Annotated in this window: 133 protein-coding genes; 110 read left to right on the top strand and 23 right to left on the bottom strand. The window is 67.2% G+C overall.

Translation table 11 applies throughout. The annotated features are described in order from the left end of the window. The first annotated feature begins 122 nt into the window (after window positions 1–122). The 6 genes from ABZ815_RS20675 to ABZ815_RS20650 are packed head-to-tail and all read left to right on the top strand — an operon-like array spanning window position 123 to window position 3,109. Window positions 123–728 (top strand): hypothetical protein, encoded by a 606-nt coding sequence (locus tag ABZ815_RS20675; protein ID WP_357700081.1) that lies wholly within the window; start codon window positions 123–125, stop codon window positions 726–728. Continuing rightward, the gene (locus tag ABZ815_RS20670) at window positions 725–1,222 is read left to right on the top strand and encodes a hypothetical protein (protein WP_357700080.1); all 498 of its coding nucleotides are present in this window, start codon (window positions 725–727) and stop codon (window positions 1,220–1,222) included. Before ABZ815_RS20675 ends, ABZ815_RS20670 begins: the two co-directional genes overlap by 4 nt. Continuing rightward, window positions 1,219–1,827 carry a DUF6349 family protein gene (locus ABZ815_RS20665; RefSeq protein WP_357700078.1) on the top strand — a complete coding sequence of 203 codons (609 nt, stop codon included), beginning with the start codon at window positions 1,219–1,221 and terminating at the stop codon, window positions 1,825–1,827. Before ABZ815_RS20670 ends, ABZ815_RS20665 begins: the two co-directional genes overlap by 4 nt. A gap of 55 nt (window positions 1,828–1,882) precedes the next feature. Continuing rightward, on the top strand, window positions 1,883–2,191 hold the full coding sequence (locus ABZ815_RS20660) for a hypothetical protein (protein WP_357700076.1): 309 nt from the start codon (window positions 1,883–1,885) through the stop codon (window positions 2,189–2,191). Then, the gene (locus tag ABZ815_RS20655; protein WP_357700075.1) at window positions 2,188–2,748 is read left to right on the top strand and encodes a hypothetical protein; all 561 of its coding nucleotides are present in this window, start codon (window positions 2,188–2,190) and stop codon (window positions 2,746–2,748) included. Before ABZ815_RS20660 ends, ABZ815_RS20655 begins: the two co-directional genes overlap by 4 nt. Window positions 2,749–2,803: 55 nt before the next feature. Further along, window positions 2,804–3,109, top strand: a complete 306-nt coding sequence (locus ABZ815_RS20650; protein ID WP_357700073.1) for an HU family DNA-binding protein — start codon at window positions 2,804–2,806, stop codon at window positions 3,107–3,109. Window positions 3,110–3,235: 126 nt separating this feature from the next. On the opposite strand, the gene ABZ815_RS20645 is transcribed toward ABZ815_RS20650, so the two are convergent. Continuing rightward, window positions 3,236–4,123, bottom strand: coding sequence for a hypothetical protein (locus tag ABZ815_RS20645; protein WP_357700071.1), 888 nt, complete (start codon window positions 4,121–4,123; stop codon window positions 3,236–3,238). A gap of 531 nt (window positions 4,124–4,654) precedes the next feature. Here ABZ815_RS20645 and ABZ815_RS20640 point away from each other — a divergent pair. Next, complete coding sequence (locus ABZ815_RS20640) at window positions 4,655–5,308, top strand: hypothetical protein (RefSeq protein ID WP_357700069.1); 654 nt, start codon at window positions 4,655–4,657, stop codon at window positions 5,306–5,308. Here ABZ815_RS20640 and ABZ815_RS20635 read toward each other — a convergent pair whose 3' ends face one another. Next, the gene (locus tag ABZ815_RS20635; RefSeq protein WP_357700067.1) at window positions 5,309–5,716 is read right to left on the bottom strand and encodes a winged helix-turn-helix domain-containing protein; all 408 of its coding nucleotides are present in this window, start codon (window positions 5,714–5,716) and stop codon (window positions 5,309–5,311) included. 145 nt (window positions 5,717–5,861) lie between these two features. On the opposite strand from ABZ815_RS20635, the gene ABZ815_RS20630 reads away from it, so the two are divergent. Next, a complete protein-coding gene (locus tag ABZ815_RS20630; protein WP_352365949.1) occupies window positions 5,862–6,014 on the top strand; it encodes a hypothetical protein in 153 nt (50 codons plus the stop codon). Further along, entirely contained in the window at window positions 6,011–6,649 is a 639-nt protein-coding gene (locus ABZ815_RS20625; protein ID WP_352365947.1) for a hypothetical protein, read from the top strand. Before ABZ815_RS20630 ends, ABZ815_RS20625 begins: the two co-directional genes overlap by 4 nt. Here the strand turns inward: ABZ815_RS20625 and ABZ815_RS20620 are convergent. Continuing rightward, window positions 6,639–7,019, bottom strand: a complete 381-nt coding sequence (locus tag ABZ815_RS20620) for a hypothetical protein (RefSeq protein WP_357700064.1) — start codon at window positions 7,017–7,019, stop codon at window positions 6,639–6,641. The genes ABZ815_RS20625 and ABZ815_RS20620 overlap by 11 nt on opposite strands. A gap of 525 nt (window positions 7,020–7,544) precedes the next feature. Here ABZ815_RS20620 and ABZ815_RS20615 point away from each other — a divergent pair. The 14 genes from ABZ815_RS20615 to ABZ815_RS20550 all read left to right on the top strand — a co-directional run bounded on the left by ABZ815_RS20615 (window position 7,545) and on the right by ABZ815_RS20550 (window position 15,201). Beyond that, window positions 7,545–7,838: a hypothetical protein gene (locus tag ABZ815_RS20615; RefSeq protein ID WP_357700063.1), complete on the top strand. Its 294-nt coding sequence runs from the start codon at window positions 7,545–7,547 to the stop codon at window positions 7,836–7,838. Beyond that, on the top strand, window positions 7,835–8,512 hold the full coding sequence (locus tag ABZ815_RS20610; RefSeq protein WP_357700061.1) for a vWA domain-containing protein: 678 nt from the start codon (window positions 7,835–7,837) through the stop codon (window positions 8,510–8,512). The genes ABZ815_RS20615 and ABZ815_RS20610 overlap by 4 nt, the downstream gene beginning before the upstream one ends. Window positions 8,513–8,576: 64 nt before the next feature. Further along, entirely contained in the window at window positions 8,577–9,308 is a 732-nt protein-coding gene (locus ABZ815_RS20605; RefSeq protein WP_357700059.1) for a DUF2786 domain-containing protein, read from the top strand. 55 nt (window positions 9,309–9,363) lie between these two features. Next, window positions 9,364–9,804 (top strand): hypothetical protein, encoded by a 441-nt coding sequence (locus ABZ815_RS20600; RefSeq protein ID WP_357700057.1) that lies wholly within the window; start codon window positions 9,364–9,366, stop codon window positions 9,802–9,804. Then, window positions 9,771–10,181 carry a hypothetical protein gene (locus ABZ815_RS20595; protein ID WP_357700055.1) on the top strand — a complete coding sequence of 137 codons (411 nt, stop codon included), beginning with the start codon at window positions 9,771–9,773 and terminating at the stop codon, window positions 10,179–10,181. Before ABZ815_RS20600 ends, ABZ815_RS20595 begins: the two co-directional genes overlap by 34 nt. A 4-nt stretch (window positions 10,182–10,185) precedes the next feature. Continuing rightward, window positions 10,186–10,512, top strand: coding sequence for a hypothetical protein (locus ABZ815_RS20590; RefSeq protein ID WP_357700053.1), 327 nt, complete (start codon window positions 10,186–10,188; stop codon window positions 10,510–10,512). Then, window positions 10,509–10,739, top strand: a complete 231-nt coding sequence (locus tag ABZ815_RS20585) for a DNA-directed RNA polymerase subunit alpha C-terminal domain-containing protein (RefSeq protein ID WP_357700051.1) — start codon at window positions 10,509–10,511, stop codon at window positions 10,737–10,739. The genes ABZ815_RS20590 and ABZ815_RS20585 overlap by 4 nt, the downstream gene beginning before the upstream one ends. Beyond that, window positions 10,736–11,173 (top strand): hypothetical protein, encoded by a 438-nt coding sequence (locus tag ABZ815_RS20580; RefSeq protein WP_357700049.1) that lies wholly within the window; start codon window positions 10,736–10,738, stop codon window positions 11,171–11,173. The genes ABZ815_RS20585 and ABZ815_RS20580 overlap by 4 nt, the downstream gene beginning before the upstream one ends. Next, entirely contained in the window at window positions 11,170–11,718 is a 549-nt protein-coding gene (locus tag ABZ815_RS20575; RefSeq protein WP_357700047.1) for a hypothetical protein, read from the top strand. The genes ABZ815_RS20580 and ABZ815_RS20575 overlap by 4 nt, the downstream gene beginning before the upstream one ends. Window positions 11,719–11,729: 11 nt before the next feature. After that, window positions 11,730–11,855 (top strand): hypothetical protein, encoded by a 126-nt coding sequence (locus tag ABZ815_RS20570; RefSeq protein ID WP_357700045.1) that lies wholly within the window; start codon window positions 11,730–11,732, stop codon window positions 11,853–11,855. A gap of 200 nt (window positions 11,856–12,055) precedes the next feature. Beyond that, the gene (locus tag ABZ815_RS20565) at window positions 12,056–12,604 is read left to right on the top strand and encodes a hypothetical protein (protein ID WP_357700043.1); all 549 of its coding nucleotides are present in this window, start codon (window positions 12,056–12,058) and stop codon (window positions 12,602–12,604) included. A gap of 472 nt (window positions 12,605–13,076) precedes the next feature. After that, on the top strand, window positions 13,077–13,904 hold the full coding sequence (locus tag ABZ815_RS20560; protein WP_357700041.1) for a hypothetical protein: 828 nt from the start codon (window positions 13,077–13,079) through the stop codon (window positions 13,902–13,904). Window positions 13,905–13,940: 36 nt separating this feature from the next. After that, on the top strand, window positions 13,941–15,002 hold the full coding sequence (locus tag ABZ815_RS20555; protein WP_357700039.1) for a helix-turn-helix transcriptional regulator: 1,062 nt from the start codon (window positions 13,941–13,943) through the stop codon (window positions 15,000–15,002). Further along, a complete protein-coding gene (locus tag ABZ815_RS20550; RefSeq protein ID WP_357700093.1) occupies window positions 14,953–15,201 on the top strand; it encodes a DUF397 domain-containing protein in 249 nt (82 codons plus the stop codon). Before ABZ815_RS20555 ends, ABZ815_RS20550 begins: the two co-directional genes overlap by 50 nt. Before the next feature lie 46 nt (window positions 15,202–15,247). Here the strand turns inward: ABZ815_RS20550 and ABZ815_RS20545 are convergent, their stop codons facing one another. Further along, window positions 15,248–15,481, bottom strand: a complete 234-nt coding sequence (locus ABZ815_RS20545; protein ID WP_352365917.1) for a hypothetical protein — start codon at window positions 15,479–15,481, stop codon at window positions 15,248–15,250. A 323-nt stretch (window positions 15,482–15,804) separates the two neighbouring features. On the opposite strand from ABZ815_RS20545, the gene ABZ815_RS20540 reads away from it, so the two are divergent. Together ABZ815_RS20540 and ABZ815_RS20535 are read left to right on the top strand one after the other, a co-directional pair. Beyond that, entirely contained in the window at window positions 15,805–16,185 is a 381-nt protein-coding gene (locus ABZ815_RS20540) for a hypothetical protein (protein WP_357700037.1), read from the top strand. Between the two features lie 353 nt (window positions 16,186–16,538). After that, complete coding sequence (locus ABZ815_RS20535; protein WP_357700035.1) at window positions 16,539–17,486, top strand: helix-turn-helix transcriptional regulator; 948 nt, start codon at window positions 16,539–16,541, stop codon at window positions 17,484–17,486. 2 nt (window positions 17,487–17,488) lie between these two features. Here the strand turns inward: ABZ815_RS20535 and ABZ815_RS20530 are convergent, their stop codons facing one another. After that, window positions 17,489–18,016, bottom strand: coding sequence for a hypothetical protein (locus tag ABZ815_RS20530; protein WP_357700033.1), 528 nt, complete (start codon window positions 18,014–18,016; stop codon window positions 17,489–17,491). A gap of 249 nt (window positions 18,017–18,265) precedes the next feature. Here ABZ815_RS20530 and ABZ815_RS20525 point away from each other — a divergent pair, with 249 nt between their 5' ends. The 36 genes from ABZ815_RS20525 to ABZ815_RS20350 all read left to right on the top strand — a co-directional run bounded on the left by ABZ815_RS20525 (window position 18,266) and on the right by ABZ815_RS20350 (window position 36,097). Beyond that, window positions 18,266–18,793, top strand: a complete 528-nt coding sequence (locus tag ABZ815_RS20525) for a helix-turn-helix domain-containing protein (RefSeq protein ID WP_352365909.1) — start codon at window positions 18,266–18,268, stop codon at window positions 18,791–18,793. Next, entirely contained in the window at window positions 18,790–19,101 is a 312-nt protein-coding gene (locus ABZ815_RS20520; RefSeq protein ID WP_357700031.1) for a hypothetical protein, read from the top strand. The genes ABZ815_RS20525 and ABZ815_RS20520 overlap by 4 nt, the downstream gene beginning before the upstream one ends. Further along, window positions 19,098–19,268, top strand: a complete 171-nt coding sequence (locus ABZ815_RS20515; protein ID WP_357700030.1) for a helix-turn-helix domain-containing protein — start codon at window positions 19,098–19,100, stop codon at window positions 19,266–19,268. Before ABZ815_RS20520 ends, ABZ815_RS20515 begins: the two co-directional genes overlap by 4 nt. Then, window positions 19,268–19,417: a hypothetical protein gene (locus tag ABZ815_RS20510; RefSeq protein ID WP_357700029.1), complete on the top strand. Its 150-nt coding sequence runs from the start codon at window positions 19,268–19,270 to the stop codon at window positions 19,415–19,417. Before ABZ815_RS20515 ends, ABZ815_RS20510 begins: the two co-directional genes overlap by 1 nt. Further along, window positions 19,414–19,806, top strand: coding sequence for a hypothetical protein (locus ABZ815_RS20505; RefSeq protein WP_357700027.1), 393 nt, complete (start codon window positions 19,414–19,416; stop codon window positions 19,804–19,806). The genes ABZ815_RS20510 and ABZ815_RS20505 overlap by 4 nt, the downstream gene beginning before the upstream one ends. After that, a complete protein-coding gene (locus tag ABZ815_RS20500; RefSeq protein ID WP_357700025.1) occupies window positions 19,803–20,201 on the top strand; it encodes a hypothetical protein in 399 nt (132 codons plus the stop codon). The genes ABZ815_RS20505 and ABZ815_RS20500 overlap by 4 nt, the downstream gene beginning before the upstream one ends. Further along, a complete protein-coding gene (locus tag ABZ815_RS20495; protein WP_357700023.1) occupies window positions 20,198–20,623 on the top strand; it encodes a hypothetical protein in 426 nt (141 codons plus the stop codon). The genes ABZ815_RS20500 and ABZ815_RS20495 overlap by 4 nt, the downstream gene beginning before the upstream one ends. Then, a complete protein-coding gene (locus ABZ815_RS20490; protein WP_357700021.1) occupies window positions 20,617–21,564 on the top strand; it encodes a YqaJ viral recombinase family protein in 948 nt (315 codons plus the stop codon). The genes ABZ815_RS20495 and ABZ815_RS20490 overlap by 7 nt, the downstream gene beginning before the upstream one ends. Next, complete coding sequence (locus ABZ815_RS20485) at window positions 21,561–23,303, top strand: recombinase RecT (protein WP_357700019.1); 1,743 nt, start codon at window positions 21,561–21,563, stop codon at window positions 23,301–23,303. The genes ABZ815_RS20490 and ABZ815_RS20485 overlap by 4 nt, the downstream gene beginning before the upstream one ends. 64 nt (window positions 23,304–23,367) lie before the next feature. Beyond that, the gene (locus ABZ815_RS20480; RefSeq protein ID WP_357700017.1) at window positions 23,368–24,042 is read left to right on the top strand and encodes a hypothetical protein; all 675 of its coding nucleotides are present in this window, start codon (window positions 23,368–23,370) and stop codon (window positions 24,040–24,042) included. Beyond that, complete coding sequence (locus ABZ815_RS20475; RefSeq protein ID WP_357700015.1) at window positions 24,039–24,314, top strand: hypothetical protein; 276 nt, start codon at window positions 24,039–24,041, stop codon at window positions 24,312–24,314. Before ABZ815_RS20480 ends, ABZ815_RS20475 begins: the two co-directional genes overlap by 4 nt. Continuing rightward, on the top strand, window positions 24,311–24,448 hold the full coding sequence (locus ABZ815_RS20470; RefSeq protein ID WP_357700013.1) for a hypothetical protein: 138 nt from the start codon (window positions 24,311–24,313) through the stop codon (window positions 24,446–24,448). Before ABZ815_RS20475 ends, ABZ815_RS20470 begins: the two co-directional genes overlap by 4 nt. Window positions 24,449–24,476: 28 nt before the next feature. Then, entirely contained in the window at window positions 24,477–24,695 is a 219-nt protein-coding gene (locus ABZ815_RS20465; protein WP_357700011.1) for a hypothetical protein, read from the top strand. A 9-nt stretch (window positions 24,696–24,704) separates the two neighbouring features. Continuing rightward, window positions 24,705–25,055, top strand: coding sequence for a hypothetical protein (locus ABZ815_RS20460; RefSeq protein ID WP_357700009.1), 351 nt, complete (start codon window positions 24,705–24,707; stop codon window positions 25,053–25,055). Beyond that, window positions 25,052–25,462, top strand: a complete 411-nt coding sequence (locus ABZ815_RS20455) for a hypothetical protein (protein WP_357700007.1) — start codon at window positions 25,052–25,054, stop codon at window positions 25,460–25,462. Before ABZ815_RS20460 ends, ABZ815_RS20455 begins: the two co-directional genes overlap by 4 nt. After that, a complete protein-coding gene (locus ABZ815_RS20450; RefSeq protein WP_357700005.1) occupies window positions 25,459–25,593 on the top strand; it encodes a hypothetical protein in 135 nt (44 codons plus the stop codon). Before ABZ815_RS20455 ends, ABZ815_RS20450 begins: the two co-directional genes overlap by 4 nt. Continuing rightward, window positions 25,590–25,817 (top strand): hypothetical protein, encoded by a 228-nt coding sequence (locus tag ABZ815_RS20445; protein WP_357700004.1) that lies wholly within the window; start codon window positions 25,590–25,592, stop codon window positions 25,815–25,817. Before ABZ815_RS20450 ends, ABZ815_RS20445 begins: the two co-directional genes overlap by 4 nt. Further along, the gene (locus ABZ815_RS20440; protein WP_357700002.1) at window positions 25,814–26,314 is read left to right on the top strand and encodes a hypothetical protein; all 501 of its coding nucleotides are present in this window, start codon (window positions 25,814–25,816) and stop codon (window positions 26,312–26,314) included. The genes ABZ815_RS20445 and ABZ815_RS20440 overlap by 4 nt, the downstream gene beginning before the upstream one ends. Next, on the top strand, window positions 26,311–26,502 hold the full coding sequence (locus ABZ815_RS20435; protein ID WP_357700000.1) for a hypothetical protein: 192 nt from the start codon (window positions 26,311–26,313) through the stop codon (window positions 26,500–26,502). The genes ABZ815_RS20440 and ABZ815_RS20435 overlap by 4 nt, the downstream gene beginning before the upstream one ends. Before the next feature lie 326 nt (window positions 26,503–26,828). Beyond that, entirely contained in the window at window positions 26,829–27,206 is a 378-nt protein-coding gene (locus ABZ815_RS20430; RefSeq protein WP_357699998.1) for a hypothetical protein, read from the top strand. Window positions 27,207–27,383: 177 nt separating this feature from the next. After that, window positions 27,384–27,785 carry a hypothetical protein gene (locus ABZ815_RS20425; protein ID WP_357699996.1) on the top strand — a complete coding sequence of 134 codons (402 nt, stop codon included), beginning with the start codon at window positions 27,384–27,386 and terminating at the stop codon, window positions 27,783–27,785. Continuing rightward, complete coding sequence (locus ABZ815_RS20420; protein WP_357699994.1) at window positions 27,778–28,203, top strand: hypothetical protein; 426 nt, start codon at window positions 27,778–27,780, stop codon at window positions 28,201–28,203. The genes ABZ815_RS20425 and ABZ815_RS20420 overlap by 8 nt, the downstream gene beginning before the upstream one ends. A gap of 37 nt (window positions 28,204–28,240) precedes the next feature. Then, the gene (locus tag ABZ815_RS20415) at window positions 28,241–28,567 is read left to right on the top strand and encodes a hypothetical protein (protein ID WP_357699992.1); all 327 of its coding nucleotides are present in this window, start codon (window positions 28,241–28,243) and stop codon (window positions 28,565–28,567) included. Continuing rightward, window positions 28,564–29,721, top strand: a complete 1,158-nt coding sequence (locus tag ABZ815_RS20410; RefSeq protein WP_357699991.1) for a hypothetical protein — start codon at window positions 28,564–28,566, stop codon at window positions 29,719–29,721. Before ABZ815_RS20415 ends, ABZ815_RS20410 begins: the two co-directional genes overlap by 4 nt. Beyond that, window positions 29,718–30,137, top strand: a complete 420-nt coding sequence (locus ABZ815_RS20405; RefSeq protein ID WP_357699989.1) for a hypothetical protein — start codon at window positions 29,718–29,720, stop codon at window positions 30,135–30,137. Before ABZ815_RS20410 ends, ABZ815_RS20405 begins: the two co-directional genes overlap by 4 nt. A 68-nt stretch (window positions 30,138–30,205) precedes the next feature. Further along, complete coding sequence (locus ABZ815_RS20400) at window positions 30,206–30,418, top strand: hypothetical protein (RefSeq protein ID WP_357699987.1); 213 nt, start codon at window positions 30,206–30,208, stop codon at window positions 30,416–30,418. Window positions 30,419–30,752: 334 nt separating this feature from the next. Then, window positions 30,753–30,941, top strand: coding sequence for a hypothetical protein (locus tag ABZ815_RS20395; RefSeq protein ID WP_357699985.1), 189 nt, complete (start codon window positions 30,753–30,755; stop codon window positions 30,939–30,941). A gap of 830 nt (window positions 30,942–31,771) precedes the next feature. Further along, complete coding sequence (locus ABZ815_RS20390) at window positions 31,772–31,996, top strand: hypothetical protein (RefSeq protein WP_357699983.1); 225 nt, start codon at window positions 31,772–31,774, stop codon at window positions 31,994–31,996. After that, a complete protein-coding gene (locus tag ABZ815_RS20385) occupies window positions 31,993–32,274 on the top strand; it encodes a hypothetical protein (protein ID WP_357699981.1) in 282 nt (93 codons plus the stop codon). The genes ABZ815_RS20390 and ABZ815_RS20385 overlap by 4 nt, the downstream gene beginning before the upstream one ends. Before the next feature lie 169 nt (window positions 32,275–32,443). Beyond that, complete coding sequence (locus ABZ815_RS20380) at window positions 32,444–32,644, top strand: hypothetical protein (protein WP_357699979.1); 201 nt, start codon at window positions 32,444–32,446, stop codon at window positions 32,642–32,644. After that, window positions 32,641–32,937, top strand: a complete 297-nt coding sequence (locus ABZ815_RS20375; RefSeq protein ID WP_357699978.1) for a hypothetical protein — start codon at window positions 32,641–32,643, stop codon at window positions 32,935–32,937. The genes ABZ815_RS20380 and ABZ815_RS20375 overlap by 4 nt, the downstream gene beginning before the upstream one ends. A 1,019-nt stretch (window positions 32,938–33,956) precedes the next feature. Next, window positions 33,957–34,223: a hypothetical protein gene (locus tag ABZ815_RS20370; RefSeq protein WP_357699976.1), complete on the top strand. Its 267-nt coding sequence runs from the start codon at window positions 33,957–33,959 to the stop codon at window positions 34,221–34,223. A 54-nt stretch (window positions 34,224–34,277) separates the two neighbouring features. Beyond that, window positions 34,278–34,835: a hypothetical protein gene (locus tag ABZ815_RS20365; protein ID WP_357699974.1), complete on the top strand. Its 558-nt coding sequence runs from the start codon at window positions 34,278–34,280 to the stop codon at window positions 34,833–34,835. Between the two features lie 61 nt (window positions 34,836–34,896). Continuing rightward, window positions 34,897–35,301, top strand: coding sequence for a hypothetical protein (locus ABZ815_RS20360; protein ID WP_357699972.1), 405 nt, complete (start codon window positions 34,897–34,899; stop codon window positions 35,299–35,301). A 59-nt stretch (window positions 35,302–35,360) separates the two neighbouring features. Next, window positions 35,361–35,699 (top strand): hypothetical protein, encoded by a 339-nt coding sequence (locus ABZ815_RS20355; protein ID WP_357699970.1) that lies wholly within the window; start codon window positions 35,361–35,363, stop codon window positions 35,697–35,699. 53 nt (window positions 35,700–35,752) lie between these two features. Beyond that, on the top strand, window positions 35,753–36,097 hold the full coding sequence (locus ABZ815_RS20350) for a hypothetical protein (RefSeq protein WP_357699968.1): 345 nt from the start codon (window positions 35,753–35,755) through the stop codon (window positions 36,095–36,097). Window positions 36,098–36,216: 119 nt separating this feature from the next. Here ABZ815_RS20350 and ABZ815_RS20345 read toward each other — a convergent pair whose 3' ends face one another. Further along, a complete protein-coding gene (locus ABZ815_RS20345; RefSeq protein ID WP_357699966.1) occupies window positions 36,217–36,534 on the bottom strand; it encodes a hypothetical protein in 318 nt (105 codons plus the stop codon). 238 nt (window positions 36,535–36,772) lie between these two features. Between ABZ815_RS20345 and ABZ815_RS20340 the strand changes: the two genes are divergently transcribed. The 7 genes from ABZ815_RS20340 (at window position 36,773) to ABZ815_RS20310 (ending at window position 41,946) form a co-directional block, all read left to right on the top strand. Beyond that, the gene (locus tag ABZ815_RS20340; protein ID WP_357699965.1) at window positions 36,773–37,003 is read left to right on the top strand and encodes a helix-turn-helix domain-containing protein; all 231 of its coding nucleotides are present in this window, start codon (window positions 36,773–36,775) and stop codon (window positions 37,001–37,003) included. A gap of 531 nt (window positions 37,004–37,534) precedes the next feature. Beyond that, window positions 37,535–38,032 (top strand): hypothetical protein, encoded by a 498-nt coding sequence (locus ABZ815_RS20335; protein WP_357699963.1) that lies wholly within the window; start codon window positions 37,535–37,537, stop codon window positions 38,030–38,032. Window positions 38,033–38,256: 224 nt separating this feature from the next. Further along, entirely contained in the window at window positions 38,257–38,790 is a 534-nt protein-coding gene (locus ABZ815_RS20330; RefSeq protein ID WP_357699961.1) for a hypothetical protein, read from the top strand. Window positions 38,791–39,174: 384 nt separating this feature from the next. After that, on the top strand, window positions 39,175–39,345 hold the full coding sequence (locus ABZ815_RS20325; RefSeq protein ID WP_357699959.1) for a hypothetical protein: 171 nt from the start codon (window positions 39,175–39,177) through the stop codon (window positions 39,343–39,345). 778 nt (window positions 39,346–40,123) lie between these two features. Then, complete coding sequence (locus ABZ815_RS20320) at window positions 40,124–40,279, top strand: hypothetical protein (RefSeq protein ID WP_357699957.1); 156 nt, start codon at window positions 40,124–40,126, stop codon at window positions 40,277–40,279. A gap of 27 nt (window positions 40,280–40,306) precedes the next feature. Next, window positions 40,307–41,335: a hypothetical protein gene (locus tag ABZ815_RS20315; protein WP_357699955.1), complete on the top strand. Its 1,029-nt coding sequence runs from the start codon at window positions 40,307–40,309 to the stop codon at window positions 41,333–41,335. Continuing rightward, window positions 41,335–41,946 (top strand): hypothetical protein, encoded by a 612-nt coding sequence (locus ABZ815_RS20310; protein WP_357699953.1) that lies wholly within the window; start codon window positions 41,335–41,337, stop codon window positions 41,944–41,946. The genes ABZ815_RS20315 and ABZ815_RS20310 overlap by 1 nt, the downstream gene beginning before the upstream one ends. Here the strand turns inward: ABZ815_RS20310 and ABZ815_RS20305 are convergent, their stop codons facing one another. Then, complete coding sequence (locus tag ABZ815_RS20305; protein WP_357699951.1) at window positions 41,947–42,918, bottom strand: hypothetical protein; 972 nt, start codon at window positions 42,916–42,918, stop codon at window positions 41,947–41,949. Window positions 42,919–42,996: 78 nt separating this feature from the next. Here ABZ815_RS20305 and ABZ815_RS20300 point away from each other — a divergent pair, with 78 nt between their 5' ends. Beyond that, complete coding sequence (locus ABZ815_RS20300) at window positions 42,997–44,094, top strand: GNAT family N-acetyltransferase (RefSeq protein WP_357699949.1); 1,098 nt, start codon at window positions 42,997–42,999, stop codon at window positions 44,092–44,094. On the opposite strand, the gene ABZ815_RS20295 is transcribed toward ABZ815_RS20300, so the two are convergent. After that, window positions 44,081–44,614: a hypothetical protein gene (locus ABZ815_RS20295; protein ID WP_357699947.1), complete on the bottom strand. Its 534-nt coding sequence runs from the start codon at window positions 44,612–44,614 to the stop codon at window positions 44,081–44,083. The two genes, ABZ815_RS20300 and ABZ815_RS20295, sit on opposite strands and share 14 nt — an antisense overlap. Before the next feature lie 139 nt (window positions 44,615–44,753). Here ABZ815_RS20295 and ABZ815_RS20290 point away from each other — a divergent pair, with 139 nt between their 5' ends. The 27 genes from ABZ815_RS20290 to ABZ815_RS20160 all read left to right on the top strand — a co-directional run bounded on the left by ABZ815_RS20290 (window position 44,754) and on the right by ABZ815_RS20160 (window position 68,145). Continuing rightward, window positions 44,754–45,179: a hypothetical protein gene (locus ABZ815_RS20290; RefSeq protein ID WP_357699945.1), complete on the top strand. Its 426-nt coding sequence runs from the start codon at window positions 44,754–44,756 to the stop codon at window positions 45,177–45,179. Window positions 45,180–45,296: 117 nt separating this feature from the next. Then, on the top strand, window positions 45,297–46,610 hold the full coding sequence (locus ABZ815_RS20285; protein ID WP_357700091.1) for an HNH endonuclease: 1,314 nt from the start codon (window positions 45,297–45,299) through the stop codon (window positions 46,608–46,610). Window positions 46,611–46,647: 37 nt separating this feature from the next. Further along, a complete protein-coding gene (locus tag ABZ815_RS20280; RefSeq protein ID WP_357699943.1) occupies window positions 46,648–47,901 on the top strand; it encodes a PBSX family phage terminase large subunit in 1,254 nt (417 codons plus the stop codon). Window positions 47,902–47,996: 95 nt separating this feature from the next. Beyond that, on the top strand, window positions 47,997–48,680 hold the full coding sequence (locus ABZ815_RS20275; protein WP_357699941.1) for a hypothetical protein: 684 nt from the start codon (window positions 47,997–47,999) through the stop codon (window positions 48,678–48,680). 171 nt (window positions 48,681–48,851) lie between these two features. Further along, on the top strand, window positions 48,852–49,532 hold the full coding sequence (locus ABZ815_RS20270; RefSeq protein WP_357699939.1) for a hypothetical protein: 681 nt from the start codon (window positions 48,852–48,854) through the stop codon (window positions 49,530–49,532). A 46-nt stretch (window positions 49,533–49,578) separates the two neighbouring features. Then, window positions 49,579–50,052 carry a hypothetical protein gene (locus ABZ815_RS20265; protein ID WP_357699937.1) on the top strand — a complete coding sequence of 158 codons (474 nt, stop codon included), beginning with the start codon at window positions 49,579–49,581 and terminating at the stop codon, window positions 50,050–50,052. 2 nt (window positions 50,053–50,054) lie between these two features. After that, a complete protein-coding gene (locus ABZ815_RS20260; protein WP_357699935.1) occupies window positions 50,055–50,531 on the top strand; it encodes a hypothetical protein in 477 nt (158 codons plus the stop codon). Further along, on the top strand, window positions 50,532–51,242 hold the full coding sequence (locus ABZ815_RS20255) for a hypothetical protein (RefSeq protein ID WP_357699933.1): 711 nt from the start codon (window positions 50,532–50,534) through the stop codon (window positions 51,240–51,242). A gap of 343 nt (window positions 51,243–51,585) precedes the next feature. Then, the gene (locus ABZ815_RS20250) at window positions 51,586–52,200 is read left to right on the top strand and encodes a hypothetical protein (RefSeq protein WP_357699932.1); all 615 of its coding nucleotides are present in this window, start codon (window positions 51,586–51,588) and stop codon (window positions 52,198–52,200) included. A gap of 3 nt (window positions 52,201–52,203) precedes the next feature. Then, complete coding sequence (locus tag ABZ815_RS20245) at window positions 52,204–52,353, top strand: hypothetical protein (RefSeq protein WP_357699930.1); 150 nt, start codon at window positions 52,204–52,206, stop codon at window positions 52,351–52,353. Further along, a complete protein-coding gene (locus tag ABZ815_RS20240; RefSeq protein WP_357699928.1) occupies window positions 52,353–53,933 on the top strand; it encodes a phage portal protein in 1,581 nt (526 codons plus the stop codon). The genes ABZ815_RS20245 and ABZ815_RS20240 overlap by 1 nt, the downstream gene beginning before the upstream one ends. Then, window positions 53,933–55,081, top strand: coding sequence for a phage minor capsid protein (locus tag ABZ815_RS20235; protein ID WP_357699926.1), 1,149 nt, complete (start codon window positions 53,933–53,935; stop codon window positions 55,079–55,081). Before ABZ815_RS20240 ends, ABZ815_RS20235 begins: the two co-directional genes overlap by 1 nt. A 72-nt stretch (window positions 55,082–55,153) precedes the next feature. After that, window positions 55,154–55,969 carry a hypothetical protein gene (locus tag ABZ815_RS20230; protein ID WP_357699924.1) on the top strand — a complete coding sequence of 272 codons (816 nt, stop codon included), beginning with the start codon at window positions 55,154–55,156 and terminating at the stop codon, window positions 55,967–55,969. Window positions 55,970–56,034: 65 nt separating this feature from the next. Next, window positions 56,035–56,946 carry a P22 phage major capsid protein family protein gene (locus ABZ815_RS20225; RefSeq protein WP_357699922.1) on the top strand — a complete coding sequence of 304 codons (912 nt, stop codon included), beginning with the start codon at window positions 56,035–56,037 and terminating at the stop codon, window positions 56,944–56,946. A gap of 58 nt (window positions 56,947–57,004) precedes the next feature. Further along, the gene (locus tag ABZ815_RS20220; protein WP_352350529.1) at window positions 57,005–57,388 is read left to right on the top strand and encodes a hypothetical protein; all 384 of its coding nucleotides are present in this window, start codon (window positions 57,005–57,007) and stop codon (window positions 57,386–57,388) included. Further along, window positions 57,388–57,822, top strand: coding sequence for a hypothetical protein (locus ABZ815_RS20215; RefSeq protein ID WP_357699920.1), 435 nt, complete (start codon window positions 57,388–57,390; stop codon window positions 57,820–57,822). Before ABZ815_RS20220 ends, ABZ815_RS20215 begins: the two co-directional genes overlap by 1 nt. After that, on the top strand, window positions 57,809–58,153 hold the full coding sequence (locus ABZ815_RS20210; RefSeq protein WP_357699918.1) for a hypothetical protein: 345 nt from the start codon (window positions 57,809–57,811) through the stop codon (window positions 58,151–58,153). Before ABZ815_RS20215 ends, ABZ815_RS20210 begins: the two co-directional genes overlap by 14 nt. A gap of 9 nt (window positions 58,154–58,162) precedes the next feature. Beyond that, window positions 58,163–58,555: a hypothetical protein gene (locus ABZ815_RS20205; protein ID WP_357699916.1), complete on the top strand. Its 393-nt coding sequence runs from the start codon at window positions 58,163–58,165 to the stop codon at window positions 58,553–58,555. Window positions 58,556–58,571: 16 nt separating this feature from the next. After that, window positions 58,572–58,892 carry a hypothetical protein gene (locus ABZ815_RS20200; RefSeq protein WP_352350537.1) on the top strand — a complete coding sequence of 107 codons (321 nt, stop codon included), beginning with the start codon at window positions 58,572–58,574 and terminating at the stop codon, window positions 58,890–58,892. Further along, window positions 58,889–59,242, top strand: a complete 354-nt coding sequence (locus tag ABZ815_RS20195) for a hypothetical protein (RefSeq protein ID WP_352350539.1) — start codon at window positions 58,889–58,891, stop codon at window positions 59,240–59,242. Before ABZ815_RS20200 ends, ABZ815_RS20195 begins: the two co-directional genes overlap by 4 nt. Further along, window positions 59,239–59,697, top strand: a complete 459-nt coding sequence (locus ABZ815_RS20190; protein WP_352350541.1) for a minor capsid protein — start codon at window positions 59,239–59,241, stop codon at window positions 59,695–59,697. The genes ABZ815_RS20195 and ABZ815_RS20190 overlap by 4 nt, the downstream gene beginning before the upstream one ends. 68 nt (window positions 59,698–59,765) lie before the next feature. Next, window positions 59,766–60,233, top strand: a complete 468-nt coding sequence (locus ABZ815_RS20185; RefSeq protein ID WP_357699913.1) for a hypothetical protein — start codon at window positions 59,766–59,768, stop codon at window positions 60,231–60,233. A gap of 3 nt (window positions 60,234–60,236) precedes the next feature. Further along, window positions 60,237–60,701, top strand: coding sequence for a hypothetical protein (locus tag ABZ815_RS20180; protein ID WP_357699911.1), 465 nt, complete (start codon window positions 60,237–60,239; stop codon window positions 60,699–60,701). A 187-nt stretch (window positions 60,702–60,888) separates the two neighbouring features. Next, on the top strand, window positions 60,889–64,338 hold the full coding sequence (locus tag ABZ815_RS20175) for a hypothetical protein (RefSeq protein ID WP_357699909.1): 3,450 nt from the start codon (window positions 60,889–60,891) through the stop codon (window positions 64,336–64,338). Between the two features lie 64 nt (window positions 64,339–64,402). Further along, window positions 64,403–66,685, top strand: a complete 2,283-nt coding sequence (locus tag ABZ815_RS20170) for a hypothetical protein (RefSeq protein WP_357699907.1) — start codon at window positions 64,403–64,405, stop codon at window positions 66,683–66,685. Next, window positions 66,686–67,555, top strand: a complete 870-nt coding sequence (locus ABZ815_RS20165) for a hypothetical protein (RefSeq protein WP_357699905.1) — start codon at window positions 66,686–66,688, stop codon at window positions 67,553–67,555. Between the two features lie 8 nt (window positions 67,556–67,563). Further along, window positions 67,564–68,145: a hypothetical protein gene (locus ABZ815_RS20160; RefSeq protein WP_357699903.1), complete on the top strand. Its 582-nt coding sequence runs from the start codon at window positions 67,564–67,566 to the stop codon at window positions 68,143–68,145. A gap of 72 nt (window positions 68,146–68,217) precedes the next feature. Here ABZ815_RS20160 and ABZ815_RS20155 read toward each other — a convergent pair whose 3' ends face one another. The 4 genes from ABZ815_RS20155 to ABZ815_RS20140 all read right to left on the bottom strand — a co-directional run bounded on the left by ABZ815_RS20155 (window position 68,218) and on the right by ABZ815_RS20140 (window position 69,700). Continuing rightward, window positions 68,218–68,538, bottom strand: a complete 321-nt coding sequence (locus tag ABZ815_RS20155) for a hypothetical protein (RefSeq protein WP_357699901.1) — start codon at window positions 68,536–68,538, stop codon at window positions 68,218–68,220. A 235-nt stretch (window positions 68,539–68,773) separates the two neighbouring features. Next, entirely contained in the window at window positions 68,774–69,007 is a 234-nt protein-coding gene (locus ABZ815_RS20150) for a hypothetical protein (RefSeq protein ID WP_357699899.1), read from the bottom strand. Further along, on the bottom strand, window positions 69,004–69,408 hold the full coding sequence (locus tag ABZ815_RS20145) for a hypothetical protein (protein ID WP_357699897.1): 405 nt from the start codon (window positions 69,406–69,408) through the stop codon (window positions 69,004–69,006). The genes ABZ815_RS20150 and ABZ815_RS20145 overlap by 4 nt, the downstream gene beginning before the upstream one ends. A gap of 1 nt (window position 69,409) precedes the next feature. Further along, window positions 69,410–69,700 (bottom strand): hypothetical protein, encoded by a 291-nt coding sequence (locus ABZ815_RS20140; RefSeq protein ID WP_357699895.1) that lies wholly within the window; start codon window positions 69,698–69,700, stop codon window positions 69,410–69,412. A 179-nt stretch (window positions 69,701–69,879) separates the two neighbouring features. Between ABZ815_RS20140 and ABZ815_RS20135 the strand changes: the two genes are divergently transcribed. After that, window positions 69,880–71,169: a helix-turn-helix transcriptional regulator gene (locus tag ABZ815_RS20135; protein ID WP_357699893.1), complete on the top strand. Its 1,290-nt coding sequence runs from the start codon at window positions 69,880–69,882 to the stop codon at window positions 71,167–71,169. Window positions 71,170–71,172: 3 nt separating this feature from the next. On the opposite strand, the gene ABZ815_RS20130 is transcribed toward ABZ815_RS20135, so the two are convergent. The 3 genes from ABZ815_RS20130 to ABZ815_RS20120 all read right to left on the bottom strand — a co-directional run bounded on the left by ABZ815_RS20130 (window position 71,173) and on the right by ABZ815_RS20120 (window position 74,057). Continuing rightward, window positions 71,173–72,003 (bottom strand): aminoglycoside phosphotransferase family protein, encoded by an 831-nt coding sequence (locus ABZ815_RS20130; protein ID WP_357699891.1) that lies wholly within the window; start codon window positions 72,001–72,003, stop codon window positions 71,173–71,175. Between the two features lie 324 nt (window positions 72,004–72,327). Next, window positions 72,328–73,203, bottom strand: a complete 876-nt coding sequence (locus ABZ815_RS20125; RefSeq protein WP_357699889.1) for a hypothetical protein — start codon at window positions 73,201–73,203, stop codon at window positions 72,328–72,330. 8 nt (window positions 73,204–73,211) lie between these two features. Next, window positions 73,212–74,057, bottom strand: a complete 846-nt coding sequence (locus ABZ815_RS20120; protein ID WP_357699887.1) for an aspartyl/asparaginyl beta-hydroxylase domain-containing protein — start codon at window positions 74,055–74,057, stop codon at window positions 73,212–73,214. A 243-nt stretch (window positions 74,058–74,300) separates the two neighbouring features. On the opposite strand from ABZ815_RS20120, the gene ABZ815_RS20115 reads away from it, so the two are divergent. From ABZ815_RS20115 to ABZ815_RS20105, 3 genes are read left to right on the top strand one after another with little or no spacing between them, the layout of a single operon-like run. After that, on the top strand, window positions 74,301–77,063 hold the full coding sequence (locus ABZ815_RS20115; RefSeq protein WP_357699885.1) for a fibronectin type III domain-containing protein: 2,763 nt from the start codon (window positions 74,301–74,303) through the stop codon (window positions 77,061–77,063). Next, the gene (locus ABZ815_RS20110) at window positions 77,063–77,527 is read left to right on the top strand and encodes a hypothetical protein (protein WP_357699883.1); all 465 of its coding nucleotides are present in this window, start codon (window positions 77,063–77,065) and stop codon (window positions 77,525–77,527) included. The genes ABZ815_RS20115 and ABZ815_RS20110 overlap by 1 nt, the downstream gene beginning before the upstream one ends. 6 nt (window positions 77,528–77,533) lie before the next feature. After that, window positions 77,534–78,208: a hypothetical protein gene (locus ABZ815_RS20105; protein ID WP_357699881.1), complete on the top strand. Its 675-nt coding sequence runs from the start codon at window positions 77,534–77,536 to the stop codon at window positions 78,206–78,208. A gap of 177 nt (window positions 78,209–78,385) precedes the next feature. Here ABZ815_RS20105 and ABZ815_RS20100 read toward each other — a convergent pair whose 3' ends face one another. Further along, window positions 78,386–78,997 carry a DUF6082 family protein gene (locus tag ABZ815_RS20100; protein WP_357699879.1) on the bottom strand — a complete coding sequence of 204 codons (612 nt, stop codon included), beginning with the start codon at window positions 78,995–78,997 and terminating at the stop codon, window positions 78,386–78,388. Between the two features lie 244 nt (window positions 78,998–79,241). On the opposite strand from ABZ815_RS20100, the gene ABZ815_RS20095 reads away from it, so the two are divergent. The 5 genes from ABZ815_RS20095 to ABZ815_RS20075 are packed head-to-tail and all read left to right on the top strand — an operon-like array spanning window position 79,242 to window position 84,055. After that, window positions 79,242–82,052: a hypothetical protein gene (locus ABZ815_RS20095; protein ID WP_357699877.1), complete on the top strand. Its 2,811-nt coding sequence runs from the start codon at window positions 79,242–79,244 to the stop codon at window positions 82,050–82,052. 47 nt (window positions 82,053–82,099) lie between these two features. Beyond that, entirely contained in the window at window positions 82,100–82,756 is a 657-nt protein-coding gene (locus ABZ815_RS20090; protein ID WP_357699875.1) for a hypothetical protein, read from the top strand. Beyond that, the gene (locus ABZ815_RS20085) at window positions 82,753–83,091 is read left to right on the top strand and encodes a hypothetical protein (protein WP_357699874.1); all 339 of its coding nucleotides are present in this window, start codon (window positions 82,753–82,755) and stop codon (window positions 83,089–83,091) included. Before ABZ815_RS20090 ends, ABZ815_RS20085 begins: the two co-directional genes overlap by 4 nt. A gap of 9 nt (window positions 83,092–83,100) precedes the next feature. Next, window positions 83,101–83,247 carry a hypothetical protein gene (locus ABZ815_RS20080; RefSeq protein ID WP_357699872.1) on the top strand — a complete coding sequence of 49 codons (147 nt, stop codon included), beginning with the start codon at window positions 83,101–83,103 and terminating at the stop codon, window positions 83,245–83,247. A gap of 4 nt (window positions 83,248–83,251) precedes the next feature. Continuing rightward, window positions 83,252–84,055, top strand: a complete 804-nt coding sequence (locus ABZ815_RS20075; RefSeq protein WP_357699870.1) for an N-acetylmuramoyl-L-alanine amidase — start codon at window positions 83,252–83,254, stop codon at window positions 84,053–84,055. Between the two features lie 49 nt (window positions 84,056–84,104). On the opposite strand, the gene ABZ815_RS20070 is transcribed toward ABZ815_RS20075, so the two are convergent. Continuing rightward, window positions 84,105–84,620 carry a hypothetical protein gene (locus tag ABZ815_RS20070; protein ID WP_357699868.1) on the bottom strand — a complete coding sequence of 172 codons (516 nt, stop codon included), beginning with the start codon at window positions 84,618–84,620 and terminating at the stop codon, window positions 84,105–84,107. 206 nt (window positions 84,621–84,826) lie between these two features. On the opposite strand from ABZ815_RS20070, the gene ABZ815_RS20065 reads away from it, so the two are divergent. Continuing rightward, entirely contained in the window at window positions 84,827–85,081 is a 255-nt protein-coding gene (locus ABZ815_RS20065; RefSeq protein WP_357699866.1) for a hypothetical protein, read from the top strand. A 97-nt stretch (window positions 85,082–85,178) separates the two neighbouring features. On the opposite strand, the gene ABZ815_RS20060 is transcribed toward ABZ815_RS20065, so the two are convergent. From ABZ815_RS20060 to ABZ815_RS20045, 4 genes are all read right to left on the bottom strand, one after another. Then, the gene (locus tag ABZ815_RS20060) at window positions 85,179–86,111 is read right to left on the bottom strand and encodes a hypothetical protein (protein WP_357699864.1); all 933 of its coding nucleotides are present in this window, start codon (window positions 86,109–86,111) and stop codon (window positions 85,179–85,181) included. Next, complete coding sequence (locus ABZ815_RS20055) at window positions 86,108–86,425, bottom strand: helix-turn-helix transcriptional regulator (protein ID WP_357699862.1); 318 nt, start codon at window positions 86,423–86,425, stop codon at window positions 86,108–86,110. Before ABZ815_RS20055 ends, ABZ815_RS20060 begins: the two co-directional genes overlap by 4 nt. Before the next feature lie 138 nt (window positions 86,426–86,563). After that, the gene (locus ABZ815_RS20050; protein WP_357699860.1) at window positions 86,564–87,232 is read right to left on the bottom strand and encodes an HNH endonuclease family protein; all 669 of its coding nucleotides are present in this window, start codon (window positions 87,230–87,232) and stop codon (window positions 86,564–86,566) included. A 765-nt stretch (window positions 87,233–87,997) separates the two neighbouring features. Further along, complete coding sequence (locus ABZ815_RS20045) at window positions 87,998–88,336, bottom strand: hypothetical protein (RefSeq protein WP_357699858.1); 339 nt, start codon at window positions 88,334–88,336, stop codon at window positions 87,998–88,000. Between the two features lie 189 nt (window positions 88,337–88,525). Here ABZ815_RS20045 and ABZ815_RS20040 point away from each other — a divergent pair, with 189 nt between their 5' ends. Then, entirely contained in the window at window positions 88,526–89,224 is a 699-nt protein-coding gene (locus tag ABZ815_RS20040; RefSeq protein WP_357699857.1) for a DUF3800 domain-containing protein, read from the top strand. Window positions 89,225–89,349: 125 nt separating this feature from the next. On the opposite strand, the gene ABZ815_RS20035 is transcribed toward ABZ815_RS20040, so the two are convergent. Next, the gene (locus ABZ815_RS20035) at window positions 89,350–91,263 is read right to left on the bottom strand and encodes an LAGLIDADG family homing endonuclease (RefSeq protein WP_357699855.1); all 1,914 of its coding nucleotides are present in this window, start codon (window positions 91,261–91,263) and stop codon (window positions 89,350–89,352) included. Window positions 91,264–92,101: 838 nt separating this feature from the next. Between ABZ815_RS20035 and ABZ815_RS20030 the strand changes: the two genes are divergently transcribed. Further along, entirely contained in the window at window positions 92,102–93,235 is a 1,134-nt protein-coding gene (locus ABZ815_RS20030; RefSeq protein WP_357699853.1) for a NucA/NucB deoxyribonuclease domain-containing protein, read from the top strand. A gap of 210 nt (window positions 93,236–93,445) precedes the next feature. Further along, window positions 93,446–93,838 (top strand): hypothetical protein, encoded by a 393-nt coding sequence (locus tag ABZ815_RS20025; protein WP_357699851.1) that lies wholly within the window; start codon window positions 93,446–93,448, stop codon window positions 93,836–93,838. Window positions 93,839–94,420: 582 nt separating this feature from the next. Here the strand turns inward: ABZ815_RS20025 and ABZ815_RS20020 are convergent. Continuing rightward, window positions 94,421–95,569: a pentapeptide repeat-containing protein gene (locus ABZ815_RS20020; RefSeq protein WP_357699849.1), complete on the bottom strand. Its 1,149-nt coding sequence runs from the start codon at window positions 95,567–95,569 to the stop codon at window positions 94,421–94,423. An 872-nt stretch (window positions 95,570–96,441) separates the two neighbouring features. Between ABZ815_RS20020 and ABZ815_RS20015 the strand changes: the two genes are divergently transcribed. Further along, window positions 96,442–97,500: a hypothetical protein gene (locus tag ABZ815_RS20015; protein WP_357699847.1), complete on the top strand. Its 1,059-nt coding sequence runs from the start codon at window positions 96,442–96,444 to the stop codon at window positions 97,498–97,500. Window positions 97,501–97,519: the final 19 nt, after the last annotated feature.

Below are 97,519 nucleotides of genomic sequence, written 5' to 3'. Positions count from 1 at the left end.
ACCCCCCCCCCCCCCCCCCACCAGCACACCCCCCCCCCCGGCCGCCCCACCCCCACCCCACCACCCCCCCGCGGGCCCCCCCCCCCCCGCCGCCCCACGCCCCCTCACCTTCGAGGAGACCAATGGAGCGCAACCTGCCTCCCATGCCGCCGCAGATCGCGGCACTGCCGCAAGATCGCGGATTCCCTGTCCCGTGGGTCGCCGAGTGGAACAGCCGCACCGAGACCGTCGCCGTCGACGAGCAGTTCGGCCGGATGCTGGCCTGCGACTGCGCCGCCGGCCAGGGACGAGCCACCCTCGGCGTCAACTGTGTCGTCCGGCAGCGCCAAGCCATGCGTGACCGCCTGTGCGGCACCTGCGGCGGCACGATCACCGGCCCCATGGCCATGGTCGGCACACGCGACATGCCCTACAGCGTCGAACCGGGCCTGCACCTCGACTGCGCGGTCTTCTCCCTGCTGGCCTGCCCAAGACTCGCGCATGCGGGCGGCCGGGCCGGGCTCGTGGTCATGGACCGCTACACCCTCATGGAAGACCGCATCCTCGGCGTGAACCCTGACCGGACACTCATCCGCCACATGCTGCCGCCCCTCCTCGGCGCGATCTCCGGAGGCGTCCTGGCCTACCTCGTCGCCATCATCCCCAGCACCGCGCAGCGCTTCCGCGCCACGGACTGGCTGGACGCCAACAGCCACCTCCTGACCAGCCCCTCGGAAGGACCTCGATGACCAAGACTCCGCTGGAGGCAGCCACCGCCCTCCGCCTCCTCCTGGACCAGCAGGAGCTGTTCTCCCGTCTCCACACCAACGGCACGATCGACGTGCGGTCAGGCCGTGCGAGAGAGTTCCACTCGGGGCCCATCACGCACGTCACCATCGAGACCACCCCGCTGGGGCCCGCGTACGTGATCGCGCCGCCGCCGTTGCCCGGACGCGACGCTGGCCCGTCCCGCGTCACCCACCACGCGGATGAGGCCGTCTCCTGGATCTGCTCGCAGACGCTGTACCCGTACGAATGCCTGATGGACTGCGGCAACCCGGCCGGGGTCGCCTGCACCCCGGCCTGTCAGTCCTTCCCTGACGACCGGTATACGCCGCCACCGCCTCCGGCCGACGACACCGGCCATGGCGGCCTGTTCGCCGACGAGCCGCCCTTCCCCGACGACCCATGGGCGATCGCCACGCAGGACCGCCAGCACAGCGTGCCGGACGGCCCGGCGTGACCGACCACGACCACGAGCCGCGCGGCGCGGTCGCCCGCCACCTGCACTACCGCTCCCTCACCCACCGGCCCACCGGGGTGTGGGCCATCTACATCACCCATCCCGGTAACGTGCTCGGCCAAGCCCACGCGCCGCTGATCCGCGCCGAGGAGCACCTGCCGACCGTGCTGTTCCAGTCCGGCGTCTCCCCGCGCCGCTTCCTCGGAGCGTGTCTGGGCTGCACCTGGGAGAGCGAGCAGGAGTTCGCGCACGTGCTCCTGGCCGTCGAGGCCGCCCACGATCACACCCACCCCGGGTGGCGGGCGCTGCCCGCCGTGCACCCCCGCCCGAAGTCGGGGCCTGCCAAGCGGTGGCTCAACCAGGTCACGGCCGCCTACCCGGCAGGCTGGTTCGCCCGCGGCGGCCCGATCCTGACCATCCGCGCTGACCGCGCCGACCGCATGCCGCTGCCCCACAGGGCGCCCGGCGGCCGCGGATACGACCTGCCCGCTCTCCCTCCCGTGCACGCGTCCGTGCCCGCCACCCCTGCCCCCTCACCCACAGCCTCGCCCCTCATCCCCGCCCTCGAAGGGAGAACCCCTCATGCCCGACTCCACGCCGCCTGACAGCCCTCCACCGGCGCGACGCCGGCGACGCAGGAACAACCCCATCAGCCACGGCATGCTGATCCGGGCCCTCGTCGGGATCGCCGCCGAGGATCCCGGCCGCACCGGCGCCTCTCCCCACCGCAGGCAGCATGAGCCGCACGCCTGCATCGCGGTCGCCCTGCTGCAGACGCGGGGCCTCACCGTCGAGGACCTGCCGTCCGGCTGCGACATCCAGAACGCACCCAACCGTGTCAGGCACATGTTCACGCCGGGCGCGCGCTGGCTGCTCAAGCGCCTGCACCAGGCCAACCACCGCGGTACCCCGTGGGGTGACCTGCCCGACTTCGCCGAGCGGCTGTTCGCCGCTCAGGAGCGGCCGTGAGAGGCCACGTGGTCGGCATGCACCTCGGCCTGCCGACCTCCCACGTCGCCATCACCACCGACTACGGCATCACCGTCCACCGCTGCACCCCCTCGGCGGGCTACGGTCCGTCGACGCCTGAGCTGATCCGTCGCCATCACTGGATGGCGCGCGACATCGGGCTCACCGTCGCCCAGTTCAACCCCGTCCTCGTCGTGGTCAACCAGCCCGGCGAGCAGGACGGCAGCAATCGGTGGGACAGCCACGGCCTGTGGTGGCACGTCGTCAAGGACCTGGTCGGCGACCTGCGGCCGATCTCGGTGATCGACGACGACACGGCGTTCACGTACGCCACCGGCGTCAACCGGGCCACAGACCCGCTGCCCTTCGAGGACACCGTCTTGGCGCGGCTGACCGACCGCTACGGCCAAGAGCGCAGGCTGACCAGCGGTCAGGCCGCGGCTCTGATCCGCGCCGCGATGGGCGCCGACCACCTCGGCCACCCCGTCGCCCCCGTACCCGCCAGACATCGCGCCGCGCTCGACTCCGTCGAACGCTGGGCTGAGGTCCGGTGCTAGCCGCTAGCGAACTCGCTAGCGTACATTTCCGATCAACAACGTGAAGGGATCACACATGGCCACCACCACGAACAAGCCCATGGGCAAGACCGAGCTGATAGCCGCCATCGGCGAGCTGATCGGTAACCGGGAGGTGGCCGCCGACGCGGTCGCTGCCCTCGTCGGCGTCATCAACCGGCAGGCCGCCGTCGGCCGCGAGGTGCGGATCACCGGGTTCCTCAGCATCAAGCCGCACCTGCTGCCTGCGCGCACCTTCCGCAACCCGAAGACGGGCAGCGAGGTCCAGCGGCAGGCCCGGTGGAGCGTGAAGGTGAAGGTCGGCAGCGAGCTGGAGACCGCGGCCGCCTCACGCAAGCCGTAACCCTATTAGTGCGCGGCTCGGGCAGCTTGCTCGGGCCGCGCGCTAATAGGCTTGCGCGTAAGGATGTCTCAAAAGCCATCCTGGAAGGCGGGACCTCGTCACACGCCGCTATCCCGACTCCGCCTCTCAGTTGTGGTCCGGGTCATCCCGTTCAGCGGCGTCGTCTCCTTGGGCGACTAGTGCGAGCCTGCCGGTTACTGCGTCAGCAACCTGCCGCGCGCGACCGTCCTCCAGTCCATGCGTTAGGGCGGTCCTAAGAATTTGCTGGTGGATTTCGGCGAGCTGTTTGCGCGTCAGCTCAGGCATGACAGAGTCCACCGCCGGCCTGCGCATGAATTTGCGCAGGATGGCTTTCGTTCCTCTAGCTGCGTTTTCGGCAGCACTTGCGATCCGTCGCGCGGGCTCGTCAACCCCCAACCAAACGATCGGAGTCACCAGCGCGCCAAGGGCGAATCCAAGAGGCTCGCGCTGACCGCCGCGACCGCCCAGCATTCGCCTGACCGCGTTGTGGTCGAGACCGGCCAGCCCGTCCACGAGTACGAGTTCCTCGGGCGCGATCTCGGCGACCACATCCCGGACGATATCGAACACCCTCGACGGGCCCTTGCTACGTGTGTTGCCGCCGCTCTGCGCTTGCGTAGCATCTAGATGTCGCGAGGCGACGTACACCTCAGGCGCCCGCTGCTTCCCGCGCTCGTCTGGCTTCTCTTCCGGACGTGACCTAGCCAGGAGTTCGGCGACCCGCTTGACGTACTGGTCATCATCGTTGGCGGGGAGACGATGCTTTTTGACCAGCTCACTCTCGGACGCGCGATCGCGGGATCGGGAGGCGTTGTTCTGGGGGAGGTCGTCCCATCGGGCGAGGGCCGCGATCAGTCGTTGACCAAATGATGAGCGTGTTGGACCGGACGGGGATACCGGTACTGCCTGCGGTCCTGGCGATGTTGAGGTGTATTCGTCCCATCTAACCAGCGCGGCCCGCAGGCGTTTGCCGAAGGACGACTCAGCGGACATCGGTGCCCTCCCCTACCGGGTCGGCCGACACCGTGGGCACTACCCGGGGCATCCCATTGGTAGGCGATGAAGAATCGATCGAAGCCGGCTCAAGGGCAGCTTGGACATGATCGGGAGCCTGCCCCAGAGCGGACGTGTATAGACGGGCCAGCTTCTCAACTACCAGAGGAGCTGCTACACCGAGCCCCAGCGCGGCGATTGGGCCAGCTACCTGGCCACTGGCAGCGGCTGCTGCTGCGAGCACCGCGCCCAGTCCAGCCCGTATCGCTACAGAGGTCCAATAAGCTGACCGCCCCTGCGGGATCGGTCGCTTCCATGACCACTTCTTGGATCGTTTGATCCGACTGTGCAGTTCCAAGGCTTCGACGCAGAGCCCGCCAGCGAGGCCCCACAACGCCGCAACCCAAGCCGCCATCATGCTCTGAAGGTAAACGCATTGCGCGTCGCCCGCAGCGTTCGAGAGTGATTGACGGGACGCGCTCCTGAGGGAGAACGCAAGCGCGCGCCGCCGATGTGGTAGAAAGCAAGGCCATGACCGACCCTGTACGGCGTCCCGAGTGGTACAGCTCAGCGCAGCTTGACGCCTACCAGCTCGACCCCCGGCGCGGCTCGGTGCGCAAGACGGTGCTCGTGGCAGGGGAGCGGATCGGCAGCATCGAGCCCATCCGCAGCGACACGACCGGCGCCGTCGTCGGCTGGAAGGCCCGCAGGCTGTCCGGTTTGACGGTGCCCCGCGCGTCCACTCGGTACGCGCGAGTGCAGGGAGAGGCCGTGCAGGACCTGATCGCCGACCTGCACGGCCGATGGCAGGACCAGCAGTCGCAGCCAGTTTCCGAACAGGATGCGGACGAGGGGCTCAAGCCGCCGCTGGCACAGGAAGAACGCTCGGAGCTGCTGCGCCGCTACACCGAGGACCTGGACAGCACCGTGGCCGAAATCGCGGCCGACTTCGACGTGAGCACGGCCACCGTCTACCGGCTCGCATCCGACGCCGGCGTCCACCGGCCCAACCGGCGGGGCCAGGGCCGATTGCCGAAGATCAGGCTGACGGACGAGCAGATGGCGGACCTGCGCGCCTCGTACCCCACCGCCGAGTCTACGGTGGACATCGCCCGCAGACTCGGCATCAAGGTGGAGCATCTCGCACGCATCGCGAGCCGGGAGGGCCTGCGCCGCCCCAAGTAGTTAGCGGGGCGGGATCTCCAGCCTCGTTCGATTGGCCGGGAGCACGCGCTCCTGGCCGTCCTCCTCGACCACCAGGACGGGCACACCCTGCGCGGGCAGCCCGAGGTCGCGCCGCTCGTCCGGCGTCGGCATGCGAGCGCGCACAACGGCCGGCCCCTCCACGGTGACGGTCTGACGGTCGGCCTGTTCCAGGACGAAGCTGCCCACGCCCTTGCGTGACTCGATGAGTCCTTCACCGCGCAGTTCGGCGAGAGCGTCCTCCACCGTGGCGACGCTCACGCCGTACTCGGCTGCCAGGCGGTGCAGGGATGGCAGCTTGTCGCCCGGCGCGAGGGCCCGGTCACGGATCTTCTGGCGCAGCACATCGGCGAGCTGCTTGAACAGCGGGCGATCAGCTGTGTGGTCCAAGGTCACATGGCGATGACATCAGGGCTATAGCGCCGTTCCTCCATAGCGTCTTAGCGCTTAAGCGCTAAGGTTGCGATTTAATGGCTTTCCGAAACCCGGGGGCCCATCTACCCGTGGGCGCCCCCAGCGTGACGAGGACGAAAAGATGGCATACGGCTGGGGACCAGAAGAAGAACTCATCCGCCTGGAAGACGCGCTGGCCGAGATCAGCTACCGGCAGCGGCTATGCATGCTCCTGGAGGCAGGGGAGGTGGATCCGCAGGGCGTGCGCCTCAGCGAAGAGCTGGAGGTGCAGTGATTGACCGCACCGCCGCGGGCATGCCGGTCCCGGCGATTCTCGCCAGGACGGAGGAGGCGGTCTATCAGCAGCTGATCTTCAGGCGGCACACAGGATCCGAAGGCGCGATGCGCCTGGAGCACGTCAACGTCAATCCCCGCACGGACTGGCGGCGCGGCATTCTGCTGGGCCGTGTCCATGACACGATGCGCGGAGACCCGATGTGGCGCATGCTCAACCACAAGCGGCAGTGGACGATGATGCGCAAGAACCTCTGCCAGGTGTGCCGGAGATCAGCGGTGATCCCGGAGACGGGCAGGATCTCCTACGTGGTCACGAAGACCAACTTCGTCGCCAGCGAGCTCGATCGACTGACCAACGCGCCGCCCACCTGCCGCGACTGCATCAGCCTGTCTCTGGAGTGGTGCCCGCAGCTCCAGAGCTCCAGCACGGCCTACACGGTGGCCCGGACGGAGCCGGCCGGCGTTCTGGCGGACCTGTTCCGCCCCGGCGTACTGGGCCCGGTGAGGGAGGCCAAGAACGTGTTCGTCGGCTGGGACGAGTTCGCCAGGCACCCGGTGGCGCTCGCCAAGCAGATGGTCGTGCACCTCGTGGACATGCGGGCAGCCGACCCGCCCCTTACCGTCACGCGCTGATCGACGCCGAAGCGGTACCAGTGCCCGAGCCTCGGATGCCCTTGCGGCTCATCCAGACGTTGAGTGCGGTGTTGACGATTCTCTCGGGGCCGTCGCCGGTGAGCTCCCATACGGCGGTGAGGCGGGCGTCGGTCAGCGGGTCGAGCCGGGTGCCGATCTTCGGAGGCTCTTCCCGCCTGACGCCTCTGGGGCTGCGACTCCTGCGGTCCTGGTTCACGGGGGCTGCGCGGCGGGGCCGGTCCTCCGGGTGGGGGATCGGGAGGTCACGCGGGACGTCGAGGGCATCGGCGTAGGCGTTGAGCGCCTCGATCACGATCGGCTGGGGCCCCAGGTGAAAGCGCTGATGAGCGGTGGTGAGCCTAGCGTTCATCTCGGGAGTGGTACGTACCGTGAGCCGGTACACGTCCTTCGGGGCTGTGCGCCGCGCAACTGGCGTTTTCGCTTGCGAGTTGGACGTGCCCGCCGATTTGCCGGCGACGTCAACGACGGCGAGCTGGCGAGTGCCGGGCCCTTGCTGGGACTTCGCAGCTTTCCTGGCCATCGGGGGGTGTCGCCTCCGTTGAGTCGCGGATCACGGTTGGCATCAGTCTTCAGCCGATGCGCGTTTTTCGCAACTGCGGCACGCTGTGCGCTAGCTGGACCGCAAGCAATTGACCAGGTCAGCGCACATCACCCGAGAACCCCTCAGAGCGTCGCTGACGCGCATACCCCGCACTGCGAGGGAATCGCTCACCCCGAACGGGAACCGCGTCCACAAGAACCTCTCAGCATCTCTCAGAGTCATTGCAACAACGCACCGACTTCTGAGACAGTGATCACCCCCCGGAACCCCAACCCCCGACCGAGGGACTGTAAGCGCTAGCGTGACCGCTAGCCGATACCGAAACGGAGCCACATGCACGACATCATGCGCACCCTCCTCGGCGACCTCGCACCCGACACCGCCGCCGACCGCATGACCCTCAAGCACCTCATCACCCAGCAGATCACCTGCCCCCGGACCGGCGTCGTCCTCGACGTCCGCCAGGCCGTCGCCTTCACCCTGCGCGACCAGAACGGCGCTCACGCCGGCTACCGGGCTGTCGATGCCGCCTGGTGGGACGCCAACCGCGGCGCCTTCGATGAGCTGGCCACTGAGACGAACACCACCGTCGAACTCCTCGACGGCCGCGCGCTGTTCGCTGAGTGACCAGCCTGCGCAAGCCCAGAGCCCGGCCGTCCGGCCGACCTCTCACCTCCACCCTGAAAGGGACCAACGTGCCTAACAGCAACCGCCACGACATCACGGTGATCTTGGACCGCTCCGGCAGCATGCTGACTGTCGCAAGCGACACTGAGGGCGGCCTTAAGGCATTCCTTGCCGAGCAGGCCGCCAACCCGGGCGAGACCTACGTCTCGCTCTACCAGTTCAGCAACCACTGCGAGCCCGTCTACGAGTACTCCCGGCTGGCCGATGTCCCGGACTACACCCTTCACCCCACGGGCATGACCGCTCTCCTCGACGCCGTCGGCTCCACCCTCACCACCAAGCGCGCCCACTTCGACGCCATGCCCGACAGCGACGTGCCTGGCCGCATCACCGTCGTCATCCTCACCGACGGTCTGGAGAACGCCTCCACCGAGTGGCGCTCTCGCCGCCAGGTCCGCCGCCTCATCAACGAGCTGCAGGCCAAGGGGTGGGTCTTCGTGTTCCTCGGTGCCGATCAGGACGCTTTCGCCGCCGCTGGCGACATGGGGATCGGAGCGGACACGACCCTGTCGTACTCCTCCCACCGCACCGCCGAGACACTGACCCGCGCGGGACGAATGGTCTCTCGCGGGGGCGGGTTCACCGCAGACGACCGCAACGCCACCCGCCACTGATCACCCCGCGCCCCTGCCTCTACCCCCGGCAGGGCGCCCACCACCTCCCGAAGAACGGAGACCCATGACCACCGAAGCCAGCAAGAGGACCTTCAACCGCATCCGCAAAGCACTGGCCAAGGCCGAAGGCACCACCAACGAGCACGAACGCGAAACCTTCATGGCCGCGGCCCGCGCCCTCATGGCCAAGTACGGCATCGACCAGGCCCGCCTCGGCTACCTCTCCTCGGGACGGGAGAAGCCTCAGCTCCGCGAGATCGCCTGCCCCCATCCGTGGAGCAAGGAACAGGCCGTCCTTCTCCACAACGTCGCCAAGGCCCTGCGGTGTCGCACGGTCACCATGCGCGTCCCCGGCCTGAAGGACGCCACCGTGGAAATGGTCGGCTTCGCCTACGACCTGGACAGGGTTGAGCTGCTCTACCCAAGCCTGCTGCTGCAGATGCTCGGCGGCATGGCCCAGCAGCGCATCCCACAGGGGGAGTCGAAAACCGTCTACCTCCGCTCGTGGATGTTCGGCTTCATCACCGAAGCGACCGCCAAGCTCGAAGCGGCCGAGAAGCACGCCGCCGACGAGCAGGCCGCCCAGGACAAGCCCGGCGAGGTCAGCACTGCTGTCGTGCTTCTGAAGAACGACGAGGTCGTGGACACGCTGTTCGCCAAGCTCTACCCGAACCTGCGTCGGGCCCGCAAGGTCAAGGTCAACAACGACGCCTGGCACAGAGGCGCCGAGGCCGGCCGACGCGCCGACGTAGGCGGCACCCGCCTCGACACCAGCCCTACAGCATCTATCCGCTAGCGAAACCGCAGGCGGCCTCGCAGTAAGCGGGGCCGCCCCCTTCAGGAGGAGCATCGTGGCAGTTCGCTTCGACCTCACCACCACGGCGGGCATCATGTCCGCCATCCACCATCTGACCGGCCACCTCGACACGGGGCGGGTCGCCATCGCCTGGGGCGACCGCGAGGAGGAGTACAAGCGGCGCATGCTCGTCCGATTCATCGGGCTCGACCGCGACAACAACGGGAAGCTCACGCTGTTCATCCGAGGCACCATCCCTGCCCCCATGATGCAGGACTGGCTGATCTGCTGTGCCGACCGGCCGCCCGGCTCGCAGCCCAGCGACAGCACCGACCTGATGGCCCGTTGGACCGGCGCCAGCGTCGTCCTGAACCTGCCCAGGCATGCCCTCAGCGCCGAAGAGGCGCACCACCTGCACGCCCAGCTCGCCGACGCCATCCGTCAGGCGGGCGGTCCCGAGCAGTGCGAGATCGCCCCGCCGGGCCCGGCGCGGTGACCGGCGCACCACCTGGCGAGACGTTCCACATGCTGGCCTACGCCTGGGACGTCACCGCCGCCAAGGCGCTGGCCGCCGGACGCGACCCGAACGGCAGGCTGGCCCCGGCCGACTGGGCAGGCATCCTCAGCCTCATCGCGACCGACAGGGACCACGCGAACGCTGTGGACCTGGACGAGCCTCTGATCGTCGTCCTCATCGCTGACGCGGGCCACTTCCCGATCGACGGCTGGCACCGCATCCGCCGTGCCCTGTCCGAAGGCATCGAGTACCTGCGGGCGATCGTGCTCACCACCGAAGAGGAGTACGCGATCCGCATCCATGGCGGCGACAAGCAGCCGCACTTCCTGCACCACCCCACCCACCGAAGGAGATGACGAGATGGCCGATCCCCACGCCTGGATCATCACCGAAGATCACATCGCGATCAGGCCCGAAGAGTCCCGGGCCAACAGGTTCATCGCTTCGGCGAACGCCGATCTCACCACGCACTACCAGCTCACCCGCCGTCTGAAAGCGGGCGAAGGCACGCCGTGGCGGCTCTACGACGGCGACGGCAACCTCGACTACGCCGGCCGGATCATCGTCCCGCCGGGACAGGAGGGCGGCGAGCTGTGGTTCGCGCCGCTCGACTGGGCCAAGAGCGACACCGGGTCGGCTGAGATCCACTACCTCAACACCCGCACCGGCCAGTGGGAGGTGCTGTGACCGTCGCCGAGCTCATCGCGCAGACCGGCCTACCCGCAGATGCGAACATCAAGGCAACACTGCCGGGCCTGACCTGGCACGTCACCACCCCACTGAAGAACGCGGGCATCACGACCATCGGCGAACTGCGCGCCCGCAGTGACGCCGAACTGCTGGGAATCCCTCAGTTCGGTGAGCGCCGCCTCGACATGCTCAAGGCCGCGCTCCAGCAGTGGGAGGCGCGGTGACCCACCCGCCCGCCCACTACTTGCGCGCCGTGGACGAACTCACCCTGGACCCCATCGTGCGCAAGGTGGCCGCCCGCCTCGCCGACACCTCCGTCGAGCAAGGCGTCAACGCTGACGGCACCTTGAGGTACGCCTTCCTGCGCGCCTGCGCCGAGGAGTATCTCCGCGCGGGTGGCCAGCACCGCGGGCCCGTGGGTGCGATCGCCCACGCGATGCTCCGCCTCCGCGCCGAGCCTGCCCCGCCCGCACCGGCCGGCCCCGCGCCTGTCGAGCTGGCTGAAGTTGCCCAAGAGCCCCCGGCGGAGCTCGCGCCGGAGGTGACGGTGATCGCCGTCGATGACCCCCGGGGGTGCGTGTCCGCGCACGGCCCGAACTGCCCGCACGACCGGTGTGACCGGTACGGGTGCCTCCTGGAAGGAGATTGCTGCCAATGAGCATCGACGCCTATATCGGACGCGAGGGAATTAAGCAGGTCGTCACCCTGCTTGGTGCCGCGCCTGACAATCCCTACGTCAATGTGGAGATCATTCCCACAGCCGTCAGCGGCGAGCAGGAGGACCCTGTCTCCGTCTATCGTGCGGCCCTGATGTGCACGGAGCTGGCTACCCGAGATGAGATCGACGACGGAGCCCGCCAGGGACTGTTCGACATCGCCTACTCCTTCGAGGACAGCGACGACGGCAAGGTCATCGCAGTCACTCCCATCGAGGAGAACGACGTCGACGCCGACCGGCAGACGGCCCGCGAGATCGTCGCCGACCTCAACCAGCGGTTCGACCTCGACCGGTATGCCAAGCTCGGGCTGACCAGCGATCAGGTGGCCGAGCTGGTGCGGCCGGCCTTGGCCGTGTGCGCGGCAGGAGAGGAGGGCGGCGAGCAGCTCGCGTGGGCGCTGGACTTCTTCACCGACCCGGACGGCATCGTCAAGCTGGGCGAGGCCATCTGGCACAAGCTCGACAACAAGTACGGGCCCCTCTGATGTAGCCGGACATGATCTACCACGGCTACCGGCGCAAGATCGGCGGCTCGATCATCGCGATCGAGCCGCTGGACGGGGTGCAGCAGCGCGCCCGTCTGCAACAGAAATGCCAGGTCGTCCATCGCGATGGAGCTTAGCGTTTGTGGACGGGGCGGTGCGAGTATGGCCCTGCGCGAGTTCCGGCCATATCATAATGCGAAAGCAGTAACACAGAGATGGTGTATGGCGTTTATATTCTTGCCCAGAGGAGAACCTCACGCTAGATAGGCTCGCCGAAGCGGCGCATACACGCCACCGACATGAGTGGGTATGTTGGTGATCAGAGGAGGAGGGGCTGGTGAATCTACTCACGCAGGTTATAACGATTGCGGCAGTGATAGTAGGCGCAGTCGTGACATACGCGACGAATTCTGCCACCGAACGGTCACGGCACCGGCGACAGCTGCAGATCAGATGGGACGAACGCAACCTTGAAGCGTATGCCGATTACATCGGGAAGGTCCGATCATGCATCTACTCCGCTGTACGTCTTTATGAAAGCCCGCGTGAACCTGACTCCCCAGGGGGCCAATGGGGGCAGCTCCTAGATGCACTTACAGCAGCAGAAGGCCAACGCGCCGTGGCATTTGAGCGAGTAATGCTGTTAGCCAATGATCAAGTCATCGAAAAGGCGCACGAGGTGAATATGGCCGCAGCCCGCATCGACTGGGCGGCCCGACGTCGAATTGAGTGTTCACTTGAAGAATGGCGTTCACTGCACAGAGCAGTATTTGCGGCGATCAATCGCCTGCATCAATGCGCGCGCCAGGATTTGAAAGTACCCGGTCTCTTCATAAGCGATCAGCACACTGGTCGTGGGCTAACGCTGCCCGATTCCGATCAGTGAGGCTCCGGCTTCTTGACGCGCAGACTCGCGAGAGACTCAGATCCACAGGTGAAGGCATGTGCTTCTTGACTCACCACCGTGAGGTGTTGCCGAGCGCGTGCGAGCAGCAGCCCCAAGACGGGAACATGACGCGGAGAATGGCCAGGCTGCTTACTCTCACCGGTCGCGTAGCGAGGGCGTCCCACCCGTCCTGGTCGGCAAGAACTTCCACTTGATGGCCGAGACGGGTGCGGCGGGCAGGACGCGACTGGACCACCAGAGAGATCGCGGAGGTCATGAGGAACGCTGTCGTATTTAATAGCTAGCGGATAGGCTATCGACTTGCCATCCCCTTCTGGCCTGGAAGAGAGCGTGAGTGTTGAGCGAGGCCCCGCTGTGTGTCGCCCCTCGCTGCGGTGGACAGCGGGGTCCCCGCCAGGCCGCATCCGGCTGGCTCATCTGCACGTCCTGCCAGACGCGGCTGGAGCGCGACGTGCGGATCACGCCCACGCTTGAACGATGGCTGTCCTACCATGTCGCGCCCGGCAGCGGGGGAGGGCCGAAGGTCTCCGGTAGTCGCGAGGCCCCGGTGCCGATCAGGCTGGACGTCCTCGATCACGTCGCTCACATCGAGCACGTCCTGAAGTCCTGGGTGTGGCTCATCGCCGAGCACCGCGGCTTGATGTACCCGAGCCACACGTCGATCACCGGCCTCGCCCTGTGGCTGGCCCAGGATCTGGAGTGGCCGGCCGCCAGACCGTGGATCAGCGACATGTGCGACGAACTGGCGGGGCTGCGCCGGACCGCGCACGCACTCGCTCCCTGGCGGGTGCAGGTGGACTACCTGACGGGCCCATGCCCGTCATGCGACCTCCGGGCCTTGATCCAGGTGGCCGGGGAGACGTACATCGAGTGCGACCTGCGGGTCGGCGGCTGCAACAGCCTCTGGACCGGGCAGGAATATCACCGCCGTGTGAAGGAGATCGCCGACGAGCACCAGGCGACTACGATGCTGACCATGGCCAGGCGACACCCCGGGCGGCTCCCCCCGGCAGAGCAACGCGCGGAAGCGGAACGGGATCTACAGACGGTGGCAGAGGAGTACGCGAAGGCCAAACAAGCTGCCGACGAGGCGTACCAGCGGGCGATGGCCGAGCCGACGACTCGCCTGCACGTCGCGATCCGTGTTGCGGCGGCTCCACCTGAGGGCGTTCCGGCCGCCGAGAAGAAGAGCCTGGTGACGCGGAACCGTATCGCCGAGATCACGGGTATCCCGGTTCGGGTGGTCCAGCGCATTGTCAACGAGGACGAGGCGTCGTAGGGTCGCAGCGGTTGAGTTGCTCATGGGAACCCCGGCATGAAGATGCCGGGGTTTCTTATGTCCGACCCCGGGAGAGGGCTTGACGCCCGAGATGGCAAGAAGGTTTACAGTAATTCAGAATTTCTGATTACGAATTCGATCCAATTAAGTGAGGGCGTTCCGGCCGAAGGGGTGTTCCGGGACAATCGCCGCATGCCGCGCATGAGTCCGCCCTTACAACAGGAGAAGCTAGGCCGTGAGCTGCGGGCTCTGCGGCTGGCGCGGGGCCTCACCATTACTCAGGTCGCCCAGAGGCTGGGGTGCGCGAGCGGCAAGGTCTCGCAGGTCGAGAACGGCCTGACCCTAGTCACGCCCGGGTATGTACGCGACGTCCTGGACCTCTGCCAGGCGGACGAGGCAGCCCGCGAGCTGTGCCTGCAGCTGATCACCGATGCCCGGCGCACGCCCTGGTGGAGGCGCGGCGAATTCCGTCAGGTTCTCGGCCCGTTCATCGTCTATGAGACCGAGGCCAGACGCCTGTGCTACTGGCAGGCCCAGGTGATTCCCGGGCTGCTCCAGACGTTCTCTTACGCCTGCGAGGTCATCAGCGCCGACCGGCCATGGGAGGGGGAGGACCTCGTGCGGTTGCGGGCAAGGGCGAGAATCGCCCGGCGATGGGTCCTCAGCCATGAGTCTGATCCACTGACGGTGGACGCCATCGTGAGCGAGGACGCGCTGCATCGGCCAGTCGGACGCTCCGCGGTGATGGTGGAACAGCTCGCCCATCTCCTTGAGGTCGGCGGCTGGCCGACGGTGCAGTTGCGCGTGGTGCCGCGTTCGGTCGGCGCACACGCGGGCCTGACCTGCTCCTTCGTGCTGTTTCAAATGCAGGATGCACGGACCGTGCTGTATCGAGAGGGTGGCGTGGATGAGATCGTTGATCTCGGCGCGGGCGTTGCGCAGGAGTACGAGCGACGCTTCGAGCATCTGACCCGCGTCGCGCTGACGCCGGAGGCGTCGGCCGATCTGATCGATTCGATCCGCGAGGAGTTTGTGCGTGCCGAGCAGCATGACGAGCAGCGTGCCGAGCAAGGAGCATTTGACGGAGGCATGGCGTAAGGCCACACAGTCGGAGTCCGGGGGCTGTGTGTGGGTGCGGTTGTCGGGGAACCGCATCGAGGTAGCAGGATCGTCCCCCGCCGGAGAGGGCCCCGATTTGGCCGGGCCGATCAACCAGTTCACCCCGCACGAGTGGCGCGTGTTCCTCGCCGGCGTCCGGGGGAGCCAGCGCTTCGACCTTCCCGACGGCTCTGTGTAGGAACACGCTCCAGGTCGGCGTGCCGCGGGCCTGGAGCGTGCCATTCTCAGCGTTGGCGCTGCGCGCTGCGATGGCCATCGCGCAGGCCCGCCTCGTAGGCAATCTCTGTGGGCACGGGGGGCGGCGATGGCCAGGACTCGACCCTTTTGGTGAATGCGCTGGTGAGCAGGGCCATGACGGCGACGCTAGTGCCGGCGATGGGTAGGGGCGGCTCGCCTGCGGCGGCGAGCAGGAAGGTGAACAGGGTGCTCATGCCGAGCACCCTGGTGGATTCGATCACGACGGCAGTCCCTCATCTTAGGGATGTTGAGCTTTGAACCACCACACTGTGTCACGCATGAATTTCATCGTCACGCCTCTGGCGTCGATCGTTACGTTCTTTCACAATCTGCACCGATCACACACAGTTTTGGTAGCGTCCCATATGGCACTTTCGTGCCATGGTTGGAACGTGCCGCCAGAAAGGCTGGACAGGAACACGGGTGGGCCATTTGCATATTCCTCCACGAGCGGTAACAAACATCGCTGACATCCAGGCTTGGCGTTCGTCAGCAGGTGAACCGCTGTACGTGGACAATCCCTCGATCTGAGAAAGGCGCCACCATGCTGTCTCGACTGTCCCGCACCGCACGGACCCTGCTCGCCACGGCAGGGGCGGCCGTACTACTGGCCACCGCGACCGCGGCTTACGCCGATGACGAGCCTGCCCCCGCTACAACCGGCGCCAGCGAGCCGGTGCTCACGCAGGGACCTACGGTAAGCCCCGAGCCGGCCGCGTCGGAGAGTCCTGCGGGTTCCCCTGTGACGACCGCGCCGTCTGGCGCGCCCGTCACCACAACCAGCACCACCTACACCAAGGTCGTCAACCATGACGGGTCGGTGACGATCACCACGACGCGTATTACCACGACGAGTAAGAGCGTCACCTACGCCAAGGCGAACGAGGTGCCCGCTGCGCTGCAGGCGCACATGGGCGGCTGGTGATCGGGACGGTGCGCCCAGTGGATGTCCGGCCACGCCGATTCGATCGCGCCTGGCTGACATCCGCGATCGGGGCGGGCACAAGCTGGATCGCCTGTCCGGCCACCCTCACCGGGGGTGGCCAACTCGGTGAGGACGAGATGCTGCTGTTCGCTGGATGGGTCGCCGCAGTGGCGCTGCCTCTCACGTTGCTGGCGGTCCGGCTCCACCCCGCCCAGCGTCGGGCGGCCAAGGCGTATCGGGCGTATCGCATGGGACACGTGCATGGACGAGAAGCCGCGGCTGACAGAGCTGCCAGGGCGGCCAGAACGTAGAAACAGGTCCCGGCCTGACGGGGCCCAGGCCATGGGGAAGGCATGTACCAGATTTTCGGCCTCGACGACGACGCCGAGGCGCTCTACCGCCTGTTGTTACGCGAAGGGCCCCTGCGTGCGGACTCCTTCGCCCTCAACCCGGCAGAGGGCGCCATCATCGAGCGGCTACGCGATGATGGGTTGATCTACGGGGAAGACGTGCTCACCGCAGCCCGCCCCGGCCTAGCCCTGAAGGGCCGGCTGCTGGAACGGCAGCGTGCCATCAACGCGGCCGAGGCGCTGATGACCGAGTACGAAGCGCTCTACCAGTCGAACAGCCGTCACTACGGCGACGGCGTGCCGGTCGAAGTACTGACTGACCCGGCGCACATCCGGCGGACCTTCAGCCACATCGAGGGCTCGGCCCGCAGCGAGCTGCTGTCGTTCGTGACAGCCCCCTTTCAGGTCGTCACGGGGGACCGGCGTGTGCTGGACCCCAGCGATCACCCGCGGTGCCGGATTCTGGTAGAGGAAGAGGCGTTCACGGACGAGGCCGCCGTCGCCGCTGCGCAGCACTCGGCCGACAGCGGGTGCGAGGTCCGCGTCATCGACAGACTGCCCTTCAAGCTGATCATCGGCGACCGGCGCCAGGCGCTGGTCCCTCAGGCGCCCGGGGAGACGATGCCAGTGCTCCTGATCCACGCAGGCACGGTGCTGGACGCGCTGGTGGCGACGTTCGACGTGTTCTGGGAGCGGGCCCTGCCACGCAGGACGGCCTGGCGCAACAACGGAACGGATGACACCAGGCCCACCCAGCAGGAGATTACGATCCTGCGGCATCTGGCCAGAGGAGCCACCGAGCAGCAGATCGCCACGACGCTCACCATCTCCAAGCGCACGGTGATTCGCCGAATCCAGCAGCTCATGGATCGGGCCGGCGTGGACACGCGCTTTCAGCTCGCTCTGCACGCGACGCGCGCCGGGTGGCTGTCGAAGGTAGTCGACGCCTGACCTCAGGCGGTGTCGATGCCGAGCTGGACGTCGACTAGGTCGGCGGTGGATTCGTAGTGCTTGAGCAGTGAGGCGATCATGCGGTCCTGCTCTGCGGGGGTAGTGTCGCGCATGGCGCGGATCTGCTCGATCTGGCGGCGCTGACGATCGGTGAGCTGGTCTAGATCGAGCGCTGGGTGCGTGGCGGGTACGGCATGGGGCGCTGGGATGCCGAGTTCCGGCGCTCCGTGCTCTCGTACACGTTCCAGCAGGCGGGCGGCACCGGGACGGCCCATGTCGTGCTCGAGTTCGTTCGGCTCGATGTTGCGGTAGATGAGGGCGAGGACGACCACCTGGTGGTCGTCGGCTTCGCGCCGGCCGGACTCCCAGTGGTCGATGTTGTTGCGGCTGAACTTCCTGCGAGTCATCTCGGCGAAAAGCCGTGCGACTTCGGCGACTTTGAGGCCGTCGAGCCGTGCCGTTCGCTTGGCTTTGAGAAATGCGCCTTGCTGTGCGTATGGCAGGGTCTCGCCGCGTGTGCTGGTGGCCACGGCCGCCCTCCCTTCGTCATCTGACTGCGGTTCTTTCGCGCCGACGGCCACCGTATCAAGGCGTGTGGCTTTTGGCCTACACGTGTGCCGATCTGCTACACGAGCTCACACGTATGCCCGCGCGTGTGTGAGTTTGTGTGAACACAGAACCGCAAAAGCGTTGACCCTCTCACACAAATCACACTATGTTCGACGGGTGCGTGACCATAGTTCAACCAAGATCAACAACACGTGAGAGGGGGTGCGCACGTGCGCAAGAAGCGAACGGAGATCTCCCGACGGGAACGACGGGAACGACGAGAGGCCGTGCTGCACGCCCTCCGCGAGTCGAAAGGAACCATCCCCCCGGACGTACTCACCGCACTCGTCGCAGCAGGACTCGTCATCCTCTCTCAGCCCGCGAGAACTGCCGCCCCCAGGATCCGCCCCGCAGGCGCGGGACTCTCGGGCGAGTCTCTATATGCCGCGCTGAGCTGGCCTTACCGCGACACCCTGGCCAAGCTCAAGGCGGGCGTCCCCGTCACCCTCGACGAGGTCGCCGATCTGAATCTGCTGACCGTCGCCGAGGCCGCCGAGCTCATGGCCGTCAGCGACCGCACCGTCCACGCCCTCGTCGCGCGCGGCGACATCGCCCACTTCCGCATCCATGCCCGCGCCCTGCGCATCCCCGCGGGCGCGGCCGTGGAGCACCTGGCCAGCCGACTGACCTACCCCTCCAGCACCGACGCGGAGGCGTCTACCCCCGCCCCCGCCGACCTCGAAACGAGAACCGCATGACCAGCGTCCTCCAAGCCGCTAGCGAACTCGCTAGCCATAACGCGCGCTCACGGGAGTGCACCGCCCCTCACAGCGATCGTGTAGCCGAAGCGCGTCCGGAGCGGGGGCGCCCGGGCGCCCCCGCTTCCTCCTTCGGCGCCACGTTCGCCGAGAACATGAAGGCCCAGGCCCGCACCTTGTCAGGTGACGAGCTTCTCGCCATGTACGAGGAGGGCCTGCAGCTCGCCCCCGTCTCTCACCTCGTCATTGACACGCTGCGCGCCGAGCTTCTGGAGCGCCTCAGCGCCGCCGCCCAGGAGGGAGCGTGACGAACGCGTTCCTCACCCGCGCCCAGGCCGCCGACACGCTCGACATCACCACCCGTCAGGTGCGCCGCCTGGCCCTCGCCGGCCTGTACCCGCACCGGCAGCCCGACGGCCGCTGGCTCTACCGGCTGGATGAGGTCGAGGCCAGGAAGCAGGAGGTGTCCCGGTGATGGGCTCGCCGCTTCTGTCGGACGACGACGGCCTGGCCGCCCACCTGGAGTGGCTCGGCGCGCTGCACGAGGAGTTCGAGGCGAAGGGCTGGGAACCGGCCCCCTACCCGGCCTCCACGCCCTGGACCACGTGGGGGAGCGCCGGATGATCGTCTACCGCGTGGGCGACCACGTCACCCTCACCATCGCCGGTGTTATCGACAGCGCCAACCCGGAGGATCCGGCCCGCTACCAGCTCCGCCACGGCGATCGGGGCCTGGTGTCCTTCCGCACCGACGACCGCAGCATCAACCACGTCCTGGTGGCCACTGCGGAATGGCCGCCGCTGCCCGGCGACGTGTGGCTCGACCGCAATCGCAAGCGCTGGTTCTGCCAGGTCGAGACCGACCCCGACCGGCCTGACCTCATCATCCTGGTCAGCGAGTTCGGGGCCTGCCACTCCGGCGAGGACCGCCTGCTCAAGGCGATCCAGCAGCACGGCACCTTCCACCTGGAAATCCCCGGCCGCGTCCGACTCGAAAGGGAGGCCGGGCGATGAGCGACAGCCTCTACTCGATCGGCGACGAGGTCGAGTTCGTGCGTCGCGGGGTGATCACCGCCGTCGATCAGGCCGATCCTGCCTGGTTCGGCGTTGGCCAGCGCGGCAGCGCGACAGTCGACGCCTGGTTCCGGACAGACGACGGCAGTGTCCGGCACACGCTGGTGACCGCCGTGCAGTGGCCGCCACTGCCCGGCGACATCTGGACGGACGGCACGGGCAAGGACTGGTTCACCCACGCGGCCGAGGACGACGGGCACGGCCTCGCCCTCACGTCCGAGTTCGGTGCCCGCTTCGAGGACAAGGACGGGCTCAAGAGAGCGGACGAGCTGTATGGACCGTTCCGCCTCAAGACGCCCGGCAAGCAGCGCCTCGAACAGGAGAGCAGCCAGTGAGCGGCCCCCGCTACCGCAAGGGCGACCACGTCGAAATCGTCCGCTGGGGCGTGATCGTCCACGTTGACCCGAAGGACCCGCACCGGTTCGGCATCGGTCAGCCCGGCAGCCGGATGGTCGATGCGTGGTTCCGCACCGACAAAGCCGAGGTGCGTCACCGGCTATTGACCACCGCTGAGTGGCCGCCGGTACCGGAAGACATGTGGCGCGACCGGAACGGCAAGCGGTGGGAGGCCAGCGAAATCGGCTGCCTCGATTGCACTGCTGACGGCCGCGAATGCGAGGACGGCTACGTCGCGCTGAGGTCGGAGTTCGGCGCCTACTACCCGGGCAACCTTCAGATCGCGCAAGCGCACCGCTACTACGGCCCGTTCACGCTGGAGAAGCCGAGTCCGCGGCGCAGCCAGGAGCGGCCGTGCTGACCCAGATGGCGGGAACCGCCCGCCGTCTGGGCCGGTACCGCCCGGACAGCCGCCGCGGACGCCGGATCCGGCGCGGCCGGCTGGGCGGCTCCTCGATCGCCGCGGTGATCGGGAAATCGCCGTGGTCGTCGCCCTACTCGGAGTGGGCCTTGCAGAAGGGGCTCGTCCAGCCAGACCCGACCACGGCCGCACAGAGCCGGGGCAACTACCTGGAGCCCGCCCTGCTCAAGTGGTACGCCGACCAGCATCCGGAGTTCCGGGTGCGGCGGGGCGGCACGTACGTGAACGTCGATCGGGACTACCACCTGGCCAGCCCGGACGGCCTGTGCTTCCGAGACGGCGTGCTGGTCGAGGGAGTCGAGGCCAAGACCGACGCGGACGCGGACGGCTCCGGCTGGGGCCGCCCGGGAACGGACGAGGTGCCGATCTACTACCGGGTGCAGGTCGTCTGGTACATGGACGCCTTCGGGGTGAAGCGGTGGCGGGTCGTCCTGCTCGACGGCCGCCTGCAGTTCCGCGAGTACGTCGTCGAGTACGACCCGGCCGAGGCGCAGGTGCTGCGGGACGCGGCCGAGGACTTCCTGGCGTCGGTGTTCTGGGACGAGATGCCGGAGCTCGACGAGCACCCGGCCACGTACGCCACGGTCCGCAAGTTGCATCCGAAGATCGACCGCGACGCCACCGTGCAGTTGCCCGCCGAACTGGCGGCCGAGCTGCATGCGGCCGTCCTCGGCATGGACGCGGCTGAGAGCCGTAAGCGGCTGGCGCTGTCCAAGGTCGGCGCGTTCATGGGCACCGCCCGCCGCGCGATGCACGGCGGCTACGACTACGCGCTGCGCCAGTTGTCGAGCAAGGGCCTGCCGTACGTGAAGCCCGACAACAAGCTGGATCAGGTGCCACCGCCTGATCTCCCTGACGACACCACGGAGGAGGCCGCGTGAGCGACACCTTGCCCGCTCTGATCGAGGAGATGAACGCCCGCATCGGCAAGCACACCGCCGAGTTCGAGGCGGCGCTGCCGAAGGGAGTGACGGTCGCCCAGCTCAAGCAGGACGCCCTGAACAGCCTGCGTGCGACCCCGAAGCTGGCTCAGGCGCACGCGCCGACCGTGCTCGGCGCGCTGATGACGTGCGCACAGCTCGGACTGCGTCCCGGTGTCTCTGGTCTTGGCCACGCCTGGCTGCTGCCGTTCAAGAACTACAGGGAGAACAACCGCCTCGAAGCCCAGCTCATCATCGGCTACCGCGGCTACGTGGACCTGGCCTATCGCCATCCGGCCGTGCAGGGCGTCGTCTCACGCATCCGGTATGCCAACGACAGGTTCAAGCTCATCTACGGGCTGGACGGCGACACGCTGGAGCACGAGCCGCCCGCTGACGGCGGTCCTCGCGGCGAGGCAGTCCTGTACTACGCCATCGCCCGGGTGCGCGGGCACAGCATCATCACCGAGCCCATGTCGCGCCGGGAGATGGAGGAGCATCGCGACAAGTTCGCGATGGCCAAGAGCCGGGAGCGCGGGATCGTCGGCCCGTGGCGTGACCACTTCGACGAGATGGCACGCAAAACGATGATCCGGGCCAGGCTGGTCAAGGCCATCCCGACCGCGCTCGACCTGGCCATCGGCATGTCCGTGGACGAGGGCGTACGGCTCGACTTCGACCCGACCGCCAACCCGGCCGAGGTGACCACCCACCCAGACCGCGCCGACGAGGCGGACGCGGAGAACCCCGCTCAGTCCGTCCGCGAGTCCGTCACCATCCGCGAGTCGTTCCCCAGCGGCGGCCTGACCGGGGACCAGGACCGCGAGATCGCCGGGCTCGTGCGCGACCGCAAGATGAGCAAGGAGCAGGCGCTCGATCTCGTGGAAAGGCTGTTCAAGGAGCGCAAGTCGGCCCGGCAGCTCAGCGAGGAACAGGCCGCCGAGCTGATCGAAGAGCTGAAGAAGATCCCGCTGCCCACGATGGAGGGCGAGGTCTTCCCGCCCAGCCGCTCGTCGGCCGAGCCGGACCAGCCGACCCCGGCGAAGCGGAAGCCGACCAAGGCGATGATGAACCTGATCCACGCCGCGCTGGCCGAGCGGAATATCACCGACGATGAGGCGGTGCGCGCCGAGCTCGGCCGCATCCTCGGCGTGACGGTCGAGTCCCGCAAGGACCTGACCTTCGACCAGGCGTCTCAAATCCTTGATCGTCTCGAAGCCCCCGCAGACGCCGCTGCCCCCGTCCCGCCCGCGCCGGGTTCGGACGAGCTGACTCCGGAGCACATCAGAGAGCTGATCCGCGCCAAGTGGGCCGAAGCGGGCGGCCAGCCGCAGGCCCTGGCGGGAGCATTCCGCAAGGCTATGAACGTCGGTGCCCGTGAAGCCGCACCGAACGAGCTGAACGCGTTCCTCCAGCAGCTCCGCGACGGCAAGCACCTGCCCCGGCAGCAGGAGCGCAAGCGGTTCCTCAGCTCCATCGCGGCCCTGTTCGACGGGCTCGACAAGCCGATTCCCGAGGAGGACCGGCTGCGCGACCTGTCGGCGCTGCTCGGCTACACGGTCCTGCGACCGCACCAGATCGCCTTCGACCATCTCCAGGACGTCATCGACGTCCTGACCGCCTGCAAGGGCCAGACCCACGCATGGGACGAGGCCCTCCAGGCCGCGCAGGCCGCACGCGGGGAACAGCCCGCGTCCTGACCCATGCTCCGCGCCCGGCCCGCGCAGCGCGGGCCGGGCACCTACCCCTCAAGGAGATCCGCTCATGCCCATGTCCATCACCGTCAACAAGGGCCAGCCCAGCCCGGCCGACGTGTTTCATGACACGACGGAGCACGCCGTCACCCTCGTGATCGGCGAATACCGGTACAGCGTCGACGCCAAGGACCCCCGAGACCTGATCGACGGCGCCCTCGTCCTGGACCGGCTGCAGGCCGTTCTGCCGGCCGTGCGCCGCGACATCGAGGCCGCTCTCACCCGGCACAAGCGCGCGGAGCAGGAACGCGTCCGCGCCGCTGCGGGGCTCACGGCGCAGCCGACGTGCTCGTGCGGGACGCCGGACACGCCCCAGATGGTTCACCGTCTCGACCTGCCGTGCCACGCCGAGAGCATCACCCCATGCTTCACCTGCCAGGGGGCTGGCTGCCCGGAATGCGTGGGCACGGGCAACCAGGACGTCGTCGCCAGGGCCAGCACCCCCGTGCATCTGGTCCGCGAGACCACCCACGCGGTGCGCCCGTACGTGCCCGCCGTCACCCCGCTCAGCACCCCCACGCGCGCGGCCAGCGCGCCGCCGCTCCAGCCGCGCGAGTGCGGGTGCAGTGAGCACGGCCCCTGCCCGGCGCACGGCGGACCGACGCCGGGGGAGGAAACCCGTGACCTGACCAGCGTGATGCCGAGGCCGGCGCAGCCCGCCGTGACGCCACGGGAGGAGCGGTGATCTTCCGCACCTTCCCTGTCCACTGCGGCAGCGTCACGGTCGGCTGGGACGCCGACAACGACACCTTCTACGCGCGCGGCACCAACACGGCCGGCAGACGCGTGTGGGAGTACGCCAACGGCATGCCCACCCTCGCGCAGCTCCGCGCGGTGCTGTACGGGCACCGCGTCACCCTGCACGCGGTCGACGCCACGAGCCTCCTGCAGGACGTGGACACCTCCCGGCAACGCGCTAGCCGGACCGCCAGCCGCTGCACCCGAGGTGGCCGATGAGAGGCATCGCCTCCCTCCTGGCCGTGATGGCCTGGGTGTACGAGTCTCTGGGAACGCTGATGACCATCGCGTTCGGCTGGGCCGTGCTCTGGGCCGTCACGCAAGGTCTCGTCGCGCTCGTGTGGGCGCTGTGATGACGATCTGCCCGACAGCGAGCCGCACATGAGCCGCATCCTGGGACAGCTCACGTTCGCGCTCATCGCGTTCGTCTTCGCCGTCACTCTGGCTGGCGCCATCCTCTGGCGGGACCACACACCGCAGAGCACCGCCGCCAAAGACCGAGAGGCGCGTGGACGCGAGCCGCGCGTCCTGGCGTCCCTCGTCCTGATCGTGTTCGCCGCCGAGCTGGCCGCCGTGTGGGCGACCTGGCCCGATGAATGAGAGATCGTCATGAACATCAACACGAAGGCTCCACTGGCGTTCGCCAGCGTCCTGCTCGCCGCAAGTTGTGCGACGGCACCGGCGCAGGGGCAGGTGACACACCGACGATACGAGCCGCCGCGCGCGTGGACGACCACGAGTTGCGGAGCCTGGAAGACGACCACGTACGGCACCGGCACGCGGCGACGCACGGCACGCACGTGCGTCGCCCGCTACGTGAACGTGCATCGGACTCTGCCGGAGTGGTACCTGGGCCTGCGCGACGGCGAGCAGGACGAGCGAGTCGTCAACCGGACGACGTGGGACGCCTGTCCCGAACGGGCGACGTACCCGGCCTGCGCGGAAAGGGGCACGTGGTGATCGCGGCGCTGCCGTGGCTGGCCGGATGGGTCGTTCTGACCGGCGTCGCCTGTCTCATCACCTGGCATCTGACCCAGCGGGTGCAGGACATGCGCGAGGTCGAGCTGTGGGCACAGATCTACGCGGTGCAGGCACATATGGCCGACGTTGGGAGGGAGGCCACCGCCTTCGGAGACGCGCTCAACGACATCGTGGACCTGGCCGATTGGGCAGACATCCGGCCGTTTGCTAGCGAAATCGCTCGCGTCGCGGAAGTCGTCGCCATCGCCAAGCAGGCTCTCGAAACGAGTGCCTACCCCGGCAGGTTGCGGGCCGCGCAAGAGGCGCTGGAGCAGGCCGAACGCGACATCCAGGAACTGAATGCCGAGAACGTTCGCCTGGCCGAGCTGGCGGTCGCGCCCCAGTGAACGGACCGCTGTTCGCGTCCCTCCCGGCGATGGGCCTGTTCGCGTGGCTCATGGCCGGGTGGGGCGTCCTGTCGGCCACCATCGGCCTGCTCATCGGCTGGCACGCACGAGGCAAGGGGCCCCGCAGGTGATCGCCGTGTACGTGCTCGTTGGCCTGCTCGCCCTCGTTGGCCTGGCCGCGGCCCTCGTCGGCCTGGTCGTCGCCGCCGGCGTCGCGCTGGACGTCCGCCGTGACCGGCGCCGCATCGAGTTGGAGCGGCTCGCCGGTACGGATCGTCAACCCGATCTCGACCCCGATCCGTCGCTGGACGGGCTGGTAGTCGAGATCTCTCAACGCCTGAGGAGGGCACAGTGACACCACCCCTGATCACGATCACGGTGTACGGCACACCCGGCTCGCAGGGCTCCAAAAGGCCTGTCGGCAAGAACCGGATGATCGAGCAGAACGCCACCGTCAAGCCGTGGCGGCAGGACGTCCGCCAGGCCGCGATGGACGAGATCGACCGCCGCGCCGCGGCCGGCGAACCGTTCGCGCGGCTGGACGGGCCGATCGTGGGCGAGATGGTGTTCACGATGGGCGACAAGCCGTCCGGCCGCCCGACGTGGTGGCCTGCCGGAGTCCGCTGGTCGAAGGCCCTGTGGTGGCGGCCCGCGAGCGCGCCGGATGTCTCGAAGCTCCTGCGCAGCACGGAGGACGCTCTCACCCAGGCAGGGGTGTGGAAGGACGACGCGCGCGTCACCGAGTACCGCAGGCTGGCCAAGGTGTACGTCGGCCAGCCGGGCGAGCCGGACGCGCTGCGCGTGCCCGGCGCGGTGATCCGGCTGTGGTCGGGATTGGACGTGGCCGCGTGATCCGGCTGGCAGCGTTCCTCGTCGTCATCGCGGCGATGCTCGCTGCCGCCTGGTACGTCTTCCAGGTCGATCAGGGCCTCGGCGTGCTCATTCTCGCCATCGGCGTCCTCATCATCACCCCCGCCTTCTACAAGATCATCGACGGCGGGCAGGCGGGCCCGCCGGAGAAGAAGGACGACAGCGAGTGACGGGGGCGTCGCCGTCGACCGCGCCGTGCACCTTCGGCCCTGGCCCGTGCGGTAAGACGCCCACCCGCCTCTACACCTTCGGCAGACGGTGCGCCGACCACGCGCCTCTGCCGCCCCCGCCTGGGTACTGCGCGCCGCTGCGCTGCTACTGCCCGCCCGACCAGCAAGGAGAAATCTCATGTTCGACCCTGACGACCGGCCCCCGCGCCTCAAACCCGGACAGCGCCGCCGCAAGCGCGCCCGCCTCCGCCTCCCTCGCACTGCCGTCACCGACGAGTACGGCAACGCCCTCTGCGTCATCGAGGGATGGGGTGTTGGAGCCGACGATGTTGCTGCCGCCCGCGCCCTCCACCGGCACGGCCTGCTCGGGGGGATCGACCCTCGCGCCAACCCGGCATGAGCTGTCCCGATGCGACGTGTGTGAGCAGCCGGTCCTGTGGACCATCACCGAGGCCGGGCGGCCGTTCGCCGTGGACCCGAAACCGAACCTGGACGGCAACACCGTAGCGATCCGGGACGGGCTCGGCGTGTGGCGGTCTCGCCGCCCGCCCGCCGACCGGCCGAAAGCGCTGTTCGAGCAGGTCTTCTATCCGCACGTCGCGTCGTGCACGAAGGGTGTGCCCGTCGTCCTGCCGGACAACGTGACCCGGCTGGACGACGCGCGCCGCAGACGGCGGGGCCTTCCACCGCGACCCCGTTGGTGAGGGCCCGGCACCCAAGCGGGGTGCCGGGCCCTCGTTCGACTCACCCCACAACGCCAGCTCTTCACCGCTGGCCAACATGAAAGGGACACCGTGATCAGAACCGTGGCGGTTGACTTCGACAGAGTCGTGCACCGCTACAGCCGTGGCTGGGCTGACGGCACCATCTACGACCCGCCAATGGACGGCGCACTCGATGGGCTGCGCACGCTGATGGAGCACTACAGCGTGTTCATCCACACCAGCCGGAACCCGCGCGAGGTCGCCGACTGGCTGGCGTCGCACGAGCTGCTGGTGGCCACCGACCCGTCGGACGACCTGCGCTTCTGGGTGGAGCGCGGCGTGCTGCTGGTGACCAACCGCAAGCTGCCCGCGTCCGCCTATCTCGACGACCGGGCCGTGCGGTTCACGAGCTGGCCCCAGGCGTTGCATGACCTGCTGCCCGACCAGGACCGCGACGCACGCCGCCGCACGATCCGGCGCGCACTGACGGCCGCGTGGCCCGACCTCGCCGGCGATCCCACCCACGTCAACCAGCTCGCCGAAGTCGCCTTGACCGCCCTGGAGCACGGCGATGGCTGACCGTATCCGTCCCGAAGACGAAGGGTTCGTCCTGTATGAGCAGACCCCGCGGCGTAGAACGTACGTGCGCCGCTGGCGTGAGGGCGACCTGGAGGCGTGCGCCGAGGCGACCAAGGTCCGCAACACCCCGTGCGGGCCGCCGGTGGCGATGGTGCTCACGATCATGAAGATCACGCGCAGCTACCCCACGACTTCGCGCCACGCCTCCTGTCCACTTCATCTGCCCTGGTCGCCTGGGACGGTGTCGATGGGCTTGAGAGCGCGCCGGGTGGCAGCGGAACGGGTGATTGCCGTCCACGCTGATCTGTTCGAGCAGTTCCGCCGCGAGGAGATGGCCGGCCGCGTCGCGTCGCTGACGCGTCAGGTCCTGGCGGAGCTGGACAAGGTTCTGGGTGAGGACGGCGGCGCCGATGTATGAGCACAGAAGGCGGGAGCGCGAGAGGCGAGAGCGCCGCATGGCGACGGCCAAGATAGCGCTCGGCGCGGTCACGTCGATTGCCGCTGTCGCAGGACTGCTGTACGCGGTCTCGGAGGACGAGGTCGTCGCCGACTGCGTGATGGTCACGGCCGAGACGGACGGCACGTACCGGATGATGGATGACACCTTTTGCGACAGCCACGCCGCGTACGTGCGGTGGGTGTACGGCGGCACGAGCCGCGGCGGGTACGTGCGCGGCGGGACGACGGTCCGGCCGTCCGGCAACGTGTCGATCACCTCCAGGTCGGGCCGGGTGATCTCCCGTGGCGGGTTCGGCGGGCGCGGCACCGGAGGCGGCGGATGAGCCGCCGCAGCGACATGGAGAAGATGGTCCGCCGCGAGGCGAAGACTCACGGTTTCCTCGTGGAGAAGGTGGGCCCTGAGTGGAGAGTGACGAACCCGGCCACGAAGCTGTCGCAGTCCGTGCCGGACCGCGCGGTCGGTAGTCAGCTGACTAACGCGAGAGCCCGGATCCGGCAGCTCGCCACGCGCGGCCCGATGCAGGCCGCGGTCGTCGACTCGCTCCAGGACAGGCGCGCGGGGGACGAGTGGCCGGTGCAGGAGCTGGTGACGGCCGCCTTCCGGTCGGGGGTGAGCTTCGACGTCGTCAACGGTCACCTGCGCATCGCCGCTGACCTGGACAACCAGTCGTGGGTGGACGTGTTGCGCAGGCGGGAGAGCGAGGTGTTGGCCTTCCTCCTGGGCAAGGTGATCGGCCATCAGGAGCTGCCTGCTGCGGAACCCGTCCTGGAAACTGCCGCTCTACCTGCAACGCCGCAAGGAGCTGATGACTGCATGCCGAAGATCGGCGACGTCGCCCGGTTTGAGGGGTCGTCGCGCAAGGAAGACCTCGCCGCCGACGCCAGGGCCCTGTACGACCTGCTGCGTGAGGAAGCCGCCAAGCAGGGCGACGAGACGGAGACGAACGCCCGCGTGAGGGGGGTGCTGTGGAGGGGCACGCTCACGTCGGTGTTGCGCAGCGTGGGCGCCGACTGGGATCTCGTCTACCAGGAGGAGGTGTCCCGGTACCTGCGCGACACCCAGCACATCAGGTGCCAGCGGCGCGGCAACCCCTCGCTGTGGTGGATCCGCGACGCCTGGCACGACGGCAACCTGACCGTGACGCGCCAGCCGACGCCCGCCGATGTGGCCGCGCGCAAGACACCCGCGTCACCCCCGCCGCCTGCGCCCGCACCTGCGTCCGATGAGTACGCGCAGCTCATGAAGCTGCTGGAGACCGGGCGGACGGCGGCCGCCACGATCGATCGGTTGCAGGCCGAGAACGCCGGCCTGCGGCGGGAGGTCAAGGAGAAGAACGCGATGTTCCTGTCGGTGCGGTCGGAGTTGCGCGCTGATGTCGAGGCGTTGCGGGCCGAGAACCGGCGGCTCAAGGAGGAACTGGCGAAGTTGGAGCCGTTCAAGCACTTCATCAGGGCAGTGAAGGAGACAGATCTGTGAAGCAGCTCGCGTGGTACTACACGGCGGGGGAGTGGATCGAGGGCGAAGACCTCGTCGCGGCCCAGGCCCGGCCGGACGAGGAAGAAGGGAAGCTGCTGTCGCGGCTTGGCTACGAGCCGAGACAGCAGATCGGAAGCTGGGAGTCGGCGGCCCCGGCGATCGTGGTGTGGTTCAGACGGGACATGGTGCCCCGTCATGTTCTGATCCTGTCGGACGGCGACGGGTACGAGCGGGTGTTCGTGGACCGGCTGCCCGACGTGTGGGATCTCCTGGCCAGGTGGGCGCCGGTCATCCGGGATGGCGCGATCGTGCGGCTGCTGGAGGACCTGACCCACGTTCAGCGCCGCCCGTACGGCATCGTCGAGATGATCGCCAGGCGTGCGGCTGGTGCGGCCCGGCCGTCGAGCGGCTCATGACGCCTGTAGTGGCTAGCGTTCTCGCTAGCGCGCGATCGAGCGATGAGGCCGCATGTGGGGCCCGCCCCGTGCCGGGCCTGGAGTGGACGGAGTGCGGCGGGGACCAGGTGGCCGTCTATGCCGCGGTGTGCGTCCACGGGCATGTCCGGCAGGGCCGCCTGTGCGAGGTGCACCTGCAGCACGCCCGCGACGGGCAGGTGATGTGCATCCCGTGCATGCGGGAGGGGCACGACTGCCGGCTGATCGGGGTCGCCGCGGTGGATGTCGCGGGGGAGGCGTAGCGGTGGCGTGCGACGTGCGCACGTGGGGGCCGGACGGTCCTGCGTGCGGGGAGCCGATGGTGCGCCGATTCATCATGACGTGCGCGCACCGGCATCTGGAGGCCGACGAGTACTGCCACCACCACGTGCATGATCTCGCCAGCGGAGGCGGGGTGTGGTGCTCGCCATGCGGCCGGCGCGGTCACCTGTGCCGGTCGTGGCCTATCGCGGAGATCGACCAGGCGGGGAACCGGCGCGAACTGCCGGGGTCCCGATGACGGGCCAGCGGGGGGCCGGTGCTGGCTGTCGGGCTCGGCGTAGCCCTCATGGGGAGGCGTGCGGCGGCGAGGTGGTGGTGCGCGTGGTCGTCGGGTGCATCCATGAGCATGTGCTGCTTGCCGCCGCGTGCCAGTACCACGTCAAGGACGTGGCCGAGCGGCGGGGCGCGTGCGTGCGGTGCTTCGACGTCGACGGGCATCGCTGTCTCGTGGCCGTGCTAGGTGAGCTGGGCGAGGACGGGCGGTTGGTGGTTCTGCGTGGATAGGCGCGGGTCGTACCGTGATCAGCATCATGCCCTTCCCTCAGGGCGCGGTTCGAGCGTGTCGAGGGGAGCGGGGTGGCTGGCAAGCCGATCTACTGGACATGGATTGCCGTGGTACGGCGAGCCGAGTTGGGGTTCGGTGAGGGGAAGAAGCGGATCAACTCGGCGACCGTACAGCATGTTGCGCTGGTCGCGGCCACGTACGGCAATCCAGACGGGACGAGGGTTCGGCCGTCTGCGGAGAGGCTGGCCCGGGTGACGCGGTTGAGTGAGCGGACGGTGCGGCTGGCCTTGGGGCGGTTACGCGACGTTGGGCTGCTCGTGCGGGTAGTCCAGGGGTCGTCGCAGGGGCGTCGCGCGTTGGCGGACGAGTACCGGCTCGCGATCCCTGATGACCTGTTGGAGCGGGTATCGATGCTCGACCCAGGCGAGCGTGAGCTGGCCGTCCCGGAGGGGGTGGAGCCGCCACCGCCGAAGAGGACCAGGCGGCCGCGATCACCGGATGCTTCCCCCGGTGATGAGCCTGTGGATAACCCTTGATCATGTGATGCTGCATCCGGTGTTCCAGGGCGTACCGGCGAGTAATCACCGGATGCTGCTACCGGATCACCGGATGCTGCTACCAAGAACACCGGATGCAGCATCCGCCCACCTACCAAGCACCTCCCCACTACCTACCAATGACGCGCATGACCCTCCATACGGCGCTGAGGTGGAAGGGGGAGAATCGAGCCCGCCACCACCAAGATCAACACGTGGATGATCCCCCTCCAAGAGGCCGAACCACCACCACCCCATAAGAGCTAGCGAAACGGCCAGCAGAAAGGATCCGCATGGCCGCCGACCCTGACATCGAAGCCACCTGGAAAACCATGCACGCCGCACTCCGCGCCATCCTCCAACCCCACATCCAAGCCGCACTCCTCGAAGACGACGTCACCGCCATCGCCGACTGGCTCAACGCCAACGGCTGGAAGCCCCCACTCCGCAAACTCGACCCGATCATCGCCGCCGGCCGCGCCGCCCGCGACCACGCCGCCCGCAAGGAACAGCAGTGACCCACGACCTGCGCGAACTCCACGCCCAGATACGGGCCCAGCTCGCCCCCATGCTGACGCAACTCAGCGCCGCAGCCGAACAGCTCGGCGCCGCGTTCCACAAGCTCGGCCCCGCCCTCCACGCAACCCTCCTCATCAACGGCGCCTGGCACACCATCAGCCCTCGCCAGCGACGCACCCACCTCAAGGAGCTCGACCAGCGCGCCCGCGCCCGGCGCAACACCCGCTGGCCCCGAGCCACCCACACGAAGATCACCTACCACCGGAAACGCCGATGACCCACCACCCCCGACCCCACCGCTGGCGAGGCGTCACCCTCACCAACATGTGGATCGACGAAACCACGCACCTCACCGACACCGACTGGCGACGCCTCACCCGCGCACTCCGCCGCCCCACCTGGCCGGCAGCCAGCCGCGTCAAGACCCTCTACCGAACGAGACGACGATGACCGCCCGCACCTTCACCGAAATCACCTGCAACACCAGCCGATGCATGGCCACCATCCGCGTCCACGCCACCGACCCCGAACTCGCCCGCGCCCAAGCAGCCGACGCCGGCTGGAGCAGCCAGGACGACCTCGACCACTGCCACCCCTGTACCAGCATCCGCGCCAGCGGCATCCCGAAAGGACCAACCCCCTCGTGACCGCCATCCCCCTCCCGACCATCAGCGTGGTCTGCAACTACGCAGGCTGCACCGCCATCACCACAGTCGTCGGAGTCGGCACCCCCGCCATCGCCCGAGCCTTCGCCGCGAAAGAAGGCTGGACCCACCACCACGACCCCGACCACGGACACGAGCACGACCACTGCCCCGACCACTCCCAGCCGCCCAAGCCACCCCAGCAGCGCAAGCGGCTCCGCGACCGCATCCGCAACCTCGCGCCCCGCCTGTCGATGCCGCCCGTGCCCGCGCTCAGCACCACGACTCGCCGCTGACCGATTTCGTACTTACCATCCGATTCTGTAGCAGCTAGCGAGAATGCTAGCTGATGACATAACCCGCATACCCCCCTGTACGCGTCTGTAGATCACCACAGAGACGCGACGGGGGGGTTTTGTGTGTCCACATACCAAAAGGTCGAGAAAGAGCGCTCAGCGACCACTACAGAGCTTCGCTCGAACGCGAAGATCACCAACAAACCGGACACCGACGTACGACATACGACAACGCCAGGCCACAACATCCGGCGGACTGATTATCAGTACTACTGATGATTTGATCGAAGACTTTTAGCCTCGCTAAACGATGCCGCGATCCGGGGCAGGTGCGGGTCCCTGGGGGGTGGGGTGACGTAATCGGGGAGGGTGCGAGGTGCGCTCTGAGGGTGCTCCGAGACGCGTCTACGGACCCTCATAGAGACAGAGAGCGTTACAGCTTCCGAACGCGTTACAGGTCATTTCATGTGCTCTGAACTGGGAGTTCATCACCGTTATCTCACTGTTACATAATCAGTCGTAACGACCTTGCACTGACTCCCGAAGTACTCGACGTGAGCAACCAACCAACACGCACCGTCGCAGCAGCAGCGGGGGCCATCGTCCCCGCCGCGCTGCTGCTCTGTGCGCTCACAGCGCCCGTTAAGGGCAGTCCAGTCACCCCCGACCCCACCCCCACGGGCGCGGTCACGACCATCACGCAGGAGGTCACCACCACAGCAACCGCAACGACCACAGCGACTGTGACGACCACGGCAAGCCCGGAGCGCACGCCCACGGCTACGGCCACCGTCACGACGACGGCCACGGCTACGGCTACGGCCACGGTCACGGCGAGCGCATCGGCAGCGCCTACGGTCACGCTCACGGTCGCGCCCACGGCCACGGTCACCGCACCGCCGACCCCGTCGGCGGCAGCGCTACCCACCCCGACCGTGCCCGTAGGCGCGTCCAGCACGCGCCGCAAGCCTGCCGAACCGCCAGTACAAATGCCGTCGGTCGCTGGAGATGAGCCGGGCATGGCATCCGCGTTTAATGCGCTAGCGAGCCAGCTAGCAGCGCAGAACACGGCCGCCACCGGCATGCCCACGGGCATGGCTGTGGGAGGGGGCGGCGCGGGAGCGCTCGCCCTGGTCATCATCGGCGCGCTGATCTACGGCGTTCGGCGCAACCGGAAGGCCCGCAAGCAGCGCCAGCCGGAAGCCCCCACCGTCAAGCCCGCCCCTGTCAAGTCGTCGCAGACCAGCGACGACACGACCGTTATTGATCAACCCGAATCCGAGTAACCAACAGGGCCGCCCGCAACGGGCGGGCGGCCCGCCATCACAGGAAGAATGATCATGGAATTCAAGCTCAGCCCGACCGCGATCCTGGACAAGATCCTCGCCACGATCGACGCCGACCAGCGCCAGAAGGGCAGCGGCGGCACCTGGGACCGCGACGTTCGCCGGGCGGGACTGCCCGTCATCGCATCGCACGTCATCGCGGGCACCTTCACCCTGGGCAGGGGACAGGTGGACTACACCGACGACATGATCGCCTGCCCCGAGGACATGGAGGCGGACGTCATCGACCGCCGCGACGGCAACAAGCCGAAGGTGTTCCGATCCACGATCGGCATGCTCGCTCTCGGCGGGCTCAAGGCCGATGACCCGCTGGCCGCCGCCCCCGCCCCGACCGGGGACAAGCTGAAGGAGATGCGCGCGGAGATCGCCCGCGCCGAAGAGGTCATGAACCTCCGCGCCCAGGTCGCCCGCCTGGAGAGGATCAACACCGCCCAGCAGGAGGAGATCACCCGGCTCACGGAGGAGCTGAGCGCCGCCAGGACCGCGCCCAGCGACCCCAAGCCCGCCCACAAGACACCCACCAAGTCGGCTAGCGGAAACGCTGGCAAGTAGCCGTACGGTCGCGCCCCCGCCTACCCACGGGGGCGCGGCCCCTACCCGAACGGAGATCACCATGCCACCACCCGATGGCGTCTTGCAGCAGGTGGCCGACGCTGCAGCCACCCTCAACCGCATACTTCACAGCGCACGCATCGAACCACTGGCCGTACGCGTACTCGCCGAGGCCATAGAGCTGGACGGCCGAGCCCGCCAGCGCATCAGCTCGGCCATGCTCGCCATGCCCGACGGAATGGCGCGCACGCTCGCCGTGAGCGCGTGGGCCGTCTTCGCCGAAGTGCTCTACGAGTCCGGACGGTGCGATCAGGCACGCCCTGATGTCCTCCGCGTGTACCTGACTGCCCTTACCGATCACGCGCACATGATCGAAGGCGCAACCGCCGTGGCGGTCGTCGAAACCGCCATGCGTCAGGGTCTCCCCCAGGCTGCCGCCCCGCGCGGCCAACACCACCGCCCCTAGCCCCGCCCCTGCCCGCTGGCACTTCCCCGCCAGCGGGCACCCTCCCCGAACGGAGCACCATGAGCACACTCACTATCCGGGCGGTCGCCGAACGCGCGATTGCCGCCTACCTCGGCACGCTGGCCGCCGTAGGCATCACCCCGCCGACCGTGCGCGCCCGACAGTACGCCGGGCAGATCAGCATCGTCCGCACCGGCGAGCAAACGGCGGCCAACGCCGCGTTCCGGCTCACCGACGGCACCGCCCGTATCGCCGCCGTCACCGCCATCAGCCTGTGGGGCGAGTTCGTCCACCTGTGGGACAACAGCGCCAGCATGCGCGACCTTCACACGCTGGCCGACGCGCTCGCTGACGTGAACGACCGCGCCACCTGGACCACCACCACCGCAACGGCCTAACCCCCGCGCCGCGCGGCCTACCCCGCCGCGCGGCACCTACCGAACGGAGCACCATGCACACCCCGAATGACCCGACCAACGAAGCGCGCGAAGCGCTCGCCGCGATCCTCCGCTATGACGGGCTGCCCACGGACATCGTGAACATGCCCAACCTTGTTGCCTTCGGGGAGATCACTCCCCTTGTACGCAAGGCGCTCAACATCGCGGACAGTGCCGCGCGTGACGTGACCGTCGCCGCGCTCCTGGCGTACGAGGCGTTTGTTCATGAGTACGAGGACCAGGAAGGCGAGACCGCGCACGAGGCTGCGCTTGTGGGCATGCTCGCGAGATTGGAAGCGCGCCGCGCGAACCTGGCGTTGTACGAGGCCAGAAGGCGCATTTCGCGCCACGACATCTAGCACGCGCCGACAGGTGAAGCCGCGCGGCCATAGGCCGCGCGGCTTTCGCGTGTCGGCGAGCCCCCCACCCCCCGCCAGCCGGCCGCGCGTGCGCCTGGAGTTGGTGTCGGCTTTTTGGCTCATGCTGGTGGTGTGTGGGTGGATCTTGTGGGCGCGGCTGCGCGGTGTGGGGTGTCGGTGGGGTCGGTTCGGCGGTGGGTGGGGGAGGGGTGGTTCGTGCCGGATGCGGCCGGGCGGGTGACGACGCGGTTTGATGCGTCGGGCCGGCGGGTGGTGCGTCTGGATCGGTTGTTGGTGGTGGAGCGGGAAGTGCGGGCGCGGCGGTGCAATCGAGGTGCGCGGCCGGTGGGGAAGAGGGCGCGGTAGGTGCCGATCGTCAGGTGGGTGATGACGAGGGTGAGTGCGATGAGGCCGCCGATGGCGATGATGAGCAGCATGAGCTGGTCGATGGTTTCGCGGGTGGCCTGAACAGCGGAGGGCATGCTGGTCCCTTCCAGGTTCTGGAAGGGACGGCGTTGGCCCTTGGTGTGTGGTGCTGTGCTATCTAGTCTGCCACGTTCGGATGGCGGGCGGGGCAGTCGGGGGTTCGGCTGCCGCCGCTTCCGAGCGACTGCGGTCAGGTTGGTTGCGTTTGTCTCGTCTCTTGGGGGACGCTGCGGGGGAGGGGGTGTTGTGGTGGCGGATGTGCGCGGCGATTTGTCGGTGCAGCAGGCGGCGGACGTGTTGAACGTGTCGCCGGCATTCCTGGTGAAGCTATTGGAGGAGGGCCTGATCCCTGCGCGGGTGGATGACGGTGAGTGGCGGGTCGCGCGAGCGGACGTGGAGGAGTTCCGGCGCCGGGATGATGTGGAGCGGCATGCGACTGCAGACGAGCTGGGGCGGCTGGGCCAGGAGCTAGATACTTGATCGCGCGAGGGGGGCACGTCAGCGGGGTCTTCACCAGCAGCTGCGAGGCTTGCGCGCCCCGCAGTGAACCTGCGGCGATTGGCCCCGTGGAGCGTGATCTAACCCTGCATTAGGCACGCCTGTGTGATGATGCGGATACCAGCTCAGTGCAAGGCCGCCGACTTGGTGGCTGGAGGAGGTGGACCGTGGAAGTTCTAGCGGTACTGGTGTTGATCGGTCTGGTCATCTGGGCGATGAACGGCTCAGGCAGTGGCTCAGGCAGTGGCTCCGGCGGTAGCTCGGTCGGCAGCACCCGCAGCGCCAACAGGTACGCGAGGCGGGTCCAACGGAAGCGCGCGCGGGAGATCGACAACCTTGTGAGGAAGTCCCGCCAGGCCGAGGGGGGCGCCGGATACAGCGGGAGCCGGGGCGGTGAAGGCTTCGGGGGCGATGGGGGCGACGGCGGCGACTGACCGCTCTGCAGCAGCTCAGCAGGTTACCGGTCGGAGCTTCGACCGGTAACAGTCTGCTGCTGACCTGCGATTCTCTGTCATGTCGGGTTTCGAGCTGGTGGCGTCTCTCGTTGGATCTCTCGCCTGGCCTGTGGCTGTGGTGGTCGCCGTGTGGGCGTTGCGTCGTCCGCTGGCTGCGGCGATTGGTCGGGTGAAGCATCTGGAGGCCGCCGGCGTGGCGGTGGACCTGGCCGAGGTGGAGCAGGCGCGGGAGAGCGTTGAGGCGGAGTTGGCGCAGGTCGATGCTGATGGCGCATCGCTTGGGGCCGCCGAGGTGGATGAATTGGTGCAGAGGGCTGCACAGCTGGGGTGGCACTTGTCGAAGTTGGCCCCGAACGTGGCGCCGGATGTCGTAGTGGATCGGTCGGGGGAGAGGCCAGTGGTCCGGTCAGCTAGCGAAGAGGCGCTGCGGATGGCCATCGACGAAGAGCAGCGCGTGGCCCACGCCCATTGGAGGAGTCTCATCGCTGACATTGAGCGGTACGACTTGCGGAACTCCAAGGTACGAACGAAACCTGATGCTACGAAGCGTCGCTGATCTTCGTCTAACTCACGACAATCGCTTGTAACAGTCTCAGGCGAATCCCGGACGATCCCTGAGTGCACGACCGCGGAGGTCCATCTGACGGCCTACAGGCTGCTAGATGACGACCCGTCTGATCTCGTCGCCCCCGCGATCGAGTAACGGGCGCGGTTAACGAAGCCTGTAAGTCCAGATGAGGCGACAGAGCACAAAGTGACGCGAGCAGGCATGATGTAGCTATGGAATTACCCCCGCTCGTTGCAGCCGCCGAAGCCGACGTACTTGCCCGTGGCTTCACGGCGGCTTCGATCATTATTGCTGTTGGCGCTGTGTTCATCGCACGCCGAAGCATGATCATTGCCAGGGAAGCATACGATCGCGGCGGCTACGAGATGACCATCAGCGTCGAAGCCTTCGCTAATGATCTTCCCCCCATCGGTCCGGACGACATCGTGCGTCGTACAGATGTCGTCATCACCGTCGCAAACCATCGCATGGGGAAGATCCAACTCACTCGATTTCACGGCGAGATCGAGGGGAAGCCCTCGTATGAGATCGGTGTGCTTGGGCCCGAACTCGGTTATACTTTCGACGGCATTCACAAAGCAGAGTGGCATACCGGCTGGCACGAGAAGCACAAACCCAACCAACCGCATTCGCCGCAAACTCGTGTTCGAGTAGGCGCGGAGCTAGCCAATAGCGAGATCGTTTGGAGCGGTTGGGTTGAGGTCGATAGCTCCGTGGCCGACAAAGTGCTGGGGTCCCGATACTGAACTTCGCTGACCTGGCATGACCAGACCCGCCAGTTCCACGCCGCGGGCTAAGACGCGAAGAATGTCGCCGAGTGGACGGTTGGTCATCCACGTGGCGGGTGCTGTGGATCATAGACGTGTGAGCTGACAAGCCCACGGCAGGTATTCCGGTGGCGCAGGCTCCTGGGAAGTGAACCCCTTTTGAACACTGTTGCGATCTCGGCTGTACCGCTTAGATGGAGACACGGAGAAGCTGGCGGCGATCTTCGAACGGGCTGGCTCATCGAGTGGGCGACCGAGTTGATCTATGGACATGTCAAGTGAGTCTCAGTTCAACTGGAATAATTGCGGCATCGACGGAACGCCAAGATTGAGCACCTAGGACGCTGGATTCCGTTAGCATGGATGCTGCCATTCTTCTCCGGTGACGGCTCGGCGATTGACGTCGGCGCCGAGCGCGGAGAGGAGGTGGCCATGGAAGAACTGAGCCGCAACAGCGGGGATCTGCTACAGAAGGTGTTAACCATTCTGCAGATCGTGCAGATCCTGGTGGGCTTAGCCATGTTGCTCCGTTAGCCCAGCTAGCTGGAAAGCTTGCTGGGCTACGGGCGGGAGGGGACTCCGTTTCGATGATTGCACGTCTTCGTCGGAGTTCCCTCTCATCTTCTAGCGAAGATACTCGCTGGATGTCTCGTATCCTAGCAAGAGCGTAAGGTGCCGCGCACTTCTTCTTACGCAACATGCTACAGGCTATTTATCGACGCATCTTAGAGTGCCGCCAGCCCATCATCTTGTAGACCATCAACATCGCTTACTCTACGGTTATCGCATCTATCGTTGTTGTCTGTGCAGTGCTTCCTAGGAGTGTCTGTGTCGGCAACGTAGGCATGTTTGGGTCCACGGCTGGACGCCTTCTGAAGGTGCCGCTTGCCACGACTTGACAACCGCGTGTACTCTCTTGATCAATCTGGAATTCGTGTAGGTACGTCGGATTTCCTCCCGTCTGCACGGTTCAACGGAAGCGCTGAGAGCGCTCCTCCCGCCCGACCACGCCCGTGCCGATGTCCCGGGTACCCCCCGGAACGATCACCTCTCAGATTCAAGATCGTGAGCTAGACCCTGGATCCTCCCTGGTCCAGGGCCTTTCGCATGCCCTCGACCAGCACAGGAGCCCTCCGCATGAGCGCCGTGCCGACCCTCGGCCGCATCGTCCACAACCAGCTCAGCGACGAAGACGCCGACGCCATCAACCGGCGCCGCGACGACTACGAGGCGTTCCCAGCGGGGCCGCACGCCCGCGCTCCCCGGACAGGCTGGCCGGGCCGGCCACGTCGCGCACGTCGGCTCCCGCGTCATGGTCGGCGACGTCTTCCCCGCCATGGTCGTGCGCACGTCCGGCACCGCCCACGCCAACCTCCAGGTCCACCTGGACGGCAACGACACCTACTGGGTCACCAGCCGGATCGAGGGCGACCAGCCCGGCACCTGGCACTGGCCGCCCCACGCCTGACACCTCTCACCCCTCGGAGAACTGATCATGTGGTGGCACTCGACCGACTACCTCAAGCGCGACGGCCGCCAGCGCGGCATGCTCGTCCACCGCGGGTTCTGGGCGCACCAGGTGCCGCGCCTCATGCTCTGGTGCCGGCTCCATGGTCACAAACCTGTGGTCGACGGGTACGGGCCGACGCCGCCCGGCACCGACGCGGCCCGGTGGGTGGTGTGTGACCGGTGCGGTGTCCGCCCTGACCCGCAAGGCAACCTGTCTGTGAAGCACTTCGACGTCGGCCAGCCCTACAACGGCAAGGTGCACACGCCTGAGTTCACCCAGGCCATGCAGGCTCTCGGCTCCACAACGTGGGGGCCCGGCCCGTGGCCGAAACGCCCGACCGGCACCCTCGGCGGCGAGCTCGTCCTCGGCAAGACGTTCGGCGTCTTCTCCGCCCAGCTCACCATCGGCGCGGCCGGGGCCGAGCACCCCGTATCCGGGCACCTGCGGGTGTGGCCGCTCGGCGCGCTCTACCTCCACACCGAAGCGTTCGGCACGTGGCTACAGCGCCGCCTCGTCCCCGAGGGCTACGAGTCCCGCGTCATCAACGTGTCGATCGGCGAGTGGGCGATCCGCTGGAAGTTGTGGGCACGCGAGAACCACTGGTCACGGGACGACCCATGGTGGATGCACGGCTCCATCAGCCTCGACCTGATCCAGGCACTGTTCGGTCCGAAGCGGTACAGCTACGAGACAGTTGAGGGGCCGGTGCTCGGCTGGATCAAGATGCCCGAAGGCGACTCCCATCAGATGCAGCTCACCCTCCAGCGACAACGCCTCGGCCGCCCCAGGCTCAAGCGGGCCAAGTGGGCGTGGAGCGTGGGCTGGGAGACCCCGAACGGCGGCATCCCCACCAAGACGAACGGCCGTAACCGGATCACCGGCTCCTCCGTGCACGTCCCCGACGAAGCCGTCGAAACCCGGTCGTGGGACGTGCTCGCGTGCGCGCTCATCGCCCGCCAGCTCAGCGACGAGCGAGCCCAGTACGGCTACCGCGCGCAGAACACGGAGGACTGATGCGCCGCATCGAGCACATGCGCCTGCACGCGATCCCGCGCGCAGTCCGCAACCCCAAGGAGCACGACCTCCCGGCCATCCGCCGCTCGATCGAGGAGTTCGGCTGCGTCATCGCCGGCGAGCTGGACGAGCGGACCGGCCGGCTCGTTGTCGGCCACGGCCGCCTCCAGGTCCTCGAAGAGATGGCCGCCGCAGGGGAGTCCCCGCCCGAGGGCGTCCTGGTCGACGACGACGGAACGTGGCTGCCGCCGATCGTGCGCGGCTGGTCGAGCCGCAGCGACGCGGACGCCGAGGCCTACCTGATCGCGAACAACCGCACCACCGAGAAGGGCGGCTGGGAAGAGCGGATGCTCGCCGAGGTCCTGGCCGACGTCCGCGACGCCGACCCGGACCTCCTCGCGGCCACCGGCTACACCGCCGACGACCTCACCCGGATGGCCGCGGCCGACGACCATCGGCCCGAGGAAGAACTACCCGAGCCGGGCGACGCCGACGAGGACATCCGCCCCGAGGTGTGGGGCATCATCGTCACCTGCGACAACGAGGAAGAGCAGACCCGCCTCCTGGAGCGCCTGGCCGACGAAGGGTGGCAGGTCCGCGCTCTCATGTGATCAGCCTGCCGTCGGTCCCTGAACGTCCCAGACCCTTTCCCAATCAGGCGTGATGATCTCTATGGTGGAGAACCCCACGGCCTCCAGTTCATCTGGGGAATCAAACCGAAGTTCGCAGGACGCACAGAAGAACGCCTCTGGGAGGAAGTGACTCTTCTCGTCGAGCCCTTCTGACGAAAGGGGAATCGGGGAGATGCTTTGCAGACTCTCGAAGCCCCATTCCATGCGTCCCCAGAGGGCCGCTTCTGAGTGGTCGCACGCGGGGCAGCGCGCTGAGAGCTGTGCGATCGGGTAGTCGATGAATTTGTAGTTCGGCTTGAAAAAGGTATATGACGTGGGCATGAGCGCTTGGCGTGCGGCGTCGAGTGCACTCTGCTGGTCCACAGGAACCATGCTCATCACCTGGACCAGGCGCTGCTTGGCTGCTGCGATCTTGCGCTGGACCTCGTGATCGATCTCAGTGAGCGAGTCTCTGATCAGAGACTCGGCCAGCTCCGCATGCTCGCTCCAACGAGACGCTTCCACAACCTTCATCTCGTCGTAGAGCTCGTTGGAGAACCGGAGGAAGGCGGTCAAGTTCGCTCGGGTATTGGCCGGGCTCAGATATCCCGCGTGCACGATGCCGTCTCGCACGTCGATGAGCTGTTCCAGCAGGACCCGGGGCGTTCGCACCGCCATCAGCTGCTCCACTCGCTGGAGGGCCTCCCTCGCGCTGATCGTCCGAGGTTCCTTCAGCTTGCGGGCACTCGCTCCTAGGCCGGTTAGGTGCAGCAACGAGTCGAACTGCCCGTTGCGGATCTCCATCAGCAGCGCAGGATGCTTGTCGCACAGGTACGCCTTGCAGAGGTGCTCAAGCGAGAACGCGGCGTTGATCAGGATCACCCGCGAGTCGTCGTCGATGTAGGCGGTGAGGGCGCGCCGAGCAAAGTCCTGTGCCGAGGCTACGAGCTGGTCGCGGTCGAGGCTTGTCACGTGATCGAGACTAGAGCTGCGCCCGCCAGATCTGCAGCATCATTTCCGCGACCCAACTCCACGAAAAGGCAGTGCGCGGTGCGTGCCAACATCACCTTGTCCTCGCCGGTCACACCCTCCGCTCGGGTTTTGCAGCTTCAGGGCATGTTCGATGTCGCCATCGAGGAGAAGCTGACCAACTCCTGGTCCGTCGATCTGCCCATCGAGCAGAAGCCGTGGAACGTGGGCCTGCTCGTCGGCCCGTCCGGCGCGGGCAAGTCCACGATCGCCCGCCAGCTCTGGCCGGACGCCCTCGTCGGCACCCAGGACTGGAGTGACCGGGCGCTTGTGGACGACTTCCCGCACGGCATGTCGATCAAAGACGTCGTCGGACTGCTCGGCGCGGTCGGCTTGAACTCGCCGCCGGCCTGGCTCAGGCCTTATTCCACTCTCAGCAACGGGGAGGCGTTCCGGGCCGGGCTCGCGCGGGCGCTGGCCGACCATGAGGGCCTGGTCGTCGTGGACGAGTTCACCAGCGTGGTGGACCGGCAGGTAGCGCGTATCGCGTCGCACGCTGTGCAGAAGGCGGTCCGCCGCCGTGAGCGCCAGCTCGTGGCCGTCACCTGCCACTACGACGTCGAGGACTGGCTGCAGCCGGACTGGACCTACGACGTGGCCGCGAGCTCGTTCACGTGGAGGTCGGTTCAATCCCGGCCCGCGCTCCGGCTCGCCATCCACCATGCGGACCGCTCCCTCTGGCGAGTGTTTAGCCGCCATCACTATCTGACCGCTGACCTGCACCCGGCCGCACAATGCTTCGCCGGATACGTGGACGGCGAATTGGCCGCGTTCACCAGCTACCGGCATTTCCAGCACCCGCGCACTCGCAATTTGAAGATGGCGCATCGCACGGTGGTGCTACCCGATTACCAGGGATTGTCGCTCGGCGGCCGGATGACGGAATGGATGGGCCAATATCTGTATGAGCGCGGCTACCGGATGCGCGCCGTCTCCTCCCACCCGGCGCTCAACGCTTACCGGGCCCGGAGCCCGCGCTGGCGCATGCAGCGCCAGGACCGCAAGCTGGGCACCGCCAGCACGCACGCCTGGATGCATGAACAGTCCCTGGACCCGCGCAGACTCGGAGTGATCTCTTTCGAGTACGTGCCCCCCGCCGCCCAGCTCACGTCACGTTGAGCGCGGCCATCAGGGCCGCCGCCGGATCTACCCGGAGCCGGAAGGGCGATCCGAGGTCACCCGGGCTCACGTCCCTGACCCGCGACAACGCAGCCCGGGACGCATCGGTCTCGGAGAATCCCCGCTGCCAATCGGCCGGCGGATCGAACAGCCGCCCCTGCTGACCCCGCACCTCTAGCAGGCGCACGGCCGGGCTCGGTTCGGAAATCTGCCAGTGCTGACGGAACGGCCGGGCCCACGGGCTGTCGCTGTCGCGCACGATCTCGCCCAGCACGACCGACCCGAGCATCACGCCGCGGTGCAACGTCCCTACGACGTCCAGCCCGAGGGCGTCCACCCTTTGCATGCCGACCGGGTCGATTTTTCGCGCGGCGTGGATCAGCAGTTTCCCCTGATAGGCGGTCGTCCATGGCCGATTCTCGACGTCCTTAAACTGCCGATTTCCATTCTCGTCCACGTATCCGTACACGACGAGGGCGGCCCACGGTTGCTGAATGGTGATCATTTTGACGTGCTGCATTTCCGCAGATTAACCCATTGATCGCGACCACGGATTGTGTCCGTGGTCACAATTCACATATTCGGGGGTTCCCCTCATGGCCCGTCCTACTAAGGCCCGTGCGGTCGCAATCGCTGAACGGCGCACCAAGGCCGTCCAAATGAGGCTGGCCGGTGTCCAGTACAAGACGATCGCCGACAAGCTCGGCTACAGCAGCCAGGCCGCCGCCTCGAAAGATGTCACGCGCGCTCTCCAACTGGCTTCCCGCGCCCAGCAGGAGTCCAGCGAGCAGCTGCTGCAGATTGAGATCGACCGGCTCGACCGGATGATGGCCGCCCTGTGGACCTCCGCGTGCGGCGGCGACGTCAAGGCCGTTGAGGCCGTCGAACGGCTGATCGCCCGCCGCAGCAGCTTGCTCGGCCTCGACCTCCTCAACCGCAACGGCGCCGAGAACAGCGACGTCGTCAGCCTGCTCGGCAATCTCTTTGCCGAAATTCAGCGACGCCAGGCCGCAACCCGCGTCGGGGTCGAGGTAGAGGTTCTCGATGCCATCGAAGTGGGAAACGGAGATACTCGACCGATCTGATCTATTCGCTCATATCGGCGAGTCGCCAAAGATCATCCTAGGTAAACTAAGGGCAAAGTGCCCCCGCAAGGGCAACAACACTCCGGGGGCGTGGACGACCTGAGAGAGCAGGCCGACATGAATCAACCTACCTGTACCGTGCCCAAATGTAGTCGGCCGGCATCCGCTGCGAACCCCCGCACCCCCGAACGTGCCCGTTGCGTGCCCCATTACCAGGAGTGGCTCCGCTCAAAAAACCCGCAGTGCACCATCGAAGGCTGCAAGCGCCACGCGATCGCCGCGAATCCGGCCAACGCTGGGACGGCGATGTGTCCCAGCCATTACAACTCATGGAAGCAAGGTCAGTCCGTGACCCCATGCGCGATTGACGGCTGCGACAAGGGAGTTAAGACGGCAGGGCTCTGCTCCATGCATTACGAGCGTCAGCGCAGTGGACGGCCGCTCCTTGACCCACCCAAGCCGGAGCGTCCGATCTGTGCTGTCGTGGGATGCACTCAAGCGGCCAAGGCGATCAAGCCGCGTACGCCAGCGGGCGGCATGTGTCACATGCATGCTCAGCGACTCCGCCAAGGGAGCCGACTCGATACCCCCAAGCACGGCGAGGCGGTCAAGCGGCCCTGCTCCGTCCCTGAATGTGATCGACCCGCGCGAGCGGCAAACCCGCGCCCCGGATCACTCGGGCACATGTGCCATATGCATGTCCAGCAGGTGTGGAAGGCCGCCAAGACCTGCTCGATCACCGGGTGCGACCGCACCTACCTGGCGGACGGCCTGTGCATCATGCATTACAAGCGGGACCGCAAAGGCCATGACTTGTACGCTCCGCCACGCAGTTCGGGCAAGGGTGATGGATGCGCACTTCAAGAATGCGGGCAGCCTTACCATGCGGGCGGCTATTGTGGCATGCACTATCAGCGTTACGTGCGCACGGGTGACCCTTTCGGATTCATGCCTGGCCACCGAGAGCCCCGCATAGAGTGCGAAGTAGCAGAATGCAGTAAGCCGCATTTCGGGCTGGGATACTGCATAGGGCATTACAAGCGACTCAAACGTGACGGGGCAGCAACCGCAGAGCGGCAGTGCCTGAGTTGTGGCGAGTGCTTCCTCCGTCCACTCGGAAAGACCGGCAGCTACGACTACTGCGACGAGTGCGAGATCACCGGCCCCACGGCATGGGCGGCGCTACGACGGCAGCGACTGCGTATCAATAACCTCGATATGACTGAGGGTGACTATGTGGAAGCCGCTGAGTACCGCGAATTGATCCGGAATGACTCGTGCGTCTTCTGTGGACACCCAAGCACGGCGATTGACCACATCGTCCCAGTTTTTCGAGGCGGCTCTGACCGTTGGGATAACCTCGCGCCCATCTGCAAGTCCTGCAACTCGATAAAGCGGACGCGATCAGTGTTGGAGATGCTCATGCTGTGAGGAGGTTGCCGTGTCGGGTATTGTTAGCCTCTCGCCAATGCAGGAGCGGGCTATCGCGGAGTCCACTGCCCGGATAAATGTACTCACCGGGGCGGTTCGATCTGGGAAAACTATCGCTTCTCTCCTTAGGTGGCTGATGTTCGTGGCAACCGCTCCTCGGGGTGGCAGCCTGGTAGTCGTCGGCAAGACCAATGACACCATTGCACGCAACGTCTTTGAGCCCCTGATGGACCCAGCGCTGACGGGCCCGGTGTCGCGGCGGATCTTTTATAATCGGGGTGCGCCGACCGCAAATTTGCTTGGCCGGCGGATCGAGATCATCTCGGCGAATGACATCCGCGCTGAGTCGCGGCTCAGAGGCATGACCTGTGCGGGCGCGTACGTCGATGAGGTCACGCTGATCCCGGAGACATTCTGGGATCAGCTCCTTGCCCGCTGTTCGGTATCAGGAGCGCAAATATTTGCGACGACCAATCCGGATGCTCCAAACCATTGGCTGCGTCAGCGTTTTCTGCTGCGTGCGGGCGAACTTGACTTGAAGTGGTGGCATTTCACGCTGGACGACAATCCGAGCTTGGATCCGGCGTACGTGAACAACCTGAAATCGGAGTATTCGGGGCTCTGGTACCGCCGCTACATCCTGGGCGAGTGGTGCATGGCCGAGGGCATGATCTTCGACTCTTTCGACCCCGACCGGCACGTCGTGGACCACCTGCCGCTCATGGAGCGCTGGATCAGCGTGGGTGTGGACTATGGCACGGTCAACCCATTCGCCGCGATCTTGGTCGGCGTCTCCACACCCGGCGCCGACCGGCAACGCCGGGTCTACCTGGCAGGGGAGTGGCGCTACGACTCCCGCCAGGAACGCCGGCAGCTCACCGACGCCGAGTACAGCGCCAGGCTGGGCCGCTGGCTCGACACGTTCCCCGGTAGCTACGGGCCCGGCACGTCCGGTGTCGCCCCGGAGTGGATCGTGGTGGACCCGTCCGCCGCGTCGTTCATCACCCAACTCCATCGGGACGGGCTGCTCCCCACGATGGGCGACAACTCCGTCCTCGACGGGATCCGCACCGTCGCCAACCTGCTCGCGGCCGACCACCTCCGCATCCACCGGAGCTGCCAAGGCTGGCTGTCCGAAGTCGGCAGCTACTCGTGGGACGACAAGAAGGCCGCCATCGGCGACGACGTCCCGATCAAGTTGGACGACCACAGCATGGACGCCGCCAGGTACGGCCTGCACACCACGCAGGCCGCCTGGGCACCGCTGCTGGACCCCATCCCCGCCTATTAGCCACCGGCCACCCGGGCCTCTCCTTCCGCTCTTGGTCGCACGCCTTCCACGAAAGGGCAGGGCCGGATCCAGATCACCTCGACGCAGGAGAGCACGTGACGGTCTACCGCAACAGCTTCGACGGGGGCGTCGCCGGACAGACCGTCACGGTCGCCAACTCGGGAGGAACCAGCGGGGACGCCTTTTATGCAGCCGACGCCCTGGTGTACGCCAGCTCACCATCCCGGGGACAGCTCTCGGCGTCGAGCTCGTTTCTGTACTACACGCTGAAGTGGTACTGCGGGGAAACGTTCTTCGGGCCCTGGTATCTGCGGTCCTACATCTACACGCTCGGGCTGCCGTCCTCCCCCGTGCGCATCCACGCCATCGACGGCGGCTCGCAGCTCAACCAGTACGTCAACGTTCGCAGCGACGGCGCCTTGGAGCTGTTCACCAAGGCTTCCGAGACGCCCACCTACACCTCGCTCGGCACCACCTACGTGGGCATCGCCACCAACCAGTGGGTGCGCGTGGAGACCATGTGGGACCTCAACGGGCCCGTGGAGACCAGGCTGTTCAACAACGCCGACTCCGTCACCCCGACCGCGTCCGTCAGCGGCACGCTGATCGGGCTCACCGCCGCCTTCAGCACCGCGAACTTCATCACTCCGGCCGGCTGGTGGGTCGATGACGTGGCTGTCAGCGACCAAGGCTGGATCGGCCCCACCGCGCCACCTCCCTCCGAAGGCGGAAACCGCCTGATATCCCCTGCTGCCAGCCACCGCGCCAGCCGCTGGTAGCCGCAGACTCCCGAATCGTCCGCCCCCGCATTTTGCGACCCGGGCGGGCCCGCTCCGCAGCCCATCCACATGGCCTGCGTCGAGCACCACGGCGTGGCCCTGGTCCCTGCTGTTGAGGGGCGGCAGGAACCAGGGCTACGCCCCAGACCTCACCCCGAGGGGAGGAACGGCGTGGCGGGAGCGAGCAACAGCTTCGACGGCGGCATCTCCGGCCAGGCCATCACCTCCGCGAACAGCGTCAGCTCGGGGGACGCGTTCTCCGACGCCGAGAACGCCACCTACAGCTCGGCCCAGGCGCACAGGGGCCTGCTGTCGGCCCAGATCGCGCCCGACGCGACGGGATACGTCATGCTCCCGATGTCAGGGTCGGGCCTGCGCTGGGCACGCTGTTACGCCAGGGCCAGCACGATCGTCTACTCGCTGCTCGCGATGGAGCTGGCGTCCGGGGTGCAGTTCGGGGTGGACTTCGGTGAAGGCCAGGCAGTGCTGTGGAAGTTCACCCCGCCGTTCGTGACCACCACGATGGCCACGCAGTCCTTCGAGCTACCCAACAACGCGTGGTTCCGGGTAGAACTCCAGGCCACCAGCGAGGCGTCTGGCGAGGCCATCGTCCGCCTCTACAACCTGCCTGAGGCCATCACGCCCACCGTGGAACTCAGCGGATCGCTGAACGGCGCCTCCAGCACATGGACAGGCGCGCTGTACGGGGCCGCGCACGGCGAAGCAACCGCCCCAGTCTGGGTCGATTCCGTCGCCTGGTCCGACGCAGGGTGGGTGGGCGCGTTGTTGGACAGCGCTCCCGGCAAGCCGCTGATGTCCGTCGCGGCGGCCCATCGTGCCGCCCGCTGGTGAAGCCTCCCTCGTCACACACGTCCACACGATCAAGGAGGGCTGGCCTGTGGCCGACTTCGAGTTCAACATCAGCAAGGGCAGGAGCGTCGAACTCTACAACCGGGTCAAGACCGGCGACCCGGCCACCTCGGCGCTGATCATCGTCGCCCTGGCCGCGACGAACATCGAGAGCGACGCCATCCTCAAGGACAAGGACACGCTGGCCGACATCCTGTCCGGCTCGACCGACGAGGCAACCAACGCGGGCTACGTCAGGAAGGTTCTCGGCGCCGCCGACCTTAACGCTCTGGCCCCGAACGACGCCCTGGACCGGATGGACATCGACATCCCCGACCAGACGTGGCTGGCAGTGCAGGCCGCAGGGGGGGCGTGGTCGAAGGTTCTGGTCTGCTTTCGGCCCGCCACAGCCGCGACCGATGGCCAGGTCATCCCCATGACGGCGCATGATTTCCCACTCACCCCCGACGGCAGCAACATCGTCATGCAGATCGACCCCGCCGGCTTCTACGGGGCGGTGTGACGATGGCGAAGACGGGATACTCCGCCATCACTCCGGCCGTCGTCGCGCTGACCGCGGGCACGGCCCGCAGCGTCCTGGGTGTGCTCGCGCCCGCTGCGTGCGGGTTGGAGATCAAGAAGATCAGGATCGGCACTCTCGGTACCGCTGCGGCGGTGCCGGGCGACATCGAGCTGTGCGCGGCGACGTTCGCGACGAACCCACCCGGCACCGCGGACTCGACAGCGGTCACGCCCCAGCAGCTCTACGGCCGCCCCATCACGCCGGGCTTCCTGGCCGCCTCCGCTTGGGCCGCGACCAAAGAGCCGACCGTGCTCACGCCGGTCGACTACTGGCCGCTCAGCCCCAACGGCAGCACCGTCTTGTACGACCTGCCGCTCGGCGACTCGCCGGACTGCGGGCCAGGCACGGGGTTCGTGATCCGCGCCAAGTTCGCCGCCGCAGTGTTGATCACCGCGTGCCTGTGGGTTGAACGGTGCTGAATGCCGACCGTCCGCACCCCAATCCTGCAAATAACCGAGGGCGCCGAAGGCGTCATCCCACCGCCTAGCGGTGTACAGCCCGACGACCTGCTGCTGGCCTTTCTCGCGTTCGAGGCCAACATCTGGGACGCCACTCTGACCGGCGGCTCCCCAGAGTGGCAACCGCTCACGTCGGCGGTTACCGACAACACCACCACCTACGGCATCCTGGCCACGGGCATCTGGTGGAAGCCAGCCAGCGCAGCGGACACCACCTGGCAGATCGGCCGTACCAGCGGCAACCCGCCCGGCATCATGGCGATGGCCGTCGCCGCAATCAGTGCCGCCCCCCTACAGGCCCCCGCGGTGACCGACAGTGGCGAGCAGAAAGCAACCTCCGACCTCACGACGATCACCAGCCCGGCCGGCCCCGCAGCGGCAGTCGGGGACCTGGAACTGCGCTGGGTCGCCGGCGACCACTATGTGACGTCCGCCGTCCGCTCCTGGACACCACCCGGCAGCGTCACCGAGCTAGCCGACATCTCCAGCAACTACATCACCGCCGAGCTGACGGCGCAGACCCTGACCACGGCGTCATCGCCGTCACGCAACCACAGCGTGTCCCCGGGGGTGCTGGCCGCCCGCGGGATGACCGTCCGAGTCCGAGCCGTCAGCTCACCAGGTAGGCCCCTGACGCTGCAACCGGCCGTCCACCGCGCCGCGACCTGGTAGAGGAGGCGACGCCATGGCGAGAGCAGGTCGCGCCTACCCCAACCGTCCCGTGATCACCCGGTCGCCGGACCTGATCGCGGCCCGGGTCGAGACGCGAGGGGTGGCGTCAGCCGTACTGGCCGTTCGCTCCCGGCAGGCCACACAGGTGGTCACCGCAGGGGATGTCCGGCCCGTGACCGCAGTCAAGGTGCGGGTGATCAGCCAAGCTTCGGCGTCCGGCGCAGTCGCAGCAACGATGCCAACCAGGATGCGGGCTGCTGGCCACGTCGCTGGAGTCGGAACCGCCGCCATCACCGTCCGAGTCAAACGCAGGCCCTCGGGCCGGGCAGCGTCCACCGGTGTCGTGAGGACGATCAGCAGCGACCCGCAGGCCCACCAGGTCGTCACGTCCGGGACGACCCGCTCGATGAGCCTGGGCAAGGCGTACGTCACACCGCGTGTGGCGGGGGTCGGGCAGGCTCGGACGATCAACCGGGCCCAGGGCGGGCCACTGCACCGCGCCACTTCGACCGGCATCGTCTCTGCGCTGCGAGGGTCGAAGACCTTCCGCATCGGCCGCGTCACCGGAGGCGGCACCTCACGGCTGATGCAGCGCCGAACCCCGCCCCTTCAGGTCGGCCTGCCGATCCGCTCCTGGTCCGCTCGCTACGTCGGAAGGGGGCGCGGGGGCGTGGAACCCATGAGCAGCCTGTCACTGGAGTATCTGGAGTTCTTCGTCGAGAACGCCTCCGGCAGCGAACAGGTCGAGGTCGCGTTCACGACGCCGGGCCAGGAACCGGCCGACGGTCAGTGGCATCTGGCCTCCTGGGGAGCAGCCGGCCGGGCCGGAGCACGAGCCCGGATCCGGGTCGGCCCGGGAGCGCTCGTCCTGGGGGACGGCACCTACCAGGGGTGGGTGCGTGTCACCACGCCCAGCGAGCGGCCGGTGCTGCCGTCCGGGCTCGTCCCCATCACCTGACCCATGACGTTCGACGAGGCCATCGGCCACGCCGCCCGCCTGCTGCTGAATGCCGAACTCGAGGACGGGCTGCCGCGCATGCAGCGCATGGAGGGTCTGGCCGACTCGTGGCTGACGCTCGCGCGGTTGCTGGCGGAGAAAGAGAGGGATTGATGCCGCTCCCTACCACTGATCAGGAGTGGCCGCCCCCGGTGATGAAGCCGGAGATGCTCCTGTACGCCCAGCACGGCGCCTGGTACGCAGGTGATCCCGATCAGCTCGCGAAGGTGTACGGGGCCGGGGTGGTTCCCGGCATCGGCCTGGATCTGAAGGGCTGGGACCGGCCGCTCGTCCGGGGCGGCGGGTGGCTCAACAGAATCACCCGCATGTTCTGGGGGACGCCGGTCCCGGCGGGCCAGACCCGCTCCACGAAGATCCATGTGCCGATCGCGGCGGACATCGCGTCCACGTCCGCGGACCTGTTGTTCTCCGAGCCGCCATCGCTGCGCCTGTCCGGCACTCCGAGCCAGAAGCGGCTGGACAAGATCCTCGCCGACGGCGGCGTGATCCCGGTCCTGCTGGAAGGCGGCGAGCTCGCCGCCGCACACGGCGGCGTCTATCTGCGGGTGGGCTGGGACACCGAGCTGTCGGACATGCCGATCATCGACACCGTACCCGCTGACGCGGCCGTGCCGGAGTTCTCCAAGGGCAGGCTGAAGGCCGTCACCTTCTGGCGGATCGTTCATGAGGACGAGCACGAGGTGTGGCGACACCTCGAACGGCACGAAGCGGGCAGGGTCTACCACGGCCTGTACCGGGGGGACGATGACCGGCTCGGCATGCAGGTACCACTGCATGACCTTCCGGAAACGGAGCCGTTCAGCGAACTGGTGGACGCCGAGGGCGGGTTCGACAGCCACTACCGGGGGCTGCTCGTGCACTACGTCCCCAACATGAGGCCCCACCGGACGCTCCGCGGCACAGCGCTCGGCCGCAGCGACTACGCCGGCGTCGAGATCCTGATGGACAGCCTCGACGAGACGTTCACGTCCTGGATGCGGGACCTGCGACTCGGCAAGGGCCGCATCATCGTGCCCGAGGTCTACTTACAGAACACGGGCCGAGGCCGCGGGGCCATGTTCGACCCCGACCGCGAGGTGTACGCGCCGCTCGGGATGCTGCCCCCGCCCGGAGGCAGCGGCTCATCCATGATCACGGTGTCGCAGTTCGACATCCGCGTTGCCGAGCACCAGGCCACCGCCAAGAGCCTGCTCGCCCAGATCCTGAGGGGCGCGGGCTACAGCGTGCAGAGCTTCGGCGAGGCGGGCGAGGGCGCGGCTGCAACCGCGACCGAGATCCACTCCCGCGAACGCCGGAGCTTCACCACAAGGCGCCGCAAGATCGGCTACTGGACCCCGGCGTTGAGCTGGTTGTCGGAATGCCTGCTCGCCATCGACAACGCCATCTACGGCACCAAGGTCGTAGCCGAGCGCGCCCAGATCGAATGGCCCGACGGCGTCACCCCCGACCCGGAAGCGCTGTCGCGGACGCTGGACATGCTCAACCGCGCCCAGTCCGCCAGCCTCGACACGCGGATCCGCATGCTGCACCCCGAGTGGGAGGACACCCAGGTCAAGGCCGAGGTGGACCGCCTGCGCGACGAGCACGGCCTGAACGCCCCAGATCCGGCCGAGCTGCGCGAAATGATCCTCCCCGAAGCCGACGACATATCGGCTAGCGAAACGGCAAGCTGATGACGTCTCCTACGCGGGAGATCGCCACAGCGATCGAGCAGGCCCAGCGTGTCGCCGACATGTACGCCGACGCCGAGCAGGTGCTTCTCCAGCGGATCGCGGCCCGAGTCGCCGACGGCGTCGACCGGGCCGACGAGGACCTGCACGCGTGGGAGGCCGCGCGGCTCGCCGAACTTGCCCAGCTCCGCAAGGAGGCTGAGCGGATCATCGGCCGGCTGCAGCGCGCCGCCAAGGCGGCCGCCCGCAAGTCGGTGCTCGGAGCATGGGCGGCCGGGATGGACCAGGCCGTCATCAACGCCGTCCTCGGCGTGCACGACGCCAAGGTCCGCAAACGCCTGGCACAGGTCCTCCGGGACGCACGCCGGCTCGGCTCCGAGAAGCTGATCAACCCGGGGCAGGGCGTGGACGAGCTGGCCCGGCAGACCATCGAGAAGATCGCCGCCGTCGAGCTGGCGGCGCTGCGCGCGGTCGAAGACATCTACCGGCAGGTCATCGCCGAGACCGCGGGCCGAGCCCTGACCGGCGCGCAGACCCGGCGCGAGGCGGCGCAGGAAGCGCTGGCCCGGCTCGCTGCCCGGGGGGTGACGGGGATCGGGCCGCCCGACACGATCCGCAGGTGGAATCTGGAGTCCTACGTCGAGATGGCGATGAGGACCGCGACCGCGCGCGCGGCCGTGGACGGCCACCTTGCGACCCTGCGGGACGCGGGCATCGACCTGGTGATCGTCTCGACCACGCCCTACTCGTGCTCCTGGTGTGACCCCTGGGAGGGCAAGGTGCTCTCCCAGCGCGGGGGGAGCGGGGACCGTGAAGAGGTCAACCTGCTCACCAACGAGCCGGTCACCGTCCGCGTGACCGCGACTGTTGAGCAGGCCCGTCTCGCGGGACTCCTACATCCGGGATGCCGCCACTCGCTGTCGGCCTACCTGCCCGGCGTCACCCGGGCCGCGGCCAAACCCGCGACCAGCGGCAGTTACGACGACACCCAGCAGGTCCGCCGCAAAATGCGGCAGGCCCGCGAATGGGAGCGCCGGGCCGCCGCAGCCCTCACCCCCGAGGCGAAGAAGAAAGCTCTCGCGACGGCCCGCGAGTACCGGGCCGACGCCCGGCGCATCTCCACCTCGAAGGGCCTGCCCCGGCCCCGCTGACCAGCACACTTCCGCATCCACGGCCCGCCAGGCGCGGGCCTTCGTCATGTCCGGCTCCAGGAGGGCCACACCGTGAAGCACCACACCCTGCCGACCGCGCCCGGCGCGCTAATCGGCTACCGAGCTGATGGCCGCCCGATCTTCCTGATCGCGGGCGGCTCCGAAGCAGCGCCCGAAGGCCAGCCCGCCGCACCCGCCCCCGCGGACGCGGACGGCGGCGCCGAGGTCACGGGCGCCCCCGTCGAGCCCGATCAGCCCACGGTCGCCGACCCGCGCAAGGTCGCCGACCTGCCCACCTGGGCACAGAAGCTGATCAAGGACACTAGGGCCGAGGCCGCGGAGTTCCGCACCCAGCTCGCCGACCTGCGCAAGCAGAGCGAGACCAAGCCGGACGGCCCCACCGCCGAACAGCTCGTCGAGACCGCTCGCCAGGAGGTGGCCCAGCAGATCGCCAAAGCGCTCGGCCTCGCTCCGGAGGAGGAGAAGCCTCTCGACCCGGCCGAGGTCATCGAGCAGCTCACGGGCGAGAAGGCCGCGCTCACGCAGCAGAACAGCGACGCCGCGAACCTGCTGCGCCGGACGCAGATCGAGCTCGCCGTCGTGCGCCAGTCCCTTAAGGCCGGCGCCGACGCCGAAGCGCTTCTCGACAGCCGGTCGTTCCTGGCGAACGTCCGCGACCTCGACCCGAGTGACAAGGCGTTCGCCGAGACGGTCACCGCCACGATCCAGAAGGCGGTCGAGGAGAACCCGAAGTTCGCGGCGGCCCAGGCGGCGGCCCACACCAAGTCCGGAGGCGAGTTCGGCGGCGGGCCCGGCGGACGCACCGGCGAGGACCAGCTCACCGTGGACGACTTCCGCAAGCGCCGCAAGCGCGAGTCCACGCCCTGACGAGCGGCTCTGCCGCAGCGCTAGCTGATTCGCTAGCGCTTTTTCATTTGTAAGGAGACGGCCTTATGGCCAATGTATTCCTCACTCCGCAGGTCATCGCGCGTGCAGCGCTCGCGACGCTTTATGAAACCTGTGTCATGGCCCAACTGGTTCACCGGGACCTGGACGAGGATTTCGCCGGTAAGCAGGGCGACACCGTGAACGTCCGAAAGCCCGCGACGTTCGACGCCTACGAGTACGACCGTAGCGCCGGTATCCAGATCCAGAACGCCGTCGAGACCGACATTCCGGTGCGGCTGAACCATTTTGCGGACGTTTCCTTCGCTGTTACTGCGGAGGAAATGACGCTGCAAATTCAGGACTTCGCCACGCAGCTCCTGAACCCGGCGATGGAGGCGATTTCTCAGAAAATCGACCGCGACCTTCTCGCCCTCCGGGACGACGTTTCCCAGGAAGTGGGGAACGGCGGCCTGCCGAACATTCACACGTGGGACACGCCCAAGGTGATGATCGACGCCGACCGTGTGCTCAACGAGCGCAACGTGTCCCCGTCTCAGCGGTCCGTGGTGATCGGCCCGCAGGTCAAGGCTCACTGGCTGTCCGACCCGCTGTTCCACCAGCTTGACGTGCGCGGCGACACCGACGGCCTTCGGGAAGCGTCGCTCGGCCGCCGAGTTTTCGGGTTCGACGCGTATTCGACCCAGAACATCAAGGTGCCTCCGCAGACTTCGGGAAACAGCAAGAGTGAAGTCGGCGTGGCGTTCCACAGGACCGCGTTCTGCCTCGTCACCCGGCCCCTGATCCTGCCGCAGGGCGCCGCAAACGCGGTCGTCGCGAATTACAAGGGCTTTTCGCTCCGGGTGGTCATGGATTACGACATCGATCTCAAGCAGGACGTCATTTCGATCGACACCCTTTACGGCACGAAGACCCTGGACCCGAACCGCGCCGTTCTCGTCAAGGACGTGGACAACTAACGCCGAAGGCCGCTAGCGAAACAGCTAGCGGCCTTCTTCCTGAAGGAGAAGTTCCACGATGGCATACAAGCCGCGCCTCACCGAGAAGACACTCACCCTGAAGGGGGCCGACATCGCGGCCGGCTCCTTCGTGCTGTGGCGGGCGTCCGTCCCGTGCAAGATCAAGGCTGTCCGCGCCTACCGCGTCGGCGGCACCGCCGCGGCCGTCAACGGCACCAGGACCACCATCAACCCGTCCAACGGCTCGCCGGTCACCACCAACCTGCTCACCGGCGACCTGTCGGTGAGCAGCGCGAGCACCTGGATGGCCGGTTCGCTCGCGGGGCTGGCCAACCGGCGCTTCCTGGAGGGCGACACCCTGGCCGTCACCGTCGTGTCGGCCGGAGGCAGCCCGACCGACCTCATCATCCAGGTGGACATCGAGAAGGACGCCAACTTCTGATGCCCGGCCCCCGGACTCCCGTCGACCACATGGGCGCCCTGACGGCACGGGAGAACGTCAACGCGATGGGCGCACTGTCCAAGGTGGAGGACATCCACGCCGATGTCTCCTCCACTTACCAGTACAAGAACGTCAACACCGGCCAGGTCGTGCAGTACCCGCACCGGTCGGCGCGTCTGGACGCGCTGGAGGTGTGGCTCCTCATCGGCGTGCCGGACGAGCCCGCCGCAGGCCCCGTGCAGGGGCAGGCCGGGCCGGGACTGGCCGACGTGGCCACCGCGATCACCCGGCCCGCTGAGCACGAGCCGAAGAAGGAATGGGTCGCATACGCGATCCAGCGCGGCATGAAGCTCCGGGACGCGCAGGCCCTGTCCAAGCAGGCGCTGATCGAGGAGTTCGGCCAGGAGGGAGACATCGTCAATGGCGAGGACTGATCTCACCGTCACGGCCGTGCCGCGCGCCGGCCTGAACCTCGCAGCGGCGCTGCCGAACAACGCGAACGTGGACGGCAACGCGTTCGCATGGTCCGAGAAGCGCAGGCTGCGGTTCAAGAACACTGACGGCACGCCGAAGACGGTCACGATCGAGATCCCCGGCACCGTGGACGGCCAGGACATCACCGACCGGCCGTACACGATCCCCGCGACCACGGGCGACGTGCTCGTCCCGCCGCTCCCCGCCGTCTACCGGCGCAGCGACGGCAAGGTGTGGATCAACTACAGCGGCGTCACCGGCCTGACCGTCGCGGTCCTCGAAGAGCCGTAGGGGGTCACCGTGCTGGTGTACGCGACCGCCCAGGACTTCGCCGACTACACCAAGGCCCCGGCACCGGCAGACATCGACGGCGACCTGGAGCGCGCGTCGGAGCGGATCGACGAGCTGCTCCTGTGCGCCGTCTACCGCGTGGGCGGAGACGGCAGTCCGGCCGACGCGAAGGAGCGCGAGGCGATCGCGCGGGCGACGTGCGCGCAGGCCGCGTGGTCGCGAGCGGTGGGCGATCCCTACGGGGTCGCCTCCGCGTTCGGGACGGTCAAGATCGGCAGCGTCCAGCTCGAACGCGTGGGCGGCGGCGCGACCAGCCCGCCGCGATACGCGCAGGACGCCGTGTCGATCTTGCGTGCGGCAGGTCTGCTGCCGGGTTACGTCATCGACGGCCCCTACTGGTAGCCGAAGGGAGATGACCGTGGGGACCTCGTTGCCGCAATGGGTACTCCCGCACACCGCGACCATCGAACCGTTCCGCGGGAACGGCGCGTACGGGCCGGTCTACGAGCCGCCGATCGAGGACGAGCCGTGCCTGATCGATGACGAGCGGCGCATGGTCCGCGACGACGAAGGGACCGAGGTCGTCAGCGACACCACGATCTTCTTCCTGCCGGGCACCAGGTGCCCGGCAGGCTCGCGGATCACGGCCAACGGCCGCCAGATGATCGCCATCACGTCCTTCAACCGGGACGGCGGCCGACTGCCCACCCCTGATCACGTGGAGGTGGTGTGCAAGTGAGGTCCGAGGAATGGCGGCCGGGCCACACCCCGGCCGAGATCAATGCCCGCTGGAAGGCGGGGGCCGTGCAGGGCCTGGAGCTGTCCTCCGAGCACGTCTTGCAGGTGTCCCGGCAGCGGGTGCCGCTGGAGTTTGGCGACCTGGAGCGGTCGGGCGCCACCAGCGTGGACCGGTCGGAGCTGCGCGCGGCCGTCTCCTACGGGACGCCGTACGCGGTGTACCAGCACGAGACGCCGAACCTGAACCACCTGCCCGGCCGCGAGTGGAAGTACCTGGAGAACCCGGCCCGCGAGGAGGCCGAGGTCATCGAGCGGATCATCGCGGCGGCCATCGAACGGGCGCTGTCGTGACCGCGCCGCCGCCCGGCTTCTCCCGCAAGCTGCTGACCGGGCTCGCCGAGCTGCTCGCTGCCGGCGGGGTGGGGGACTGGGACCCAGACGGCGTCTACACGGCGGCGCAGACCGCGCTGACGATCGGCGGGCTCCCGCCGTCGCCGGACCCTGCGATCGCGCTGGCCATGTACGGGACCGGCACCAGCCTGGACGACCCGGTCAACCCGGACACGGTGGTGCAGGTGCAGGCCCGCATGCGCGGCGGCCCTGACCCGCGCATCGTCGATGACCTCGCGGACGGCGTCTACGACCAGGTGCACGGCCTGGCCAACGTCCGGCTCGTGACCGGGGTGTTCGTGCTGCTCGCGCAACGGCGCATCGTCGCGCCGCTCGGCCGGGACGATTCGGGCCGGTGGGAGCGGGCCGACAGCTACGAGCTGACGGTCCACTGGCCGACCCGGCACCGCGACTGACCCTGTTCTTTCCCTTGGCCGCTAGCGGATCCGCTGGCGGCCTTTCGCATGCCTGAGGAGGCACCTTCATGGGATGGCGATCCCTGCTGGCCAAGGACTGGGTCGTGGAGGTCAACACCACGCCCGACGCTTCGGCGACCTGGACCAAGCTCCGGGGCCTGACCTCCTTCGAGGAGGAGATCAAGACCAAGACCGAGGACGACTCGGATTTCGACGGCGACGGCTGGGCGTCGGAGGTGGCCACGCAGCGGGCGTGGACGCTGAAGTGTAAGGGCAACCGCAAGCGCGACGATAGCGCGCCCACGTTCGTGCCTGACCCTGGCCAGGACTACGTGCGCCGGGCGGGCCGCGTGGTCGGCCTGTCGGCGTCCGTGGAGGTGCGCTGGTACCGGAGGGACGGGGCGCCGGACGCCTACACCGGCACCGCGACCGTGGACTACAAGGGCTCCGGCGGCAAGACGACGGATTTGGAGCCCTTTGAGATTGAATTCGTCGGGCAGAGCGCCCCTGAAGAGATCCCGAACCCGGTGGCGTGACCCGTGGCCAAGTTCCGTGATCTTGACGAGTTCTTCGACGACACCCTGCCGCTCCCGATCGGCGGCAAGACCTACCGGGTTCCGCCCCCGGACGCCGACACCGGCCTGCTCTGCCAGCGGCTCATGACCGCGGGAATCGCGGCCGCCAACGGCAAGGAGATCGACGCCGCGCAGCTCGACGACGCGGGCGAGGTTGACCTGTACCAGCGTGTCCTCGGCTCTGTCTACAGCGAGCTGCGAGCCGATGGCGTGTCCTGGCCGCGCCTTAAGCACGCCGGGGTGACCGCGTTCCTGTGGATCGCCGGTGACGCGGAGGCCGCGGCGAAATATTGGGACGCCGGCCCGGAAGCGGACGCCCCGACGGCGGGGGCGGTGACCTCGACCCCGTCACGGGGCTCTACGAGTGGTACGAGCCGGACCCGGCCCACCAAGGCGGCGGCCAAGCGGTCGGCTGGGACGACCTCCTGAGCCGGTGGGCGCTGATCGAGTGCGACCTGCACTCCGTCTACGGGATCGACCTGGAGAGGCCCGCGTCGTTGGAGGGGCGGTCCTGGCGGTGGCTGCGCACTCGCATTCTCGGCCTGCTCGACGCTGACACGCGGATCGCCCGCGCCCTCACCCCTGACAAGCACTGACCAGGTGAGGAGGCGTACCTGTGGGCCTGAACGTGGGCGAACTGTTCATCACCTTGGATCTGAGGGAGCGGGTGTCGAGCACGCTGTCATCGGCGGTCGCGAAGGCCCGCGCGGCGAGCCCGCTGTTCGGCGCGGTCATGGACGCCATGACGGCGGCCGGAGCGCGGATGGGCGACGCGGTCGTGTCGGCTGCGCAGCAGGCCGGGCTCGCGCTCGCCGAGATGGTGCTCAACGCTGCTCTGTCCGGCACCCGGCTGGGCGAGGTCGTCTCCGGGATCCTCGGCAGTCTGGGGGGCCTGTCGGGGGCGATCTCCAAGGTGTCCGCGATGTCCGGGGTGTTCGGGCAGGCGATGGGCGTCATGGGCTTCACCGCGCGGCTGTTCGAGTCCGAGTCCAGCCGCAGCTTCCTGAAGGTCATCGCGGTCCTGGCGCTGCTGGCTGCCGCCGTGATCATCGCCCGCAAGGTGATGGCGGGCGAGATGTCCGGGCTGCGTGCCGTCATGCTCGGCTTCTCTCCAGTAGCGCTAGCGTTCCAGCTAGCGTCCATGGCGATCGGCAAGGCCGTGGACGCGGTGAGGCCGCGCGTGCAGGCCGCCGCTGCTGGGATCGCGGCCGGGGTGCGCGGCATGTGGGCGTCCGCGCAGGAGGCCCGCGACCGCATCTCCCAGGCGTACGACCGGATATCCGGCGCGGTGACGAACCTGCGCCGGGCGCACACGGCGTGGACGATCATCTCCGGCCTTATCCGGCTGTCGTCGCTGACCGTACGCGGGGCGCTGGCCACGATGAGCACGGGCCTGCTCCAGTTCGGGACCGCGTCGCTGTCGGCCACCCCGATGGTGCTCGGCCTGGCCAACAAGACCGGCCTCGCGCTGGTCGGGATGGGGACGGCCGGAGTCGCTGCGGGCGGCGTCCTGGCGGGAGTGTTCGCCGGGATCACAGCTGGGATCGCGGTCATCGGCATCAAGGCCGCGATGGAGTCCGCGAAGGTCAAGGCTGCCTTCGCCGACATGAAGAAGTCGGTGCAGGCCGACCTGGCGCAGGCCGCCTCGGTCCTGCAAGGCCCGCTGACGCAGGCGGCCGGGTCGCTCAAGGCCATGTTCTCCACGCAGATCGCGCCCGCGCTCCAGCAGATGTTCCAGCAGATGGCGCCGCTGATCGGGCAGTTCACGGCCGGGCTGGGCCAATTCCTGGGCCCGATGCTGCCCGCCATCCAGGGCGTGGTCGCGTCGGTGACCCCGATGCTGTCGCAGGTTGCCGGATCGCTCGGCCAGTTCGGGAGCCAGCTCGCCGGCTTCCTGGCGCCGATCTCGGCCGCGCTGGGCCAGAACTCTGGCCTCCTGTCCACGATGGTCACCGGGCTCGGTGGGCTGCTCCAGGCCGTGGCTCCGCTGCTGGCCGCACTGGTGTCGCTAGCGGGTTCGCTAGCGGGGCCGCTCATGTCTGGCCTCACGCTCATCGCGCAAACGCTGGCCGGACAACTCGGGCCGGTCCTGGTCCAGCTCGGGCCGTCGATCGGTGTCCTGGTGGCCAGCTTCGCGCAGCTCGCCGCCGCGCTCATCCCGCTGCTGCCGCCCGTCCTCCAGCTCGTGGCCGCGTTCGCCACGTCGCTCGTGCCGGTGCTGGTGCAGGTTGGCCAGACCCTGGCCTCAGCGCTGGCCCCGATGCTGACGCAGCTCCGGCCAGTGATCGGTCAAATCGCGACCGCGTTCGGCCAGCTCGTCATGGCCCTGCTGCCCGTCGTCCCACCGATCGCTCAGCTCGCAACGCAGCTGATCACCGGGCTCGTCCCGGCGATCGCGCCGCTGATTCCGGTCGTCGGGCAGATCGCGGCCGCCCTGGGCGGTGTCCTGGTTCAGGCGATCACGATCCTGGTCAGCGCGATCACTCCGCTGTTGCCGCCCATCAGCCAGATGGCCGTGCTGTTCGGCCAGACCATCCAGCAGGCCATCGTCGCCCTGTCGCCGATCTTCACGCAGCTCGCGCAGATCTTCGGCCAGCTCATCTCGGCCATCCTGCCGATCCTGCCGCCGATCATGCAGCTTGCCACGAGTCTGCTGCCGCCGTTGGTGCAGCTCATCACGGCACTGTCTCCGATCCTCCTCGGGCTGGCGTCGATCTTCACCAAGATCGTTTCGGCCGTGACGCCGTTCCTCCCGCCGCTGATCGAGCTGGGAACGTCGGTGCTGCCGCTGGTGATCAGCATCGTCACCGCCTTGGCCAAAGTGCTCACCGGAGATTTCCAAGGCGCTTGGGACACGATCAAGAACGGGGTCAAGGCATTCGGCGAGACCATCACCGGCGCCTTCAAAAAGCTGTGGGACCTCGGCAAGGACCTGGTTAACGGGATCAAAGAGGGATTCGTCAACGCCTGGAACTCTTTCACCTCCAGCGTCGGCAACCTCTTCTCCGGCTTCATCTCCTGGATCAAGAAGTTGCTGGGGATCGCGTCGCCGTCGAAGGTCATGATGGCGATCGGCTCCGACACCGCCAAGGGCTGGCTCCTCGGCCTCCAGGGCGAGGAGCCCAAGATCAAGGACACGGCGGGCCGGATGGTCGACGCCGTGGTGAACGCCTTCAAGTCCGGCAAGATCACGTCCGGCGTGAAGGATCACCTGGTCGAGTCCATCCGCTCCGGGAACGGCGAGCTGGCCAAGCTCGCCAAGGAACGCGAGACGATCGTCAAGGTCCTCGCCGACGCGATGGCCTACGCCAAGCAGATCGCCGACCAGGGCCGTCAGTTCGCGAGCCTGTCGAATATGGGGTTCTCGGAGCAGAACCCCGTCAGCGCGGAGAAGATCCAGGAGGGGCTGACGTCTCGGCTCGCGCAGGTGAAGACCTGGGCGAACACGATCAAGAAGCTCGCCAAGCGCGGCCTGTCGAAGGGGCTTCTGCAGCAGATCATCGAGGCCGGGCCCGACGCCGGGACCGAACTCGGGCAGGCGATCCTCCAGGCCGACTCGGCCACGTTCAAGTCGATCAACTCGACGTACGGGATGATCGAGAAGGCCGCCAAGCAGGCCGGACGCGCCGCCGCCGATGCGATGTTCGACGCCGGAAAGAACGCGGGCAAGGGCTTCTTGACCGGCATCGTCTCGCAGAAGAAGGCGATCGAGTCCGCGATGCGTGACATCGCGAACGCGCTGGTCAACCAGATCAAGAAGTCGCTGCGGATGAAGTCGCCGAGCCAGGTTCTTGCCGACGTCGGCGTCAACACCGTGGCCGGGCTCGACCAGGGCATCGCCCAGGCCGCGCCGAAGGTGCTCGCGCGCGCGTCTGGGATCGCTGGCCAGCTCACCAAGGCGTTCACCCCGCGTCCGGTGGCCACGCTCACCCCGGGGATGGTGCCGGGCAGCTACGGCGGCAACCACACCACCGTGCACGTGACGAACAACTACCCGGTGAGCGAGCCCACGTCGAAGACGGTCAACAAGGGCCTCCAGTACGCCGCGGTGCTCGGCCTGGCCTGACCGGCCCACCCGAGATCGTCGCCATGTCTCCACATCCCTTCCGGACCCCACAGGAGGTGGAGACATGGCGATCAACGTGGGCGAGCTGTTCGTCACGATCGACCTGCGCGACCAGTCGTTCGCCACCCGGTTACGCCGCGCGGTCGGCGACGCCGAGCAGGCGTCGCGCCGGTTCCGAACCTCCGCCGCCGGGATCACCACATCGGTTGCCCGGATGGGCGTCGAGGTCGTGGTCGCGGCGGCCCGGATGGCGATCCTGTCCGCCGCCGCCGGCGCGGTCACCAACAGCGTGATCTCGCTCGGGGCGGCGCTCGCTCCCGCTGTCGGGCTGGTCGCGGCGCTTCCGGGCGCGGCAGCGCTCGGCGCGGCCGGGCTCCTCACGCTGACCGTGGCCTTGTCTGGAGTGGGCGACGCCTTCGAGGCCGCCCTGGGAGCGGACCAGAAGAAGTTCGAGGAGGCCATCTCCGGCTTGTCCCCGGCCGCGCAGGCAGCGGCCCGGGAGCTGCGAGAACTGCGGCCCGTCCTGCTCGCGGTAGGGAACCTCGTCCAAGACGCGCTGTTCGCGCCGCTGGCAGGCCAGCTCACAGCGCTGGCGGACGTCCTTGTCGGGCCGCTCGCGATCGGCATGTCCTCGGTCGCCAGCGCCATCGCCGGCGTCGTGGTGCGGGTGGCCGAGTTCGCCCGGTCTGGTGTCGCGGTGTCCGCGATCGGCGCGGTGTTCGCTTCCCTGCGGCGCGCGGTCGATGAGCTGGCCGTCGCGATCGATCCGGTGCTGACCGGGCTGGCCCGCATCACGCAGGTCGGCGCGCAGTTCGCCGCCGGACTCGCGCCCGAGCTGGCGCTGCTGGCGGCCCGGTTCGGGACCTTCCTGTCGCGGGCGGCCGACTCCGGCCGGGCCCTGGCCTGGATGGAGGGCGCCGTCCAAGTCCTGCGCCAGCTCGGCGGGATCGCGTCCGACGTGTGGGACATCGTGTCCGGCGTCTTCGCGGCCATGCGGGCGACCGGGAGCGACGCGCTCGGCGTCCTCGGTACGGTCCTGGACCGGATCGCGGTGTGGGTCAACTCGCTGGCCGGACAGCAGACCCTGACGGCGATCTTCGTCGCGCTCGGACAGATGGGGTCGGCGCTCGCGCCCGCACTCGTCGCGGTCGCCGAAGGAGTCGGCCTGCTCGCGCCGCTCGTGGCCGCGCTCGCCGTGCAGATCGGGCCCATCCTGACCGCCGCGATTCAGGCAGTCGTCCCCGCGCTGGCCGCGCTGTTCCCCGGGGTGTCGGCGATCTTCGCCGCGCTTGGGCGGGCGGTCCAGGCCGTCGCGCCCGCGCTGGTGCCGCTCGCCACGGCGTTCTCGTCGATCATGGTCGCGGTCGCTCCGCTGCTCCCGGTGGTCGGCCAGCTTGCCGCGCTCGTCGCCCAGGTCCTCGCGGCCGCCGTGCAGGCGAGCCTCCCGTCGCTGAACCTGCTGGTCGCGGCGTTCGCGCTCGCGGCCCGGGAACTGGCTCCGATGCTGCCGCTCCTGGGCGCGCTAGCCGTTGTGCTAGCGGCCAGCGTGATCCCCGCGGTGGCCCCGCTGCTGCCGCAGCTCGCGGCGCTGACCGCGCAGCTCGTGACCGGGCTGGTGCCGATCCTGGGCCCGGTGATCGCGCTGCTCGCCCAGGTCGGCGGGCAGCTCGGCCAGATCCTCCTCCAGGCGCTGGTGCAGGTGACGCCCGCGGTGATCACGCTGGTTGCTGCTGTCGCCGAGCTGCTGCCGGTGATCCTGCCGTTGCTGCCGCCGCTGCTGCAGCTCGTCACGACGCTGCTGCCGCCGCTGATCACGCTGGTGCAGTCAGCCGCGATGCTCCTGCGCGGCGATCTGGTGGGCGCGATCGGCACGGCCGGCCGCGCGATCTTGGAGTTCCTGGTTGTCATCGACAACCTGGGCTGGCAGCTCTTGCAAGGGCTGTGGAACGGCATCCAGTCGGCGGCTGGCTGGTTCCGGGACGTGATCTGGGGCTTCTTCCGGAACATCCTGCCGGACTGGGTGCGGCAGGCGATGGGCATCAACTCGCCCTCCACGCTGTTCGCGGAGATCGGCCACTTCACGATGCTCGGCATGGCCCAAGGCATGCAGAACTCGGCTCGTACGGTGCTGGCCACCGCGTCGCGGATCGCGGGCGACCTGGAGCGGTCGTTCCGGCCGGAGCTGAGCGTGGACATCGGCTCGACCGGGCGGACCGTGACCGGGACACACGACCGGCCGGGCGGGCCGGTGAACATCCAGGTGACAGCGATCAACCCGGTTGCCGAGCCCACCAGCGAGACCGTGAACAGGGGCTTGGCCTATGCCGGAATGTTGGGGGTGCTGTAGATGCCGATGTACCACCTCGACGGAGTACCGCTCGATCATCCGGCCGGGTGCTGGCGGGCCAAGGTCGGCACGAAACGCCGCCCGATCCCCGGCGCGAGGTCGGTCAGCGTCAAGGTGCCCGGTGTGGCCGGCGAACTGCCGGTGTACGGCCTGGATCTGGAGACCACGACGCTGCCGCTCGTCATCGGCGTGACCGGGCGCACCCCGGCCGGGGCCGACGGCGGGTTCGAGCAGCTAGAACACAATCTTGAAGCGGTCTCGGCCATGCTGGGCGTCCGGCACCGGCTGATGCAGCTCACCTACACGGCGGGCAGCATCGTGCGCGTCGCGGGCATCACCGTGGAAGCGGTGTCCGAGCCGGAGATCAACACCTCAGCGGCCCGGGCCCGGCTCACCGCCGTCTGCAAGATCCCCGGCGTGTACTGGCGTGACCCGGCCGAGGTCACCTGGGCCGGGGCGGCGAACGCGGCCAGCCAGTTGGTGACCCCACTCGCGGGCAGCACCGGCCCCATCGTGGACGCGGTCCTGCGCGTCACCGGCCCGGCCGTCAACCCGTCGATCACCGACGTCGCGAGCGGCGGCACCGTGGGCCGCTCCTCCGGTCTGCTGGCCGGGCAGCGGCTGCTCATCGACTGCGGGCAAATGCGGGCCCGGCTCGTGACCTCCGACACCTGGGACCTCACGTCCGGGACGGACGTGACCGGCACCATCATCGCCACGGGGCCGGGGAGCGCATTCTGTTGGCTCCACCTGACCCCTGCCATTGCTGTGGGTGACCCACACTCCCGCGCGGTTCTCGTGACCGCCACAGCCACATCCACCACATCGGCATCCGGGCTTGAGATCCGGGCCCGTCGTTCGTTCCTGTGAGGAGATCCATGCACGACACCGCCATCGACGCCGTGCCCTCTCTGTCCGGCCCGCCCGAGCCGCACTACCACCTGGAGAGCGCGTTCTCCCGGTGGGGATTCGCGCAGACGGTGCCCACCTGGCTGGCCAAGGACCGCCTGATCAGCCCTCCGGGTGACACGCCGGGCTCGTACGCGGTCATGATGTACATGCCCGCTGGCCAGACAATCGAGGCCGTCTGGATCGCCCTTCGCAACACCAAGACCACGACCGGCACGTGGCGGGCCGCCATCTACGAATCGGGCCATGGCCAGCCGGTCGTTCCGGTGGCCGGTACGGCTGCGACGGCTGCTGGTTTCGCGGCTGGATGGGCCGCCGCGCCGCTGTACGAGGTGGTCCCTGCCGCTTCGGAGGGGCGCTGGGTTCACGTCGTGCTGTCCCTGGGACTCATGGAGGACGGCGGCATCGCGGCGTATAAGCCTGATTCGACTGTCGCCCCGTTCATCCCCGACGCCTGCTGGATCAGCATGCAGCATGACGAGCCGCCCGCGGTGCTGGAACTGGGCCAGTGGCAGACCTTCGGGATGACCCCGCTGATCGCGCTGCGGTGACACGTCGGCCGGGCGCGCAGAAGGGCCGCAGCGTCCCCGAGCACGCTGCGGCCCTTCCTGCTGTGGTGGCGGTCAGACCGACTGGGCCGCCTGGAGAGGCAACCGCTCGATGTCGTACTCGCCCTGCTTGACGAGGGCGACGAACTCGGCCCAGTCCGGGGCCGCGAGGGTGATCGGAACGTCCTTGCCGTGGATGTGCCAGATGCTCACCACGCCCGCCGCGTCGCTCCTCGTCCGCACGGCGCCCTCGACCGGCTGCTCGTCTTCCTGGAGGGCGAGCAGGAACGCGCCCCATTCATCGAGCGACGCGATCACCGTGGGCCCGTCATCAACGCCCGGGTCGGAGAACTCGATGTGGTCGTTGACCCGCTCTGCCAGGGGTGTGCGTGACATGCTGATTCCCTTCATCTAAGACGGCTGAGTCCTTCCTGACCGCGCACGCCGCCGGGCTGTGCTGATGGTGGCAGTGCGCGCGGGTGGCTCGTGAGTGGCCAGGATCAGGAGGCGGCTCGTCTCCTGTCCTGGCCACTCCCTCCGCGCCGGTGGGCTGCGGAGGAGGGGCCCGCCGCCGCGATTCAGCGGGCCCGTCCGGCATCGATCGGCGGAAGGGATGCCGGACGTCGGTGAGCTACAGAGGAGGCAGGATGCTCATCAGCGTCGCCAGCTCCAGCACGGCGACGATCACGACCTCGTCGGGAGTCTGAGGGCGGCGGAGCGCGATGACTCCCTCCGCTCCCTGGATCGGCAGGAATTCGAGGCCGTTCTCCTCGCCGGGTCTGATCGGCGCGAACAGCATCGGATCGACGGCCGCTCTGGCGTTGTCCAGGTAACCCCAGTTGCGGAAGGCCCTGCTGCTGTTCATGCGATCTCTCCTGACTGCGGCCTGATGTTCTTCGTCGTCAGCAGGGCGGTGACGCGGTCCGCGTCCTGCGGCGACAGCACCCCGCGCCCCAGCCGGAACATCTCGCTCTGGTGGGCGGCCCACGGCCTCCACAGGGCCAGCACCGAGGGGACGTCGCGCGCGCCCAGCGCGCCGAGCACCTGAGGTACGGGCATGTCCCGCAGCAGGAGTCGCCCGGCGAGGGCCATCTGGCTGTCGTAGGCCGTGAAGGTGATGGCCGACATCCATGCGAGCTCTGCGAGCTGGCCGGTGACGTCTCGTGCGGCCAGGCGGGACAGGACGAGCTGGCGCCAGGACTGGAACTGGGCGTAGAGGGTGTACTTCAGGGTCTGGTCTCGGGTGGTGGGAAGTGGCTGGTCCACGTCATCCCCCCAGCGTGGGCAGCGGCGGATGGGCCATCGCCTGGTGGGTGGGCGTCCGTTGGGCGCGGACGAGGGTCTGGATGCGGCGGTACTGCACCGCCACCTCGCGGGGATCGACGCCAGCGATGCGCAGGTCAGCTCGGAGGGGCACGCCCGGCAGTTCACCGAACGCGCCGAGCATGTCGCCGAGGGCCTTTCCCTGATCGCCCGTCACACCCGACATTTCGCGATTGGCGTCGCTCTGGACACGCCAGGCATAGACCGTTACAAATGGCTCTTTTGCAGACAGCATGAAGTGTGCTCCGGGTGAGAATGGTGCCGTTTTTGCGCAGATTCCGCCTATCTCAAAGGCGATGTGGTTGGGCGATTACCGCCGCAGGAGTAGCGTGGCCAACACGATTGATCAGCTCTAGAGGGTTCGTGTTCACAGGCGTTCAGCCTTGTTCACAGGTTCTGAACAGCGTGGGACACATGGCATCGGCAGGGCGGTGGCTGATGGGCACACACTTCGGGCAGGTACTGCGACGACTGCGAGGCGATTCGTCGGTACGGGCCTTCGCGAAACGCGCCCACATCAGCCCCAGCTACGTGACGATGCTGGAGAAAGGCCAGACGCTCCCGGCTAGGGCGACAGCCATCAGCCTCGACCATGATCTTGGGGCGGATGGCGCCCTTATTGAGGCATATGGGGAAGATGTGTCCTCTGCCCCGATTGAGGAGTTTATTCCCCCTGTTGTCGCGCTGGGCCCAATGCATACCCTAGGAGCAGGCGACGTTGACGAGGGTCGGGAGGATGACACGAACCGCCGACGGCTGTTCGGACTGGCCGCCAGCGTTGGAGTCCTCGGCTTCGACGAGGTCGTTCGACAAGAACTTGATGTGACGACGGATTCACGTCGCAGCGCGGAAGATTGGGATATCGCCCGCGCTGATCATTTGCACGCTCTGCGCACGCGCCCACCTGTCCAGGTCGTGAAGGACCTGTCCATCGACCTGTACGCCCTGCGGCAGCAAATGGGTAGCGCGGCCGGCGAGGAGTTGACCGAGTTGTTCCGGGTGGCGGCAGTAATGTCCGTCATCCAGGCCAACGCCCTGAGCCGGATCAGCGACCATGGAGCCGCCATCCGCTGGTGGAGCACCGCGCGCAGGAGTGCTGACGCCTCCAGAGACACGGAGCTGAGTCTCCTCGTTCGCGGGGAGGAGGCCATTCACGGCCTGTACGGGCAACGGGAGCCCGAAACGGTTCTCCGGCTCATCGACAACGCTACCCGCATCAGCCACCGTCCATGGCCTCGCCTGATGACGGCCCGAGCCAAGGCCCTTGCGCTGCTGCACCGACCAGAGGAAGCAACGAGAACACTGTGCGCCCTGCATGATCACATGGATCGCGGGGTTACCGGTGATCGGCTGGGCTTCTTCAAGGCCGACCAGATTCCGTTCGCCGAGAGCTGGGTGGCCGCCTTTGCGGGAGATCAGGCGGCAGCGGACACTGCCCGCGACCACGTGCTGGCGATCATCCCGGAGCGTTCCTACCAGTATCGAGTGAACGCCAGACTGCACGAGGCGATCAGCACCGCTGCTCTCGGTGATGCGGACAAGGCCGCGAGGATAGCCGCCGGACTGTTCGACTCACTTCCTGCCGACTATCGCACAAACCACATCCGGGAGACCGGGCGCATGGTGCTACGAGCGGTTCCGGTCAAACAGCGGAGCCGCCCGGCTGTGGCAGACCTGCGAGCAATGATCACAACCAGCAGATGACCGTCACCACCCGGTGCGGTACATGACCCATGCGAGAGCGGCCTTGCTCGCCTGCCGCTGGTAGGCGCGCAGGTGCGGCACGCCAGCAGGGGCGGGCTGCCTGCTCATCCTGCTCCAGTAGCCGGCGTATGCCGTGGCGTAGCTGGTGATCACGTCTGGAGGGACTGCCGTCCAGGCCGGCAGTCCGAGCAGGGCCTTCTCCGCCATCTGCGGGGTGTTCCCGGCCATGATCAGGTGGGGGATGAGATCGGTGACGTCCTGCCAGGCTGCTCCGTTGCACGGCTGGGCCCAGTCGACCACCACCACCGAGCCGTGAGCCGTGATGAGCATGTTGTCGGGGCGGATGTCGCCGTGGACGAGCGTGTTGCCGTCGGCGTGCGCAATCCAGAGCGACTCCAGCTCGGCGAGCTTCGGCAGGAAGCGCTGTTCCCAGCCGCCGAGGTCGTCCGGAGGACACGCCGCGAGCTCGGCCCAGCCGTGCAGCCAGCCGCCTCGGGTCGCCGATGCAGGCGGGAGGTCCAACGGGCTCGGCGTCAGCGTGTCGCCCATGGTGGCCAGCGCCGTTACCGTGGCGGCGATGTCGGGCGAGGCCGGCCGTAGATCAGGGTGTGAGCCCTGAACGTCCTCGAAGATCAGCACGACCCAGCCGGCGCCCTCGCCGTGCCAGAGAAGGTCGGGGGTGGGCGCGTCATGGGGCAGCGCTGCGGCGGTGGCTGCCTCGGTTCGGTACTTGGCGGCCAGGACGTGCCCGGTCTTGATGGCCTTGACGAAGACGCGGGTTGCGCCCAGGTCCAGTCGGACGGCGACGCCGGGCGTGAAGCCGCCGCTTTGCACGTGCGCGGCACGGATGGGTGCGCCTAGGTGGCTGGTGAGGAATTCCCGCAGGTCGGGAAGCTGATCCCAGGCCGGGCGGGTCGCGGTGCGTCCAAGAGGCCGCGGCTCAGGATGGCGATCGTGTGACATGAGAAGACCCCGCAGTGACGGACGGATGATCGGCGGACGCTCGCGTCGCCGAGCGCGGCGAGGACGTGCCTCGTTACTCCGGCTCGGCGCTGGTAGCTCGCCACGGTAGGGTCACAGTTCGTTATCGTACCTTCTCGAATTGTGGCGAGGGCATGGATGAGCCCCAGCGCTCCCCTGGAGGGCCGGGGCTGCAGGTCAGCTTCTGGCCAGGTGGTACATGTAGGCGTCGATCGGAAGCTGGAGCGTCTGTACGGCGTCTGGAGCTGCCCGTCGGGCGACGGCCAGGATGCGCCGCAGGCAGTCGTCCAGGGATCCGACAGTCGGGACAGGAGGCAGGGCGATCAGCGCTTCGAGTTCCTTCAGGCAGTCCTGCCCGATCGGAGTTATCCCGAGGTCGTCCTCCAGGTGATACCACCCGTAGTACGCCCTCTGCGGGGACAGCGCGGTGCGCATCAGCGTCCTGGCCGCCGTGGTGAGCAGGTGCATCTCGGTGTAGGCCATGAACTGCTGGCTGCGCTTGATCCGCTTACGGATCATCCAGGCGAGCACGAGCGCTTCGACGACCAACTGCCCGCACGTGAGGGGAGCGGCCAGTTGATCAGCGATGAACGCCTCGACGTCCCTGCGGGGTGCCCGGGTGGTGTCGCGGATGCCGGGGGCTTCGTAGATGACCTCACCACGGGTGAGGAGGGTGAGGTCGCGGATGCGTGAGGTGGGCGCCAGGTAGAGGTCAAGCTGGTGGAGTCGGCCCCCGGCGTCGATGAGGTGCACGTAGCCGAGCCCGCCCATGCGGGGCACGATCTTGTCAGGCCAGGCGGGCAACAGGCCGTTCAACTCGGTGGAGATCAGGGCATCGTGGACGGTCGCGAACGTGGTGAACTGCTCGTCGGTGACGCCGACGACGAGGTCGACATCCGAGAGCCTGTCGGAGGTGCCTTTGGCGAATGAGCCGCGCACCATCAGGTGGGTGACGGCCGGGCTGGCGGCCAGGACCTCGGTGGCGTGCTCCAGGACGGTGAACTGGTCGGCACGGTTGAGGTCGGCGAGGCGGTCGATTGCTTCGTGGCACACCACGGACATCATGAACTCCTCTCGTGCAGCCCGAGCAACACGCTCTTTCGCTGCTGCCACACGGTGGCTGCTCTGGTCTCTTGCACGGACTCGTGCAGGTCGGTGAGCATGTCGTAGACGACTCCCTCGCCGAGCTGGTGGGTGAAGTAGAGGTGCAGCAGGAGGCGCTCCGCTGCCTCGGTGTAGCCGAGTTGGAGCAGGGCGCGGGCCTTGGAGAGGGACTCGTCGGCTGCGCCGTCCGTCAGCGGGGGGAGATCCCGGACAGCGGAGGCTGGAAGGTGGGCGCCGTCGGTCAGCCGCGTCAGTGATGAGTCGGCGTAGCAGTCGAGGATGAGGTGGATTCGGTGCGGGCCGTGGAGGTTGGCGGCTCCGTGTGGGAAGGTCGGCGTGAGTTGCCAGATTTTGCCGGGTTCGAGGTGGACCGCTCGGCCGGCCAGGATCAGGATTGCTGAGCTGCTGGTCACTATCGGGATGTGGAGCCGGTGGCGTTCGGTGGCGACCAGCTCGCCGTAATCGCGGTGCTCCCACAGGTAGGAGTTCGGGGCGAGGCGGGCGATGCGAGCCCACATGAAGGTGAGCTGCAGGGCGTTGAGCAGCCTGCCGGTTTCCGGCATGGCGGCGAGCAGGTCGGTGGTGATGGGCTGGCAGTCAGCGATCGTGACATCGGTGGCCTGTCCGGTCGCGTTCAGCAGGGACAGGGTGTCCCATCCGCCCGATTGGTACTGGCCGTACTCGGTTACCCATCCGGAGGGCACGGTGAGCACCTCGTGCCGGACTCGTTCCAGCACCTCGCCATCGATCGTGGCGGTGGTGCAGGTCACCTGTCTGTCGAGGTCATGGCTCCTGCTGTGCATGGTTCCTCCCGTTTGTGGGGGATGTAGCCCACCGACCGGAGCGTGGCTGCCGAGGGTTGGTCAGGTCTAGAGACTTGCTGTTCAAGGCTGTTCAGAGCTGTTCAAGCCTGCTCGCGTGCCGACACGGCGTGATCATTGGAGTTGCGGGGCGTCGCAGGCCAGCGCACAGGACCGTCCCGGCCGGGGCTATTGACGGCCCTCTTGTGCTCATGTGTCGCGTCCGGGGCTGGAAGGGGGGCGATCATGCTGGAGCTGCGGTTCGTCGTTCACGCTCCCAACGGTGCCCGTCTGGGGATGCTTCCGCATCCGGTGGGGGTGGAGGCCGCGTGCCCGCTCAACGACGTGCCCGCGCTCATGCTGTCCACCAGCGCGAACGCGGTCAATGCGGACCTGCTGAACGGGCCGGTCGAGGTCGCGGTCGAGTGGAGCATCGATGGGCAGACCTGGACGGAGGGACCGGATTGCCGGTTCCTGCGGATCAAGCGCCGTGGTGACATCACGGATCGGGCGGGGATGGGCCGGTTCGAGCTCCCCGGTTATGCGTGGATGCTGCGCAAGGTGGTGCTCTTCCCTGGCTCAGCTCCGCTGGTCGACGGGAAGCGTGCGTTCCTGAGTTCGACGCCGGGCGCGATCTTGGCCACGTTCTTGCAGGAGGGGCAGGCGCGCGGCGCGGTGCCGGGCGTCTCCTGGGATTTCACGCCGACGCACGACAGCGCGGGACAGCCGTGGGCGAAGGTCGTGACCATCTACTACCAGCCGGGCATCGACGCGCTGACGACGATGATCAACCTGGCCGAGCAGGGCACGCTCGACTTCCGCATGAACGGGCGCACGTTGCAGGCGTACAACCCGGACACCGTGCTGGGGCGGGACCTGGCCAGCGGTGCCGCACCGGTTGACCTGCGGTTCGGGCGTGACATCGTGGCCGCTCCCGACATCGGCACCTACGAGGACGCGGCCACGTCGGCGCTCGTGGTCGGCGATGACGGGTTCCGCATGTCGTTCACGAACGGGGCCGCCGAAGCTCCCTGGGGCCGGTGGGAGGCGGCGATCGGCCAGGGCGGCGTGTCCGATCCGGGGACGGCGTTCCTCCTGGCCGAGGCGCTGCTGCTGCGGGTCGGGCACGAACGCGTCCAGCGGACGCGGCAGATCACCCCGCATACCGCGCGCTGGCTGCCGTGGCGGGACTACCGTCCCGGGGACCGCATTCTCGCGCCGGGCGAGGGCGGGGCGATGGAGTCGCTGCGCGTCAGACAGATGACGATCACCCGCGATGAGAAGGGTGTCCTCGGCGGCAACCTGACCCTGAACGATCGCCTGTTGGAACGGGATCTGAGGCTGGCCCGCCGCACGGCCGGCATCGTCGGCGGCTCCACAGCCGAGGGCGGGTCCGGTGCGCGACCGGCGCCGGAGTCACCAACGCCGCGCACCCCGGCCGCCCCGGCTGCGCTGATCGTAGACCCGATGGCGTACAGCGACGAGCACGGCCTGCCGCGCGGGCAGGTGACCGCCACGTGGGGCGCGGTAACCCAGGACGTGAACGCCGTGGCGCTGGCCGTGGGCGGCTACGAGCTGTTCATGCGGATCAATGAGGTCGGTGCACCGTGGTTCCTGGTGTCGGCGACGGAGGCCGCCGACACCAACGCCACCTACAGCCCGCTGGTGGTCGGTCAGCAGTACCAGTTCAAGGTCCGCGCCGTGAACCTCGGCAAGAAGGGGCCCTTCTCCTCCTCGGTGGCGGTGACGATCCCGGACGACACGACCGCTCCGCCCGTGCCGACCACTCCCACGCTCGCGTCCCGGCTCGGTGTCGTGCACGTCGCATGGGACGGGCTCGGCGTCGGGGCGGTCCCGATGCCGATCGACTTCCACCGGGTGCTCGTCTGGATGCAGGACCCGCTCGATCCCGGCTGGGAAGAGATCGGGTACATGGACGCAGCCGGCTCGCTGATCGTGCCCGGCCTGCCGTACGGCCTCGACCGCGAGTTCGCGTTCACCGCGATCGACCGCTCCGGCAACACCTCAGCCCGAAGCGTGACGGCGACGATCGCCACCGAGCAGCTCGTCCAGGGCGACGCCGCGAACGACTCGATCACCACCGGCGCGATCGTGGCCAACGCGATCACAGCCGCGAAGATCGCAGCAGGGCAGGTCCTCGCCTCCCACATCGCCGCGGGGGCGATCACCGCGGCGAAGCTGGAGGCGGTGCTCGCGCTGGCCTCCCGGATTGTCGCCGGTTCTCCGGCCGGGGCCCGCGTCGAACTCAACGCCAACGGGCTGGAGGCGTACAACGCCTCCAGCGTGCAGACCGTGTTCATCTCCTCCGCATCCGGCGCCGTCAGCATCGTGGGCCAGCTCGCGACCGGCGTCACCGGCCGCCGCATCATCATCAACCCGGCCGGTGCGGCCGACCCCGAGATCCGCTACTACCCGGGCAGCGGAACGAACTACGCCCGCACGTACGCCGACAGCGACGGCGCGATCACCCATGTGTCCGGCCTGTCGCCGGACACCACCCGCCGCTCCTACGTCATCCAGCGCGGCGACGAGTGGCGCATGCACATGGTGCAGGCCAGTGACGGGCTCGCCGGGGGCGGCTACATGTTTGCGCAGCCGACGCAACTCGAGGTCGGCCACAACGACATCCAAGGCCGCCTGAACCGGTTCCTGTTCTCTCGGGGTGGTACGTCCACGACCGGCTACACCACGTTCCGGGGCACGTGGTCGTTCGAGACGGGCGCCGGGATGCTCATGTTCGCGCGGTCACTGCCGGAGTCGGGCGGGGCAGCGGCCACGTACTTCGTCGGGTTCGCCGTCACGCTGGCGTCGACGCCGCGGCTGGTGTTCTCGGCGGACAACCCGGTCCCGGACCGGCTGTCGTTCCACATGCGTAACCCGGGGACGGGCGGGTTCACGCTGCGGTCGAGCGAATCGAGTCTGGGCAGCCCGCCCACGTTCACGGTGGCCCTGCATGTGTGGGCCTGGAGACAGCACGGGGTGACGTGATGGTGCAGCGGTGGCGGATCTCGGATGTGGTCGAGGGGCCGGAGAGCTGGCTCATCTTCTACGAGCCGCTGGACGACGGCAGCGAGGCGTTCGCTGCGTCGTGGCCGAAGGAGGCGTTCGAGATCCGGATGGCCGAGCACGGGCTGCAGACGCTGGACGAGGCGATCGAGGTGCTGCTGTACACGCCGTTGCTGCACGCGATGCACGCCGACGGCCAGGAGGACGCTCTGCCTGTGCTGGAAAGTGACGCCGCCACCGCGCGGGCGCGTGTGCTCGGCCAGGTCGCCGCCTGCAAGGAGCGCTTCGGCGAGGTGGCCACATCGAGGTCAGCGGTCCGGCGTGGTCAGGCCGATCCGTTGCAAGTGCTGCGCGACGGCGTCCGGACCGACCCGGTGCGGATCGCGGCCATGAGGTTGGACATCGACAGGTACTTGCTCGCGTCTGAGCGGGCAGACAAGGAGTAGAAGATCATGTGCTCGATCACCCTGAACTGCTCATGTACGCAGGCGCCGCAGGAGCCGCCGCCCGCGGGCACGCCGGTGATGGTGCCTCCTCCTCCGGGGGCCCCGCTGGGCTGGGACGGCTGGATGTCGTCTGCTCACCCTGACGCATGCACGAGTTCCGTCCAGCCTCCGGCCGAGGTCAGCGCGGTGTACATGGCGCGGCTGGTGCAGCCTGCGGGCCTGTCGATCATTGGTGTGTGGGTGACGACGTGCGCGCCGGCGTCCGGCCTCGTCAGTGGTGAGTCGAGAGTCGCCGTCTACGCGGAGGAGTTAGGCACCATGTCGGTGTACTCGTCGGTGCCGCGCACGGACGCGTTCTCGGAGCAAGGCAATCGCCGCTGGCGGCTGGAGTCCGAGCCGGGGGTGCCGAATCCCGTGCCCGCTCCGGCGACGGATCGGTTCGTGTGGGTGGCGGTCCTCGTCGCCGCGTACACGACGCCGCCGAAGCTGCTGTCCACGACGCCGGTTGAGCTGCCCGGTCTCCCGGGCGGTGACCAGTTCCTCAAGAACTCGCTGTTCGGCATGCGCAGCCGGGTAGGGCAGCGAGCGACGTTGCCCCCCGTTGAACTGGTGGCCGGTACCACTGGGTACGGCGACCTGCTGGATCGCGTGATCATGGTCACCGCTGACGACTGGAACTAACTAACCCGCACCAACACAGAAACGGCGTGAGGAGATCAATCCGGTTTCGAACGCACCTTTGTACAATCATGCGTCGAAGCAGCGGATCAGACGGGTAAGTTCACGGCCCAGATCAGGTAGCGGCGCAGATCGGATGAAGCTCCGAATATAGACCACCTTTCCCGCTCGGCTTCTGCCTCATCTTCGGAAGCGCCACTTCCTGTAGATGGCGGCTGCCAGGACCAGGCAAATTCCTGCGAGTAGCCTGATCAAGATGGGCTCTTTGTGCACGGCGGGCGGAGGGGATACAAGCGGGTTGGGTTTCACAGGCTCGGCCCTTATTAATTCTTCGTCCATGATTCGACAGAAGGTTCGCTTGCGTCGCCCCTGCGTGTCGACGCGATATCCGTACGCATTGGCTCGCCAGTGCGCTCTACCAGCTTCCCCCCTGAAATAGTTCCTTGCCACTGTCCGCAATAGATTGTCATCCATAACGCCAGAAGCGTGCATGCCGAACCAATAGCTCGTCCAGGCGTTAGCCATTACCTTGATTTGCGTATCAAAATCGTCCTCTGGACCAGACCACTGCCCTCCGTGTGCCTGACTCAGAGCAGGGCGATCAATTGAGCGGAGGATTAGGTCGAGGTGCATTGTCCTCATTGAATCTTGAGCCATGATGCCAGCGGTCCGTGCCTGCACGATCAGCGAATAGGCGACCCCTAGAAGAGAAAGGGCTGCCAGTAGGGCGGAAGCCGGGCCATACGCCTGCCCTATCTCGCTCAAAACAGCCCACTCGTCAGGTGGAATCATATTAGTCATGAGCCTTAGGGCTGCAGGTGAGAGAATAAGGCTCCCGGCCATTAGAGCGAGCGCGGCCAGCAGCAATATTGCCAGTACCACTCGACGTGCCCGGCGTGTCACATGCGCCTCCTTGAGTCGCTGCAGATGCCTGTAGACGCATCAGGCGGCCGAGGTCAATCGTCCTCATTGCTGTTCTGCCTCATCGGTCGCATTTCTGCAAGGTCAGCCACATCAATGTGCGGTTGGAGAATCTGTGCAAGTCATCACGCCGGGCGAGCCGATGCGGTTCGGGCTGCGCTTGGTCGCCTACCAGCCGAACGGGCCACGACTCGGAGTGCTCGGGCGGCATCTCGGGTTCGAGATGGGCATGCCGCTCAACGACACGCCGAGTCTGAAGGTGACGTACTCCGGGCATGCGGCCGATTCGCAGTGGCTCGCTTCGCCGTGTGAGGTGGCGGTGGAGTGGTCGGCGGGCGGGGCATGGACGGAGCCGGCGAATGGCCGGTTCCTTCGGATCAAACGGTCCGGGGACGGCGCGGATCAGGCGCTCAGCCGCTCCTACGACATGCCCGGCTACTCGTGGATGCTGCGCAAGCTGACCTTGTACCCGGCGATCGGGATGATCGACGGGAAGAGGCAGTTCCCGGCCGCGAGCGTCGGCGACATCGTCTCGCAGATGATCGACGAGGCGCAGGGCCGTGGGACTCTTCCCGGCCTGTCCTACGACTTCGACGCCGCCCAGGACTCCAATGGTCAGGAGTGGGCGGCCACGCTGACGCTCGGCCTCGACCCGGGCACGGACCTGCTGGCCGTGTTGATCAACCTTGGCGAGCAGGGCGTCTGTGACTGGCAGATGCAGGGCCGCACGTTGCAGGTGTTCAACCCCGACACCGTGCTCGGCCGCCAGCTCGGCTCCGGGCCCGCGCCGGTCGAGCTGCGCCTCGGGCGGGACATCGACCAAGCCCCCGACGATGCCACGTTCGAGGACGCGGCGTCGGCGATCCTCATCACCGGCGAGGACGGCCTGTCGGTCGAGGTGACCAATCCCGGTGCTGCCGCGCCGTGGGGGCGGTGGGAGGTGGTCCAGTCGCAGGGCGGGGTGAAGGACGAGGGCACCGCACGTCTGCTCGCGCAGTACGCCCTCGACCGGGCGTCGGGGGAGCGGGTACAGCTCACCCGGCAGATCACGCCGTACGCGGCCCGGTTCCTGCCGCTGCGCGACTACCGGCCGGGTGACACGATCCGCGCCCCGGGTGACCAGGCGGTCATGCAGGCGCTGCGCATCCGGCAGATCACTCTGTCGGTGGACGGCGACGGGCTGATCAGCGGGAACCTCGTGCTCAACGATCGGTTCTTGGAGAGGGACATCCGCCTCGCGCGGCGCGCGAACGGCATCCTGTCCGGCGGGGTGTCGGAGGGCGGGAACGGCGGCGAGCCGGCGCCGGAGAGCAAGGACCGCGTCCCGGCCGCCCCGACCGGGCTGGTGGTGAATCCGCAGGCATACCTCGACGCGGAGGGGTACGCGCACGGGCTGATCGCGGTGTCGTGGCTGCCCGTCTCGACGGACGTGAACGGCGTGTCGCTGGCCGTGGACGGGTACGAGCTGATCGGGCAGACCCCGCCCGGGACCGGCGCAGAACGAGTGCTCGGCCACACCGACGGCACCTCGATCTCCTACAGCCCGCTGACCCCGAAGAGCCAGTGGCGGTTCGGGGTGCGCGCCACAAACCAGGGCGTCAAGGGGCAGCTCGCTACTTCGGCGGTCATCACCATTCCGGACGACGAGACGCCGCCGCCGATCCCATCGACGCCGGTCGTGGACTCCCGGCTGGGAATCGTCCGGGTCACGTGGGACGGGTTGACCAGCTCGGGGACGGGCATGCCCGCCGACTTCCACCGCGTCCTGGTCATGGTGCGTGACCCGCTCGACCCCGAGGACGAGGGCCAGGCGGTGGAGTGGCTGGAGCGGGCGGGGACCGCGGTCGTGCCCGGTCTCCCCTACAACGCCGACAGGGAGTTCTGGCTCGTCGCGCTCGACCGGTCGGGCAACGTGTCCGGCGAGTCGGCGAGGGCAGTCGCGGCCACGCACCCGCTGGTGGACACCGACCTGATTGGCGAGGTGATCGACGGTGCCGAGCACATCATCTCGGGGTCGATCCCGGCCGACGCGAAGATCGTCGCCGGATCGATCACGGGCGGGCTGATTCAGGCGCTGGCGATCCAGGCCGGGCACATCCAGGCCAACGCTGTGACGGCCGACAAGATCGTGGCTGGGGCGATCCAGACGGGGCACCTGGCCGCCGCGGCGATCACGGCTGACAAGCTGGCGGCAGGGTCTGTCACCGCCAGCACGATCGCCGCCGACGCGATCACCGGCAAGACGATCACCGGGTCTGTCATGCGCAGTTCGGCCACCGGCCGGCGCTTCGTGCTCGACTCCAGCACGTTGGACCTGCGCTTCTACCCGGCGAGCAACAACAACTACACCAGGATCTACGCTGAGGATGGCTGGTACTCCGGCGAGACGACGACGTTCATCACCAGCGGCACCAACAGCGGCGGCACCGCGCGGGCCGAGTTGCAGGTGGCCGCGGGGCTGGTGCGGCTCGGCATCAGGGACGCCTCGTTCTCCAACCGCCAGGGCGGCGGCCTGGACGTGGCCGAGGGCTACGCGATGTTCGGGTACTCCACCGGCAGCTCGTCGTTCGACACGTTCATCTACCTCAACAGCACAGGCCGGTTCTACATCAGGGGCCGGGTGTGGGACGCCAACGAGACCTCGCCCTACGATGCGTTCGCCGCCGGGTCCGTCTCGGTCGGCGGGGCTGCGTCGCCGAACTGGGCTATCTACCGTTACGGGCCGCCCAGCTCGCCGACCTCGATGGCCACCAACATGGGGCCGGTCGTCGCGCTGCGGGATGGCGGCTCGGGCGGTCCGTCGGCGTTCACCAACAACTACGTGCCGAAGGCGTGGGCGCTCACGGCGTCCGACACCAGTGGTTTCCAGGTGAACCTCGCGAACAGCACGTCGTTCGCCTTCTACTTCTGGGCCCACCGGCATTGATCACGACACCAACGAGAGAAGGGACCGGCATGCCGCAGGTCATACAGGTGTGGGACGCCGAGCTCGGCTACTCGCGTGCCGCGATCGAATCACGTAAGGAGGGCGGGCCCGTCGAGATCGACCCCGGCGCGCCCGGCGCGGAGCCGATGTGGGGGATCTGGATGACGAACGACGCCGGCGGCGTCGGCGTGATGGTGATGCCGCACGCGCTGTTCGAGTGGCGGGCGGCCGCCTACGGCATCGACCCGGAGGACATGGCGACGTTGCTGGACGTCGCGCTGCATGAGATGGGCATCCCGTACCCGGATGACCCACCGAGCCTGCCGGATAAGGCGCATGCCGCGATCTTGGACGCCACCCGTGATCTGCCGACCTGCTGGACGCCTGGCGTATCCGACGCTGACCGGCTGGCCGCGCACCTGGAGCGGATCCGGCTGGTCAAGCAGCACCGCTTCACCATGCAGGCAGCTCCGCTGCACGATCGGCAGGGCGCGCTGACGTACGTGGGCGCCGCCCGTGCGGCCTCGGCCGACCCGCTGGACCCGATCACGAGCCAGGCCCGGATCGACCCGATCAGGGTGGAGGCCAAGCGCATGGCGATCGAATGGGGCAGGGAGTCGTCGGTGCGGACGGTTCCGCCGAGCTTCGCGTTGAAGCCGCCGCTGACGTTTCTCAGCGCCGCCGAGACCGGGGGCAGCGCGTGAGCGAGGATTCGCCTAATTTGGCGCTGGCCTTGGCGGAGCTGCGCGGTGCGGTCGAGCTGGGGTTCGAGCGGACGAACGGGTCTACCGCTTTAATCCTGCAGCGCTTGGATCAGGTGGACGACCGGCATGCCGAGCTGGTCAAGCGCGTGGAGCAGAATCAGGCCGCCGCTGAGCTCCGGCATGTCGCGATGGAGGCCCGGCTCGACGCGCTGGAGCGAGAGGCCGTGACGCGCGGCCAGCTCGCGGAGCGGACCCGGCAGATCATCGCTGTCGTCACCATCGTGGTCGCCGTGGCGGGCACGGTGATCGCGCTCATCCAGCTCACCCGAGGCTGACCCGCGGCCTTGACTTCCCCTCCCGTCGGCACGGTCTTCCCGTGCCAGGACGGCGTGCTGCTCGTGCCCGCCGTTCTCCCGATCCATGTCCCCGCTGCCGCGCTCGGCCTCACCGTGGCCGAGTGGCTCAACCTCCAGCCCTCAGAGAAGAGGTGACCCCGTGAAGAAGATTTCGCGTGCCTCCTGGAACGCGATCGCACCGTCAGGCCCCTACAGCCGCATCAGCTCGCCGCGCGGCGTGAAGATCCACTACACCGGCGGTCCAGTCCCGGCCGACATCGCCGGGCCGACCAAGCACCGGCTGTGCGTGCAGCACGTCCACCACATCCAGCAGATGCACATGTCCGGCGGCCGAGGCGAGACGTACATCGACATCGGCTACAACCTGATCTGCTGCCCACACGGCTATACGTTCATCGGCCGGGGTGTGCACCACCTGCCGGCCGCGAACGGGCCCGGCCTCAATTCCGGCCACTACGCGGTGCTCGGCCTGGTCGGCAGTTCCGGGTTCACGAAGCCGAACAGCGCCCTGCTGCACGCTCTGCGGGACGCGATCGAGTACCTGCGCGAGGAGGGCGGCGCGGGGAACGAGATCAAGGGCCACCGCGACGGCTACTCCACCTCGTGCCCCGGGGACGACCTGTACGCGTGGGCGAAGCGGGGCGCCCCACGGCCGGATGAGCCGCTGGAGAAGCCCATCAAGATCACGTACGAGGACGGCATTCCGCTCTGGCCCGGCCGCGTGATCCGGCTGGCCGACCCGTACATGCAGGGCAACGACGTCAAGACCTGGCAGTACAAGCTCCGCAAGCGGGGCTGGACCATCGACGTGGACGGCATCTACGGCCCCAAGTCGAAGGCGGTGTGTGCCAGCTACCAGGACAAGGTCGGCGCGAAGCCGACCGGCGTCATCGATGAGGAGACCTGGGATCTGACCTGGTCGTGGAAGCCGCCGGCCGCGTGAGCGGTGTGCCGACACTCATCCCGCTGAACCTCGGACAGGCGTGTCCACGTCAGCCTGCAGAGGCTGATGACCCAGATGTTGAATGCATCGACGTCCGGGCGCGAACCTGGTTCGAGGCGGCCTCGACAAAGGCCAGGAGTGCGAGCTGCGAACGCTCTGCCTGCTGATCTCTCGCGGCTTCATCCACGGCATGGTGAATAGCAGTCGTGGCCTCCAACGCCTCCGAGGCCAGCCGATTCAGCTCAACGTCCGGGTTGAGCAGTCGGAGCCTGAACAACGCCGCCTTGGCGTTCGTGCGCTCGTTGAGTGACTCAGTCCGAGCATTGATATACGGCGCCCCGCTCGCATCCTCGCGCTTGCGATACCAGCGAGCGCTTTGACTCGATCGGTACGAGGTGATGGTGCCGGCGAACGCACTGTAGGCGGCAAGCTGCTCCTGCCAGAGCCGCTCATCGCGGGCTTCTAATCGTGCCTGCCTTGCCGCGCGTCCCTGGAATAGATAGGTGGCGGCAGCGCCGAGCAGTGTTCCGGCGATGGCGATGAGGCTCGTGATCGCAGTCTGCACTCCATCAGTTGAGCATGCGCTGAGTGATCCTGGGAGGTGCTTTCTGGGTGGCCTCTTAGATCGTCGATCGAATCGAATCCTCCCCGCCGCGTCCTTGCACGCGACATCAGAGGCCCTGCTGAACGAAGCACAACGAAGCACGTTGATCTCGCTTGGCCTGCTCATCTGGGTGGGCCGGTCGCATGTCTAACCCCCTTGGAGGAACCATGCATGGAGAACCCATCAGCTATGGCAAGCCGGTCGAGCGGAAGGTCACCGCCGCCACGGCCGGCTCCTATCTCGGCCTTCTGACGGTCCTGACCGTCCTGCAGACCGTCAACACCGACCTCGACCTCATCGCCTGGCTGCCCGACTGGCTGGAGTCGCTCGCGATCCCGCTGCTGCCGGGCCTGATCACGTACGTGTCCGGCTACAAGACCAAGCACACTCCCCGGCCCGACCTGCCGCCGGATCAGCGATAGCAGCTACGCGAAAAGCGCCCGTCACCCGATAGGTGACGGGCGCTTTTCCGCGTTCGCGTTTGGCCAGCGCGTGGGGACGGCGGCGTCGCCCATGCGCCTACTCGGTGGTGTTGCGGCGACGCCTGCGGGCTTTCACCTTCACATCCCAGCGGCTCCGGAGCCATTCGACGCCCGCATAGAAGGCCACGACGGTGGGAATGGTGAAGAACGCCGAGCCCCAGCCTTGCTGGAGGAACACGTTGACGATGGCAAAGGCCATCAGGGGGCCGAGCAGCACCCAAGTACGCCAGTCCGAGGCGAGAATCCAGCACGCTGCCCGGTACAGGCGGTGAAACCGAGCCTGACCTGGAGCTTGCAGCGCCGCCCGGAGTTGCCACACCTGTCTCAGCTGCCGGAAAACGTACAGCAGCTGAGACAGTAAATTGACCTTTGCTTGCGTGAGATCGTGTAGCTCACTAAGAAGCTCCTCGGCATAGCGCTTGCGATATGCTGCAGGAAGAAGTCGGATTTCGATATTGATCAATAGCCGAGCAGAGTGTGATGCTGGAGCGAAAGGCTTATTGCCAGGATTCGCCACAGTAATTCCGGGTGCCCTAAACCTTTCCAAGTCCGTGATGACCGCCCGGGCGGTCATGTCCACGTCTCGCAGAGTTTCGAAAAGATCTTCGACGAGTTCGCGGAAGAGGTCATGGTCCCCGGCGCTGATTTGAGTCAGTGAGCGAGCGTGGCCAAGAGCGCCGCCAAGTGCGACGGAGAGCGCTTTAGCGCAATTGTGATCGACGTTTCTTTCAATGCCCAACATGGAGTCGAGATTTAAAGTAATGATATGAAGCTCGAAGTTCGAGATACTGCGTTCCAGGATATGAGCGATGGCTTGAGCACGACGGCGGTGGCCGCGACCACACGCCATATTTTGAGCAACCATGCGAACATACCGAAGGTTGCGGACAAGAAGCCGAACTTCGCTGAGCAGGAACTCGACAGTATCCGTTTCCGCTGGACTGTTCGGGAATGTCGCGTGGGTAGTCACGTGGCTCCTCTGGCTGGACTTCTGTGCAGGCCAAGCAAGAGCGTCACCTTGACTTGCGACCGAGCTAGAGCGGTGCGGGCCTGTTCGGCACCGTTCGGGGTGAGCCAGTAGTAGCGGCGGCGCGGTCTACCTACCTCGCGCGGGTCCACGTCCTCGAAGCGGGACTCCAGCCAGCCGATGCCCTCGAATCGGGCCAGGATGGGGTGGATCGTGCCGGGCGCAAGGCCAGCGGCTTGGCAGATCTCCAGACCGTACATCTCGCGCAAGGGGTCTTCGAGGAGAGCACGGAGGACGAGTTGGGTGGGGATGGTCATGCGGGGCTGCTTACCCATGCTGGAACTCTAACTAGGGGCTAGTTAGAGTTCCAGCTAGTTGAGGAAATAGGTGTCATGTCCGCCACAATCGAGGAGCCCGTCGCCCTCGCGGGGTGACGGGCTGCTCCAGCATACGAATCAGGACGCTTGAGGCAGTGGGGCGTTCGGGCAGCCCTGAGCGACTTCGGCGAGCTTGGCCTTCTCGTCGGTGTCCACGCTGAGCTGCCAGTGGCGCTTAACCGCCACCCATTCGGTGATGTACCGGCAGCGGACCTGCTCAATGGGCATCCATGCCGCCGGGTCCTTGTCTGCTTTCTGCCTGTTGCTCCGCGCCGTGACGGCGACCAGATGCTCCGGCCGCTCCAAGTAGTTGGCGTACTCTTCCCGTCGTTGGGCGTCCCATGTCGAGGCGCCGGAATCCCAGGCTTCCGCCAAGGGCACGAGATGGTCGACGTCCAGTTTGCCCGCTTCTGTCACTATTTGGTCGTCATAGTACGAATACCACACACCTCCACTCAGCGCGCAGCTCGGACCGACCGAGGGCGGGTCGATGGCCTCGGAGATGAGCACCTCATATCGCGCCGAGCATCCGTTTTTGTCGGCATCGACCCAGTGCTTGAAGCTGGTCCGCTTGTAGCCTTCCCGAGATTCTGCGGCGACTGTCAGGTCGTCAACGGCGGTTCGGAGCAGGGGCGGAGGTGCGGCATGGTGGATGCGGTGCGCATCTGCATTGGCAAGTCCGGGTGCGGTGAGCAGGCCGGCCAGGATGGCGATGGCAAGTACGGGACGCCGCAAGGGGTGAGGCATGATCCTCCAACTACTCTGCGAAGTTGCGTGAATACGAAGAGTAGTGATTGCTGCTTGGGTGCAGCCACTGCCGCCGCAGTTACAGCCCCGTGCCGCCCAGTGAAGACACAGCAGCGCCCCGCCACCGAAGGGAGGCGGGGCGCTGCTGTCTGTTCACGTCACGTCTTCGTGGTGCCACCCCCGTTCTCGTCGGAAGTGGCAGCAGATGGGCCTGCTGGCCGTGGGGGCGGAAGGGCAATGCCCTCGTCCGCCTGCGTCGTCGTTTTGCTCCACCGGACGCGAAGACCACGTGGACTGACCGTCGCCTCGAACTCGTTGATGTCGGGTGCCTTCAGTGCGCGATTACTCATCGAACGCACTCCGAGGAGGATGGCTCCGACCACGAGCGCCAAGGCCACGATTCCCCAGGGACCAGCCGTCTGGAGCGTGTTCCAGAGGCTGGTCATCCTTGGTCTACGCGGCGAACTGGATGGCGATCTGGTTAGACGTCATCCTGTTCTCCCTTCTCACGAATGCGGATGGGTGCACGCCCTGCACCCCCTTGGATGGTGAAGCTACCGATCGGGTCGTCCTCGGTGCTCCCGCTCGGCGTCGCGAGCCAGAGGTGCCCACTAGCCCTACCTCGAACCTGCCCAACGGAACATGCTTGATTGATCAAGCAAGGCCAAAACCGTCGGGCACGCTCACACGACGCGACCATTCTGCCTTCGGCGGTCATTGGCTCGCCTGAGGAATCGGGACATTCGAGGTGCGCGACTGAGCGGATCAGAGGTCCGGGCCGGCCTCGTCCGGCAGGGTGCCGAAGTGTTCTTCGACGGTGGCGTCATGGTGGCAGGTGAGCAGCCAGATACGGGCCTGGGCGGCATCCACGTACTCATAGGTGTCGGCGTCGCCCTCCCACTGGGACCAGCGGTGGAGCACCCATCTGTTCTCCGGCGTGCGGTAGAGGGTCTGGTGCTGGGCTGGGTCGGCGGTGAGCACGCTGACGCAGTCAAGGCCAACGAGGCGGGTGGCTTCATCGAAGCGATCTGCCAGGTCGGGATCGAACCAGCCGTTCAGAACCCAGCCGTCACCCTGAGGGCGGAAGATGTTGGTGCGCACCACCGTTCCACTTTAGCGCTTTAGCGCGAAGGCTGTCATTGCGGAGAGCACATAATCAGTCACAGACAGTTAAAGCGCAAGGCTCGTGTCAGATAAAACTTCACCGTAACGTCGCCGATAAGTATCGGCATGCCACGTCTTATCCCTTTTGATCGGCGCGACACTGCACCTCGAATCTGCCACGCTATGCACGTGCTCCTGAGCTACGTGGACGAGAGCTACTCGTCGGACCGCTACTACATGGCGGCCCTCCTGGTCCCCGAGGACCAGGCCATCCCCCTGAGCCACGCTCTGGACGAGGTCGTTTCCAGTGCAAGGGACTCATACGGGCGCATCAAAGAAGATGCCGAGCTGCACGGCACGGACCTGCTTCACGGCAAAAAGGACTGGGAACCCTTGCATGGGATGGTTCGGGCGCGGATCGGTGTCTATAACGACGCCTTCAAGGCGATCGCCGAGCATGACGTCGCCATCATCCTTCGAGGGCTGGACTGCAACCGACATCGCGCCCGGTACGTCGACCCATGGCCACCACATCAAGTGGTGCTGTCTCGCCTGCTTGAGCGCATTCACGATCACGCCCAAGAGCGTGACGAGTACGCGCTCATCATCGCCGACGAGTGCGGTCAGCAAGGCGAGTACCGCAAGGACCTGAAGGAGTACCAGACCAACGGCACAGGCGGGTGGCGCGATCGAAAGCTGGAGCGCATCGTTGACACGCTTCACTTCGCGCCCTCCCACGCCAGCCGACTCATTCAGGCAGCTGACCTGATCGCCTTTCTGCACCACCGAATCCACAGCGGCGCCGACAAAGACGACCGGGCCAAGAGGGCCAACGAAAACCTGTGGGAACGCGTCAGAAAGCGGATCGTGCACGAGCTGTACGCGTGACATGAAAGCACGAAGGCCCCGCGCACTGGCGGGGCCTAAGGCAAGGTCGGAGTTGCCTCCTGCCTCCCAACCTAGCTTGCGCTGGCTGGACGGGCTAGAGCTTGACCCCGTTTTTATCCGCTCTCTTAGAAGGGCCAGCCGGCCGAGTGGCGGGCTTCGAGGATCGGGATCAGCTTGAAGGCTACGTCGGACAGGCCGCCGAAGGTGTGCCGGGTGCCGACGCCGGACGGAGCGTGGCCGTGCTTGTGGCCCGCGAGGTTCCACGTGTAGACCGGCACCCGGGCCGGAATCTGCTCGGTCGGGTCGCTGCCGTAGTAGCCGCCGCTGGTCTGCTCATCGGTGATGATGATCACCCGGTCGTGAGCGTCGACGGTCGAGCGGAAGTGCCTTCGGACGGCGTGGGCGGTGTTGGTGCCGCCGAGATCACCGAATCGCTCCGAGACCTTCAGCACCGACTCGCCGCGCCGGTAGGAGATCGGCTGGGAGTTGGTGCCGAACTGCACCAGGTCGGCGTTCTCGGCGCGCAGCGCGACCGCAGCACCGAACACCGCGGCGCTGCCGGCGCGGTTCAGCTGGGACTTCTCCGAGATCCGGTCGAACATGCTGCCGCTGCGGTCGACCAGGATCAGGGTGCGCCCGGCCAGGGCGGGCACGTTGGCCAGGGAGTGGGCGAGCGCCTGCTCCAGGGGGTAGCTCCAGCGCAGGGACGGGGCGTGCTTGTATGCGGCCAGGAACCGGAAGGGGAACTGTCGGGACCGGCGGACCTCCTTCGGGTCGGTCATCCGCGCCGCCACGGTGGCGGCCACGACGTCGCTCACGCCCGCCTCATCGAAATTCCGCAAGTTCCGAAGGCAGTTACCAGTGACCACGCCGTTGGCGACGAACAGATTCGATGGTTCGACGGTCACGCAGTACGTGGGCTTGTCGCCTACGCTCTCAATCGCCACCACGCGGTCGATCGCGACGGCTGGGTCATAGCCGTGCATCTCGCTGGCAGCGGGCTGGATGTGTCCCAGTCTCTCGGCGAGAGACTGCAGCTTTGCCGCCTTATGCTCGACGCGCAAGTCAAGCAGCTCGGCCAGACGCACCAGGGCGGGCCCCCGGTTGACCTCGACGACATGGAGGGGGAAACGACTGATGATCTCGCCCTTGCCTTGGGCCCGTACTGCATGCTCCCGTATGACGCTGGGTACACCCAGACGAAGCATGGCGTCAGCGACCTGCTCAGCAAGCCTGCGCGACACGACGCCGAACTCTACAGAGCCATGCAGAGTGCCCTTGGGGTTCCGCCTCTCACGGACGCAGCCGTCAGTGTCGATGAGGCCAGACAGAGCGCCGATCCAGAACTCACGGCTAAACGGTTCGTTGGGCAACGCCTTGACCTCGACACGCTTGCCCCACACGCCGTAGTCGCGCAGGACGTCGATCATCGCGTTGCGCTTGTGGCGCGGGTCGGTCAGACGGAGTCGTACGCAACCGGGCATGGGGATCTCGGTGACGATACATCCGAGCTTGGCCGTGTATTCGCGGACGAACGCGACTGCACCGTCGTCGGGATCTCCGTGGAATTCCGGCGTGGTCCCGGTCATCCCGCCGTCGCCAAGCATGGCACCGACGAAGTAACCGTCCCAAGTATCGCCTTTGTCCCCGAAGTGGGACGCGGTCAATGGGATGGGGATGTGGTCTCCCACCTTGAGGTCGGCGGTTGTCTTCCATTCCCATGCCTGGCGTCCATTTTTGCGCCGGACAATCCACCGATGATCGTAGGTAGCCTCGATGATCCTGCCAGAGACGAAGCGGATTGCCACCACAGGGCGGATGCCGTTGTCGAGCCAGGCGACTGGGGTTGTGGGGACGAGGTTCCCGACGCTGCGCTTCCTAGGTGGTTGGTTCGGGCCGTACTTGACTGGGCGTGCGTCCCACGCTGTGTCATAGCTCAGGACTGGGAGTCGGTTCGCCACAACTTCCTCGATGGGCGCAGTGGTGCCATTGGGAAGCCATATGGGGGTGCCTTCGGCGAGGCAGGCCATCATGCCCATAGACGGGATTATGGCCTCCCACGCGGCCGCGTCCATCGGGCCCTGCAGCCACCCGGCCAGGGCCTCCCAGGTGATGCCGGCGCGGCGCAGCAGCTCGGGGTCATCGAGGACCTGGCGGCGCTCGCCGAGCGGGAGTGCGAGCAGCGCCTGGCGGCGGGTGAGCAGGCCGAGCGTCTCAGGAATAGGGGCCGCCTTGTCATGCGGCTTCTTGACGATGTAGCCGAACAGGTCGTGCTGCCAGGGGCCCTGGAAGCGGCCTGCCTGGCTGGAGCCCTTGCGGTCGCCCGAGTGTGTGAGATTGAGCAGGTCGGCGAAGGTGAGGCCCTTGCCCTCGCTGTCCCACTTGACGTAGCTGCAAGAGGGGGCAGCTCGTGGCGCACCCTGTCCAGCCGATCCAGGAAGGTGTCGATCTCAGCGCGCCGCTCGGCCGCGACCAAGGCGACGCGGGCGATCTCCTCTGTGGGACGTCCCCGAACTTTGGCCTCAACCGACCAAGCTGGCGTGGGATAGGTGCCTCACCAAGGATGAGCTGCATAGGGATTGTAGGCCCCTTTGCTTCTCCGTCTGCGGAGGAGCCGGCAGGTATGGCTGCTACATCGACTAACTCGCAGTTATTCTCCCTGGTCAGAAGACTTGACAAGCTGGACTAGCCAACATTCTGACACAAGTCAAGATCTTGAACTCATCACGATAGGTATGTGATGCTTTCGACGCGATTTGGGCCCCCGAAGGGTGGAGTATGAAGTCACGAACCCGCCATGTAAGCGCAGTCATCGCAATGGCATCGGCCTTGCTGTGTGGCTTACCTGCGTCGGCTGCATTCGCTACGCCAAGCCCCATGCCACAACCTACCAAAGATCCTCAAGATACCTTCGTGTGGAGCGAGAACCCTGCCCGCACCGAACGAGGCCTTTCGGGCAATAAGACGCCCAAGGAAACATCTGAACAGAACTGCGACGCTGTCAAGGCACGAACCGATATCGCCGCTGGCGAAATGGCTCTCTGCGTTCTAAAGGGGCGCCATTCCCTCACTGATGGCGATCCCACTATTCAAGCTCAGCTACCCCGACCGGACGAGATTCCCGATTGGTGCGCGAACGCTGATTGGGATTATAACCGAGTGCTCTCGTGTCGTAACGGCATCGAAACATTCGCCCTCATACAGGATGGAAAGATTATCGGCACTGCCGATGTCGAGACGTGGGATCTCGTTCGGACCAACCACAACAACAACAAGTTTAGCTGGGACCAGTGGGCGAATGTCGCATCAACGGCAGGCCAGTTCAGAGATCTTTGGGCTGGACTTACCTATCAAGGTGTAGGAATGTGCACCGGGCAATGTGCGTTAGAGACCGTAAACGTCGGACCAAGGCTCGTTCCCAGTAGCACCTGGCTGCGCACATACCACATCTGGCACTCGACCATAAGCACGATCGGGGGTAGGAACAAGCCAAGTCTTGATGTTGAAATGACTTGGATCTTGCCGGGCACGATCCCCATGAACACAACGTATAACCGCTCCCTCGATCGGGATATCCGATGTGACTATCGGTCGCCAGGAACAAACGCCTACTACGGCTGCATCTTCCCGGAGTTCCGTCCTACCTTGCGCGTCCCTCGCAGCATTCTTCCTGAGTACGCAGATCACATCGCTGATGCCCAAGCGACAAACTGGCCGGTCGGAATGCCCGGAGGTCTCCCCCTGACCCGCCTAACGAACCAGGATGACATCGACGAAAATCGCACAATGTCATGTGCAAATCAGCCGAGCCCGCGACCGTCGGGTCAGCAGTGTGACGAGTATCCCTTCGCCTCAACCTATCAGGGTAGCTATACGAGTGGTTTCGACGCCAGTTCGCGGCTCATCAACGAGCAGCAGAACCATGATGGCGGGCAGCAGCTCCAGGAGTTCTATCAGCTCTATCGCATTCTCGACAAAGAAGCCTTCCACGTGCAAGTGGTCACCATCTAGCGTAGGTGTGAGATAGACTGACGGGCTATGCCAGCGACACCTCATGGTTCTGAGAATAGCGAAGAGACGCTCTCCGAGCGGATGGCGCATTGGTCGCGGGAGAACATGCGGCCCGAGAACGATACGGGACGTCTCGCGAGTGGTAACACGTCGAGGATCGAGGTGCCCCACCTAGTCAGATCCAGGGTACGTGTGCGCGACCATCACTTTATGATCGCCAACCCCTTCCAAGATGTGGCCACCCCCCGGCCGACAGGTGGCGCAATGGCCGGAGTAGCCGAGGATGCTCTGGCGATCTGGACGCAGATGGAGAGTGGCGTAGTAGGTCTTCGCATCAACTGGAGCCTCGCCTCGCCGACCATGTCAGCAAGCAGCTGGGAACGGTACGAAGACGTTGAGCTGGTCACCACCACAGGTGTCATGCAGATACGTGAGGCGGTGGACATCGAGGCGCAGCCGAACATCACGTTTCAAGGGGCTGGCCGCTACGGGGTTCGTGTCTACGGCCGACGCATGAAGCTGCAAGAGGGTGTTGGCACGCGAGAGCCAAGCGAGTCCTACATGTTGACGGTTTGGCCGATTGAAACAGTCGCCCACCGGTAGAGGCTCTTGATCGGCTCAACGGCCCGCTGCCCCTGATGGGGGCAGCGGGCCGTTCCATCGTCAACTTGCTGTACGCCTCTTGCTCGAGTATCCGCCGATGGAGACGACGGCCTCCGGATGGCTGCGCCTACCCCGCGCCCGGAGGCCGTCTCAATCGCTCCCGAAACAGAGCAACCACAGGACCAGCCGCGCTTGACGGAGACAACCAGTGGCGATCTCCATCATCGCATCTTCTGGGCGTTCTCGCTGCCAGTGGTGCTCCGGTGCAGTTGTTCAGCCGCGGTCTCGTGCCGTCGGCCGCTGCATTGGATGCAGGCTCAGCGCCGTCTCCCACTTCATATCCGCCTGGCCAACGATGCGCACGCGGGCCGGAACCTCTCCGGCGAGGAGACCCGAAAGGTCCTTTGATCATGCCTATTGGGGTCACCGGGATCACAGTGCGATCAAAGTTGTTCAGCGACGGCCATCAGAGAACCACGTGCGGCCGTGAAGGTGCCAACGGCTGCGACAGCGCCCGCCGACGCGGTGACCCGCTCGGTTGCTCTGGCGGCTCCCATATTCGGTAGCGCACCCACGCTCACATCAGGATGAACGAATCTGGGCATCAGGGCCGCTGTCGTCGGCTTGATCAGGTTCCTGTACCGCGGCTGGCGATGCAGATGGACAAAGCACCAGGCCAGGAACGTTCTTTGTTGGCAGGCCGGCCGGAGGATGCGACCAATCTGCTACCTGATCGAGGTAGACGGTCCCACCGTCGAATTTTGCCCCATCGAACTTAACCGTCCCGCCGGAGAACTTCGCTCTCCGGAACTGGACGGTGCTGCCGGAGAACTCTGCCCCGCTGAAGCCGACGTGTCCGTCAGCGAATTCCGCCTCATCGAACTCGACCCAACCGCCGGAGAACACCGCCCGGCCGAACTGGACGGTGCTGCCCGAGAATTTGGTCCGGGTGAAGGAGACGTGACCGGAGAAAATCGCTTGGTAGATCAAGAACTCGCCGCCAGAGAACTCCGCCCCGCCAAATAGAACCGAGCCGCCAGAGAATCTTGCTTTGTCGAAGCGGACCCTGCCCCCCAAGAACTTCGCCCCACTGAACCGGACGACGCCAGAAGGGAAGACGGTGCTGGCGAAGTTGATGTTGTGATCGATGGTGACACCGGTGAAGTCGAGGTCGGCGCCGTGCCAGGGAGTGGGAGCGTCGACCTTGAGGTGAGCAGCAATCAGACGCCAGATGGTCAAGCGGACCTCACGCATGGCGCGCCAGGCGAGATGCGTTGCGGATTCGGGACTCGCCTCTGGTTCAGGGGCTGAGGGCATGCGTAGATAGGCGCACAGCACGTCGATGCACATCTGCCTGCCCCCTTCCCAATCGTCAGCCAGAGCGGCCAAGGCGTGTATGCAGGCCAGGCGGACCGCTGGCGAGTCGTCACCGAGGCGGCCGCTGGCAGTGGCGAAGCGCTCGTTAAACAGCTTGGCCTGCTCGCGGCTCTCCCCGGCTTCGGTGATGCGTTGCCTTCGGTAGGCCACGACAAGGGCGACCACTCCGCCGATGCCGGCGACTACGGCTAGGGAGATCTTGACGATCTCCAGAATCTCCGTCGCGGTCGGCCGTATGTTCGCCAGATTAACCGTGGCGAGTTGGGCGAGTGCCACGGCGACCAGGCCAACCGCTGCTGCGCCCGCCAGTACGACCGTCAGGGTGATGGCCGCGCTGATAGGCAGCAGCTGCACGGGGCGCCCATTTCGCGGCTCCCGCCAGCGGGTCGATCGGAGAGCCTTAGGAGTGCGGCGAAGGCGCGGTAATGGCATGTCATCAGAATGCCTCGCCAACTGCGGCCATCGAGGAGCATTACGCCGCTGTGAACAGATTGAGCTGTTGAGCTGGCTAACCCTGGTTGCTGATCGCGGCGGCGCTCATGCCGGGGGTCGTGTGCTCGGGATGATCGCGCGTGCTCTGCATGCCCGTCGTGCTGCTTGTACGGGCCTGTGCGCGTCGCTGACGCATGCAGGAGGGTGAAGTGGGCCCGTGGGCCGGTGACGCGCTCACGGTCCACTGCGGACGATTGTGTGGGCTGTGTGAGTTGCGGGTGGTATGTGTCGTTTTGGAGCGCTAGTGTGCGTCGTTGACGGACCGTCCGGCCCGTCGAATGCTCGGGTGCTGTCGGGGGGTGTTGGTGCGCGAGGTCGCGAGAAGTACGCGATACGTCCGCGCGCCGAAGAGGCCCGCCCCGGCCCGTTGCCGTCCTCATGCCTGGCCGCCCGCCCGGCGGGGGGAGTCTGCCCGGAAATGAGAAGAGCCGCGCAGTGCGCGGCCTTCCCGAGGTCGAGACCCGCGACCAGATCGCTCAGCTCCAGGCGGTCAACCTCATCGAGCTGAGCAGCCGAGTCGCCGTTCCGGCCTCCACAACATCACATCGCGTCTGACGGTGCTCTCACGCGGCGGCCCGAGCCGTTGAGGGGGCCTTTCGCGCGCCAAACCGTGACGCTTGGAGCCGACCATAGCACGCCGCCAAGCGGCCATCTCGGCATGCCCGGAAACCGAATCCGCGGCGTACGAGGCAGCCGCGCCCTCGCCAGCCCCCACCGACGCGATGGACGGGGGAGTGGCACCGCTCGTCCCCGCCGGGCACATCGTCGCGCCTGCCCACCCTCTCTGGCACGACGCTGTCCACTACATCGTGCAGGAGGCGAACCGACGCGCCGACTGGACACGCAACGCGCTGCGGTTCGCCTGGCAGGTCATGCGCCGCTCCACATGGGCGATGCTGACCGCTCCGAAGAAGGGAGCCACCTGGCAGCACCTGGCCGCCGAGCTCGGCCTGTCGCAGCGGACCATCGCCAAGCTGTACACGTGGTTCATCGACGCCGGCCTGCTGGCCCGCGCTGTGCCCGGCACGACCGTCCGCTACCGGAAAGGAACGCGGGGCGGCCTGGATGACGACGGCCGCGGCAACGAAGCCGCGCAGTACCTCCTCATCATCCCGGAGGCGATCCTCGAGGCCGAGGACGGCGAGGAGACACCGCCTCCGAGCGCGACCGTGGAGAGCCAGGCAGACCTTCCCTGGCCGTGCGCAACCGTGCTGACCCGCCCGCACCCGGAGACGGTGCCCGACGTTTCCGCAGCTCACGACCCTGTGGAAAGATCTTTCACCCCCAACCCCCCACTCTCTTCTGTAGGTGAGGAGACTCCCCGTAACGCGCGCGCGAGACGACCGGCCGCGCCAGCGACACCGGCCAGCTCGTGGCCCGCGACCGTCACGCCGGTCACTAGAAGAGACCGGCTCGCAGCATGTGAGCGGCTGATCGCGGAGATTCCCCTGTTCCGGAAGCTGTCGGCCAGTCACCTTCGTAGCGTGCTGCGGGGCGCGTTCGACCTCGGCGCGACCATCAGCGACATCCGGCACGCCCTCGACCACCGGCCGGACGGCAGCGCATGGATTCACACCCATGCCCCGCGCTCGGTGCCGGGATGGGTGCAGCACCGCCTGTCGGCGTGGATCTCCGGGGACGGGCAGCTCGTCGCCCGGTGGCCGGTTCAGCGGCGGAGTGCCGAGCATGCCGCACTGCTCGCCGGGCAGCGTGCTCGCCGTGAGGCGTGCGAGCGAGCGGACCAGAACCGGCGTGGTGGCCCCCTTGGCTACATCCAGAGGTGGTCACGGTGATGGTCGGCAGGCGCGATCG

Source organism: Nonomuraea sp. NPDC047529 (genome assembly GCF_040642995.1).
Taxonomy (GTDB): domain Bacteria; phylum Actinomycetota; class Actinomycetes; order Streptosporangiales; family Streptosporangiaceae; genus Nonomuraea.
Note: the sequence above shows the minus strand (reverse complement) of the source record. Positions and strands in the feature narration are given on the sequence as shown.

What these genes read in the sequence shown, in the direction of transcription:
- ABZ815_RS20605 (WP_357700059.1), top strand. Translation starts at nt 8,577, where the DNA reads ATGACCACCGAAGCCAGCAAGAGGACCTTCAACCGCATCCGCAAAGCA.
- ABZ815_RS20120 (WP_357699887.1), bottom strand. Translation starts at nt 74,057, where the DNA reads ATGCACAGCAGGAGCCATGACCTCGACAGACAGGTGACCTGCACCACC.
- ABZ815_RS20650 (WP_357700073.1), top strand. Translation starts at nt 2,804, where the DNA reads ATGGCCACCACCACGAACAAGCCCATGGGCAAGACCGAGCTGATAGCC.
- ABZ815_RS20170 (WP_357699907.1), top strand. Translation starts at nt 64,403, where the DNA reads ATGGCGATCAACGTGGGCGAGCTGTTCGTCACGATCGACCTGCGCGAC.
- ABZ815_RS20030 (WP_357699853.1), top strand. Translation starts at nt 92,102, where the DNA reads ATGCCACAACCTACCAAAGATCCTCAAGATACCTTCGTGTGGAGCGAG.
- ABZ815_RS20415 (WP_357699992.1), top strand. Translation starts at nt 28,241, where the DNA reads ATGGCGACGGCCAAGATAGCGCTCGGCGCGGTCACGTCGATTGCCGCT.
- ABZ815_RS20105 (WP_357699881.1), top strand. Translation starts at nt 77,534, where the DNA reads ATGTGCTCGATCACCCTGAACTGCTCATGTACGCAGGCGCCGCAGGAG.
- ABZ815_RS20660 (WP_357700076.1), top strand. Translation starts at nt 1,883, where the DNA reads ATGCTGATCCGGGCCCTCGTCGGGATCGCCGCCGAGGATCCCGGCCGC.
- ABZ815_RS20115 (WP_357699885.1), top strand. Translation starts at nt 74,301, where the DNA reads ATGCTGGAGCTGCGGTTCGTCGTTCACGCTCCCAACGGTGCCCGTCTG.
- ABZ815_RS20330 (WP_357699961.1), top strand. Translation starts at nt 38,257, where the DNA reads ATGGAATTACCCCCGCTCGTTGCAGCCGCCGAAGCCGACGTACTTGCC.
- ABZ815_RS20620 (WP_357700064.1), bottom strand. Translation starts at nt 7,019, where the DNA reads ATGAACGCTAGGCTCACCACCGCTCATCAGCGCTTTCACCTGGGGCCC.
- ABZ815_RS20640 (WP_357700069.1), top strand. Translation starts at nt 4,655, where the DNA reads ATGACCGACCCTGTACGGCGTCCCGAGTGGTACAGCTCAGCGCAGCTT.
- ABZ815_RS20210 (WP_357699918.1), top strand. Translation starts at nt 57,809, where the DNA reads ATGGCGAGGACTGATCTCACCGTCACGGCCGTGCCGCGCGCCGGCCTG.
- ABZ815_RS20365 (WP_357699974.1), top strand. Translation starts at nt 34,278, where the DNA reads ATGGAATTCAAGCTCAGCCCGACCGCGATCCTGGACAAGATCCTCGCC.
- ABZ815_RS20410 (WP_357699991.1), top strand. Translation starts at nt 28,564, where the DNA reads ATGAGCCGCCGCAGCGACATGGAGAAGATGGTCCGCCGCGAGGCGAAG.
- ABZ815_RS20025 (WP_357699851.1), top strand. Translation starts at nt 93,446, where the DNA reads ATGATCGCCAACCCCTTCCAAGATGTGGCCACCCCCCGGCCGACAGGT.
- ABZ815_RS20360 (WP_357699972.1), top strand. Translation starts at nt 34,897, where the DNA reads ATGCCACCACCCGATGGCGTCTTGCAGCAGGTGGCCGACGCTGCAGCC.
- ABZ815_RS20240 (WP_357699928.1), top strand. Translation starts at nt 52,353, where the DNA reads ATGCCGCTCCCTACCACTGATCAGGAGTGGCCGCCCCCGGTGATGAAG.
- ABZ815_RS20390 (WP_357699983.1), top strand. Translation starts at nt 31,772, where the DNA reads ATGGCCGCCGACCCTGACATCGAAGCCACCTGGAAAACCATGCACGCC.
- ABZ815_RS20380 (WP_357699979.1), top strand. Translation starts at nt 32,444, where the DNA reads ATGACCGCCCGCACCTTCACCGAAATCACCTGCAACACCAGCCGATGC.
- ABZ815_RS20615 (WP_357700063.1), top strand. Translation starts at nt 7,545, where the DNA reads ATGCACGACATCATGCGCACCCTCCTCGGCGACCTCGCACCCGACACC.
- ABZ815_RS20645 (WP_357700071.1), bottom strand. Translation starts at nt 4,123, where the DNA reads ATGTCCGCTGAGTCGTCCTTCGGCAAACGCCTGCGGGCCGCGCTGGTT.
- ABZ815_RS20520 (WP_357700031.1), top strand. Translation starts at nt 18,790, where the DNA reads ATGACCAGCGTCCTCCAAGCCGCTAGCGAACTCGCTAGCCATAACGCG.
- ABZ815_RS20460 (WP_357700009.1), top strand. Translation starts at nt 24,705, where the DNA reads ATGAACATCAACACGAAGGCTCCACTGGCGTTCGCCAGCGTCCTGCTC.
- ABZ815_RS20335 (WP_357699963.1), top strand. Translation starts at nt 37,535, where the DNA reads ATGTCGGGTTTCGAGCTGGTGGCGTCTCTCGTTGGATCTCTCGCCTGG.
- ABZ815_RS20575 (WP_357700047.1), top strand. Translation starts at nt 11,170, where the DNA reads ATGAGCATCGACGCCTATATCGGACGCGAGGGAATTAAGCAGGTCGTC.
- ABZ815_RS20065 (WP_357699866.1), top strand. Translation starts at nt 84,827, where the DNA reads ATGCATGGAGAACCCATCAGCTATGGCAAGCCGGTCGAGCGGAAGGTC.
- ABZ815_RS20255 (WP_357699933.1), top strand. Translation starts at nt 50,532, where the DNA reads ATGCCGACCGTCCGCACCCCAATCCTGCAAATAACCGAGGGCGCCGAA.
- ABZ815_RS20155 (WP_357699901.1), bottom strand. Translation starts at nt 68,538, where the DNA reads ATGTCACGCACACCCCTGGCAGAGCGGGTCAACGACCACATCGAGTTC.
- ABZ815_RS20160 (WP_357699903.1), top strand. Translation starts at nt 67,564, where the DNA reads ATGCACGACACCGCCATCGACGCCGTGCCCTCTCTGTCCGGCCCGCCC.
- ABZ815_RS20535 (WP_357700035.1), top strand. Translation starts at nt 16,539, where the DNA reads ATGTACCAGATTTTCGGCCTCGACGACGACGCCGAGGCGCTCTACCGC.
- ABZ815_RS20355 (WP_357699970.1), top strand. Translation starts at nt 35,361, where the DNA reads ATGAGCACACTCACTATCCGGGCGGTCGCCGAACGCGCGATTGCCGCC.
- ABZ815_RS20550 (WP_357700093.1), top strand. Translation starts at nt 14,953, where the DNA reads ATGACGAGCAGCGTGCCGAGCAAGGAGCATTTGACGGAGGCATGGCGT.
- ABZ815_RS20050 (WP_357699860.1), bottom strand. Translation starts at nt 87,232, where the DNA reads ATGCCTCACCCCTTGCGGCGTCCCGTACTTGCCATCGCCATCCTGGCC.
- ABZ815_RS20150 (WP_357699899.1), bottom strand. Translation starts at nt 69,007, where the DNA reads ATGAACAGCAGCAGGGCCTTCCGCAACTGGGGTTACCTGGACAACGCC.
- ABZ815_RS20215 (WP_357699920.1), top strand. Translation starts at nt 57,388, where the DNA reads ATGCCCGGCCCCCGGACTCCCGTCGACCACATGGGCGCCCTGACGGCA.
- ABZ815_RS20510 (WP_357700029.1), top strand. Translation starts at nt 19,268, where the DNA reads ATGGGCTCGCCGCTTCTGTCGGACGACGACGGCCTGGCCGCCCACCTG.
- ABZ815_RS20555 (WP_357700039.1), top strand. Translation starts at nt 13,941, where the DNA reads ATGAAGATGCCGGGGTTTCTTATGTCCGACCCCGGGAGAGGGCTTGAC.
- ABZ815_RS20035 (WP_357699855.1), bottom strand. Translation starts at nt 91,263, where the DNA reads ATGGGCATGATGGCCTGCCTCGCCGAAGGCACCCCCATATGGCTTCCC.
- ABZ815_RS20295 (WP_357699947.1), bottom strand. Translation starts at nt 44,614, where the DNA reads ATGCAGCACGTCAAAATGATCACCATTCAGCAACCGTGGGCCGCCCTC.
- ABZ815_RS20675 (WP_357700081.1), top strand. Translation starts at nt 123, where the DNA reads ATGGAGCGCAACCTGCCTCCCATGCCGCCGCAGATCGCGGCACTGCCG.
- ABZ815_RS20430 (WP_357699998.1), top strand. Translation starts at nt 26,829, where the DNA reads ATGTTGCTGCCGCCCGCGCCCTCCACCGGCACGGCCTGCTCGGGGGGA.
- ABZ815_RS20135 (WP_357699893.1), top strand. Translation starts at nt 69,880, where the DNA reads ATGGCATCGGCAGGGCGGTGGCTGATGGGCACACACTTCGGGCAGGTA.
- ABZ815_RS20100 (WP_357699879.1), bottom strand. Translation starts at nt 78,997, where the DNA reads ATGATTCCACCTGACGAGTGGGCTGTTTTGAGCGAGATAGGGCAGGCG.
- ABZ815_RS20505 (WP_357700027.1), top strand. Translation starts at nt 19,414, where the DNA reads ATGATCGTCTACCGCGTGGGCGACCACGTCACCCTCACCATCGCCGGT.
- ABZ815_RS20280 (WP_357699943.1), top strand. Translation starts at nt 46,648, where the DNA reads ATGCAGGAGCGGGCTATCGCGGAGTCCACTGCCCGGATAAATGTACTC.
- ABZ815_RS20425 (WP_357699996.1), top strand. Translation starts at nt 27,384, where the DNA reads ATGGACGGCGCACTCGATGGGCTGCGCACGCTGATGGAGCACTACAGC.
- ABZ815_RS20055 (WP_357699862.1), bottom strand. Translation starts at nt 86,425, where the DNA reads ATGACCATCCCCACCCAACTCGTCCTCCGTGCTCTCCTCGAAGACCCC.
- ABZ815_RS20165 (WP_357699905.1), top strand. Translation starts at nt 66,686, where the DNA reads ATGCCGATGTACCACCTCGACGGAGTACCGCTCGATCATCCGGCCGGG.
- ABZ815_RS20140 (WP_357699895.1), bottom strand. Translation starts at nt 69,700, where the DNA reads ATGCTGTCTGCAAAAGAGCCATTTGTAACGGTCTATGCCTGGCGTGTC.
- ABZ815_RS20310 (WP_357699953.1), top strand. Translation starts at nt 41,335, where the DNA reads ATGCGCCGCATCGAGCACATGCGCCTGCACGCGATCCCGCGCGCAGTC.
- ABZ815_RS20325 (WP_357699959.1), top strand. Translation starts at nt 39,175, where the DNA reads ATGCTGCCATTCTTCTCCGGTGACGGCTCGGCGATTGACGTCGGCGCC.
- ABZ815_RS20480 (WP_357700017.1), top strand. Translation starts at nt 23,368, where the DNA reads ATGCCCATGTCCATCACCGTCAACAAGGGCCAGCCCAGCCCGGCCGAC.
- ABZ815_RS20350 (WP_357699968.1), top strand. Translation starts at nt 35,753, where the DNA reads ATGCACACCCCGAATGACCCGACCAACGAAGCGCGCGAAGCGCTCGCC.
- ABZ815_RS20670 (WP_357700080.1), top strand. Translation starts at nt 725, where the DNA reads ATGACCAAGACTCCGCTGGAGGCAGCCACCGCCCTCCGCCTCCTCCTG.
- ABZ815_RS20245 (WP_357699930.1), top strand. Translation starts at nt 52,204, where the DNA reads ATGACGTTCGACGAGGCCATCGGCCACGCCGCCCGCCTGCTGCTGAAT.
- ABZ815_RS20185 (WP_357699913.1), top strand. Translation starts at nt 59,766, where the DNA reads ATGGGATGGCGATCCCTGCTGGCCAAGGACTGGGTCGTGGAGGTCAAC.
- ABZ815_RS20285 (WP_357700091.1), top strand. Translation starts at nt 45,297, where the DNA reads ATGAATCAACCTACCTGTACCGTGCCCAAATGTAGTCGGCCGGCATCC.
- ABZ815_RS20290 (WP_357699945.1), top strand. Translation starts at nt 44,754, where the DNA reads ATGAGGCTGGCCGGTGTCCAGTACAAGACGATCGCCGACAAGCTCGGC.
- ABZ815_RS20320 (WP_357699957.1), top strand. Translation starts at nt 40,124, where the DNA reads ATGGTCGGCGACGTCTTCCCCGCCATGGTCGTGCGCACGTCCGGCACC.
- ABZ815_RS20590 (WP_357700053.1), top strand. Translation starts at nt 10,186, where the DNA reads ATGGCCGATCCCCACGCCTGGATCATCACCGAAGATCACATCGCGATC.
- ABZ815_RS20220 (WP_352350529.1), top strand. Translation starts at nt 57,005, where the DNA reads ATGGCATACAAGCCGCGCCTCACCGAGAAGACACTCACCCTGAAGGGG.
- ABZ815_RS20110 (WP_357699883.1), top strand. Translation starts at nt 77,063, where the DNA reads ATGGTGCAGCGGTGGCGGATCTCGGATGTGGTCGAGGGGCCGGAGAGC.
- ABZ815_RS20570 (WP_357700045.1), top strand. Translation starts at nt 11,730, where the DNA reads ATGATCTACCACGGCTACCGGCGCAAGATCGGCGGCTCGATCATCGCG.
- ABZ815_RS20470 (WP_357700013.1), top strand. Translation starts at nt 24,311, where the DNA reads ATGAGAGGCATCGCCTCCCTCCTGGCCGTGATGGCCTGGGTGTACGAG.
- ABZ815_RS20260 (WP_357699935.1), top strand. Translation starts at nt 50,055, where the DNA reads ATGGCGAAGACGGGATACTCCGCCATCACTCCGGCCGTCGTCGCGCTG.
- ABZ815_RS20540 (WP_357700037.1), top strand. Translation starts at nt 15,805, where the DNA reads ATGCTGTCTCGACTGTCCCGCACCGCACGGACCCTGCTCGCCACGGCA.
- ABZ815_RS20345 (WP_357699966.1), bottom strand. Translation starts at nt 36,534, where the DNA reads ATGCTGCTCATCATCGCCATCGGCGGCCTCATCGCACTCACCCTCGTC.
- ABZ815_RS20630 (WP_352365949.1), top strand. Translation starts at nt 5,862, where the DNA reads ATGGCATACGGCTGGGGACCAGAAGAAGAACTCATCCGCCTGGAAGAC.
- ABZ815_RS20370 (WP_357699976.1), top strand. Translation starts at nt 33,957, where the DNA reads ATGGCATCCGCGTTTAATGCGCTAGCGAGCCAGCTAGCAGCGCAGAAC.
- ABZ815_RS20315 (WP_357699955.1), top strand. Translation starts at nt 40,307, where the DNA reads ATGTGGTGGCACTCGACCGACTACCTCAAGCGCGACGGCCGCCAGCGC.
- ABZ815_RS20420 (WP_357699994.1), top strand. Translation starts at nt 27,778, where the DNA reads ATGGCTGACCGTATCCGTCCCGAAGACGAAGGGTTCGTCCTGTATGAG.
- ABZ815_RS20225 (WP_357699922.1), top strand. Translation starts at nt 56,035, where the DNA reads ATGGCCAATGTATTCCTCACTCCGCAGGTCATCGCGCGTGCAGCGCTC.
- ABZ815_RS20235 (WP_357699926.1), top strand. Translation starts at nt 53,933, where the DNA reads ATGACGTCTCCTACGCGGGAGATCGCCACAGCGATCGAGCAGGCCCAG.
- ABZ815_RS20465 (WP_357700011.1), top strand. Translation starts at nt 24,477, where the DNA reads ATGAGCCGCATCCTGGGACAGCTCACGTTCGCGCTCATCGCGTTCGTC.
- ABZ815_RS20500 (WP_357700025.1), top strand. Translation starts at nt 19,803, where the DNA reads ATGAGCGACAGCCTCTACTCGATCGGCGACGAGGTCGAGTTCGTGCGT.